This is a genomic window from Yoonia maritima (assembly GCF_043641945.1).
Taxonomy (GTDB): Bacteria; Pseudomonadota; Alphaproteobacteria; order Rhodobacterales; family Rhodobacteraceae; genus Yoonia; species Yoonia maritima_B.
In genome coordinates this window covers 1-115,343 of record NZ_JBHZRX010000006.1, presented here as the reverse complement: position 1 = coordinate 115,343, position 115,343 = coordinate 1, and the positions used below count along the sequence as shown (strand labels likewise).

102 protein-coding genes, 1 tRNA gene and 1 pseudogene (1 of these 104 running past the window's edge) are annotated in these 115,343 nt (G+C 54.2%); 32 read left to right on the top strand and 72 right to left on the bottom strand.

All coding sequences use genetic code 11. The annotated features are described in order from the left end of the window. The 7 genes in view from ACHUEV_RS13850 to ACHUEV_RS13820 are tightly spaced (at most 45 nt apart) and all read right to left on the bottom strand, a layout consistent with a single transcriptional unit that may run on beyond the window. Positions 1 to 723 carry the 5' portion of an ABC transporter permease gene (locus tag ACHUEV_RS13850; RefSeq protein ID WP_394180827.1) on the bottom strand. The gene continues 129 nt to the left of window position 1, outside the view, so 723 of the gene's 852 nt are visible here — the first part of the coding sequence; its start codon is at positions 721 to 723; its stop codon lies off the left edge, out of view. Continuing rightward, on the bottom strand, positions 720 to 1,640 hold the full coding sequence (locus tag ACHUEV_RS13845) for an ABC transporter permease (RefSeq protein ID WP_394180825.1): 921 nt from the start codon (positions 1,638 to 1,640) through the stop codon (positions 720 to 722). Before ACHUEV_RS13845 ends, ACHUEV_RS13850 begins: the two co-directional genes overlap by 4 nt. 45 nt (positions 1,641 to 1,685) lie before the next feature. Further along, on the bottom strand, positions 1,686 to 2,468 hold the full coding sequence (locus ACHUEV_RS13840; protein ID WP_394180823.1) for an ABC transporter ATP-binding protein: 783 nt from the start codon (positions 2,466 to 2,468) through the stop codon (positions 1,686 to 1,688). Between the two features lie 28 nt (positions 2,469 to 2,496). Further along, positions 2,497 to 2,967 (bottom strand): hypothetical protein, encoded by a 471-nt coding sequence (locus ACHUEV_RS13835; RefSeq protein ID WP_394180821.1) that lies wholly within the window; start codon positions 2,965 to 2,967, stop codon positions 2,497 to 2,499. Between the two features lie 3 nt (positions 2,968 to 2,970). Continuing rightward, positions 2,971 to 4,425, bottom strand: coding sequence for a dihydropyrimidinase (gene hydA / locus ACHUEV_RS13830; RefSeq protein WP_394180819.1), 1,455 nt, complete (start codon positions 4,423 to 4,425; stop codon positions 2,971 to 2,973). Positions 4,426 to 4,436: 11 nt separating this feature from the next. Then, entirely contained in the window at positions 4,437 to 4,781 is a 345-nt protein-coding gene (locus ACHUEV_RS13825; protein ID WP_394180817.1) for a barstar family protein, read from the bottom strand. After that, positions 4,778 to 6,028, bottom strand: a complete 1,251-nt coding sequence (locus ACHUEV_RS13820; protein ID WP_394180815.1) for a Zn-dependent hydrolase — start codon at positions 6,026 to 6,028, stop codon at positions 4,778 to 4,780. The genes ACHUEV_RS13825 and ACHUEV_RS13820 overlap by 4 nt, the downstream gene beginning before the upstream one ends. A gap of 170 nt (positions 6,029 to 6,198) precedes the next feature. Here ACHUEV_RS13820 and ACHUEV_RS13815 point away from each other — a divergent pair, with 170 nt between their 5' ends. Next, a complete protein-coding gene (locus ACHUEV_RS13815; RefSeq protein WP_394180814.1) occupies positions 6,199 to 6,810 on the top strand; it encodes a TetR family transcriptional regulator C-terminal domain-containing protein in 612 nt (203 codons plus the stop codon). Between the two features lie 56 nt (positions 6,811 to 6,866). On the opposite strand, the gene preA is transcribed toward ACHUEV_RS13815, so the two are convergent. Together preA and ACHUEV_RS13805 are read right to left on the bottom strand one after the other, a co-directional pair. Further along, the gene (preA, locus tag ACHUEV_RS13810; protein ID WP_394180813.1) at positions 6,867 to 8,171 is read right to left on the bottom strand and encodes an NAD-dependent dihydropyrimidine dehydrogenase subunit PreA; all 1,305 of its coding nucleotides are present in this window, start codon (positions 8,169 to 8,171) and stop codon (positions 6,867 to 6,869) included. Position 8,172: 1 nt separating this feature from the next. Then, positions 8,173 to 9,507: an NAD(P)-dependent oxidoreductase gene (locus tag ACHUEV_RS13805; RefSeq protein ID WP_394180811.1), complete on the bottom strand. Its 1,335-nt coding sequence runs from the start codon at positions 9,505 to 9,507 to the stop codon at positions 8,173 to 8,175. Between the two features lie 325 nt (positions 9,508 to 9,832). Between ACHUEV_RS13805 and ACHUEV_RS13800 the strand changes: the two genes are divergently transcribed. After that, positions 9,833 to 10,693, top strand: a complete 861-nt coding sequence (locus tag ACHUEV_RS13800) for an SDR family oxidoreductase (RefSeq protein WP_394180809.1) — start codon at positions 9,833 to 9,835, stop codon at positions 10,691 to 10,693. On the opposite strand, the gene ACHUEV_RS13795 is transcribed toward ACHUEV_RS13800, so the two are convergent. Continuing rightward, positions 10,659 to 11,312 carry an androgen-induced gene 1 family protein gene (locus ACHUEV_RS13795; RefSeq protein WP_394180807.1) on the bottom strand — a complete coding sequence of 218 codons (654 nt, stop codon included), beginning with the start codon at positions 11,310 to 11,312 and terminating at the stop codon, positions 10,659 to 10,661. The two genes, ACHUEV_RS13800 and ACHUEV_RS13795, sit on opposite strands and share 35 nt — an antisense overlap. Before the next feature lie 190 nt (positions 11,313 to 11,502). Here ACHUEV_RS13795 and ACHUEV_RS13790 point away from each other — a divergent pair, with 190 nt between their 5' ends. After that, on the top strand, positions 11,503 to 12,288 hold the full coding sequence (locus ACHUEV_RS13790) for an ion transporter (protein WP_394180805.1): 786 nt from the start codon (positions 11,503 to 11,505) through the stop codon (positions 12,286 to 12,288). On the opposite strand, the gene dxs is transcribed toward ACHUEV_RS13790, so the two are convergent. The 6 genes from dxs to ACHUEV_RS13760 form a co-directional block, all read right to left on the bottom strand. After that, positions 12,285 to 14,198, bottom strand: coding sequence for a 1-deoxy-D-xylulose-5-phosphate synthase (gene dxs / locus ACHUEV_RS13785; protein ID WP_394180803.1), 1,914 nt, complete (start codon positions 14,196 to 14,198; stop codon positions 12,285 to 12,287). The two genes, ACHUEV_RS13790 and dxs, sit on opposite strands and share 4 nt — an antisense overlap. An 11-nt stretch (positions 14,199 to 14,209) precedes the next feature. Continuing rightward, positions 14,210 to 15,073 (bottom strand): polyprenyl synthetase family protein, encoded by an 864-nt coding sequence (locus ACHUEV_RS13780; protein WP_394180802.1) that lies wholly within the window; start codon positions 15,071 to 15,073, stop codon positions 14,210 to 14,212. After that, on the bottom strand, positions 15,066 to 15,302 hold the full coding sequence (locus ACHUEV_RS13775; protein WP_045995436.1) for an exodeoxyribonuclease VII small subunit: 237 nt from the start codon (positions 15,300 to 15,302) through the stop codon (positions 15,066 to 15,068). Before ACHUEV_RS13775 ends, ACHUEV_RS13780 begins: the two co-directional genes overlap by 8 nt. Beyond that, positions 15,299 to 16,222, bottom strand: coding sequence for a histone deacetylase family protein (locus tag ACHUEV_RS13770; RefSeq protein WP_394180800.1), 924 nt, complete (start codon positions 16,220 to 16,222; stop codon positions 15,299 to 15,301). Before ACHUEV_RS13770 ends, ACHUEV_RS13775 begins: the two co-directional genes overlap by 4 nt. An 82-nt stretch (positions 16,223 to 16,304) precedes the next feature. Continuing rightward, positions 16,305 to 17,006: a response regulator gene (locus tag ACHUEV_RS13765; protein WP_394180798.1), complete on the bottom strand. Its 702-nt coding sequence runs from the start codon at positions 17,004 to 17,006 to the stop codon at positions 16,305 to 16,307. After that, the gene (locus ACHUEV_RS13760) at positions 17,003 to 17,509 is read right to left on the bottom strand and encodes a MarR family winged helix-turn-helix transcriptional regulator (RefSeq protein ID WP_394180796.1); all 507 of its coding nucleotides are present in this window, start codon (positions 17,507 to 17,509) and stop codon (positions 17,003 to 17,005) included. The genes ACHUEV_RS13765 and ACHUEV_RS13760 overlap by 4 nt, the downstream gene beginning before the upstream one ends. 147 nt (positions 17,510 to 17,656) lie before the next feature. On the opposite strand from ACHUEV_RS13760, the gene ACHUEV_RS13755 reads away from it, so the two are divergent. Continuing rightward, entirely contained in the window at positions 17,657 to 18,526 is an 870-nt protein-coding gene (locus ACHUEV_RS13755) for a branched-chain amino acid aminotransferase (protein WP_394181071.1), read from the top strand. Positions 18,527 to 18,565: 39 nt separating this feature from the next. On the opposite strand, the gene ACHUEV_RS13750 is transcribed toward ACHUEV_RS13755, so the two are convergent. Beyond that, positions 18,566 to 18,742: a hypothetical protein gene (locus ACHUEV_RS13750; RefSeq protein ID WP_394180794.1), complete on the bottom strand. Its 177-nt coding sequence runs from the start codon at positions 18,740 to 18,742 to the stop codon at positions 18,566 to 18,568. Between the two features lie 191 nt (positions 18,743 to 18,933). On the opposite strand from ACHUEV_RS13750, the gene ACHUEV_RS13745 reads away from it, so the two are divergent. After that, complete coding sequence (locus tag ACHUEV_RS13745; protein ID WP_394180792.1) at positions 18,934 to 19,533, top strand: hypothetical protein; 600 nt, start codon at positions 18,934 to 18,936, stop codon at positions 19,531 to 19,533. 3 nt (positions 19,534 to 19,536) lie between these two features. Here ACHUEV_RS13745 and ACHUEV_RS13740 read toward each other — a convergent pair whose 3' ends face one another. Next, complete coding sequence (locus tag ACHUEV_RS13740) at positions 19,537 to 20,457, bottom strand: DMT family transporter (RefSeq protein ID WP_394180790.1); 921 nt, start codon at positions 20,455 to 20,457, stop codon at positions 19,537 to 19,539. Positions 20,458 to 20,570: 113 nt separating this feature from the next. Here ACHUEV_RS13740 and ACHUEV_RS13735 point away from each other — a divergent pair, with 113 nt between their 5' ends. Next, positions 20,571 to 21,596 (top strand): fatty acid desaturase, encoded by a 1,026-nt coding sequence (locus tag ACHUEV_RS13735; protein WP_394180788.1) that lies wholly within the window; start codon positions 20,571 to 20,573, stop codon positions 21,594 to 21,596. Here ACHUEV_RS13735 and queG read toward each other — a convergent pair. The 8 genes from queG to ACHUEV_RS13695 all read right to left on the bottom strand — a co-directional run bounded on the left by queG (position 21,564) and on the right by ACHUEV_RS13695 (position 32,799). Beyond that, entirely contained in the window at positions 21,564 to 22,610 is a 1,047-nt protein-coding gene (gene queG, locus ACHUEV_RS13730) for a tRNA epoxyqueuosine(34) reductase QueG (RefSeq protein WP_394180786.1), read from the bottom strand. The genes ACHUEV_RS13735 and queG overlap by 33 nt on opposite strands. Positions 22,611 to 22,640: 30 nt before the next feature. Beyond that, complete coding sequence (gene fzlA, locus ACHUEV_RS13725; RefSeq protein ID WP_106357278.1) at positions 22,641 to 23,306, bottom strand: FtsZ-binding protein FzlA; 666 nt, start codon at positions 23,304 to 23,306, stop codon at positions 22,641 to 22,643. A 64-nt stretch (positions 23,307 to 23,370) separates the two neighbouring features. Beyond that, on the bottom strand, positions 23,371 to 24,120 hold the full coding sequence (gene mtgA, locus ACHUEV_RS13720; RefSeq protein ID WP_394181069.1) for a monofunctional biosynthetic peptidoglycan transglycosylase: 750 nt from the start codon (positions 24,118 to 24,120) through the stop codon (positions 23,371 to 23,373). 202 nt (positions 24,121 to 24,322) lie between these two features. Further along, positions 24,323 to 25,165 (bottom strand): DUF481 domain-containing protein, encoded by an 843-nt coding sequence (locus ACHUEV_RS13715; protein ID WP_394180784.1) that lies wholly within the window; start codon positions 25,163 to 25,165, stop codon positions 24,323 to 24,325. Positions 25,166 to 25,434: 269 nt separating this feature from the next. Next, on the bottom strand, positions 25,435 to 29,967 hold the full coding sequence (gltB, locus tag ACHUEV_RS13710; RefSeq protein WP_394180782.1) for a glutamate synthase large subunit: 4,533 nt from the start codon (positions 29,965 to 29,967) through the stop codon (positions 25,435 to 25,437). Continuing rightward, positions 29,954 to 30,664: a hypothetical protein gene (locus ACHUEV_RS13705; RefSeq protein ID WP_394180780.1), complete on the bottom strand. Its 711-nt coding sequence runs from the start codon at positions 30,662 to 30,664 to the stop codon at positions 29,954 to 29,956. The genes gltB and ACHUEV_RS13705 overlap by 14 nt, the downstream gene beginning before the upstream one ends. Next, on the bottom strand, positions 30,661 to 31,332 hold the full coding sequence (locus ACHUEV_RS13700; RefSeq protein WP_394180778.1) for a hypothetical protein: 672 nt from the start codon (positions 31,330 to 31,332) through the stop codon (positions 30,661 to 30,663). The genes ACHUEV_RS13705 and ACHUEV_RS13700 overlap by 4 nt, the downstream gene beginning before the upstream one ends. Positions 31,333 to 31,371: 39 nt before the next feature. Then, positions 31,372 to 32,799 (bottom strand): NAD(P)-dependent oxidoreductase, encoded by a 1,428-nt coding sequence (locus tag ACHUEV_RS13695; RefSeq protein WP_394180777.1) that lies wholly within the window; start codon positions 32,797 to 32,799, stop codon positions 31,372 to 31,374. Between the two features lie 217 nt (positions 32,800 to 33,016). On the opposite strand from ACHUEV_RS13695, the gene ACHUEV_RS13690 reads away from it, so the two are divergent. Continuing rightward, positions 33,017 to 33,820, top strand: a complete 804-nt coding sequence (locus tag ACHUEV_RS13690) for an undecaprenyl-diphosphate phosphatase (protein ID WP_394180775.1) — start codon at positions 33,017 to 33,019, stop codon at positions 33,818 to 33,820. Here ACHUEV_RS13690 and ACHUEV_RS13685 read toward each other — a convergent pair. Continuing rightward, entirely contained in the window at positions 33,817 to 34,797 is a 981-nt protein-coding gene (locus tag ACHUEV_RS13685; RefSeq protein ID WP_394180773.1) for a complex I NDUFA9 subunit family protein, read from the bottom strand. The genes ACHUEV_RS13690 and ACHUEV_RS13685 overlap by 4 nt on opposite strands. Before the next feature lie 164 nt (positions 34,798 to 34,961). Between ACHUEV_RS13685 and ACHUEV_RS13680 the strand changes: the two genes are divergently transcribed. Then, a tRNA-Leu gene (locus ACHUEV_RS13680) sits at positions 34,962 to 35,048 on the top strand. A gap of 123 nt (positions 35,049 to 35,171) precedes the next feature. On the opposite strand, the gene ACHUEV_RS13675 is transcribed toward ACHUEV_RS13680, so the two are convergent. The 7 genes from ACHUEV_RS13675 to chvE form a co-directional block, all read right to left on the bottom strand. Further along, on the bottom strand, positions 35,172 to 36,695 hold the full coding sequence (locus ACHUEV_RS13675) for an aldehyde dehydrogenase (NADP(+)) (RefSeq protein ID WP_394180771.1): 1,524 nt from the start codon (positions 36,693 to 36,695) through the stop codon (positions 35,172 to 35,174). A 15-nt stretch (positions 36,696 to 36,710) separates the two neighbouring features. Continuing rightward, on the bottom strand, positions 36,711 to 37,637 hold the full coding sequence (locus tag ACHUEV_RS13670) for a Gfo/Idh/MocA family protein (RefSeq protein ID WP_394180769.1): 927 nt from the start codon (positions 37,635 to 37,637) through the stop codon (positions 36,711 to 36,713). Then, on the bottom strand, positions 37,624 to 39,366 hold the full coding sequence (gene araD / locus ACHUEV_RS13665) for an L-arabinonate dehydratase (protein WP_394180767.1): 1,743 nt from the start codon (positions 39,364 to 39,366) through the stop codon (positions 37,624 to 37,626). The genes ACHUEV_RS13670 and araD overlap by 14 nt, the downstream gene beginning before the upstream one ends. 8 nt (positions 39,367 to 39,374) lie before the next feature. After that, entirely contained in the window at positions 39,375 to 40,358 is a 984-nt protein-coding gene (gene araD1 / locus ACHUEV_RS13660; protein ID WP_394180765.1) for an AraD1 family protein, read from the bottom strand. A gap of 4 nt (positions 40,359 to 40,362) precedes the next feature. After that, positions 40,363 to 41,571, bottom strand: a complete 1,209-nt coding sequence (gene mmsB, locus ACHUEV_RS13655) for a multiple monosaccharide ABC transporter permease (protein ID WP_207766548.1) — start codon at positions 41,569 to 41,571, stop codon at positions 40,363 to 40,365. Next, the gene (mmsA, locus tag ACHUEV_RS13650; protein WP_394180764.1) at positions 41,568 to 43,100 is read right to left on the bottom strand and encodes a multiple monosaccharide ABC transporter ATP-binding protein; all 1,533 of its coding nucleotides are present in this window, start codon (positions 43,098 to 43,100) and stop codon (positions 41,568 to 41,570) included. The genes mmsB and mmsA overlap by 4 nt, the downstream gene beginning before the upstream one ends. Before the next feature lie 114 nt (positions 43,101 to 43,214). Beyond that, positions 43,215 to 44,276, bottom strand: coding sequence for a multiple monosaccharide ABC transporter substrate-binding protein (gene chvE / locus ACHUEV_RS13645; RefSeq protein ID WP_394180762.1), 1,062 nt, complete (start codon positions 44,274 to 44,276; stop codon positions 43,215 to 43,217). Positions 44,277 to 44,479: 203 nt separating this feature from the next. On the opposite strand from chvE, the gene ACHUEV_RS13640 reads away from it, so the two are divergent. Continuing rightward, positions 44,480 to 45,436 carry a LysR family transcriptional regulator gene (locus ACHUEV_RS13640; protein ID WP_394180760.1) on the top strand — a complete coding sequence of 319 codons (957 nt, stop codon included), beginning with the start codon at positions 44,480 to 44,482 and terminating at the stop codon, positions 45,434 to 45,436. On the opposite strand, the gene ACHUEV_RS13635 is transcribed toward ACHUEV_RS13640, so the two are convergent. The 8 genes from ACHUEV_RS13635 to ACHUEV_RS13600 are packed head-to-tail and all read right to left on the bottom strand — an operon-like array spanning position 45,424 to position 55,034. Next, positions 45,424 to 46,806: a pectinesterase family protein gene (locus tag ACHUEV_RS13635; RefSeq protein WP_394180758.1), complete on the bottom strand. Its 1,383-nt coding sequence runs from the start codon at positions 46,804 to 46,806 to the stop codon at positions 45,424 to 45,426. The two genes, ACHUEV_RS13640 and ACHUEV_RS13635, sit on opposite strands and share 13 nt — an antisense overlap. After that, on the bottom strand, positions 46,799 to 47,884 hold the full coding sequence (locus ACHUEV_RS13630; RefSeq protein ID WP_394180756.1) for a glycoside hydrolase family 88/105 protein: 1,086 nt from the start codon (positions 47,882 to 47,884) through the stop codon (positions 46,799 to 46,801). Before ACHUEV_RS13630 ends, ACHUEV_RS13635 begins: the two co-directional genes overlap by 8 nt. Positions 47,885 to 47,886: 2 nt before the next feature. Continuing rightward, positions 47,887 to 49,386: a polygalacturonase PglA gene (gene pglA / locus ACHUEV_RS13625; RefSeq protein ID WP_394180754.1), complete on the bottom strand. Its 1,500-nt coding sequence runs from the start codon at positions 49,384 to 49,386 to the stop codon at positions 47,887 to 47,889. 60 nt (positions 49,387 to 49,446) lie between these two features. After that, complete coding sequence (locus tag ACHUEV_RS13620) at positions 49,447 to 50,712, bottom strand: ABC transporter substrate-binding protein (protein WP_394180753.1); 1,266 nt, start codon at positions 50,710 to 50,712, stop codon at positions 49,447 to 49,449. A 23-nt stretch (positions 50,713 to 50,735) separates the two neighbouring features. Continuing rightward, entirely contained in the window at positions 50,736 to 51,854 is a 1,119-nt protein-coding gene (locus ACHUEV_RS13615; protein ID WP_394180751.1) for an ABC transporter ATP-binding protein, read from the bottom strand. Then, positions 51,854 to 52,747 carry a carbohydrate ABC transporter permease gene (locus ACHUEV_RS13610; protein ID WP_207766550.1) on the bottom strand — a complete coding sequence of 298 codons (894 nt, stop codon included), beginning with the start codon at positions 52,745 to 52,747 and terminating at the stop codon, positions 51,854 to 51,856. The genes ACHUEV_RS13615 and ACHUEV_RS13610 overlap by 1 nt, the downstream gene beginning before the upstream one ends. 4 nt (positions 52,748 to 52,751) lie before the next feature. Continuing rightward, a complete protein-coding gene (locus ACHUEV_RS13605; protein WP_106357314.1) occupies positions 52,752 to 53,636 on the bottom strand; it encodes a carbohydrate ABC transporter permease in 885 nt (294 codons plus the stop codon). After that, positions 53,637 to 55,034, bottom strand: a complete 1,398-nt coding sequence (locus tag ACHUEV_RS13600; protein WP_394180748.1) for a family 4 glycosyl hydrolase — start codon at positions 55,032 to 55,034, stop codon at positions 53,637 to 53,639. A gap of 158 nt (positions 55,035 to 55,192) precedes the next feature. Here ACHUEV_RS13600 and ACHUEV_RS13595 point away from each other — a divergent pair, with 158 nt between their 5' ends. Beyond that, positions 55,193 to 56,062, top strand: a complete 870-nt coding sequence (locus ACHUEV_RS13595; protein WP_394180746.1) for an AraC family transcriptional regulator — start codon at positions 55,193 to 55,195, stop codon at positions 56,060 to 56,062. On the opposite strand, the gene uxuA is transcribed toward ACHUEV_RS13595, so the two are convergent. The 9 genes from uxuA to uxaC all read right to left on the bottom strand — a co-directional run bounded on the left by uxuA (position 56,059) and on the right by uxaC (position 64,825). Then, complete coding sequence (gene uxuA / locus ACHUEV_RS13590; protein WP_394180744.1) at positions 56,059 to 57,234, bottom strand: mannonate dehydratase; 1,176 nt, start codon at positions 57,232 to 57,234, stop codon at positions 56,059 to 56,061. The two genes, ACHUEV_RS13595 and uxuA, sit on opposite strands and share 4 nt — an antisense overlap. After that, complete coding sequence (locus ACHUEV_RS13585) at positions 57,234 to 58,685, bottom strand: mannitol dehydrogenase family protein (protein WP_394181067.1); 1,452 nt, start codon at positions 58,683 to 58,685, stop codon at positions 57,234 to 57,236. Before ACHUEV_RS13585 ends, uxuA begins: the two co-directional genes overlap by 1 nt. After that, positions 58,663 to 59,391 carry a 2-dehydro-3-deoxy-D-gluconate 5-dehydrogenase KduD gene (kduD, locus tag ACHUEV_RS13580; RefSeq protein ID WP_394180742.1) on the bottom strand — a complete coding sequence of 243 codons (729 nt, stop codon included), beginning with the start codon at positions 59,389 to 59,391 and terminating at the stop codon, positions 58,663 to 58,665. The genes ACHUEV_RS13585 and kduD overlap by 23 nt, the downstream gene beginning before the upstream one ends. Beyond that, positions 59,388 to 60,212, bottom strand: coding sequence for a 5-dehydro-4-deoxy-D-glucuronate isomerase (gene kduI / locus ACHUEV_RS13575; protein WP_394180740.1), 825 nt, complete (start codon positions 60,210 to 60,212; stop codon positions 59,388 to 59,390). The genes kduD and kduI overlap by 4 nt, the downstream gene beginning before the upstream one ends. Positions 60,213 to 60,226: 14 nt before the next feature. Then, a complete protein-coding gene (locus ACHUEV_RS13570; RefSeq protein ID WP_394180738.1) occupies positions 60,227 to 60,538 on the bottom strand; it encodes a cupin domain-containing protein in 312 nt (103 codons plus the stop codon). A 7-nt stretch (positions 60,539 to 60,545) separates the two neighbouring features. Next, on the bottom strand, positions 60,546 to 61,826 hold the full coding sequence (locus ACHUEV_RS13565) for a TRAP transporter large permease (RefSeq protein WP_106357329.1): 1,281 nt from the start codon (positions 61,824 to 61,826) through the stop codon (positions 60,546 to 60,548). Position 61,827: 1 nt separating this feature from the next. Continuing rightward, the gene (locus tag ACHUEV_RS13560; RefSeq protein WP_394180736.1) at positions 61,828 to 62,337 is read right to left on the bottom strand and encodes a TRAP transporter small permease; all 510 of its coding nucleotides are present in this window, start codon (positions 62,335 to 62,337) and stop codon (positions 61,828 to 61,830) included. Positions 62,338 to 62,408: 71 nt separating this feature from the next. Then, positions 62,409 to 63,389 (bottom strand): TRAP transporter substrate-binding protein, encoded by a 981-nt coding sequence (locus tag ACHUEV_RS13555; protein ID WP_394180734.1) that lies wholly within the window; start codon positions 63,387 to 63,389, stop codon positions 62,409 to 62,411. Positions 63,390 to 63,418: 29 nt separating this feature from the next. After that, positions 63,419 to 64,825 (bottom strand): glucuronate isomerase, encoded by a 1,407-nt coding sequence (gene uxaC, locus ACHUEV_RS13550; protein WP_394180732.1) that lies wholly within the window; start codon positions 64,823 to 64,825, stop codon positions 63,419 to 63,421. Between the two features lie 81 nt (positions 64,826 to 64,906). Here uxaC and ACHUEV_RS13545 point away from each other — a divergent pair, with 81 nt between their 5' ends. After that, the gene (locus ACHUEV_RS13545; protein ID WP_394180730.1) at positions 64,907 to 65,599 is read left to right on the top strand and encodes a GntR family transcriptional regulator; all 693 of its coding nucleotides are present in this window, start codon (positions 64,907 to 64,909) and stop codon (positions 65,597 to 65,599) included. Then, on the top strand, positions 65,596 to 66,492 hold the full coding sequence (locus tag ACHUEV_RS13540; RefSeq protein WP_394180728.1) for a sugar kinase: 897 nt from the start codon (positions 65,596 to 65,598) through the stop codon (positions 66,490 to 66,492). Before ACHUEV_RS13545 ends, ACHUEV_RS13540 begins: the two co-directional genes overlap by 4 nt. Here the strand turns inward: ACHUEV_RS13540 and rhaI are convergent. Together rhaI and ACHUEV_RS13530 are read right to left on the bottom strand one after the other, a co-directional pair. Further along, positions 66,489 to 67,763, bottom strand: a complete 1,275-nt coding sequence (gene rhaI / locus ACHUEV_RS13535; RefSeq protein WP_394180726.1) for an L-rhamnose catabolism isomerase — start codon at positions 67,761 to 67,763, stop codon at positions 66,489 to 66,491. The genes ACHUEV_RS13540 and rhaI overlap by 4 nt on opposite strands. Before the next feature lie 12 nt (positions 67,764 to 67,775). Continuing rightward, positions 67,776 to 69,878 (bottom strand): bifunctional rhamnulose-1-phosphate aldolase/short-chain dehydrogenase, encoded by a 2,103-nt coding sequence (locus ACHUEV_RS13530; protein ID WP_394180724.1) that lies wholly within the window; start codon positions 69,876 to 69,878, stop codon positions 67,776 to 67,778. 192 nt (positions 69,879 to 70,070) lie between these two features. Between ACHUEV_RS13530 and ACHUEV_RS13525 the strand changes: the two genes are divergently transcribed. From ACHUEV_RS13525 to ACHUEV_RS13490, 8 genes are all read left to right on the top strand, one after another. Then, positions 70,071 to 70,877, top strand: coding sequence for a DeoR/GlpR family DNA-binding transcription regulator (locus ACHUEV_RS13525; RefSeq protein ID WP_394180722.1), 807 nt, complete (start codon positions 70,071 to 70,073; stop codon positions 70,875 to 70,877). 29 nt (positions 70,878 to 70,906) lie between these two features. Beyond that, a complete protein-coding gene (rhaS, locus tag ACHUEV_RS13520; protein WP_394180720.1) occupies positions 70,907 to 71,899 on the top strand; it encodes a rhamnose ABC transporter substrate-binding protein in 993 nt (330 codons plus the stop codon). Positions 71,900 to 71,955: 56 nt separating this feature from the next. Further along, positions 71,956 to 73,506 (top strand): sugar ABC transporter ATP-binding protein, encoded by a 1,551-nt coding sequence (locus ACHUEV_RS13515; protein ID WP_394180717.1) that lies wholly within the window; start codon positions 71,956 to 71,958, stop codon positions 73,504 to 73,506. Then, positions 73,506 to 74,486 carry an ABC transporter permease gene (locus ACHUEV_RS13510; protein WP_394180715.1) on the top strand — a complete coding sequence of 327 codons (981 nt, stop codon included), beginning with the start codon at positions 73,506 to 73,508 and terminating at the stop codon, positions 74,484 to 74,486. The genes ACHUEV_RS13515 and ACHUEV_RS13510 overlap by 1 nt, the downstream gene beginning before the upstream one ends. Beyond that, the gene (locus ACHUEV_RS13505) at positions 74,483 to 75,487 is read left to right on the top strand and encodes an ABC transporter permease (RefSeq protein ID WP_394180713.1); all 1,005 of its coding nucleotides are present in this window, start codon (positions 74,483 to 74,485) and stop codon (positions 75,485 to 75,487) included. Before ACHUEV_RS13510 ends, ACHUEV_RS13505 begins: the two co-directional genes overlap by 4 nt. Continuing rightward, positions 75,487 to 75,801 carry an L-rhamnose mutarotase gene (gene rhaM, locus ACHUEV_RS13500; RefSeq protein WP_394180711.1) on the top strand — a complete coding sequence of 105 codons (315 nt, stop codon included), beginning with the start codon at positions 75,487 to 75,489 and terminating at the stop codon, positions 75,799 to 75,801. The genes ACHUEV_RS13505 and rhaM overlap by 1 nt, the downstream gene beginning before the upstream one ends. Continuing rightward, a complete protein-coding gene (locus ACHUEV_RS13495) occupies positions 75,798 to 77,168 on the top strand; it encodes an FGGY-family carbohydrate kinase (RefSeq protein WP_394180709.1) in 1,371 nt (456 codons plus the stop codon). The genes rhaM and ACHUEV_RS13495 overlap by 4 nt, the downstream gene beginning before the upstream one ends. Positions 77,169 to 77,253: 85 nt before the next feature. After that, positions 77,254 to 79,698, top strand: a complete 2,445-nt coding sequence (locus ACHUEV_RS13490) for a beta-glucosidase (protein WP_394180707.1) — start codon at positions 77,254 to 77,256, stop codon at positions 79,696 to 79,698. Between the two features lies 1 nt (position 79,699). Here ACHUEV_RS13490 and hglS read toward each other — a convergent pair whose 3' ends face one another. Next, positions 79,700 to 81,088: a 2-oxoadipate dioxygenase/decarboxylase HglS gene (gene hglS / locus ACHUEV_RS13485; protein WP_394180705.1), complete on the bottom strand. Its 1,389-nt coding sequence runs from the start codon at positions 81,086 to 81,088 to the stop codon at positions 79,700 to 79,702. Between the two features lie 235 nt (positions 81,089 to 81,323). After that, positions 81,324 to 82,508 carry a LysR family transcriptional regulator gene (locus tag ACHUEV_RS13480; protein ID WP_394180703.1) on the bottom strand — a complete coding sequence of 395 codons (1,185 nt, stop codon included), beginning with the start codon at positions 82,506 to 82,508 and terminating at the stop codon, positions 81,324 to 81,326. 254 nt (positions 82,509 to 82,762) lie between these two features. Here ACHUEV_RS13480 and ACHUEV_RS13475 point away from each other — a divergent pair, with 254 nt between their 5' ends. The 4 genes from ACHUEV_RS13475 to ACHUEV_RS13460 are packed head-to-tail and all read left to right on the top strand — an operon-like array spanning position 82,763 to position 86,194. Next, on the top strand, positions 82,763 to 83,497 hold the full coding sequence (locus ACHUEV_RS13475) for a PIG-L deacetylase family protein (protein WP_394180701.1): 735 nt from the start codon (positions 82,763 to 82,765) through the stop codon (positions 83,495 to 83,497). A gap of 11 nt (positions 83,498 to 83,508) precedes the next feature. Beyond that, on the top strand, positions 83,509 to 84,468 hold the full coding sequence (locus tag ACHUEV_RS13470; protein WP_394180699.1) for a VOC family protein: 960 nt from the start codon (positions 83,509 to 83,511) through the stop codon (positions 84,466 to 84,468). Positions 84,469 to 84,477: 9 nt separating this feature from the next. Further along, entirely contained in the window at positions 84,478 to 85,149 is a 672-nt protein-coding gene (locus tag ACHUEV_RS13465) for a 4-carboxy-4-hydroxy-2-oxoadipate aldolase/oxaloacetate decarboxylase (protein WP_394180697.1), read from the top strand. Continuing rightward, positions 85,142 to 86,194 carry a 4-oxalomesaconate tautomerase gene (locus ACHUEV_RS13460; RefSeq protein ID WP_394180695.1) on the top strand — a complete coding sequence of 351 codons (1,053 nt, stop codon included), beginning with the start codon at positions 85,142 to 85,144 and terminating at the stop codon, positions 86,192 to 86,194. The genes ACHUEV_RS13465 and ACHUEV_RS13460 overlap by 8 nt, the downstream gene beginning before the upstream one ends. Positions 86,195 to 86,224: 30 nt before the next feature. Here ACHUEV_RS13460 and ACHUEV_RS13455 read toward each other — a convergent pair whose 3' ends face one another. From ACHUEV_RS13455 to ACHUEV_RS13440, 4 genes are all read right to left on the bottom strand, one after another. Further along, positions 86,225 to 86,986: a siderophore-interacting protein gene (locus tag ACHUEV_RS13455; RefSeq protein ID WP_394180693.1), complete on the bottom strand. Its 762-nt coding sequence runs from the start codon at positions 86,984 to 86,986 to the stop codon at positions 86,225 to 86,227. Positions 86,987 to 87,231: 245 nt separating this feature from the next. Beyond that, positions 87,232 to 90,270: an efflux RND transporter permease subunit gene (locus ACHUEV_RS13450; protein ID WP_394180691.1), complete on the bottom strand. Its 3,039-nt coding sequence runs from the start codon at positions 90,268 to 90,270 to the stop codon at positions 87,232 to 87,234. Next, a complete protein-coding gene (locus ACHUEV_RS13445; RefSeq protein WP_394180689.1) occupies positions 90,267 to 91,343 on the bottom strand; it encodes an efflux RND transporter periplasmic adaptor subunit in 1,077 nt (358 codons plus the stop codon). Before ACHUEV_RS13445 ends, ACHUEV_RS13450 begins: the two co-directional genes overlap by 4 nt. Then, complete coding sequence (locus tag ACHUEV_RS13440) at positions 91,340 to 92,401, bottom strand: efflux RND transporter periplasmic adaptor subunit (protein WP_394180687.1); 1,062 nt, start codon at positions 92,399 to 92,401, stop codon at positions 91,340 to 91,342. The genes ACHUEV_RS13445 and ACHUEV_RS13440 overlap by 4 nt, the downstream gene beginning before the upstream one ends. 173 nt (positions 92,402 to 92,574) lie before the next feature. Between ACHUEV_RS13440 and ACHUEV_RS13435 the strand changes: the two genes are divergently transcribed. Beyond that, the gene (locus ACHUEV_RS13435; protein WP_394180685.1) at positions 92,575 to 93,222 is read left to right on the top strand and encodes a TetR/AcrR family transcriptional regulator; all 648 of its coding nucleotides are present in this window, start codon (positions 92,575 to 92,577) and stop codon (positions 93,220 to 93,222) included. Here the strand turns inward: ACHUEV_RS13435 and ACHUEV_RS13430 are convergent. From ACHUEV_RS13430 to ACHUEV_RS13375, 12 genes and pseudogenes are all read right to left on the bottom strand, one after another. After that, entirely contained in the window at positions 93,210 to 93,857 is a 648-nt protein-coding gene (locus tag ACHUEV_RS13430) for an ABC transporter ATP-binding protein (protein WP_394180683.1), read from the bottom strand. The two genes, ACHUEV_RS13435 and ACHUEV_RS13430, sit on opposite strands and share 13 nt — an antisense overlap. Before the next feature lie 2 nt (positions 93,858 to 93,859). Then, positions 93,860 to 94,633 (bottom strand): ABC transporter permease, encoded by a 774-nt coding sequence (locus ACHUEV_RS13425; protein WP_394180681.1) that lies wholly within the window; start codon positions 94,631 to 94,633, stop codon positions 93,860 to 93,862. Between the two features lie 5 nt (positions 94,634 to 94,638). Beyond that, entirely contained in the window at positions 94,639 to 96,045 is a 1,407-nt protein-coding gene (locus tag ACHUEV_RS13420) for a KpsE/RkpR family capsule polysaccharide export protein (RefSeq protein ID WP_394180679.1), read from the bottom strand. Then, positions 96,042 to 97,964, bottom strand: a complete 1,923-nt coding sequence (locus tag ACHUEV_RS13415) for a capsular polysaccharide biosynthesis protein (RefSeq protein ID WP_394180677.1) — start codon at positions 97,962 to 97,964, stop codon at positions 96,042 to 96,044. Before ACHUEV_RS13415 ends, ACHUEV_RS13420 begins: the two co-directional genes overlap by 4 nt. Positions 97,965 to 98,217: 253 nt before the next feature. Then, a complete protein-coding gene (locus tag ACHUEV_RS13410) occupies positions 98,218 to 99,216 on the bottom strand; it encodes a KpsF/GutQ family sugar-phosphate isomerase (protein ID WP_394180675.1) in 999 nt (332 codons plus the stop codon). After that, positions 99,217 to 99,837: an SLBB domain-containing protein gene (locus ACHUEV_RS13405; RefSeq protein ID WP_394181065.1), complete on the bottom strand. Its 621-nt coding sequence runs from the start codon at positions 99,835 to 99,837 to the stop codon at positions 99,217 to 99,219. It lies immediately after the preceding gene. A 3-nt stretch (positions 99,838 to 99,840) separates the two neighbouring features. Beyond that, positions 99,841 to 100,143 (bottom strand): annotated as a pseudogene (locus ACHUEV_RS13400) (polysaccharide biosynthesis/export family protein); the annotation flags it as partial. 194 nt (positions 100,144 to 100,337) lie between these two features. After that, entirely contained in the window at positions 100,338 to 101,453 is a 1,116-nt protein-coding gene (locus tag ACHUEV_RS13395; protein ID WP_394180673.1) for a capsular polysaccharide export protein, LipB/KpsS family, read from the bottom strand. 812 nt (positions 101,454 to 102,265) lie between these two features. Then, on the bottom strand, positions 102,266 to 103,309 hold the full coding sequence (locus ACHUEV_RS13390; protein WP_394180671.1) for a TRAP transporter substrate-binding protein: 1,044 nt from the start codon (positions 103,307 to 103,309) through the stop codon (positions 102,266 to 102,268). A gap of 79 nt (positions 103,310 to 103,388) precedes the next feature. Continuing rightward, complete coding sequence (locus ACHUEV_RS13385; protein ID WP_394180670.1) at positions 103,389 to 104,558, bottom strand: NAD(P)/FAD-dependent oxidoreductase; 1,170 nt, start codon at positions 104,556 to 104,558, stop codon at positions 103,389 to 103,391. Continuing rightward, positions 104,559 to 104,882, bottom strand: a complete 324-nt coding sequence (locus tag ACHUEV_RS13380; RefSeq protein WP_394180668.1) for a 2Fe-2S iron-sulfur cluster-binding protein — start codon at positions 104,880 to 104,882, stop codon at positions 104,559 to 104,561. Positions 104,883 to 104,909: 27 nt separating this feature from the next. Next, positions 104,910 to 106,082 carry a cytochrome P450 gene (locus tag ACHUEV_RS13375; protein ID WP_394181063.1) on the bottom strand — a complete coding sequence of 391 codons (1,173 nt, stop codon included), beginning with the start codon at positions 106,080 to 106,082 and terminating at the stop codon, positions 104,910 to 104,912. Positions 106,083 to 106,203: 121 nt separating this feature from the next. On the opposite strand from ACHUEV_RS13375, the gene ACHUEV_RS13370 reads away from it, so the two are divergent. After that, positions 106,204 to 107,106, top strand: a complete 903-nt coding sequence (locus ACHUEV_RS13370; RefSeq protein WP_394180666.1) for a LysR family transcriptional regulator — start codon at positions 106,204 to 106,206, stop codon at positions 107,104 to 107,106. A gap of 3 nt (positions 107,107 to 107,109) precedes the next feature. Here the strand turns inward: ACHUEV_RS13370 and ACHUEV_RS13365 are convergent, their stop codons facing one another. After that, the gene (locus tag ACHUEV_RS13365; protein WP_394181061.1) at positions 107,110 to 108,309 is read right to left on the bottom strand and encodes an ROK family transcriptional regulator; all 1,200 of its coding nucleotides are present in this window, start codon (positions 108,307 to 108,309) and stop codon (positions 107,110 to 107,112) included. Positions 108,310 to 108,490: 181 nt separating this feature from the next. Between ACHUEV_RS13365 and ACHUEV_RS13360 the strand changes: the two genes are divergently transcribed. From ACHUEV_RS13360 to cynS, 6 genes are all read left to right on the top strand, one after another. After that, entirely contained in the window at positions 108,491 to 109,510 is a 1,020-nt protein-coding gene (locus tag ACHUEV_RS13360) for a sugar ABC transporter substrate-binding protein (RefSeq protein WP_106357439.1), read from the top strand. A gap of 93 nt (positions 109,511 to 109,603) precedes the next feature. Then, a complete protein-coding gene (locus ACHUEV_RS13355) occupies positions 109,604 to 110,671 on the top strand; it encodes an ABC transporter permease (protein WP_394180663.1) in 1,068 nt (355 codons plus the stop codon). Further along, complete coding sequence (locus ACHUEV_RS13350) at positions 110,671 to 111,444, top strand: ATP-binding cassette domain-containing protein (protein ID WP_394180661.1); 774 nt, start codon at positions 110,671 to 110,673, stop codon at positions 111,442 to 111,444. The genes ACHUEV_RS13355 and ACHUEV_RS13350 overlap by 1 nt, the downstream gene beginning before the upstream one ends. 581 nt (positions 111,445 to 112,025) lie before the next feature. Beyond that, positions 112,026 to 112,877, top strand: a complete 852-nt coding sequence (locus tag ACHUEV_RS13345) for a formate/nitrite transporter family protein (protein ID WP_394180659.1) — start codon at positions 112,026 to 112,028, stop codon at positions 112,875 to 112,877. A gap of 63 nt (positions 112,878 to 112,940) precedes the next feature. After that, positions 112,941 to 114,659, top strand: coding sequence for a protein kinase domain-containing protein (locus ACHUEV_RS13340; protein ID WP_394180657.1), 1,719 nt, complete (start codon positions 112,941 to 112,943; stop codon positions 114,657 to 114,659). Between the two features lie 24 nt (positions 114,660 to 114,683). Next, complete coding sequence (cynS, locus tag ACHUEV_RS13335; RefSeq protein WP_394180655.1) at positions 114,684 to 115,151, top strand: cyanase; 468 nt, start codon at positions 114,684 to 114,686, stop codon at positions 115,149 to 115,151. Positions 115,152 to 115,343 lie beyond the last annotated feature (192 nt).

Genomic DNA, 115,343 nt, shown 5'->3' with positions numbered 1-115,343 from the left:
GACGCTGGTAGATATGCGAAAGCCCATCCCAACCGTCGGAGAGCCGAAAAATTCAGCAACAATAGCCCCGATAAGCGCAAGAGTTGTCGCAATCTTTAGCCCGTTGAAAATGAATGGCATCGCAGCCGGCAAACGCAATTTAAACAGCGATGGCCAGTATCCGGCACCATAAGTCCGCATCAAATCACGCTGCATCGTGGTCGTGTCTCGCAACCCAGCGACCGTGTTCACAAGGATCGGGAAAAACACCATGACCCCAACGACAGCCGCTTTGGATTCCCAGCCACTACCAAGCCATTTAACAAAGATTGGCGCGGTCCCAACGATAGGCAGCGCCGCCATAAATCCACCAACCGGCAAAATTCCACGCGTCAGAAAATCTGAACGATCAGCAAGGATGGCAACAGCAAACGCAGCAACAGCACCAAAGAGGTATCCGGTCATCGCGCCTTTGATAATGGTCTGCTCAAAATCAGCCCAAAGGCGCGGCAGCTCGCTTACAAACCGCACACCAATCGCCGATGGCGGCGGTAGGATCACCGCATTCACCTCCAACATGCGAACCAGCCATTCCCACATTAGCAACAGGGTCAGTCCGAAAATGATAGGCACAAGAAGCCCTACCAGACGGGTGTCACACTTTGGCCCATTTGCCAGCCGCGTGTTAATAAACCACCCAAGAGCCCAAATGGCCAAGGCCCCGATGATTGCGACCCAAGTCATGCGCGCACCATCCCCATCCGACGTAAGGTCAGACGCTCGAACAGGCTAAACAGTCCGACCAACGCTGCGGCCGTGATCGCCGCAGCAAACAAGGCCGCCCAAGTCACAAGCGGCTGCCCATATTGGTCGCCCACCAACATGCGTGCACCAAATCCAGCACGTGCACCCGTGGGCAATTCAGCAACAATTGCCCCGACAAGAGACGCCGATATCCCTATCTTTAGCGAAGCAAACAGATAAGGGACCGAAGCAGGCAACCGTAGTTTCCAAAACCCTTGGGCAGGGCTGGCATGATAGGTCCGCAGCAAATCAAGCTGCATACCATCTGGGCTGCGCAGCCCCTTTACCATGCCCACGACCACAGGAAAGAAGCTAAGATATGCACTAATAATCGCCTTCGGCAAAAGCCCCTGAATCCCAATCGCGCCCAACATGACGATGATCATCGGAGCCAATGCAAGGATTGGGATCGTCTGGCTCGCAATCGCCCAAGGCATCACGCTCATGTCCATCGCACGGTTATATACAATGCCAACAGCAAGCAAAATCCCCAACCCAGTGCCAATCGCAAAGCCAAGCAAAGTCGCGGATAGCGTCACCCAACCATGGTAGACAAGCGACCGCTTCGACGTAATTTTCTTCATCACAATCGTATCCCACATCTCAACCGCAATCTGATGGGGCGAAGGCAGCCGTGGGCGTTCTTGAACAAAGGTTAGGCCCAACAACGAAGGATTGCGAAGCGACAACCCCAAGCCGCTATAATCTTGGCGCTCTGCCGGTGTTTCCGGTGACACAATCAGCCCATCACGCTGCGCCTGATCCGCAGTCAGATGCATATTCATCGGAATAACGGCTAACACCCAGACGAATAAAATCGCGGCAACAATGGTCAAAACGGGAAGGACAGATTTCATACGGCCACTCCCTCATCTTGCCCAAAATACTCCCGCCGGAGGCTCCTACACATCGTCATGCCCCGCCCTCAATCCATCGCGCACGCGATGGGCAATCTCGATAAATTCCGCGCTGTCGCGAATATCCAAGGGGCGATCTTTAGGTAGTGGGCTTTCGATGACATCGGTAATCCGTCCGGGCCGCGGCGACATAACGACAATCTTGGTCGACAGATAAACCGCCTCGGGGATCGAATGGGTCACAAAGCCAATCGTTTTTTCTGTCCGCGCCCACAGCTTCAAAAGCTGCTCGTTCAAGTGATCACGGACGATTTCGTCAAGCGCGCCGAACGGTTCATCCATCAGCAAAATATCTGCATCAAACGCAAGCGCCCGCGCAATCGACGCCCTCTGCTGCATGCCGCCAGAAAGCTGCCAAGGGAATTTTTTTTCAAACCCGGCGAGATCAACCAGCTCTAAAACACGTCCAACGCGTTCAGCCTGTTCTGCTTTTGAGAAACCCATAATCTCGAGAGGCAGTTTGATGTTCCCGCCAATCGTCCGCCACGGGTACAACCCCGCCGCCTGAAATACATAGCCATATGCACGTGCGCGACGCGCCTCATCGGGGGTCATGCCGTTGACAGTAATTTCGCCGCCCGTAGGCGTTTCAAGTCCTGCCATACAACGCAGAAACGTGGTCTTGCCGCAGCCAGACGGACCGATGAAACTCACAAAGTCGCCTTTGTTAATCTCTAGGTTCACATCTTTCAGTGCATGCACAGGGCCGTCGTTGGTTTGAAACGTCAGGTTCAAACCCTGCGCATTGATGATCGTTTGCTGGCTCACTGCTGGCACCTTCTTATTCTCACGACAATTAATATCGTTTCGTACGATATAAAAAATGGCTCACCAGCATCGCCGAAGAGACGATGATGCCAGCCATAAAAACGAAAAGCGGCGTCATTTTCCAAAGATCGCCGACTGACCCTGTTATCGCGAAAAGCATTACAAATGGGACTAATGCGAGCATTGCGAGTGCCACTCCACCACCACCGAAGCAGACCCACCCGACGATGCCCCGTCGCGCCAACTTGGTTACAACGATGCGCCACATAGGATAACCGATGATCAACAAAGAGATCATCATCGGTATGAAAAGTAACTTAAAAATGAAACCTGTGTTACTGATCAAATCAGATCGTCCTTGTTCTTGGCTTATGTCGGGGAGTGTTGCCCCATAGAATAGCACTAGCCGGGCCCAAAACAGGAGCAGCCCCACGACACCTACCAATGCAACAAACAACGCAAACCTCCAAAACGATCTGACTTTGGCAACGTCAACCATTCATCACACACCCGTCACTGGAATACCCGTACGTTCGACCGGGCGTGGGCTTGTTAGTTCTTTCCATGAAGAAAGCGCCTTGTTTGTCGCTGTATTGCCTTCGCGTGCAACGAACTTACCATGACCTTCTTGGGCACGCACTTCTCCATCATACAAGGCAACCTGCCCGCGTGTTAGCGTAAAGCGCGGCAAGCCTTTGACTTCTTTACCTTCAAACACGTTGTAATCAATCGCAGACTGCTGGCTGTCGGCGCTAATCGTCTTGGATTTCTCGGGGTCCCAGACAACCAAATCGGCGTCAGCGCCTACCAGAACCGCGCCCTTCTTAGGATAGCAATTCAGGATCTTTGCAATGTTGGTCGATGTCACTGCCACGAATTCATTCATGGTCAGCCGCCCCGTATTGACCCCATGCGTCCAAAGCATGGGCATCCGATCTTCTAAGCCTCCAGTCCCGTTCGGAATCTTGGTAAAATCACCGACGCCGTAACGCTTTTGTTCGGTTGTGAATGCACAGTGGTCGGTCGCGACAACGGACAGCGACCCGCTTTGCAGACCCGCCCAAAGGCTGTCTTGGTGTTGTTTATTGCGGAATGGCGGAGACATCACGCGCCGCGCGGCGTGGTCCCAATCTTGGTTAAAGTATTCAGATTCATCGAGCGTCAGATGCTGGATCAGCGGCTCACCCCAAACGCGTTTGCCCTGCATACGTGCCCGGCGGATGGCCTCGTGCGAATCCTCGCAAGACGTGTGCACCACATAAAGCGGCACGCCGGCCATGTCGGCGATCATAATCGCGCGGTTTGTCGCCTCGCCCTCGACTTGCGGAGGGCGGGAATAGGCGTGTGCTTCTGGGCCAGTGTTGCCCTCGGCCAGCAATTTCGCGGATAGCTCTGCGACTACGTCACCATTTTCGGCGTGGACCATCGCGATGCCGCCCAATTCGCCCAGACGTTTGAACGACGCGTACATTTCATCGTCGTTCACCATCAGCGCGCCTTTGTACGCCATAAAGTGCTTAAACGTGTTGATGCCGCGCTCTTTGATGACGCTTTCCATCTCGTTAAACACCTGCTCGCCCCACCAAGTGACGGCCATGTGGAATGAATAGTCGCAAGCCGCACGGCCCGATTTATTGTCCCACATCTGCAACGCGTCATGCAGGCCTTGCCCTGGTGATGGCAGCGCGAAATCCACCACCATCGTCGTGCCGCCTGACAACGCAGCGCGTGTCCCGCTTTCGAAATCATCCGTGGAATAGGTACCCATAAACGGCATCTCAAGGTGGGTATGCGGATCAATGCCGCCCGGCATGACGTAACAACCCGTCGCATCAAGCTCTTCTGACCCCGCGAGATTCGGGCCAATCTCAACAATCATCCCGTTTTCGATCAGCACATCTGCCTTGTAGGTCAGATCAGCTGTGACAATTGTTCCGTTTTTGATGACTTTGGTCATGGTGTTCTCCCTCATTCAAAGAACGCAAGTGCGATCAATGGATTTTGCCCCGGCTCAGTGCACCGGAAATTCACGAAAGCGCTACACTCTAGCAAATCCAGCCATTCGTCCTTCCCGGCTTTCTTAAAGTATTTGTAGTTTCTAATTTTCAGCGTGAGGACTTTGCCTCGTCCGACATGGACCGATGTCATCCGACTTTCAGGGTCATCAAGACTCGACATGCAATCAATCCATGCGTCCATATTGCGTCCGTAGAAATCCGGGAATCCGAGCGCTTTGGCAAACGTGTCATGAAACCTCTCACGCCCAACCAATGTCTTGCCATCGATCTCCACAACAACGTTCTTGTCGATCACCCAACAATCTCCGCCGTTTCAACGACCGCGTGGAACAGCACGTCTGCCCCTGCCGCTGCCCATTCGGGGCTAATCTCCTCGGCCTCGTTATGCGACAGACCGTCAACGCATGGGCACATCACCATTGCTGTTGGGGCCAACCTGTTGATCCAGCAAGCATCGTGCCCCGCGCCCGAGATGATATCCATATGCGAATACCCTAGACGATCCGCGGCGCTGCGCACGGCTGTGACGCAACCTTCGTCAAATGTAACCGGGTCAAAGTGTCCGACAGGTTCGATTTCCATCGTTAGCCCAAGCTCTTCGATGATGGGCACTGCTTCGGCCTCAAGGCGGGCTTTCATGCCGTCGAGTTTATCCTGATCGGGGGAACGGAAATCGATGGTAAAGACCACCTTGCCGGGGATCACGTTGCGCGAATTGGGATAGACATCGCAGTGACCAATCGCGCCAACCGCACCGGGCTGATTATCCATCGCAATCGTGTGGACCAGCTCCGTGATCCGCGCCATGCCAAGCCCAGCGTTTACCCGCATATTCATCGGGGTTGACCCGGTGTGGGCATCTTTGCCCGTAAGGGTAACCTGTAACCACCACAAGCCTTGGCCGTGGGTGACAACGCCGATTTGTTTATTCTCGGCCTCAAGGATTGGACCCTGTTCGATGTGCAATTCAAAGAATGCATGCATCTTGCGGTCGCCAACCTTTTCTTCGCCCTTCCAGCCGATGCGCTCCAGTTCAGCACCGAACTTTTTGCCTTCGGCGTCGGTCCGATCATAGGCCCAGTCTTGGGTATGCATCCCAGCAAACACGCCAGAGGCCAGCATCGCGGGAGCAAAGCGAGTTCCTTCCTCATTCGTCCAGTTGGTGACCACGATTGGGTGTTTGGTTTTAATGTCCAGATCATTCATCGTGCGCAGCAGTTCTAGCCCGCCCAATACGCCAAGAACGCCGTCATATTTGCCGCCAGTTGGCTGCGTATCCAAATGCGACCCCACATAGACAGGAAGCGCGTCTGGGTCTGTCCCCTCGCGGCGCGCGAACATGTTGCCCATCTGGTCCAACCCCATGGTGCAACCTGCATCTTCGCACCACTTCTGGAACAGGTGGCGGCCTTCGCTGTCTTCGTCGGTAAGGGTCTGACGGTTGTTTCCGCCCGCAACACCGGGGCCAATTTTGGCCATTTCCATCAGACTATCCCACAATCGTGCGCCATTGATCTTTAAGTTTTCGCCTGGGGCTGCCATGAGGTATCTCCGCCGTAGGTAAGTCTAATTTGACCATATGGTCAAAGTGAGGCTAACAGAGACATAGGTTCAGTCAAGTTTTCTGCGCAGAGAACATGCAGGTGCCGCAAAAGAATGCAAATGCGCTAGGCAATGATCACCGACGCCCTAAAATTGAGCAAGTACACACTATGAGCAAACCCGAAACACGTATTCAACTGCGCAACCGCGCCGCCATTTTGTCCGCTGGGCTCGATATTTTTTCTCAATTTGGTCTTCGCGGATCAACGCTTGATCAAATCGCCGAAGCAGCCGGGCTATCAAAGCCGAATTTGCTTTATTACTTTAAGTCCAAAGACGCGATTTATACGGCGCTTTTGGAACGCTTGCTTGAAACCTGGCTTGATCCGCTCAAGAAAATGGACGCCAACGGTGACCCCATTCAGGAAATCCTTGGCTATGTGCATCGCAAGCTTGCCATGAGCAAAGACTACCCACGCGAAAGCCGCCTATTTGCGAATGAAATCCTACAAGGCGCCCCGCATATCGCCGAGCACCTAAGCCAAGACTTGCGTCAGCTTGTCGATGAAAAAGCAGTGGTTTTGAAGCAATGGGAAGCGGCCGGAAAGATCGCGCCGATTGACCCCTATCATCTGGTGTTTTCGATCTGGGCGATGACCCAACACTATGCTGATTTTGATGTGCAAGTTCGCGCTGTTCTAGGCGATACGGACCCATTCGATGGGGCAATGACCTATCTTGATACGCTGTTCCGCCGGATGCTGACGCCAGCTAATTCGTAGGCCACACCATAGAAAAGGCCTTGGCAACTCTGACCTGCCAAGGCCCAAAACAGTCTCTATTCTGCGGCAACTGCGCCCGGATTGTTCGGATGCGTTGTCCAATTGGCATATTCTTTTTCTACGACTTTGCCAGTACGTGGGTCGACCTCACCCGGGGTCATTGCCTCCATCGTGATGCAGTCCTCAACCGGGCAGACATCGACGCATAAATTGCAGGCAACGCATTCGTCGTCTTTGACCGTGAATACGCGGTCTGCGGACATTTCGATGGCTTGGTGACTGGTGTCTTCGCAAGCCGCGTAACAACGGCCGCATTTAATGCAGTCGTCTTGGCTGATCTTGGCTTTCGCCACATAGTTCAGGTTCAGATATTGCCAGTCAGTGACATTTGGCACTGCCATCCCAATGAAGTCAGCGGTGGAGGCATAGCCTTTTTCGTCCATCCATTGGGACAGGCCGCTGATCATTTCCTGCACGACCTTAAAGCCGTAGGTCATCGCAGCCGTACAGACCTGCACGTTACCACAACCCAGCGCCATAAACTCCGCGGCATCACGCCATGTCGTCACGCCGCCAATGCCGGAGATTGGCAGACCATGCGTGCCCGGATCGCGCGCGATTTCAGCAACCATATTCATCGCAATCGGCTTAACCGCTGGACCGCAATATCCGCCGTGCGTGCCCTTGCCATCGATCGTTGGCTGCGGCGCCATGATATCCAGATCGACGCTCGTGATTGAATTGATCGTATTGATCAAACTTACCGCGTCCGCACCGCCATCTTTGGCAGCTTGTGCTGGTTTACGCACATCCGTGATGTTCGGCGTTAACTTCACAATCACTGGCTTGTCGTAGTATTTCTTGCACCATTCAGTGACCATCTGGATGTATTCGGGGACCTGCCCAACAGCGGACCCCATGCCGCGTTCCGCCATTCCGTGTGGGCAACCAAAGTTCAGTTCAATCCCGTCAGCGCCAGTCGCAGCGACCTTTGGCAAAATTGCTTTCCATGCTTCTTCTTCGCAGGGAACCATGATCGACACGATGACTGCGCGGTCAGGGTAATCAGCTTTCACGCGGGTGATTTCATCAAGGTTGGTTTGCAAATCACGGTCAGTGATTAGCTCAATGTTGTTCAGCCCCAGTAGGCGACGATCTGCCCCGTAAATCGCGCCATAGCGGGGGCCGTTGACGTTGACGACAGGCGGTCCTTCGGAACCCAGCGTTTTCCAGACGACACCGCCCCAACCTGCCTCGAATGCGCGGCGGACGTTGTATTCCTTGTCGGTTGGCGGTGCTGAAGCGAGCCAAAACGGGTTCGGCGATTTGATCCCTAGAAATTCTGTTGTTAAGTCAGCCATCTTAGTTGCCCCCCATCAAGGTTGCATGAATATCCATTGCTGCGTCGCGGCCTTCGGCCACCGCAGTTACCGTCAGATCATCGCCACCGCTGGCGCAGTCGCCACCAGCCCAGACACCCGCCGCGCTCGTGCGGCCGGCACCCGTTACGGCGATCTTACGACCAGACAGTTCGAGGCCCGCATCAGTTTCAAGCGTTTGCCCGATAGCCTTGAACACCTGATCGGCTGGCAGGCGGATCATTTCTCCGGTTCCATATAGACCGGTGCCGTCGTCTGTGGTGTATTCAAGTTCTAGCTCGCGGACCGCACCGTTGCCATGCACGGCAACCGGCTGAACGTTGAACATCAACCGAACGCCTTTTGATGCCGCAAGATCCTGTTCGTATTTACTTGCGCTCATACCTTCGCGGCCACGGCGATAAGCGATTGTGACGTTCTGTGCACCCAGCAGCTTGGACTGAACCGCCGCATCAACAGCAGTCATCCCACCACCGATTACGACCACGTCACGCCCAACGGGCAATTTGGTCAGGTCCGTTGACTGCCGCAGTGCCTTGATAAAGTCGACAGCATCAGCAACGCCATCCTTGTCTTCACCCTCTGCTCGCAATGCGTTGACGCCGCCAAGCCCCACACCAAGGAACACGGCATCGAATTCCGATTGAAGCCCTTCAAGCGACAAATCCGTACCAAGACGTTTGCCATTTTCAACAGTGATGCCGCCAACGCCCAACAGCCAATCAACCTCTCTCGCTGCGAAATTGTCGGTCGATTTATAAGCAGCGATACCATATTCATTCAGGCCACCCGGCTTTGGCATCGCGTCATACATTGTGACGTCGTGGCCCAGCATCGCAAGCCGATGTGCGCATGCCAAACCTGCTGGGCCTGCACCCACAACGGCAACCTTTTTACCAGTATTCGCTGACCGCGCATAAGGATGGCTTTGCTTTTCCATCAGCTTATCCGTTGCGTGGCGCTGTAGGCGGCCAATCTCGACCGGTTTACCTTCGGCAGCTTCGCGCACACAGGCCTGTTCACACAATTCTTCGGTTGGACAGACGCGGGCACACATGCCGCCAAGAATGTTTTGGTCGAAAATGGTTTTGGCCGCTGCTTCGGGGGTGCCCGTGCTGATCTGTCGGATGAACAAAGGAATATCAATCGACGTCGGACAAGCCGTCATACAAGGCGCATCGTGGCAGAAGTAACAGCGATCCGCAGCGACTGACGCTTCGTGTGGCTCAAGGGGTTCATGAAGGTCGGCAAAGTTGGTTTCAACGGTCTCTGACGGCAAACGCGCCGCAGCAATACCGGGGGTCATTGGGCTGGACATGGTGTCTTCCTGTCGTGGCTTCTTGGGTTTAGCCTGCCACAGGTTTATTTTTTATCAAATGGTAAATTTTTGAATTCGGCAAAAAATGAATAAATGAACGGACGAACACTTCAGACAATAGATCCAGTATTTCACTATATTTTCAATGCGTTACCAACATCCTCTACTCAATTTTCACAGATTGCGACCACCTAGACATTCCAACCCGCCCGATGAGAAACTAGGCAGAAACGGCGCTATATTCAGCGCATTGCAGACACGCACAGCCTGAATTCAGCTGTTATCAGGGCTTGCGATCCTTGTATTGCTGCGGCACCACTGCCCCATGATGCAAACACTTCTTTCTTTCGGTCACGGCTTTAGCGCACAGGCGCTTGCCCGTGTTTTGCTGCCGCAGGGCTACACGATTATCGGAACAACGCGCTCCGCTGATGGCGTCGCCGAGGTCGCAGAAACAGGGGTTGAAGCTATGCTATGGCCCGGCACCGATATGGTACCTGCACTGGATAAGGCGACACATCTGCTGATCTCGACCGCGCCCGGCGATGATGGTGATCCTGTACTTGCTGCCCTGAAAGATGAGATCGCGGCACGTGCAAAACAATTCGAATGGGTCGGCTATTTGTCCACCACTGGCGTTTACGGCGATCACGCTGGTGATTGGGTTGATGAAACCACGCCATTAACCCCAGCAACAAAACGCGGCATCGCCCGGGTCAAGGCAGAGGCCGCTTGGGCAGACATCCCCGACCTCCCGCTACATATTTTCCGGCTTGCGGGCATTTATGGCCCCGGACGCGGACCATTTTCCAAGGTTCGCAGCGGTAGCGCACGGCGTATCATCAAGAAGGGTCAGATCTTTAGCCGCACCCACGTTGATGACATCGCACAGGCTCTTGCGGCCTCTATCGCCAACCCGAACCCCGGTGCGGTCTATAACGTCTGCGACAACGACCCGGCACCGCCCGAAGACGTCATCGGTTACGCGGCCGAATTGCTAGGGTTACCCCTGCCACCCGCCGAAGACTTTGAAACTGCCGAGATGACACCAATGGCCCGCAGCTTTTACGCAGAAAGCAAAAAGGTACGGAACGACAAGATCAAAGACGAACTTGGCGTTCGACTCATCTATCCTGATTACCGCAGCGGGCTTAAGGCGCTTTTGGCGCAGGAAGAAAACGCCTGACGGTCCACGCGATGGCAGCGAATAGTAGCAAAAGAACAATGGCGATCGCTAAGTTTGATCCATAAAAAATCATGCGTTGCGGTAGTTCTAGATTGTTCAAGAACCGATAAGGCAGTCCGCTTGTCACTGCGCCCATAGGGGTTGCGTTAGTTGGACTAATCACAAGTTCGGTCCACAACACGTAGCCACCAATCACCCCGACAAGCCACGCCAAAGGCGCACCCAACCGCCGATAACTGCGATGAATAAAGAGCGTGTCAATCAGCTGAAGCAACGGTCCGAACAGATGCAAGTACAGTTCTAAATGCCATGCCATCAGCTGCCCATTGTCGGTCACCGATGTTGGGTCTGCGAAATACAACCGCCAAAACAAGAATACGACCATCGTATTGATCACGGCGGCCATGCAGACAAAACCGTCCCAGCGCCTTTCGCTTCGGCCCTCTTGGATTGCCATCATACGGCTTGCCGCAAAGAAGGATGCGAAAAGCGCCCAGACGGTCAGATACCTCAGCGGTCCACCAAACCCATCATAGTTGCCAAAAATCAAAGTCCGTAGAACGTAACCGCCGGCCAACAAGAAAACGACCCACCGATAGATGTGAACAAAACGCGTCATATAGATCCTCCCGACGCTTATGCTGCGTTGGTTGTGGATATGCGGTCCATAAGAACGCTACGTCGGGCACGCGAAACGGCCTGTCAGCGCCACCTGATGCGTTGTGCACACATTTGCGCGAATAGCCCCGCCGATCACTTGCGCATTAAACCGGCCCGCGCCATATGAAACCAACAAATTTGGCGGACCGATGACTTACAAAGAAACGCTTGCGCACTACCTTAGCTTATCCTTCACACGCAATTTCATCATCGGTGTCATTCTATTTAATGCCCTGATACTTGGCCTCGAAACATCCGACGCCGTCATGAGCCGTTTCGGTGGTTTGATCGAAGCGCTCGACACGCTGTGCCTTACAATCTTCGTTATCGAAATCGCTGCTAAGCTTGTTGCGCACGGGCGCCAATTCTTTCGTAGCGGCTGGAACCTGTTTGACTTCGTCATCGTTGGCATCGCCTTGATCCCAGCAGCGCAGGGCCTTGCTGTGCTGCGTTCCTTGCGCATTCTGCGGGTGATGCGGATCATGTCAGCAGCACCCAGCCTGCGCCGTGTGATCGAGGGCTTTGTCACCGCGCTTCCTGGCATGGGCAGTGTGTTTTTGTTGATGGCGATCATCTTTTATATCGGCTCGGTCATGTCGACTAAACTGTTCGGCGATAGCTTTCCTCAGTGGTTCGGAACCCTAGGCCAGTCAGCCTATTCACTGTTCCAAATCATGACACTGGAAAGTTGGTCCATGGGAATTGTTAGACCAGTGATGGCGACATACCCCTATGCGTGGGCCTTTTTTATCCCATTCATCATGGTCACAACCTTTGCTGTCGTGAACCTACTGGTGGGTCTGATCGTGAATTCAATGCAAGACGCCCACGCCGAAGAAGCAAACGCAAGTACAGACGCCTATCGTGACGCTGTACTCCAGCGTTTGATCGCGATCGAAAAACACTTGGATATGAAAAACGCGCCTGAGGACTAGGCGCGTTTTCCAATTACTTCAACGCCCAAGACATCCAAAACCTTAGCTTCGATATCATCAGCGTTAAGTCCCGCCGTGTCATACATCGCGCGGGGGCTCGCCTGATCGATAAAGGTATCGGGCAGAACCATGGACCGGAATTTCAGGCCGTGATCAAACACGCCTTCGTCCGACAATAGCTGCGAGACATGTGACCCAAAGCCACCGACACTGCCTTCTTCGATGCAAATCAGTGCTTCGTGATCAGCGGCGAGCTTCAGGATCATGTCTTTATCAAGCGGCTTAGCAAAACGTGCATCGGCCACGGTTGGATTGATACCCTTTGCCGATAGCGCTTCGCAGGCGGCGGTCACTTCTTGTAGCCGCGTCCCGAAAGATAGGATCGCGACGCGCGAGCCTTCTTTGATCATCCGGCCCTTGCCGATTTCCACCAGTTCTGGATTTTGCGGCATCTCAACACCGACGCCTTCGCCCCGTGGGAAACGGAATGCAATCGGACCGTCGTCATAGGCGGCAGCCGTCGCAACCATGCGCACCAATTCTGCCTCGTCAGCGGCGGCCATCACGACCATCCCTGGCAAGTTCGCCAAGAACGCCACATCGAATGCACCTGCATGGGTCGCGCCGTCAGCACCAACAAGCCCAGCGCGGTCAATCGCGAAACGGACGGGTAAACGCTGGATCGCAACATCATGCACAACCTGATCATAGCCACGCTGCAGGAACGTCGAATAAAGCGCACAGAACGGACGCATCCCACCAGCGGCAAGACCTGCACTAAACGTCACCGCGTGTTGTTCGGCGATACCCACGTCAAAACAACGACTGGCGTAGCGTTTCATGAAACGGTCGAGGCCAGTGCCGTCTGGCATCGCAGCAGTGATCGCGCAAATCTTGGGATCATTGGCGGCCAGATCAATCAAAGTCTCAGCAAAGACCGAAGTATAAGACGGCGCGTTGCTTGGCGCTTTCTTTTGTTCGCCAGTAACAACGTCGAACTTTGCGCGGGCATGACCCTTATCGCTCGCGTCTTCGGCTGGGGCGTATCCCTTGCCCTTTTTGGTAATCGCGTGGATCAGGATCGGGCCATCTGCGCGTTCTTTGACAGTGCGTAGCACAGACAAGAGCTGATCCATGTCGTGGCCGTCGATGGGGCCGAGGTAGGAAAACCCAAGCTCTTCGAACATCGTGCCACCGACGGTCATATGCTTCAGCATATCCTTGGCGCGTTTGGCACCTTCGCGGAATGGTTCGGGCAGCAATGACACTGCACCTTTTGCAGCCGCTTTGAATTCCTGAAAAGGTTCCCCCGCGTATAGACGCGACAGGTATGACGACATCGCGCCAGTTGGCGGGGCAATCGACATTTCATTGTCGTTCAAGATCACGATCAAACGCTTGCCCAGATGACCTGCGTTGTTCAGCGCCTCATAGGCCATTCCAGCCGACATCGCGCCATCACCGATTACGGCAATCGCATCGCCACCTTCGCCGCCCAGATCACGTGCAACAGCAAAGCCAAGTGCCGCAGAAATCGACGTGCTCGAATGCGCCGCACCGAACGGGTCGTAGGGGCTTTCAGATCGTTTTGTAAAACCGCTTAGCCCACCTTCGGTCCGCAGCGTGCGAATACGATCACGGCGACCTGTCAAGATTTTATGTGGGTAACATTGGTGGGATACATCCCAGATGATCTTGTCCTTGGGCGCATCGAACACAGCGTGCAATGCGACGGTCATCTCAACCACACCCAGCCCAGCGCCCAAATGCCCGCCGGTCACGGACACCGCTGCGATCGTTTCGGCGCGCAGATCATCGGCCAGCTGCCGCAGCTCCGCGTCCGATAGCTGCTTCATGTCATCTGGCGTATTCACGCGATCCAAAACGGGGGTAAGTGGCTGGCTGGTCATCTTGCTACCCTTCAATGCGTCCGCGAAATCACAAAGCGGGCGGCTTCTTTTAACGTCTCAGCGTCGTTTCCATAGACAGATAGCGCATCACAGGCAGTTTTTACTAGGTCCGCAGCGCGACGTTTCGCCCCGTCCAGCCCTAAATGCGACACAAATGTCGCCTTGCCTGCTGCGGCATCCTTGCCGACGGCCTTACCTACTTGCTCAGCGTCGCCTTCAATATCCAAAACATCGTCCCAGATCTGGAACGCAAGGCCGAGGGAATCCCCGTATTGCTTAAGCGGAGCTATATCAGCTTGGGCCATACGCGCACCTGCCATCGCAGACCACGAAATCAAAGCGCCGGTCTTACCGGCCTGCAACGCCATCACCTGTCCAAGGCTAAGCGGTGCACGCGCAGTCTCGGCTGCGATATCAGCGGCCTGTCCACCCACCATCCCGCGAACGCCCGCGGCCCGCGCCAAGGTCTGGGCTAATACAATGCGTGCGTCAGCTGCGATATCGGGGCGCAGAACACACTCGAACGCAAGCGACTGTAGTGCATCACCGACAAGTACAGCGGTCGCCTCGTCCCATTTCACGTGCACGGTCGGTTGGCCGCGGCGCAGCGCATCGTCATCCATGCAAGGCAAATCATCATGCACCAGTGAATAGGCATGCATGCATTCAATCGCGGCAGCAACTGGCAGCGCTGAGGTCATCCCGTGCAACTTGGCCGTTTCCAACACAAGAAACGCGCGCAAAGCTTTGCCGCCTTGCGTCGCATATACCATACCCTTGCCGATTTCACCGGGCAGGTTGTCCAGTTCACCAGCAATATATCGTTCAGTTTGCGCGGCGGCGGTCCGTAGCGCGACTTCAAATCCCTTAACCATCCAGCGGTGCGGTCCCTTTAGGTTCACCGTTTTCGCCAAACGTAATACGGGCGACTTTTTCTTCAGCTTCTTTCAGCTTTGCCTCGCAGCGCGCCTTTAGCGCGGCACCGCGTTCATACAGGGCAATCGATTGATCCAAGGCCACATCACCACGCTCAAGCTGGCCCACAACGGCCTCTAGCTCTTTCATTGCGTCTTCAAAGCTCATCTCTTCAACAGGCGTGGTCATCGGCCTCTTTCCTCCAATACGCTGACATGGGCGCGGGCGGCATCGCCCAGTGCGTTCAGGTCATACCCACCTTCGAGCATGGACACAACGCGGCCTTCGCAATGTTCGTCTGCCAGATCGCACAGACGCTGTGTTACCCAGCCAAAGTCTTCGGTTTGTAGTCTCATGCCCGCCAATGGATCATCTTCATGTGCATCAAATCCAGCCGAAATCAGCAGAAGTTGAGGAGAAAACGCAGCAACGCGCGGAAGCACCAAACGATCCATCACATCGCGAAATGCCGCTGAGCCCGTTCCTTCGGGCAAGGGAACATTCAGAACGTTGCCTACACCCGTTTCATGTGCGGCCCCGGTACCAGGATATAGCGGCGATTGGTGCGTTGAACAAAAGAGGATGCGCGGATCATCCTCGACCAAATCCTGCGTGCCATTCCCGTGATGCACGTCAAAATCAACGATGGCGACACGATCCAAACCATGGTGGTCCAGCGCATATTTCGCGGCAATCGCGATATTTCCAAAGAAACAAAACCCCATGGCGGTTTCACGTTCCGCATGATGCCCGGGGGGGCGTGTCGCACCAAACGCATTGCTAACATCACCCGACATGACCATATCAACACCACGAACAGCGGCACCCGCCGCACGATAGGCCGCCTGCAAAGTACCAACAGACATGTGGGTATCAGCATCCAGTGATCGCCAACCACTTTCAGGGGCAGCGTCCCTGATCGCGGCAAGGTGCGATTTGGGATGTGCGCGCAGCAGATCATCTTCGGCAACAATCGGGGCTTTCACCCTGTGCAAATCTAAATCGGATAGCGCATTAAGAACTGCATCCAACCGCGCGACTTGTTCTGGGTGACCCGGCGGGGTCACATGATCATAACAGTCGTCATGGGTAATTAGTGCGGTGACCATAGCGCAGCCTTTCGTCCGAAGTACAAAATCTCGATAAGACTAACCTAATAAATGTTGCGCGCCCACCGGGCGCACAACGAGGTCACTCCGGAGCAAGCATATACCCAGCACCCCGAACAGTTTGCAGATAACGAGGCTGCTTTGGATCAACTTCGATCTTTCGACGTAGACGGGTAATTTGCACATCGACGGCACGTTCTTGGGTCTGACCGCCAGACCGGCTTAGTTCTTCGACCAATTGCGCCCGCGTGATTGCTTCACCCGGACTGCCAGAGAAAATCCGCATAAGCTGGCTTTCAGTTGCAGTCAGGCGCACGAGCTCTTCGCCCTGCCACATCTCACCACGTTCAATGTCATAGCGAACTGGCCCCATGTGCATCACCTTGGGCAACACAACGGCGGGCTCTGCCTCTGGCATACGTCGCAAGATCGCATTGATCCGCAGCAGCAGTTCTTTGGGTTCAAAGGGCTTAGACAAATAATCGTCGGCGCCCGCCTCGAGCCCCGAGATACGATCATCCGTTTCGGCCTTTGCGGTCAACAACATGATCGGAGTCGTCAACTTTTGACGCAGGTCACGGCACAGCGTGACACCATCTTCGCCCGGCATCATGACATCCAGCACGATCAGGTCGAACTCTAATCCAGACAAAATGCGACGCGCATGGGCTGCATCACGTGCGGTCGTCACAAGGAAACCGCTTCGCACTAAGAACTTTCTTAACAGGCTGCGAATTCTTTCGTCATCGTCCACAATCAATAAATGGGCGTCGTCAGCCTTCATTCCGTAACATCCTTCATCGCCTCATAATGGTGACGCGCCTGGTCATCCATCATGGCCTCCAACACTTGCCGAAACCCCGCAACGGCGGCAGGGCCCGCAGCACGATATGCCGCCCGCATTCTATCACGTTGCGCATCCGACAATGCTCTTTCTAACGCTTCCCCCTCAGCGGTTAGATGCAAATGTCGCTCACGCTTGTCCTTTTTGCCGACAGTGCTCGCTACCAAACCGTCTTCGATCAGTGTGCGCAACACACGATTAAGCGATTGTTTTGTAACACCAAGAATAGACAGCAAATTATTCACAGTCGTTCCGGGACTTCGATGAATAAAGTGAATAGCACGGTGATGTGCACGGCCATAGGACTTATCTTCAAGAATACGGTCAGGATCTGCGGTGAACCCGCGATAGGCAAAGAACATCGCTTCGATCCCTTTACGCAACTGTTCGTCGGTAAGAAAAAGTAGACTTTGTCCAGTCTGCGGCTGCGGCCCGTCACCCATGCGCGTACTCCTTATAGCTAAGGGAACAATACGTCAGCTTTGTTGACATTCCAAGAATCAACTGCTAGCGAAACCCACAAAACACGCAATATTATGTCCAAAACGGACCTAATGTCGTAACAAATGCAAATTCCCGTGGAGGCAATGATGGCTGGTGCATATGATGACCGTGATGGCAAAATCTGGATGGACGGCCAATTGGTCGAATGGCGCGATGCCAACGTTCACATTCTGACCCACGCTATGCACTATGCGTCATCTGTTTTTGAAGGCGAGCGCTGCTACAATGGCAAGATCTTTAAATCCGTCGAACACTCTGAGCGCCTGATCAAATCCGGCAAGCTTCTTGATATGGATATCCCATACTCGGTCGAAGAGATCGAAAAAGCCAAATACGACGTTCTTAAAGCCAACGGTTGGGATGATGCCTATGTGCGTGTGATCGCATATCGTGGCGCAGGCGAGGACATGGGTGTCGCATCCAACAAAAACCCAGTGCGCATGGCTGTCGCAGCGTGGGAATGGGGTGCCTACTATGGTGACGCTAAGATGAAAGGCGCAAAGCTGGACATCGCGAAATGGAAACGCCCGTCACCGGAAACGATCCCAACAGCGGCTAAGGCCGCCGGTCTTTACATGATTTGCACAATGTCCAAACACGCCGCCGAAGCCAAAGGCTGTTCCGACGCGCTGTTCATGGATTATCGCGGCTATGTGGCCGAAGCGACTGGCGCAAACATCTTTTTCGTCAAAGACGGCGAAGTGCACACACCTGATCCAGATGCGATCCTGAACGGCATCACTCGCCAGACAGTGATCGGCATGCTCGAGGCCAAAGGGATCAAGGTCAATGTGCGCCGCATTCTGCCAGAAGAGCTCGAAGGGTTTGAGCAATGCTGGCTAACCGGCACTGCAGCGGAAGTAACCCCAGTAGGCCAGATCGGTGACTACACATTCGAAGTCGGCGCGCTGACCCGAGAGATCGCCGAAGACTACGAAAAGCTCGTTCGCTCTTAATAGCTTGGCCTTCGCAATAACCTTGCGAAGGCCAATTCATTAGTGAAGCCGGTGAGCGCGATACGCACTCACAAGCCCATTACCCATGCGCGCGCGTTTGCGCCGCTGCAGGATAATGCTTTGCTTGCTTGGTTTGGTGCTACGGGCAACTGACATCATCCGGCCAACAGCTACTTTGGGTGGGCCTTCGGGTCTATCAAGTACGTGCTTTCTCATATCATCCTCCCAACTGGGCGATCAGTATAGCACAAAGAATCAGAATTCCGCACGCGTTAAACGTGTGCCAAGCATGCACATTTCCTGCATAAAATAATTAATCTCGCGGTCTATGAACAAATTTCGGCCAGTTTTCACAGTATAACCGGCCAAGTAATCAGTTCAGCGACTCGACGAGAAACCCCTTCACGATGTTTTCCAAACAACCAGAGAATGGCAACAAAACGGCCGTAGACGAAATCCGGCAAGTTCTAAAGGGCGCGCCCCAAGATCTGTGGCTCGACACGATCCGCCGCGCCAGATACGCGTCACATAACACGCTTATTTCTTGGATGCTGAACCAACCTGAATGCGATTTCGCAATTGCGGTGCATGCTTTCTATCGCAGCAATCCTGCGCAACACCTCGACGACCCAAAACCCTTACCCCTGCACCCAAGCGACGATCAGATTTTCGCACGAGTCTTGGTGAACTGGGACACAGGTTCATTCCGAACGCATCGCCTACGGGTCGAAGAACGCGACGCACCACTTCGACAGATTTCGCGGCTAAATCAAAAAGTTATCGCCAGACCGCGCGGATCACTACCCTTTCAAGTTCCACAGCGTTTTCTGGAACCACGCGGCGGTGAATTGATGCATCTGCCTGCGCATAAGTCGCCCGACAACTCTCATCATCTTTGGGATAAATACGCCAAGGCAGGGTTAGATGTACCGCCGATTGCGCCGGGTCTGGCACGTAAAATCGCTACGGTGCGCGGCACTCTGAAACGCACCTTCGGTCGCGAGTAACGTTCAGCCGCCGACGTTACCTGTCGCTTTGCGTTGCCGCGTGCGCTTTAGCCCAAGCTGGCGTTCGCGCAAGATAATCAGCACACCTGCCGAAATGACCACGGCTGCGCCAAACAGCATCGTCCCGGTCGGCACCTCGTCGAAAACAAAGTAACCGATCACCAACGCAAGAATCATAGAGCTATAATCAAACGGTGCGACCAATGACGCGTCGGCAAATCGGTAGCTTGAGGTCAAGAATATCTGCCCGATGCCCCCAAACAGGCCTGCCAGTATCAACATCAAAGCCATTGAAACTGGCGGAACCGTCCAGCCCCATGGGATTGTAAACAATGCCATAACAGACGATGTGACAGTGAACCAAAACACAATGGCAGCGGTGCCTTCGGTGCTGACCAGCTTACGTACAAAAACCTGTGCCAAGGCGGCCATAACTGCCCCCATCAGAACGACAACCGCGCCCAATGTTTCAGATGCGCCCAACGACGCCCCAACTGAAAGTCGGGGTGAAAGCACGATAAGAACCCCAACCATACCAAGCGCCACCGCCGAAAGACGAAACACGCCAACCTGTTCGTTCAAAAACATCGCTGCAAAGATGACCACCAATAGAGGTGCGGCATAACCGATGGCCGTAACCTCTGGTAATGGCAGCAACCCTAAGCCCGTAAAACCAAGGCCCATCGCAGACGTTCCTACCAATCCGCGCCAAAAGTGACCCATCGGATTCTTGGTTTTCCAGCCATGCCGCAGCTCTCCTCGAATCGCGAGCCAGCCCAATATTATTGGAAGCGCAAAGAAGGACCGAAAAAACACAGCCTCGCCTGGCGGCACATCGTCCGAGGCAGCTTTGATCAAGCTCGACATCGCCATGAACATGCAGACCGACATCACCTTGAGAAGAATTCCGCGCAGCGGCTGCATGATTGTCTCCTTTTGGGCACCCTAGGCCGCATAGCAACCACATTGAAGCCTTTATTCCTTGATACCGATCTGCGTTAAGGTATCCGTTACGCACTCACAATAAGAAGCACTGCATGCCCAAAGATAATACCACTCCGACATCCACTAGCCCACGTGATTGGGTAAGAATTCTCGCAAGTTACCGTGAACCGAACAGCCTTCGAAGCAGTTTTGAACTGGCGATTAGCTTTGTTCCGTTTGTTGGCCTATGGATTCTTGCCTGCTGGGTCGCACAATACAGCTATTTGGGGGCGTTCTTAATTTCCGCTCTCAACGGCGGTTTCCTTCTTCGACTGTTTTGCATTCAGCATGATTGCGGACACGGTTCATTCTACGGCAACCGGACAGTCAGCGACTGGGTCGGCCGCGTATTAGGCGTGGTCACACTGACCCCCTATGACGTTTGGCGTCGCACACACTCAATCCACCACAGCCATGCGGGTGACCTTGACCACCGCGGCATTGGTGACGTGATGACCCTGACTGTTGAAGAATACCATCAGCGCACGCCGTTTGGTCGTTTCATGTACCGCGCTTACCGGCATCCGCTCGTGATGTTTGGCCTTGGCCCAACATACCTGTTCATCCTTCAAAACCGCCTTCCGCTGGGTTTGATGGACCAAGGCAAAAAATATTGGATCAGCGCCATGGGGACAAACGCAGCAATCGCGGCGATCCTTGGTACGATCGTATATTTCGGCGGTTTGCAGGCATTGTTCCTCGTATTCCTTCCAACGACTCTTATCGCCGCGTCGGTTGGTGTGTGGCTGTTCTACGTCCAGCACCAGTTTGAAACCACGCACTGGGAACAGGCACCAGATTGGCAACTACACGAGGCCGCGCTGCACGGCAGCTCTCACTATGATTTGCCACCTATCTTGCGTTGGTTCACAGCGAACATCGGGATCCACCACGTACACCACCTGTACAGCCGTATCCCGTTTTATCGCCTGACAGAGGTTCTACGCGACCATCAAGAATTGATCGAAGTTAGCCGCCTAACAATGCTGCAAAGCGTCAAGTGCGCGAGCCTTGATCTTTGGGACGAGAAAAAGCGCCGGTTAGTTTCATTCGCTGCCGCCCGCCGCGCCGCCGCCTAACTGGTCCAACGCCCACGTTGCAGCCTCTGCGACGGTAGGGTCAGAATCATCAATCAATCGGGCGACCGCACCAGCAAGGGTCCGGTCGCCCGAATTGCCTATGGCATACGCAACGTTGCGCACAAAACGGTCACGCCCAATGCGTTTGATAGGCGACCCCGAAAACCGCGCCCGAAAAGCAGCATCGTCAAGCGTAGCAAGCTCGGATAACGGCGGTGCGATCAGATCTTCGCGCGCGGCATATTTCGCGTCACGGCCCGTGTTTGCGAATTTGTTCCACGGGCAAACGCCCAAACAGTCATCACAACCGTAAATCCGGTTCCCCATCAAGGCACGTAATTCGAGGTCAACCGGACCTTTGTGTTCGATCGTCAGATAGGAAATACAGCGCCGCGCATCTAACTGATACGGGGCTGGAAAGGCCGACGTTGGACAGACATCAAGGCACGCCGTGCAGCTACCGCAGTGGCTGAACTCTGGCGTATCCGGCTCAAATTCAACCGTCGTAAAAATCGCGCCGATAAAGAACCAAGATCCGAGATCGCGCCCCAAAACATTGGTGTGCTTTCCCTGCCAGCCCAGCCCAGCAGCCTGCGCCAGTGGTTTTTCCATAACCGGGGCCGTATCCACGAAAACCTTGATCTGGGCCTCTGGCACTTGTTCGATCAGCCAACGCCCCACGCGCTTTAGCCGTTTTTTCACAACATCATGGTAATCGCGCCCTTGGGCATAGACGCTAATCGCGGCACGGTCAGGATGATCTAATACCTCGAGCGGGTCATGTTCCGGCGTGTAAGGTTCAGCCAGCATTATAACTGACTTTGCCTCTGGCCAAAGCGCGGCGGGGTTGCCCCGCCAATGCATCCGTTCCGCCATCCATTCCATTTGTCCATGCATCCCTGCATCAACAAATGTCGCTAATCGGTCGGCAATCTCAGGAACTGAATCCGGGCGGCAGATGCCTACCTTAGCGAACCCCGCCTCTTGGGCGTATGTGACCAACCGGTCCTTCACTGGCTTACAGCAGAACGTGTTCCGCTACCTTTAGAAATCCAGATCAGCATAGTGCGCAGCCGGTTGGAAACCAGGCACCTCATCCGCCAAAAGCGACCGGAACGCCGGACGCGATTTAATCTTGGCGTACCAGTCCTTCACGACCTCGTGGCGGTTCCAGTCAACGTCGCTGGTGTAATCTAGGCAGGACAAATGCGCCGCTGCCGCGAAATCTGCGATCGTCATTTCGTTGCCAGCAAGCCAACGGCGGTCTTCCAGCAAATAGGCCATGTAATCAAGATGGTACTTGATCGCACGCGCCCCTGCTTTGACGTTCGTGCTGTCCGGGTAACCCGTTCCCATCACCTTGCGATATACACGTTCGCCAATCAGCTTTGTTGTGACCTCGTGATAGAATTTATCGTCGAACCACCCAACAAGGCGTCGCGCCTCGTAACGGGCATCCAACTCGCGCGGCAAAAGAGCGGGCGTTGGGTGCAATTCTTCGAGGTACTCAAAGATCGCATTGCTGTCCGCCATCATGCGACCGTTCATCTTAAGAACAGGAATTTTTCCGGCTGGATTACGGCGAAGAAATTCAGCGTCTTGTTCCCAATAGCGTTCTTCGACAAGACCGACTTCGATCTTCTTTTCGGCAAGGCACAACCGCACTTTGCGCGAATACGGGGACAACGGGTAATGATACAGGGTGTTCATGACGGACTCACAAATCGGTTTTACTCTTCAATGCAGCAAGGGCGCGTCCGGATCAATGGTTGGATCAGCTTTCGAAACAATCCGCGCGGCCATCCGCCTTGATTGTTTGGGCTCCGCTGATGATGGCAGAGGTCCGATCGCGGGTGTATGGGCTGGGGTTTGATGCCGAACGGGTTTTCGGTGCGGGTAGAATCGCGGCAAGCCTTGCGGCCTGTGTCGCAGACAGATTCGCAGCATCCACGCCAAAGTAATGGCGCGCAGCAGCCTTTACACCAAACACACCCTCATCGAATTCAGCGACGTTTAGGTACAGTTCAAGAATACGGCGTTTGGTCCAAACGGCCTCTGACAATGGGGTCCATAATGCCTCCATCGCTTTGCGCAGCCAGCTGCGCCCGTGCCAAAGATAGACGTTTTTGATGACCTGTTGCGAAATCGTCGATGCCCCACCACGCCCACGATCAATCGCGGAACGGATGGCGTTGACGTCCAACCCCCAATGCAAACAGAAATTGGCATCCTCTGCTGCCACGGCAGAGCGTGCCATCACTGGTGCGATATCCTCGATCGGGGTCCAGTCATATTTGATTGAACCCAAACGGCTGCGTTCCGAGAACATATATGGGGTCGTTGGCGGCGGGACGACCGCGTAAATCAAGGTCGCTAACAAAACGAATCCAAGCACTGCAAAACCAAAACCCCAAATCACCCGGCGCACCATTTGCCAGCCCCGCTCGACCAAGCCGGGCTGTTTTTTCCGCGTGTTTCGCTTTTTGGGCGCGGGTTTCTTTTTGGGTGTTTTACGCTCTGCCATCGGCACCATAAGCCACGCAGGCAACGATGTGGTCAACCCTTACGCGTAGGGGTGATGTCAGTTCTATGAAATGCTGCGGATTGAAAACAACGGTAACACTACTGCCTTGTCGGGTAATATTTCTAAGTCTTACAAGAATAAAGGGACGGCTTTCACCGTCCCTTTATAAGCATCTACTAAGACTGTGTAGACTCTGTTGTGATTAGCGGAAATTATAAACGACTGACGCACCCAAGGTGTTACGCGCATCGCCAAAATCGGCATCCGTTGCGTCGTTGAACTGCGTTGTCAGGCTTGTGCGCAAAGCTAGCGATTGCGTCATAGATACGCTCAGCGCCAATTCGTTGTTGACCAGCGTACCGGTTTCAGACGAGATGACATCAGTATCGTTTGTAAGGTAGCTAAAGTCGTTCAGGCTCTGAAAGTAGTTGGAAGACACGCTAGCAGCAACTTCGCGAACATCTTCGCCACCGACAACTTTGGCGACTCGGTAGCCAGGACCAGCTTGGACTGACCACTGACGCTCTGCGTCATTGAAGATCCGATAACCGATCCCCGTGCCAAGGAATGTGTCCAGCTCATAGTCACCGTCTTCGTCAGCAAGACGATCAGACGCGACATCAAGTTTACCGAACGCGAAAAGGTTGGCGTTAAGGTCACGACGATAGTCGAGCCCACCAAGCAAGTTGTTCTGGGTCACTTCGCCGTCAGATTTGCCGTAGTTATAGCTCAGTGTGACGTCAAAGCCGTTAACGCCGTCGTAGTTACCAAAACGTAGACCTACGCCCAAATCGCTTTCGTCGTCGCCATCATTGCTTGTCGCGGTCGCGCGTGCGGACAGCGAACCATATGAACCCAAACGACGGCCAGAATTGCCAAAACGGTCTAGATCGCGATCACGATCCTCACGGATCTGCTCTTCAAGGTTTTCAACTGCGTTGGCAGCTGCATCCTGATTATCGAATGTTGTTTCTTGTGCTTGGGCCGATGCCCCGGCGATACCTGCGATGGCTGCGGATGCGATAATTGTTGCCGCTATTTTCATTGGTCTATCCTTGTTAGTTCCTGCAGCCGAAGCCGCAACTAGGGACAGACCTGACGCGTGCCGCGCCTAGAGTGGAGAGGTAAACGATTTCAAAATTTCCCCAAAGCGGTAAACCGCGCCCTGTAAAAATTTGGGCTTGAAAACAGGATCCTATGAACAGTTGAAACCCAAACTTAATGCCGACAGATACAGCTGCCCACCTAAGACAAGCACCACCAAGAGCCTTCATTTCAAAAGAAAAGCCCCGCTATTTGCGGGGCTTTATGTCTCTACTCAGCTGGGATGGCTGCGTCTTCGATGCTTAGCGGATGCTTCAGATGCACCAGCATTTCTTTCGGGCAGATTTGGACAAAGTTGCCTTTCTCCAGTTCCCAGTGTTGCAAGATGTCAGCAGCTTTGCGGCTACCTGTTTCTTTCGCGTGGCGTTCGATCAGGCCTTTTAGTTGATCGAGCCAGTGATCCACGGTCACAGGGTTCGTCACCAATGTTTCCATGTTGATCAGGTCTGCGGCCTCGCCCTTTGGATCGTATAGATAGGCCATACCGCCCGTCATACCTGCACCAAAATTCGCACCAATTGACCCGAGGATTACTGCAACACCGCCAGTCATGTATTCACAACCGTTGGTTCCGCAGCCTTCGATCACGACTGTCGCGCCAGAGTTCCGCACCGCGAAACGTTCGCCAGCGCGACCAGCCGCAAACAGATAACCGTCAGTCGCACCGTACAGAACAGTGTTCCCGATGATCGTGTTATCGGCAGCAACCAGCGGGCTGACCATTGGCGGACGCACAACGATTGTACCACCCGACAGACCCTTGCCGACATAGTCGTTCGCGTCGCCAGAAACCTCGAGCTTGAGGCCCGGCGCTGCAAATGCACCCAGCGACTGCCCAGCAGAGCCACGCAGTTTGACCGTTAGGTGATCGGGTTGCAGTTCATTGCGCATGCCAAAGTTCTGAACGATGTGGCTAGACGTGCGTGTGCCGATGGTCCGCAATGTGTTTTGCACTGCATAATCCAACTGCATTTTTTCGCCCTCGTTCAAGAAGCGCGCAGCGTCCTGAACGATTTGCGCATCCAACGTGTCATCGACAGCGTTACGTGGCTTGTTGCGGTCATAAGTGATCTTTTCCGCGCCATCGACTGTGATCAGCAATGGGTTCAGGTCAAGGTCATCAAGATGCGCAGAACCACGACTAACCTGCGTCAACAGATCGGCACGGCCGATAACATCATCCAACGAACGCGCACCGATGCTAGCGAGGATTTCGCGTACTTCGGTTGCGTAGAAGGTGATCAGGTTCACGACCTTGTCCGCGTTACCCGTGAACTTGTCGCGCAGTGCTTGGTCTTGTGTACATACGCCGACAGGGCAAGTGTTTGACTGGCACTGGCGCACCATGATGCAGCCCATCGCGATCAGCGCAGCAGTACCGATGCCGTATTCCTCGGCACCAAGCATCGCAGCCATGACGATGTCACGCCCAGTGCGTAGGCCACCATCTGTCCGCAATGTGATACGTTCACGCAGGTTGTTCATGGCAAGCACTTGGTGTGCTTCGGTCAGACCCATTTCCCACGGTAGACCAGCGTATTTGATCGATGTACCCGGTGATGCGCCTGTACCGCCGTTGTGACCTGAAATCAGGATCACGTCGGCCTTCGCCTTAGCAACACCAGCAGCGATCGTACCAACACCAGACGCAGCAACCAGTTTCACTGTGACCTTACAGATCGGGTTGATCTGCTTGAGGTCATAGATCAGCTGGGCCAGATCCTCGATTGAATAGATATCGTGGTGCGGCGGCGGTGAAATCAGCGTCACGCCTTTTGTCGAATGGCGCAGCTTGGCGATCAGGTCAGTGACCTTCATGCCGGGCAGCTGACCGCCTTCGCCGGGTTTCGCACCCTGCGCAACTTTGATCTCAAGTTCTTCACAAGCCAGCAGGTATTCGGCTGTGACGCCGAAACGACCAGACGCGACCTGTTTGATCTTTGCAGAAGCGTTGTCACCGTTTGGTTCTGGTGTGAAATCCTCTGGGCTCTCGCCGCCTTCACCAGAATCCGACTTTGCGCCGATACGGTTCATCGCAATCGACAGCGTACGGTGGGCCTCTGGGCTTAGCGCCCCCAAAGACATGCCTGGCGTGACAAAGCGTTTACGGATCGCAGTGATGCTTTCAACTTCTTCGATCGGAACCGGCTTGCCCATAGGCTTAATCGCTAGCAGGTCACGCAGGTGGATCGGCGGGTTAGCCTGCATTGATTTGCTGTATTGCTGCCACATCGGATAGGATGCGTTGTTACAGGCAGCCTGCAGCATGTGCATTGTCTGCGCTTCCCACGCGTGCTTTTCACCTGAACGGCGGGCTTTGTAGAAGCCACCGATTGGCAGGATATCAGTTGGGTTTTTCCACCCGCGCGCGTGGACTTCTTCCAGCTTGGTTTGGATACCGCTTGTCCCGATACCAGAGATACGGCTTTGCATACCCGGGAAGAATTCCGCAACCATCGCACGTGACAGACCGACAGCTTCGAAGTTCAGACCACCGCGATAAGACGAAAGAACCGAAATCCCCATCTTAGCCATGATCTTCAAAAGCCCGGCATCAACCGCCTTGCGGTAACGGCTGACTGCTTCGGTTAGATTGCTTTCGAGCAATCCGCGTTCAACACGGTTCGCAATCGAGTCCTGCGCCAGATAGGCGTTCACTGTCGTCGCGCCACAGCCGATCAACACCGCGAAATAGTGCGGATCGATACATTCCGCAGAACGTACGTTGATTGAACAGAATGTACGCAGACCTTTTGATGTCAGACCAGAGTGTACAGCAGATGTCGCAAGGATCATCGGCATTGGAACGCGGTCCACCGACTGATGTTGGTCAGTCAGGACAAGGTGGCCAGCACCTGAACGCACAGCATCCTCGGCCTCTTCGCGAATACGCTGAAGACCTGCAGAAAGCGCACCGCGCCCAGTTTCAAACGTACAATCGATAAAGGCGACATTATCGCCGAAATGGCGCACCATTTCACCAAATTCACCGTTAGAAACAAATGGGCTTTCCAGCACAAGAATTTCGGCTTGGGACGAGTTTTCGTCCAGCACGTTTTTCAGGTTACCGAAACGTGTTTTCAACGACATGACGCGTGTTTCACGCAGGCTGTCGATTGGCGGGTTGGTCACCTGGCTAAAGTTCTGACGGAAGAAGTGCGACAGTGGGCGGTAGACGCTTGAAAGAACCGCAGACGGGGTATCGTCGCCCATCGACGCGATCATTTCTTTGCCGTCTTCGGCCATTGGTGCCAGAACTTGCTCTAGGTCTTCAATGGAATAACCGGCGGCAACCTGACGCTGACGCAGATCTGCACCCTCGAACATGGATTCCTCGGCTACATCGCCCATCAGATCAGTCAGATCGACAACTTTTTCGATCCACTCACCAAACGGCTGCGCACCGGCAAGCACGTTTTTCATTTCGGTGTCGTGGAACAGTTTGCCTTCTTGCATGTCGACGGCAATCATTTGGCCGGGACCAAGCGCGCCTTTTTCGACAACAGTGGCTTCGTCGATTGGCACCATGCCAACCTCGGAACCTGCGATCAACAGACCGTCACCAGTTACGACGTAACGCAGTGGACGCAGACCGTTCCGGTCAAGGCCACCACAGACCCAACGACCGTCGGTCATCGCTAGCGCGGCTGGGCCATCCCATGGCTCCATCACGGCGTTGCAATAGCTATACATGTCCTGCCACGCCTGTGGCATGTCAGATGCTTGCTGCGCCCATGCTTCGGGAACCAGCATCGTTTTGGCCATCGGCGCGTTGCGTCCCGCACGTACCAATACCTCGAAAACAGAGTCTAACGCAGACGAATCTGACGCACCCGACGGAATGATCGGCTTAATGTCTTCAGCTTTGTCACCAAAGGCGCTCGATGCCATCCGGATTTCGTGGGACTTCATCCAGTTGACGTTACCCTTCAGCGTGTTGATTTCGCCGTTGTGTGCCAACATGCGGAATGGCTGAGCCAGTGACCACTGCGGGAAAGTGTTTGTGGAGTAACGCTGGTGGTAGATCGCGAATGCCGATTCAAAACGTTCATCCAGCAGGTCCGGGTAGAACTCTGCTACCTGCTCAGCCAGCATCATGCCTTTATAGATGATCGACCGACAAGACAGCGAACAGATGTAGACACCGTTGATCTGCGCCGCAGCCGCGGCTTTTTCGATACGGCGACGGATGATGTACAGTTCACGTTCGAACTGTTCTTCGTCGATGTCTTTTTCACAGCGGATCAGAATCTGTTCGATCTCTGGGCGTGTGGCGTTCGCCTTGTCGCCCAGACATTCGGTGTTCACCGGAACGTGGCGCCAGCCGTAGATATAGTGACCAAGGCGTAGAACCTCGGATTCAACGATTGTACGGCAGCGCTCTTGGGCGCCGAAATCGGTACGTGGCAGAAACACCTGACCAACAGCAATCATTTCACCGTCTTCTGGCTCGTGACCAGTACGGCGGATTTGATCTTGGAAGAATGGGACAGGGATTTGCACGTGGATACCCGCGCCGTCACCTGTTTTGCCGTCAGCATCAACAGCACCACGGTGCCAAATCGCCTTTAGCGCGTCGATCCCGTTTTCGACAACACCACGCGAAGGTGTACCGTCGATGGAGACCACAAGGCCAACACCACAAGACGAATGCTCGTCTTCGTCAGCGTACAGACCGTTTTCGGTCATCCATTTGCGCTTAGCTTCCTCAGCCGCGACCCAAGCTTGATCATAAGTGGTCATAGGTGTTCTCCTCAGAAAGTGGTGCGGATGAGATCGCAACCCCACAGCCGTGTTTTGGCCGTGTGCTTAGAAAACCCGGTTCCCCGGGAAAGATGAATTCGACAGGGCGGTCGTCGTGTTCGAATTGCCCTTCGGGTGTTGTGGTTACGCCTGTGCCGGACAGGAACATGCGCCATTCAGGGCTGATGAATTCCTTGCCCTTGCCGGACCAAATCACCGTGCCTTCAGCATCGCTGGCGGTCAGGTCATAGGTTGTTTCAAGCAGCGTGACGCCATCAATTGTTATTTCGCGACCGGTCAAGGTGTCCTGACCGACGAAATGCGTTTCGCCGAACTGGTCAGACATTGTGCTGAAATCATAGTCATCCACACCTGTAGCAATCAAATCGGACAACGACGCTGGCTCTGCGGGGTTCGGCATCAAACGTTCGCTATGGCCAGTCAGCGCGTGAAAACTAGCGATCCATTGCGTTTCACCGTCGATTTCGCCAGCATATGTCATGCCTTGTTCATCTAGCGACACGCGGCGCTGGTGCCCGGGTGTGTCACCTTCGCAGGTGAAGTGATGATCGACCTGACAGCTTGCACTTTGCACCGTCAGATACGCGGTACAGCCGGCAGGTAGACTGAATGTCGGCCGGCTATCCTGCGCAGCGACAGGGCTGGCAGCAATCAAAAGAGCAATTGCAATCCTCATGGCTGATAGCTCGTCTCAATCTGGTTGCATTCGAAGACAGGCTCGGCCGCAAAAAACCCCGGCTCGCCCGGATAGATGAATTCGACTGGCGACATGTCGGTGATCTGATCAGGTGCTTCGTCGGACCAAGACTGGCCGAAGAAAAACAGGCGGTGATCTTTGCTCACGTATTGGCGGCCACTGCTTGTGTCCAAAACGTTGCCGTCTTCATCCAATGTCTGGCCCTGAAATTCGGTCTCGTACAGGGTTTCGCCGTCGATCTCGATGGTTTGGCCAGTCAACATGTCAAAACCGACGTTACGCTCTGGGCCTTCTTCGGTTTCAATAGTGAAATCCCATGTGTCGACTTGATTGGCAAAAAGTTCGGTCAAAGAAGATGGATCCTCGACTGGCTCCATCAACGCTTCGTTGCCCATGACAGAATATGTTTCCATCCACTGGAACTCGTCATCAACACGCTGAATGCTGAACACGCCAGTCTGGCCGATCAGGGCGATCCACTGGTCGCCTTTTTCGTCCGCTTCGCATGTCCAAACATTGACCATCACGCAGCCCTTTTGCTGAACGGTCAGCTTAGCTTCGCATCCTTCTGGCGCGGCAAAGCTATGCTGTGCTGCGACAGGTGAAGCCAACAAAAGAGCGGCGACAGTCAATAGAGGCTTCATCATGTCTTAACCTTTCAGGTCAGTATGGTGATGTGGCGAAATTTATTCGGCTGCGACGGCGGCAGCCTCGTTGAGATAATCCAAGATCGCGGTGGCTGTGTCACGTCCATCACGGATCGCCCACACAACAAGCGAAGCACCGCGCACGATGTCACCTGCGGCATAAACGCCTTCAAGGCTGGTCGCGCCTGTGCCGAACTCGGCTTTGACGGTGCCCCAACGGGTAACCTCAAGACCATCAACACCCCAAAGCTTGGGCAGATCTTCGGGCGAGAAACCAAGCGCCTTGATTACAAGGTCAGCAGGTTCAACATAGTCGGCACCTTCGATAACTTCGGGTGCTTGACGGCCAGTTGCATCGGGTGCGCCAAGACGCATCTTTTGCACTTTTACGCCGGAAACAGGTTCACCTTCGAACCCATCTGGGGAAGCCAGCCAAACAAACTCTACGCCTTCTTCTTCGGCGTTCTGTACCTCGCGCTGGGAACCGGGCATGTTGGCACGGTCACGACGATACAGACATTTTACGCTTTCAGCGCCCTGACGAATAGATGTGCGGACACAGTCCATAGCCGTGTCACCGCCGCCAATCACAACGACGCGCTTACCGGCTGCGTTTAGCTCTCCGCTGTCGAATTCAGGCACAACGTCGCCAAAGCTTTGGCGGTTGCTCACTGTCAAAAAGTCGATCGCGTTCACGATACCTTCGGCATCGGAATCCGGCAGATCACGTGTTTTATATACACCTGTCGCAATTAGAACCGCATCGTGCTTGCCACGGATCGCGTCAAAGGAAAGGTCTTCGCCGACATTGCAGTTCAAAACAAACTGCACGCCGCCGTCTTCCAGCTGGGCCATGCGCTTCATGACCACGTCTTTTTCTAGCTTAAAGCCGGGAATACCGTAGGTAAGAAGACCACCACCACGATCATAGCGATCATAAACAGTGACCTGAACACCCTGACGACGCAGCATGTCTGCCGCAGCCAAGCCACCCGGGCCAGCACCGATAATACCAACGCTTTCTGAACGCTCAGCGGTTGGACGGATTGGTTTCACCCAACCCTCTTCGAACGCTGTGTCGGTGATATATTTTTCGACTGAACCAATCGTCACTGTACCGTGGCCGGACTGTTCGATCACACAGTTACCTTCGCACAGACGGTCCTGCGGGCAAATGCGGCCACAGATTTCTGGGAATGTGTTTGTAGCCTGAGAAATCTCATAGGCTTCTTCCAGACGACCTTCGGCAGTTAGGCGTAGCCAGTCCGGGATATTGTTGTGCAGCGGGCAGTGCGACTGACAATATGGCACACCACATTGCGAACAACGGCTGGCTTGCTCGGCTGCTTTTGCAGTCGCAAACTCGGCATAGATTTCACCAAAATCCTGTTTGCGCAGATTCGGCGGACGCTTTTCCGGCATCTCGCGTTCTACCGCAGTAAATTTTAGCATCTTCTGGCCAGCCATACGCCGTCCTCCCGTATTACAGAGCGAACTGCCTTTTAAATCGGAACTTCAGAAATGAAAAGTCAGTATTGCTGACCTATATTGAAAAATTTCACCCCATCAAGCTCTGCATTACGCTCAAAGTGCGATTATTAGGTCCGATTCGGACATACATATTCACTTCCCCCCAATTCACATCAGGTTAGGTTGAAGAAAAGCGAATCGCAGGCAGCCTCTGATGACCACATTTAACCTCCTTCTTGTTGCTCTTATTCAGGGCATCACAGAATTTTTGCCCATTTCTTCGTCCGGGCATTTGATCCTGCTGCCGTCGCTTTCGGGGTTGGACGACCAAGGTCAAATCATCGACGTCGCAGCACATGTCGGCACGTTAGCAGCTGTCATTCTATACTTCTGGTCCGATGTTCGCTTGGCGCTTGGCGGCACACGCCGCCTAATCCAAGGCAAAGCGGACACCCCCGGCGCCCGATTGGCGCTTGGCCTTATCATCGCAACGATTCCTGTGATCCTGTTCGGTCTGTTCCTGAAGGTAACGGGACTATCCGACCACATGCGCGGAATCGCCGTGATCGGCTGGACCATGACAATCTTTGGGCTCGTTCTTTATTGGGCGGACCAAAAGGGCCCAACTGTCAAAACCGCCGAAGTTTGGACGCTGAAAGACGCCATCAAGATGGGGCTATGGCAAGCTGTGGCGCTCATCCCCGGCACCTCGCGGTCAGGCATCACGATCACGGCCGGCCGCATGCTGGGTTATACACGCACCGATGCCGCACGACTGTCCATGCTCATGTCAATTCCGACGATCATCGCCTCGGCCAGCTTACTAAGTCTTGATTTGATAGGCACAACAGACGCCAGCGCCTTACGTGACATTGGCATCGTTGCCGTGATGTCATTCATCGCGGCTTTGATTGCCCTAACGCTTATGATGCGACTACTACGCGCGGTTAGTTACACGCCCTACGTAATCTATCGACTCGTTCTGGGCGTGATACTTTTGTGGATCGCCTACACTTAGGCTTTCAGGTTTTTCGCAGATTCTTTGATGGCATCGTACTGACCAGATGGGCGGAAGCGCCACAGGTAGTCAGGAAGAACAGCATCAAGAGATGTGGGCTGAATGCCGAATGCTTCCAGACCTTTAGCCCCATCAGCAACAACATTATCCACTGTCAGGCTAGCAACCTGATCCTTTGTGATCGGCCCTTTGACCAAACCAAACGACAAGGCACGACCAACGCCAAAGCCCCACGCCATGATCCGTGCAATCCAAAACGGAATGTTCAAGATCAAACGACGGCGACGCACAACGCCCAACATCTTTTGCATCAAGCCACGGAAGCTGTGAATGTCTGGTCCACCCAATTCGTAGACACCTGCTTCAGCCTCGCCCAATACCGCCTTAGTCGCAGCAGCGGCTACGTCGTCGACATAAACCGGCTGGAACCGCGCATTCGCGCCCACGATTGGCAGCACAGGACCAAAACGGGACATGCTTGCGAAACGGTTAAAGAATGTATCTTCCGGACCGAACACGATTGAAGGGCGCAGAATTACCGCGCTAGGGAAGCGCCTAAGAACACATTCCTCGCCTTCGGCTTTGGTGCGGCCGTATTCGCTTGGCGAATTCTCGTCTGCTCCAATAGCCGAGATATGAACCATACGCGCAACGTTCAGCTCAGATGCGATGCGCGCAATACGCTCAGCGCCTTCGGCATGAACAGCGTCAAACGTGTTCTTACCTGCCTCGTCCAAAAGACCGACACAGTTAACAACGGCATCCGCACCTTCGGTGACTGCAGCAACGCTGGCATCATCACGAATGTTACAGAAAATTGGTTCAACCTGCCCGACAACGCCGTAGGGACGTACGAACATTGCTTCGTTTACAGAACGGACAGCGACGCGAACGCGCCAACCTTCAAGGGCCATGCGACGGGCGATATAGCGCCCCACAAAACCGGATCCGCCGAAAATGGTGACTAGCTTAGACATGGCAAGGCCTCTTTGCTCGTTTGCCACGGTTTACCCGGCCACCTATTGCCAGACAAGCCGCATTTGAAAGGTTTCTTAGACAGTTCCTTTAACTATCGCATTTTTCCTGTCGAATCGCGTTGACAGTAATGCGTGGCCACCTTAAATCGCCCCCTACGACACCTGCCCAGGTGGCGGAATTGGTAGACGCGCCAGCTTCAGGTGCTGGTGTCTGTATGGACGTGGAGGTTCGAGTCCTCTCCTGGGCACCAAGTCGTTTTCCCCGGCACATTGATGATCATTGTCGCGTACAAAAAAGCGCCACGATAGTTCTGTATCTATCGTAGCGCTGAAAATTGCATGATTCTGGCTATTACCGCCAGAATCAGACTGTTTTAGCCCTGTAAATCAGCGGGTAGCAGTGCTTCTGGTATTCCCTGGAAACAGACTGGTCGTACGAACCGCCGGATCGCCATGGTTCCAACACTGGTTGCCCCGAAATTCGTGGACGCGGGGAACGGACCGCCGTGAACCATAGCATCGGCCACCTCGACCCCGGTTGGGAAACCGTTCACCAGAATACGCCCTGCTTTGCGTTCAAAGATCGGCATGAGTGAGCGTGCCGCATCGGTGTCGGCGTCGTCCATTTGCAGCGTGACAGTAAGCTGACCAGCGAGCTGAGTTGCTATTTTTTGCCGTTCGGCGGCGTCTTTCGCGAAAATTAGAATGCCTGCCGGTCCAAATACTTCATGCGCAAGCTCAGGATGCGCAAGCCAATCAGCACCGGACACGCGGAACGCGGCAGGGACAGCGCAGCGGGCGGGGGCGTCAGCAGGGGTGTTCAGCGCGGTCGCGACACCAGCATCTGCCAACGCCTGAACCCCACGGCCATAGGCGGTAGCGGTTCCGTCTGTCAGCATGACTTGAGGTGCGACATCACCCAAGGCGGCGGCGGCCGTCGATGCGAATTCTTCTGCGGCATCGCCGGAGGTCAAAATCACAACGCCGGGGTTCGTGCAAAATTGTCCGACCCCCATTGTCAGCGATGCAGCCCAGCCCTTGGCAATTTCATCGCCACGTGTGGCCAAGGCGTTATCCATCACGAATACTGGGTTGATCGCACCAAGCTCTCCAAAGAACGGGATCGGTTCGGGGCGTGACATTGCGATATCGAACAGCGCTTTGCCGCCGCCATATGATCCAGTAAAGCCAACCGCGCGGATTAGCGGGTGGCGAACTAATGCCTCGCCCGCTTCGTTCGTGTTGGATTGCACAAAACCAAATGTGCCAGCGGGCATGCCAGTCCGTTTTATTGCCGCGTCAATCGCGCGAGCAACCAATTCGCCAGTACCGGGGTGCCCGGGGTGGCCCTTGAACACAACCGGGCAGCCTGCAGCCAGCGCAGATGCTGTGTCGCCACCTGCTGTTGAAAACGCGAGTGGGAAGTTTGACGCACCAAACACGCCGACGGGGCCGATTGGTCGTTGGATCATGCGCAAATCAGGACGCGGAAGTGGTGCACGATCCGGCAGAGCAACATCATGACGTCGATCAAGATACTCACCCTTACGGATATGCTCCGCAAATAGACGAAGCTGCCCACACGTCCGACCCCGTTCGCCCTGCAAACGCGCCTCTGGTAGACCGGTTTCCGCGTGACCAATGGCCGTCAGCTGATCGCCACGCGCGTCGATTTCTTCGGCGATTGCTTCAAGAAATGCAGCGCGTGTTTCGCGGCTGGTCCAACCATATGTCAGATACGCTTCTTCGGCCGCTTGCACGGCGGAATCTACTTCGCTTTGCCCGCCACAAAGAACGGTCATTGCTTCGCCGCTCGCGGGATCAGACTGGAACGGCACACCGCCATCGGTCCAAACGCCAGCGATCAGATGTTGTCCGGTAAGAGTTGTATCGGTCATGGTTGGTCCTTGGGTTCATTCATGAAAAGGCGCGACTGTTTTTCGGTCACCCAGCATGAAGGCGTCAGCCACGTGCAAAAGCGGGCTAATGTCCACGTCTGAAAGACCTGCTTCGATCAATTCTGCAAAGCGGTGATAAAGGCCGGGGTACTCGCCTGCCTCTGGCAGGGTCTGGGCCACACCGTTTATCGCCAGCGTCGCACCGCCATCGGTCAGCTTTAGCGTGCCTTCGGTGGTTTCGACGGTGATGTTCCACGTTTGCGGACCTTCTTGACGCCAATCGAAATCCGCTTTGACAGTCATCCCTGCGGGTCCAGCAAAGGTCAGATCAGCCGCAATTGGCGTTGCACGGTTTTCCGGAAACGACAGCGTCGATGCGGTCAGGTGCACGGGGTTAGGCAGGATTTCTGTCATGATCGACACGGCATTGATGCCGGGATCAAACACACCCAGACCGCCTGCTTCCCAGATCCAGTCTTGGCCGGGATGCCAGCGGCGCACGTCTTCTTTCCAGTCGATTTGAACCGAGGTGATTTGACGGTCGGACAGCCAACCACGTGCGGCAGCGACGCCAGCAGCGTAACGCGAATGCCACGTCGCAAATAGGGTCACACCCTTTGCCTTGGCCAGTTTTTTAAGCTTCAGAACCTCGGACACCGTCGCGCCGGGTGGTTTTTCAAGCATCGTGTGCTTGCCAGCCATCAGCGACTTTACTGCAATGTCATAGCGTGGCTGCGGCGGCATACACAGCGATAGCGCGGCGATATCCGAACGCCCTGCAATCAACGCGTCGATATCGGCAAAGTTTTCTACGCCATCAACACCGCCAGAGCGGCTGACGGTCGCGGCAAGCTCCATCGTTTCGTTACCAGCAATCGCTGGAATATGTTGATCGCGGGCAATTTTACCCACGCCTAGAATAGCAATCTTAGTGGCTGTCACGGGGTACCTCGTTTCCACGTTGTCCTTTTAGAACGTCAAAGTCCGCACCAGTGTCCGCACCTTCGACATGGTCGAGATACATCCGTGTGTAGCCGCCGACCACACTATTCTTGGGAGCTTGCCACGCAGCCAGTCGTGTTGCCAATTCTTCGTCGCTGATATCAAGGTGAACCCGCCGCGCTGCGACGTCCAGTTCAATCATGTCTCCGTTCTGAACGACGGCCAGCGGACCACCCGCTGCAGCCTCGGGCGTTGTGTGCAAAACAACGGTACCATAGGCGGTGCCAGACATGCGCGCGTCAGAAATACGAACCATATCGGTAATCCCTTTCTTCAGCACCTTGGGCGGTAGTCCCATGTTGCCGACCTCGGACATACCGGGATAACCCTTTGGCCCGCAGTTTTTTAGGACCATCACGCAGTTTTCGTCGATATCCAGCGCATCATCGTTGATCTTGGCCTTATAGTCGTCAATGTCCTCAAACACGACAGCGCGACCACGGTGTTTCATCAAATGCGGGCTAGCGGCGGACGGCTTTAGCACTGCACCATTGGGGGCAAGATTACCTTTCAGCACGGCAATACCGCCAGACGCAGCAAGCGCCTTTTCGACGGGCAGAATAACGTCTTCATTCCAGTTGGTCGCTTCTTTGACTTCGTCCCAGATAGCATCACCGGATACAGTCAGCGCGTCTTTGTGCAACAACCCTGCCTCGCCCAGACGTTTTAGAACAACAGGCAGACCACCTGCATAAAAGAATTCCTCCATCAGATATTTGCCCGATGGCATCAGGTTCACAATCGTCGGCACGTCACGTCCGCAACGATCCCAATCATCTAGCGTCAGATCAACTTCGACCCGACCAGCAAGCGCGAGAAGGTGGATCACTGCGTTGGTCGAACCGCCGATTGCGCCATTGGTACGGATAGCGTTTTCAAAGGCTTCTTTGGTCAAAATATCCGATGGTTTCAGGTCATCTTTTACCATCTGCACAATCCGGCGACCCGTCATCTGTGCCATCACCTTGCGACGACTATCAACGCCGGGAATTGCCGCGTTCCCTGACAGGGCCATGCCCAGCGCCTCGGCCATTGATGCCATCGTGGAGGCGGTACCCATCGTGTTACATGAACCCGATGAACGGCTCATGGCTTGTTCTGCCTCAAGGAAATCTTCTTGGGACATTTTTCCGGCTTTGATGTCTTCGGACATTTGCCAAAGCGCTGTGCCCGATCCGACGCGTTCACCCCGGAACCAACCGTTTAACATCGGGCCGCCCGTCACAGCGATAGACGGAATGTCAGTGCTGGCGGCACCCATCATCAGACTAGGCGTTGTCTTGTCACATCCAACCAGCAGCACGGCACCGTCAATCGGCTGTGCGCGCATGACTTCTTCAACCGCCATCGCAGCAAGGTTACGGTACATCATTGCGGTGGGGCGGAACGTGTTTTCTGATGCTGAAAATACGGGAACTTCGACAGGGAAACCGCCTGCCTCCCAAATCCCAGCTTTTACCTTTTCGGCCAGTTCACGCAGGTGACCGTTGCAAGGGGTCAATTCAGACCACGTGTTCAAGATGCCAATAACCGGCCGCCCGTCGAAAAGGTCATTCGGGTAACCTTGGTTTTTCAGCCAACCACGGTGGTAAATATTATCGCGCGAATTGCCCCCATACCATTCTTGAGAACGCAGCTTGCGGGGCCATTCAGCGGGAATAAAGGTCATGACGGCTCCTATAGTTTGCGGACGGCGACAGCGCCGTTAACCGCAGGGGTGGTGGAAAGTGCATTTCTTAACGGTAGTCCAAAGGCCGGCGCGCTTATCTCGAATACATCGCCATCTTGGGGAACGATGCCATCGGCAAACGACAGCGTCGCTGTGCCAAACATATGCACATGCACATCACCGGGCTGCCGAAACACGTCGTACTTGAAATGGTGGTGTTCGAGGTTCGCAATGGTATGCGACATGTTTGCTTCGCCAGACAGGAATGGCTTTTCGAATACTACGTCGTCACTGCGGGTAATTTTGCTGGTACCTTCCACGCTGTTAGGCAAATCGCCGACCAACATCTCTGGGCCAACGGAACAGGGCCGCAATTTCGAATGCGCAAGGTATAGATAGTTTTGGCGTTCGGTCACGTGGTCCGAAAATTCATTGGCAAGCGCAAAGCCCAAGCGGAACGGCGTCCCATCCGCGCCGATAATATAAAGCCCAGCCAGTTCCGGCTCTTCCCCGCCATCCAACGCGAATGACGGTGATACTAATGGCGCACCCGGTGAGACCAATGCTGCACCCGTGCCTTTGTAAAACCATTCAGGCTGCACACCGACCTGCCCGGCATCAGGCTTGCCGCTTTCGACACCCATGCGAAACATCTTCATGGAATCTGTTTCTTCATCGGCTTTGGCATGCATTGAAGCGCGGGTTGACGCAGACCCAAGATGGGTCAAGCCCGTGCCTGTAAGATGCAGATGTGCCGCGTCCGGGTGGGTCAAAGGCGGGAGCAAACGACCTTCGGCATATAACGCCTCAAGATCAACAGCAGCACCCAAACCGACGTCGGAAATATGTGTATGCAATGTGATACCGTTCGCCGCGCAATCAATCGCCATTTCATACAGCGATTGATCCGATTTTACTTCGAACGCCTCTGTCCCGTCGCGGGCGACAACCTGAATACGACCATCAGCTTTACGGTATTGTGAAATCAGCATCTGATTAGCCTTTCTTCTTGTTGAGAACGTCAAAGACAACCGCAGCCAAAAGCACGAGGCCCTTGATGACTTGTTGCCAGTCAATACCGATCCCTAGGATCGACATGCCGTTATTCATCACCCCCATGATAAAGGCACCGATCACAGCACCTACGACAGTACCAACGCCACCCGCCATCGACGCACCGCCAATAAATACAGCCGCGATCACATCTAGTTCGAAACCAAGACCCGCCTTGGGCGTCGCCGTGTTAAGACGCGCTGCAAAAACCAGACCAGCCAGCGCCGCCAGCACCCCCATGTTTGCGAAGGTAAAGAAGGTCAGCTTTTTACTGTTAATGCCGGACAGCATCGCCGCCTTTTCATTGCCGCCAATCGCATAAATCCGGCGCCCCATCGTCGTCCGAGACGTGATGAAGGAATACACCGCAATCAACAGCGCCATAACGATGAACACATTGGGCAAACCGCGAAAGTCAGCCATCAGCCAGCTCATGTAGATAAGCGCGATAAAGATCAGACCATTCTTGGCGGCAAAGAATACAAATGGTTCTTCGACACTGCCTGTCTTTGTGGCCTCCATGCGGCTGCGCACGGCCAAGCCCACGATGATAAGCGCAACAAGTACCCCCAAGAAAAGAGAGAACAGGTTCAGATCTTCACCATTGAACAGGTCAGGGATAAAGCCAGACGCGATTAGCTGAAACTGCTTGGGAAACGGGCCGACGGATTGACCGGCGAGCAGCCAAAGTGTCAGCCCCTTAAACACCAGCATCCCCGCCAAAGTCACTATGAACGATGGAATACGTAGATAGGCGATCCAGAAACCTTGGGCCATACCGATGATCCCACCTGCAATCAGGCAAAGCACGGCAGCAATCGGATAAGGGATATCCCAGTTCACGATCATCACAGCGGCAAGCGCACCGACAAACCCCATAACGGACCCGACGGACAGGTCGATATGGCCCGCCACAATGACCAACAACATGCCCACGGCCATGATGATGATGTATGAATTTTGGAGGATCAGGTTAGTCAGGTTGACCGGCTTTAGCAAAATACCGTCAGTCGTGATCTGAAAGAAGATCATGATCGCGACAAGCGCAAATAGAATCCCATATTCGCGCATGTGACTGCGTAGGAATGACCAACTTGATTTGACCTCCATCTTGGGCTGATCGTCGGTGGTATTGGTGGTTGCCTGGGTCATGCCTGGTCCCCTGATTTAATGATGGTGGCCATAATTTTTTCTTGAGACGCGTCTTCGGTCGGCATTTCGCCAACAAAGCGGCCTTCGTTCATGACATAAAGTCGGTCGGTGATGCCCAGCAGTTCGGGCAATTCAGAAGAGATAACGATGATCGCTTTGCCTGACGCGGCCAGTTCGCGGATCACCGTGTAAATTTCGAATTTCGCGCCAACATCGATGCCCCGTGTAGGTTCATCAAGGATCAGCACATCAGGGTCGGAAAACAGCCATTTAGACAAAACGACCTTTTGTTGATTGCCCCCCGAAAGGTTCACCGTTTCCTGCTCAATCGAGCTGGACTTGATATTCAGTCGGTCACGATATTGGTTTCCGACAGCCACCTCTTTGGCGTTGTTCACTACGATCCCGTTCGCAACCCCTTCAAGGTCGGCCAAGGGGACATTGCGCCGGATCGTATCATCAAGCACCAAACCATAGGTTTTTCGATCTTCGGTCGCGTATGCCAGCCCCGCGTTAATCGCGCTGCGCACATTGGGCAGATGGACGGGTGCACCGTTGATCGACACCTCGCCACGGATGTGGGCACCATAGCTGCGCCCAAACAGCGACATCGCCAATTCGGTACGGCCAGCGCCCATCAAACCAGCGATACCAAGAACCTCACCCTTCTTTACATAAAACGACACGTCTTTGACGACTTCGCGTTCGGCATGAAGCGGATGCGTGACGCACCAATTCTTGACCTCCATCGCGATCTCATCGCGGGCATGTGGGATGCGCGGCGGATAGCGGTCATCAAGCGACCGACCAACCATATCGCGGATAATATCATCTTCGCTGATGCCCGCACTGCAATCCAATCGCGACACAGCGGCACCGTCGCGGATCACTGTAATCGTATCGGCGACGCGGGAAATCTCGTTCAGTTTATGCGAGATCAAGATCGAGGTAATGCCCCGAGATTTGAACTCGAGCAACAGGTCCAACAGCTTTTCGCTGTCAGTCTCATTCAGGGACGATGTTGGTTCGTCCAATATCAAAAGGCGGACGTTTTTCGATAGTGCCTTTGCGATCTCAACCAGTTGCTGTTTGCCTAGGCCAAGGTTGTCAACAATCGTATCTGGATGTTCGTCCAAGCCGACGCGGGCTAAAACTTCGGCGGCACCTTTGCGGGTGCCACGCCAGTCAATCACGCCACGGTTGGCACGCTCGTTACCCAGAAAGATGTTTTCTGCCACCGACAAAAGCGGCACCAGCGCCAGCTCTTGGTGGATAATGATGATACCCTCGTCTTCGCTATCGCGGATACTGCCAAAGCTTTTGACTTGACCGTCATAAACAATGTCACCCGTGTAGGTGCCATGTGGGTAAACACCTGAAAGCACCTTCATTAGGGTCGATTTTCCGGCACCGTTTTCGCCGACCAAGGCATGAATTTCACCTTCGGCCACCGAAAGGCTCACCTGATCAAGCGCCTTTACACCGGGGAATTCCTTGGTGATCGCGCGCATTTCTAGAATTGTAGACATTCGATTGGCTCTCGTCTGAGCTAGTATAGGTGGTTCCCGCCGAGAAATAGGGGACGGGGCGGGAACCAAACTGACGGCAGGTATAGACATCACCCGCCGTCACGGGACCGGAGTTTATTCGATCTGGCCAGCAGTGTAGTAACCGCCGTCAATCAATACAGATTCCCAGTTTTCAACTGTCACGGCGACCGGCTCTAGCAGATAAGACGGAACAACCTTCACGCCGTTATCATAAGTCGTCGTGTCGTTGATCTCTGGCTCACCATCGTTCAACAGCGCTTCGACCATGCCAACGGTGACACGGGCCAGTTCGCGGGTATCCTTAAAGATCGTCGAGTATTGCTCGCCTGCGATCATGGATTTTACCGAAGGAATTTCGGCATCCTGACCCGAAACGATTGGCATCGGCATATCGCCTGATCCATAGCCCACGCCTTTTAGCGAAGAAAGGATACCGATGGACAGACCATCATAGGGTGACAAGACACCGTGAACCTTTGCATCGGTGTAGTTTGCAGACAGCAGGTTATCCATACGCGCCTGCGCAACGGAGCCATCCCAACGCAATGTGCCGACAGTATCCATGCCCATCTGGCCGGACTGGATTACGATATCACCAGAGTCGATCAAAGGCTGAAGAACTGACATCCCGCCATCATAGAAGAAGTAAGCGTTGTTATCGTCGGGGCTACCGCCAAACAGTTCAACGTTCCACGGTTTGTCATCTGGAAAGCGTTCATTCAGTCCATCGACGATCGTCGTCGCCTGCTGCACACCAACCTTAAAGTTATCGAATGTCGCGTAATAGCTGACGTCGCCGCTGTCGCGGATCAGACGGTCATATGCCACGACCTCGATATCGGACGCTGCGGCGTTGGCCAGTGCGTTCGACAGTGTCGTTCCGTCAATCGCAGCGATAACCAGAACATCAACACCTTTGGTGATCATGTTTTCGATCTGAGCGAGCTGGTTGGGAATGTCGTCCTCCGCGTATTGCAGATCAACTTCGTACCCGGCTGCTTCAAACTGCTGCACCATGTTTTCGCCATCTGCGATCCAACGTGCAGATGATTTCGTTGGCATCGCGATACCAACATAACCTGCGTCCTGCGCAATCGCGCTTGAACCCAATGCCACCAACGCAGTGGTAGCGAGAATTGTCTTAAAACCAGTCATATTTTCCTCCCTGGCGCATCATGCCGTGGTCAAAAACGACCATTCCTCGTGATGCAGTATCGTATCGCCCTACCGCACGGTCCCAATACACCGTCCCACCATACGTAGTGCGAGGCGAACAATCGCAAGCATCGTCATTGCAATCAAATCAGTAATTCGCCATTAGATATAACCATCTTGATATATCCAATGGAGCAGCCAAAGTGAGCGATACAAGCCAATCAGCGCGCCTTATTCAACGTGGCTTACGGTTTTCTCAGCTTCGCTTGATTGTTGCGGTCGAAAACACCGGCCAAATCTCTACTGCGGCAACACAGCTTGGCATGACGCAACCCGCCGCCTCGCGCCTACTATCCGAGCTTGAAAAGACATCGGATTGCAAGCTGTACGAACGACACCCGCGCGGCGTTGTTTTGACCGAAGCAGGCAAATTGCTCGCAGCGCGGGCGCGGACCACGCTGCAAGAATTGGATAATGCTTTTGACGAGATCAATCTGATCAACACCGGCGCTCGTGGTATCGTGCGTATTGGAACGGTGACCGGACCTGGCCTTGAATTGATTTTGCCCATCGTGCGCGAACTGCGTGTCACCTATCCAGACATCGAATTTGATGTGCTTGTTGATACGTCCGACAAACTATCCGAGGCGCTACTTGCGCATGATCTGGATTTCTATCTCGGCCGTATTCTTGGAAATACTGATCCAAGCGCTGTCACCATGCGCAAGATCGGACCAGAGCCCATCGCGCTTGTTGTGCGCGAAGGTCATCCCCTTCTTCGAAAAACCGACCTAACGCTAAAGGACTGTTTGGCCTACGACTGGATCATGCAGGCCCAAAACGGTCTTATGCGAATGGCGACTGAGACATACCTTCTGGAACATGAACTTGAGCCCCCAGCAAAGGTGCTAAGCACATCATCGCTGCTGCTGACCCTTGGGCTGATTAGCGATACCAATGCGATCACCCCTATCGCGCGATCAGTGGCAGAGCTGTTCACTAATCCATCTAAACTGGGCAGCAATGTTCGTGTTCTGGACGTAGCACACGATATGACCGTTGGTGCCTATTCCTTAATCCAACGGCGCAATTCAGACCCTAGCCCTGCGGTGCGGCGTGTTTTAGCACAGCTTGAGGCGCGGCTAGATCAAAGGTCATGATTGTCGAATTCAGCCAGCAACACAGTGTCAGGCGAAATATCTGACAGATCGACACCCTGTTGTTCCAGCCAATCGCCAATCTCTGATTGCAGATCACCAACGCTAAACTGAACTAGGCGGAACCGAGGATTCCATTCGCCGGGCGTATAGACACCCGTTCGGTCAAATGTACCGCCATTCCAATCATCCCACGGTGCGGCAGAATTGATGTGGGCACCGATCTTTGATCGCAGGATAACGCATTTTCCAACCGCCTCGAGCGTTGCGCGACTTATGGTTCCGTGCGGTTCGTCATAATCAGACACAGTTCCTAGATCACATGTGTAACCCGCCAAGGGTGATGTGCCATAGGGCGTGGCGCGCACGCCTTCGAACCATTGCCGTCCAAGACTAAACCGGCCTTTCAGCGCATTTGTACTGCCGTCATGCGTAAAAATGCAGGTGCTAAACACCAGCCCAAATGGCGTACGTATGTTCGTGCTAGGTGCAGCGACCCAAGCATGCGGCGCACGTGATCCGCGAGACACGATTGTGCAGTCCGTAAAATACGCCGTCGTTTGCCCAAAGATAAAATCAACATCGCCAGATATTTTGCAGCCCCTAAAATACGACCGCGACGTCGTGAAAGCGGCGGGGGATTTAAGATAAAGCGTGTCTTGATAGCTATCTAAATGCAGGTTTTCACAGTGTACGCGGTCTACGCCTGCGACCAATAAAGCAACTGCTTGGTGTTGCCCGGTGCTTTGCTGGAACGCCGCACGGGTTACGCCGCTGTCATCTGGACCTTGCGGCAAACGGTCAGCGTTATAGGTGTTTTTCAACGTCAGATGACGCAGCTGACACCCATCATTTTCGACCCGTAACACCGAAGTGTTCGCCGTAGTGATCTTATCGCGATCTGCAATCCTTTCAAAGATCGACAGAATTTCAGGCGCATGACCAACGAACATCCTAGCAAAGCGATCTCGATACTCTGTCCCCGGCATTTCAGCATCGACATTGGCTGTGATCACCGTACGCGCCGGATCGGGATGCATCCCAAACAAAGTGATCGGCACATCATGGCCCTGCCACTTGCACAGGGGAATATAAACCGGGCCGACATATTCGCCGGGTTCCATCCCGATATAAATGCGATCACGGCCAGCGCAGTTTGTGATGGCAAGGTTAATCACATCTGCAAGGCCCGTTTCTGGCGTCGCGATGTAGTCTGGCTCGACCTCCTGTTGCCCTGCCATAAACGCGTCCTGCCACGGAAACCACGGGTCCGATATTTCGCTCCCCGCCGTACCGGTATAACGCAGCACGTTCTCAGCAGAATATGCGTCGGCCTGTGCTTTGGTCAGTTGCGGTCGAAGCTCTCTAGCCAAATGCGCGCGCCTTTTTGACGTCGAGCGACAAAGCGAAGGCAGTCATCAATGGCGACACGCCTTTTGGATCGTCCGTACAGATACGTTCACTGATGTAATATTCGGCGCTCCCGTCGCGGTAACGTCCCTCGAACGGGCCAAGCCCGGCAACCCAACACATGTCATACATTTCAAGTTTCCCATCGCTACGTTTTCGCACGGTTTGTTCAAGCAAGGTTTCGATGAGACCGTCGTATTTTGCGGGCATGATACCCAGCCGAGACGCCTTAACTAACGCATAGACAAACATCGCCGAAGCAGACGATTCTTGATAGTTCCCTTCTAGATCCGGGCGATCAATAACCTGTAGCCACAGCCCACTAGGTTGCCGCAGATCATAGATCGTTTCTAGCAGGTCGATCGTATCTTGGCGAAGTGGAGCGAACTCTTGTTCGGTCACCATTTCAGCGACATCGACTAAGGCCATCGCGACCCAACCAATCGCACGTGCCCAGAATGCAGGTGAATGCCCGGTTTCTTTGTTCGCCCATGGCTGCATCCGTGCTTCGTCATAGGCGTGGGCATATAGGCCCGTCTTTGCGTCTCGCGTCGCGGTAAGGGCTGTCGCAATTTGCGTAAGTGAATCCTGAACCATAGCCTGATCGCCAATGGCCTTTGCATATTTAACTTGAAAGGTTGGCCCCATATACAAACCGTCCAACCAAATCTGCCAAGGATACCGGAGCTTGTGCCAGTAAACGCCAGACATCGTGCGCGGATGGTGCTTTAGCTGTAGCGCAAGATAGTCAGCAGCCGTCATATATTTTGGATCACCTGTTTGCTCGTGCAAATAAACCAAGGCACGACCAGACAGGATGTGATCGATGTTGTATTCGGACGGATCATAGCCAACAGGCAGCGACGCGTCTGTCAGTTGACCGTCCACCAATCGTTTCAAATGATCAAGCCAGCGGTCTTCACCCGTCGCCTGATGCATCGCCTCTAGGCCACGATAGACAAGCCCGTCTTCATAGCACCATGATCCACCTTTATAGTACTGGTGATCTCTGGCGTATGCGTCGAAATATTCGGTTAGCATGGCTACATATCCTCTGGCGAAAGAAGCGTCAGGTCGCCGTCCAACCTGGCAAATTCGGTGATAATTCCGGCGTGGCGTTCGGGGCTGACATTGCTAGCCATTAACGGAACACCCGGCGTGGCATCTGGGTCGTAGGACACCCAGAACCCTTCAATAGAAATTCCGGTGATCGGAGCCTCTGGCAACCCAAGCAAAGCGGCGGCGGCATGCTGCACACCCTTTGCGATGACGTTCTTTAGCGTGATGTCCGTGATCAACGGCGTCGTGTCATCAACCGGTGCTGGTTCGCGCGATTGCACAGCATCGCTTCGCCCGTCGGGATCACAGAAATAGAAAGCATTCACCGCCAAAGGCGTCGCAACGTTTTGCATATGAACCATATCAAGCGCGACGCGCGCGATCTTACCACCGCGTCCACGACGGGTCTTGATCCGAACGCCCCTATCCGTCCCGTCAAAGGTACAACGGGTGATCGTGACATCGGTGATATCGCCACTCATTTCAGAGCCCAACACGACGGCCCCATGCCCGCGTTCCATCAGGCAGTTCCTGATGTCTAGCCGCGCGGTTGGTGCGAGGTGGCGGTTATCGCCTTTTTGGCGTTTGCCAGCTTTTACCGCGATGCAGTCGTCACCAACGGTAATCCGCAATCCGACGATCTGGGTATCAACACAGCTTTCTGGGTTGAACCCATCGGTGTTTGGGCTGTCGGGTGGGTTCTGGATAGACATCGCCGCTGCCATCAGGTTCTGGCAATGAAACGGATGCACCGTCCACGATGGCGAATTCGCGACCGTTATCCCGCTTAGGGTGACATTCTGACAATGCGACAAAAACAGCGTGCGCGGGCGTCGGGCACCGTCGCGTGTTTCTTTTGGCCAGCTCCACCAGTCACCGCGATCACCGCCACCATCAATACGACCTAACCCGGTGATGGTCAGGTTATCACATCCGATGGCCGTAATCGGGGACGCAAAACTGTCCTCAGGTAGCCCCTCCCAAGTACCGACATTAACGCCGTTTTCATCCCAAGCAGGAAGAATTGGCCAATCGGCCCGGTCGCCGGGGGCTGCGATCTCGGCGCCATGCGCCAAATACAGGGTCATATCACTGCGCAAAAATATTGGCTTTGCAACGAAACGACCGGGCGGCACATATAGCGTTCCGCCTTGAGGCAGCGCATCAATCGCTGCGGCAAAGGCGGGCGCGTTATCAGCACTGTCGCTCGCCGCGCCAAAATCAGCCACGTCAATAAGGCCTGCACATGGGGGCGTTTGAAACGTCGCCACACCCATAACAGTCCGAAATTCATAATTCGTGTCCGGTTCTAACCCATCGAGAAAAGCCGCAACCGAGGTCGCCGCGCCCGTTTGTACGGGCTCGTTTCCAGCCTTTGCCAATGACCACGCCACGGGTTTTGCCAGATGGTATAGCACCTCTTGCGGCGATAGCAGTACCGTGGCCGTGCGCGGTGTCACGGCAATGATTTCAATTGCAGACATGGGATAGCCAATTTGGTTTTAGGGGTGATGGCGCCGCATAATCACGGCGCCACCAACGATTTACTTGATGTCAGCGAGCGCTTCTTCGATGCCGTACAGCATGTCGTCAGCCGCTGTTTCCGCGTCGATTTCACCGTAGGCAAATAGCTCTAGGTTATCGGTCATCGCAGAGCGCACATCTGGGTGCTCCATGAAGGGGTGGATCGCAGGGCCTTCGGCATCCAGCACCAATTGCTGTGCGGCTGTTTGCTCTGGTTTGATTGCGCCAGCGTCCGTCAACAGGGCCTTAGCCGCGCTTGAACTTGGGACGCCACGTGCGGTTCCCATTGCTGCCACGCCTTCGGGTTCGTTCAGCAGGCAGTTCAGGACTTCAGCGGCGGCTTGCTGATGCTCCGAGTTAGCCGAGATCGAGAACACCATCGACGACTTGCGATAGATGCCCTCGGTCTGCTGGCCATCCTGGGAAAGGATACCGGTGTAAACAATCTCTTGGCCTTCATCTAAAGGATCTGAGATTTTGAAATAGGTTGAATCCCACTGGTAAGTGCCCGCGATTTCACCGCGTGACCAGCGTGGGTTTTCGTGCAAGGCAACGTTGCCTGCAGCCGCACGATCACGCCAAGCTTCGATCACATGCGCGTCGACCATCGCTTGGTACATCTCGATCGCGTCAACCAGTTCTTCTTTGGTCCACATGACCTCGTTCGTTGTGGGGTCGATCAACGGCTTGCCCGTTTTCTGGGTGCCATACAGTGTGACGATCAAAGCAGCGTCTAGGCCAGCGGCCTCGAACGGATAAAAATCTTCGCCCAGTTGATCGCGAAACACCGGACCCGCAGCCATCAGTTCATCCCAAGTTGTTGGGACCTCTAAACCCGCTTTTGCGTAGGTGCCGGGGTTGAAGACGAACAAGCGGCCTGTCGTCGAAACGGACAAACCATTCAACGCGCCATTCATTGTGCCAGCATCGATTTGCGCAGCGTCCCAGCTAGACAGATCAATTGTGTCCGACAGTTGGTTCATGTCAGCAAAACCAGTGCCGTCTGCAGACAAGATTGGTAGCCATGGCCAGTTAATCTGCATAATGTCGGCTTCGGTGCCACCAGCAACTTGGGTAACGACCTTTTCAAAGTGGCCAGACCAGCCTGTGAATTCTGGGCTGATTGTATGGCCGTGCTTTGCGCCACAAACCTCAAGCGCAGCTTGGGTTGCAGCGTGACGACTATCACCGCCCCACCAGCTCATGCGGAGTTCATCTGCGGTGGCCGATCCGGCCAAAATAGTCGAGGTCAGCGCGACCCCTAGAAGTGTCTTCATATGCGTCATTTGGTTTCCTCCCTTTGACGTTTTTATTCAGCCAGCGACACGTTCTCCCCACTGGCCCTGTCGAAAATATGCATCTGCACACCTGTAGGGCGCAGACCTACGCGATCACCGCGCTGTAATTTGAGATCAAATTTTTCGGTTGGAACGACCGCGATAAATGCCGCGTCACCAATCGTGACGTGAACGTTCACCTCGTGTCCCATGAATTCAATGTTGTGAATAACGCCGGAAAATGCGTCGGCAGCGCCATCGGTTTCGATGGTCATGTGCTGTGGGCGAATACCAAGCGTTACCGGACCCGGCGCAGCATTCAAACGCGCCGACAAATCAGCGGGCGCAGAAATCGTCTGCCCTGCAAGCGTTAGCTTTGGCGTACCATCCATTGTTAGTTCTGCATCGGCAAGGTTCATTTCGGGCATACCTATGAAACCGGCGACAAATGCGTTCGCAGGCTTTTCATATAGCGTCACAGGATCTGCGACCTGCATGATGTGTCCGTCTTTCATCACACAAATCCGGTCGCCCATTGTCATGGCCTCGACCTGATCGTGGGTCACGTAGATCACCGTCGCTGGCCGACCTTCGTCGCGCAGACGTTTATGCAAATCAGTGATCCGCACGCGCATCGACGCACGTAGTTTCGCATCAAGGTTCGACAGCGGTTCATCGAACAAAAACACCTCTGGGCTTTTGATCAGCGCGCGACCAACGGCGACACGTTGCGCCTGACCGCCAGACAGCTGTTTGGGTAGCCGGTCCAACAGTTCGTCGATCTCCAGAATGCCCGAAACTTCGCCAGTCGATGCTTCAATCTTGTCCTTTGGCTTGCGCTTAAGCTTGAGCCCAAAGGACAGATTTTTACGGACCTTCATATGCGGATAAAGCGCGTAGTTTTGGAACACCATCGCGATGCCGCGTTTGCCGGGTGTCAGGTCATTGATGATCTTGTCGCCGATGCGAATTTCACCGCCAGAAATGGTTTCCAATCCTGCAATCATCCGCAGTGTCGTGGATTTGGCGCAGCCTGACGGACCAACCAGCACCATGAATTCACCGTCTTTGACATCAAGGTCGATGCCATGCACCGCCTTGAAACCATTGCCGTACATTTTTTCGACGGATTTTAGTTGCAGCTCAGCCATTAGCCTTTGACCCCCCCGGTCGAGATACCTTCGATGAAGTATTTTTGTGCCATGAAGAACACGATCAGTGACGGCGCGAGCGCCAGACAGGACATCGCCAAAATCTGGTTCCACGCGAACGCCTCGGTCGTGTCGATGGACAGTTTCAGCGCAAGGCTGATCGGATAGTTTTCAACCGATGACAGGTAAATCAGCGGCCCTAGAAAGTCGTTCATCGTCCACATGAACTGGAACAAACAGACCGAGATCAGCGCAGGCGTCAGCATCGGCACAACGATGTAGATCAGGGTCTGCAACGTGTTTGCACCGTCAACGCGGGCAGCTTCTTCCATGTCGCGCGGGATCGCCCGCAAGAACTGGATCAGCATAAAGACAAAGAACGCATCGCCAGCTAGCGCCGAAGGCACCCACAGCGGCAAAAAGCTGTCCAACCAACCGATGTCACGAAACAACAGGTACTGTGGAATCCGCGTTACAACGTTGGGCAGTAGCAGCGTTGCTATCACCGTCGAAAAGATGATCTTTTTGAACGGAAAGTCGAACCGAGCGAACCCGTAGGCGACCAATGTACATGAAATCGCTGTCCCGATCATTTTCGGAATGATGATCATCATCGAGTTCATAAAGAACTTTGCAAAGGTGTACGGCGTCGATGTTTTCCAACCGTCGATGTAGCCCTGAACAGTGGGTTCTTTTGGCCAGAACGATGGGCTCGAGAAAATCTCGGCGTTGGTTTTGAATGATGCACCGAACATCCAGACCAATGGGTAAACCATGATCAATCCAACAATGATCAACAGGCTATAACGAAAGGTCGATGATATACGTGCCCGACGCCGTTGTTTTTCCATATTCGCAAGGGTATCTGCGCTGATTTGTGGCATAGCTGTCATGCGCTTAGCTCCTCTTGTCGCCGGCGTAGTAGACCCATTTCTTTGATGACCAGAAGGCGATCAAAGTCAGGACCATAATGATTACGAAAAGCACCCAAGCAATCGCGCTCGCATAGCCCATATCAAAGCTTTTGAAGGCCTTGTCGTAGATATAGAGCGGCAGCAAATAGGTCGATTTCAGGGGGCCGCCCTCTGTGATGATGTAGGGACCGTTGAATTCTTGGAACGCCTGCACCGTCTGCATGATCAGGTTAAAAAAGATGACCGGTGTGATCAGCGGCAGGGTAATATAGCGGAACAATTGCCACTTGTTTGCGCCGTCAATCGACGCTGCCTCGTACAAGGATTTATCGACTGACTGAAGCGCGGCTAGAAAGATCACCATCGCAGAACCGAACTGCCAACAACGCAACAGACTGATTGTGAACAAAGCGTTTTCGGGATCACCGAACCAGTTCACACCTTCCAGCCCGACACCTTCAAGCATCATGTTCACAAGGCCAGTATCAGCAAAGATATAGCGCCATAAAACCGCAATCGCGATTGAACCACCCAAGATCGAAGGCACATAAAACGCTGTCCGGAATAAACCAATCGCGCGCAGCCGGTAATTCAAGATCACCGCGATGAACAAAGCAAAGGCCAGCTTTAGCGGCACCGTCATAAACACATAGGCCAAGGTAACCTTGAGCGACTTGTCGAACGTCCGGTCACGCGTGAACAGCTTTTGATAGTTATCGAGGCCGGTCCACTCTGGCTTTGACAGCAGATCGTAGTCGGTAAAGCTAAGATAGAAGGACGCAACAAACGGAAACGCCGTGAACAACAACAACCCGATGACATAGGGCGCGACATACCAAAGCCCTAGATATTTACTGTCACCACCCATTTACGCGGCCTCCTTTACCAGTTCCTTCGGAAGGTGGGCCGCAGTCGCGGTCACCATATCCCGATAAAGCGCCCGCGCACGGCTTTCGTCCAGTGGTGCAACCAAAGGATCACTTCGAAATAGATCGAATAATGCTGCGTAATCGCCCGAAGTGACAGCAGCCAAAAGCCCCGACTGTCGCGCAGCGTGGTCTGCAACGACATCATGTAATTCCTGCGGTAATTGTCCGGCGACCATTGGCGTAATCCCAAGGCCCGAGAAGACAGCGTTTGTCTCGACAATTGCGCCGGTGGGAAGCCCTGCCATCTGACCACGGTTTGGCAAGTTCACGTTCGAAATATAGGTCCCTTGCCCCATGACAGCAGCGATTTGATCAACCAACGCCTCATCTGACCGTGACGGTTTTGGTGTTGCCTGACCGTTTGCAAGCGCCATTGCAGCGGCGCGTTTCTGTTCTTGATAGCGAATACGATAATCTACAGGCGTTAGGCCAAAATCCCACCCTTTGGGGTCAGCCAGATACATGCTTTGCGGCATGAATTCCGCCAAATGACGGTCGCCGGCTGCAGCAGGAATACCGTATCGTCGCATGAGGTCGAACTTTACCCGACTGCGATCACCAAAATAGCTTTCGTGTTCGTCATCGGGATGCGGTTCGGCCTCGACCCACCCTGAATTAATGTGCCGTCGCGCGAAGTCTTGGTAGGCAGGCAACATATCCTGACCATTCAACGCGATCTGATCAACAAAGGTGAAATGGTTAATACCAAGGACATTCACCTGCACATCACGGTGCGTCCAACGATCACGGCCCTCGGACTGATTGGCGATCCATGCAACCTGTTTACGTAGCTTGGTGACTTCGTGGCATTCGCCCCAGCATTTGATGTCAGGAAAGGCGTGGTAAAGCGCGCCAGTTAACACGCTCATTGGGTTCGTAAGGTTGCAGACAAAGGCATTCGGCGCATAGGCCGCGATAGCTTGGCCGATTTCAACCAGCATCGGAATTGCCCTTAAGGCGCGTACAAATCCGCCCGGGCCGACAGTATCGCCGACCGCCTGCGCGATGCCGTAGCTTGCAGGAATTTCGATATCCTGCGCCATGTCTGAAAACTGGCCTGGCAGAATAGAAACAACAACGACATCTGCACCGGTCAAGGCATCCTGTAAAGAATCAGCGACGGAGTATTTGGCTGATGCGCCTTCAGAAACGCCAGCAAACATCGCGCCCATTTTTGCGTTCTGAACAGCTGCGTCGCGGTTAATGTCGTAAAGACGAACCTCAGCGCGAAGGCGTGTATCCTGCGCAAGGTCAGCCATCAACTTGGGCGCCCAATTAAGCGAACCGCCACCAATATAGGCAATAGACACGGGGATCCCGTGTTCGGAATTATTCATGCGCCAAATCCCAAACCCGTGCATCGCGCATACGCGCAACAGCGGGTAAGGCTCCTCCCTTGCTGCAAATTCAGCCGAATCTTGCAGACGATTTGCTTCCTCGCTGCTATGTTAGTCTGGTAGTAGAGGTCCCTGAATGAACAGTATGCAATAAAAAGATGGACAAAACCGAACATTCCTTGCTTTCTGCGATGCCAGTACAGGCATTTTCATTGAAATTAGCTCGTACAACGATCCGAATGCACCACACACCCAGCTGGAAAATCGACAAAATTAACCCAGATCATGACCTGGTTATCTGCCTAACCGGATCCGCAGTTTACGATTTGGATGACGAAGAAGTCGCGATTGAACCGGGCATGGCGATGCTGATCCCGGCGTATCAACGTTTTCGCGGGCGCTACACCGGATCAGGTGAGGTGCTGACCGGAGTAGCACAGCACTTTTCGCTTGAACTGTTCGGGCGCGGGGATGTTGTGGGGCAGATGGATCTGCACCGTTGCGTCAAGCTTAGCAATTGGGACGTTCTTGAACCATTGGTCCGGCATTTTCGCAATACGCCGCAGGGTACGGCGACGACCATCGCCGCGCATCATCAATTTATGGTTCTGCTGCTGGCGTTTTTGGACGACGCTTTGATTGGATGGCGCACCGCGAACAGCCCGCAACACGATCAGGACCAGTTGTCCCTGCAAATCATGCTAACTGCGTCCCGTTTAGCCGCCGACCCAGTAGGCGCCGGGGCACTGAACGAAGCCTTGTCAGCTGTCCCCTACAACCCCGACTACTTTCGCCGTGCGTTCCGCGATCGGATTGGCATGACTCCGCAAAAATACCGCGAACTCAAACGGATGGAATTCGCGGTAAACCGTTTGGGCGTTGGATTGTCAGTGAAAGAAGTTGCCGCAGAGTTGGGTTATTCCGACCCCTATTTCTTTAGCCGGATGTTCAAACAGTATATCGGCGCGAGCCCGTCGCGGTATCGTTGGGCGGGCTCGTCACCGATTGATACAGACGAAATCGCCTAACCTACGTGCGATAACCCCGCGATCACGCCGCGCAATTCTGCAAGCCCTCGCAACCGCCCGATAAGCGGATAGCCCGGATGCGTTTTGCGTTCAGCGTCAGACAGCAGATCATGTCCGTGATCAGGGCGAAATGGGATTGAAGCATCAGCGCGACCTTCGGACTTGCGTCGCTTTTCTTCATCCAACAGCACTTTGATCAGCGCGACCATGTCAGTGTCACCCTCCAGATGTGCTGCTTCTTCAAACGCGCCATCTGGGTCTTTGCGAACGTTCCGCAGGTGGGCGAAATGGATACGGTCAGCGTGGGCTGCCGCAATCGCAGGAACGTCATTTACGGGATTAGCGCCAAGCGACCCCGCGCAAAGCGTTAGCCCGTTCGCGTTGCTGTCATGTGCGGACATGATCCAGTCAATATCAGCCGCATTCGACACGATCCGGGGCAACCCCAAAATGTCGCGCGGCGGGTCATCTGGATGAACGCAAAACCGCATCCCAAGGTCTTCAGCGGTTGGAATGATCTCGTTAAGAAACCTACGATAGTTCGCACGCAACGCAGCGCGGTCCAGGCCGTCGTATAACGTCAGCGCATCACGCAACCCATCTACATCGTAGCGGTCGTAAGCACCCGGAAGTCCTGACATAATCGCGTGAAGCAACGCGTCACGGTCAGACTGCGTTGACTGCTGAAACCAAATCGCAGCGCGGTGTTGGACGTCTTCGGAATAATCGTCTTCGGCGGCGGCCCGGCCCAGCATATGGATTTCAAACGCGGCCATGCGGTACGCCTCGAACCGCAGGCATGTCCCACCGCGTGCAACTGGTGCGGCAAGATCGGTACGTGTCCAATCAAGCAAGGGCATGAAGTTGTAGCAAATAACCTGCACACCAGCCGCAGCCAAATTCGCCATCGACTGCCGGTAGTTCGCGAACAGTTGTGTCAGATCGCCTTCGCCACGTTTGATCCGTTCGTGGATCGGCAGGCTTTCGACGACCGCCCAATCAAACCCAGCGGCACGAATTTCATCTGCGCGGGCGTTGATGGCCTCGGGCTTCCAAACTTCGCCATAGGGAATTTCGTGCAGGGCGTTCACGATGCCGGTCGCGCCTGTTTGCGCGACCTCTGGCAGTGTGATTTTGTCAAAAGGCCCGTACCAACGCCAAGTTTCTTGCATTAGCTAAACCCTTGAACCGTTGCCCGCGCACCGTCGTGGCTCAGGCGCAAGAATGCGTCGGTGACGGCGTTACGGAAAACTGGGTTGCCCGCCAGTTCCGGCGCAAAAACTTCCTTGATCGCCAACAAGGCCAACACCTTTTCTTCTGGATCGTCGTTGCTGTCATAAGCGGCACGCAACTGATCAGCGAGCGGGTCTTTCACTTCAATCGCCGCACCTTTTTCGTCGACACCGCCGACGTATCGCATCCATCCGGCGACACCCAATGCGAGCCCGGGAATACCCCTACCAGCGGCCAGATTATCAACAACAGTACCAAGCAACCGTTGCGGTAATTTTTGCGAACCATCCATCGCAATTTGCCATGTGCGATGTCTGATCGCAGGGTTTTGGTAGCGTTCTAGCAAAGCCGCACAATAGGCCAACAAATCCTCACCTTCGGGCTGCGGAACAGTAGGTGTGATTTCGTTTTTCCACAGTGAGTTGATAAGGTTGGCGAACGCCGGATCTGCAACTGTATCGGCAATCGTTTCATACCCTGCCAAATAACCAAGATAGGCCAGCGTCGAATGGGTGCCGTTCAGGCAGCGCAGTTTCATCAGCTCGAACGCCTCAACATCGTTGACCAGTTGTGCACCAACGCCACCCCAGTCTGGGCGTTCACCGTTCACAAAATCGTCTTCGATGACCCACTGCCGAAACGGTTCATGCATCACGCAAGCATTGTCGATGTATCCTTGGGCCGTCGCAAGCGACGCAATATCAACGGGGGTCGTCGCGGGTGTAATCCGATCAACCATTGTCGCGGGGAAACGCCCGTTTTCGGTGATCCATTCCGCTAACTCTGGGTCTAAGGCACGGGCAAAGTCCAAAACTACGCTGCGTGTCAGCGGACCGTTATTCGGTAGATTGTCACATGGCATCAACGTAAAGGGGGAGTTCCCCGCCAAACGCCGACGGTTCAATGCGTGAACGATATAGCCAATTGCGGAACGCGGTGCGTCCGGATGCGTCAAATCATGCACGATATCAGGATGGTCTAACAGCAACGCACCAGTCGCCGGGTTGAGGCAATATCCCTTTTCAGTGATCGTCGTTGATACGATCTTTACCTGCGGGTCCGCCATCGCCGTCAGCACAGCTTCGGGGTTTTCAGGGGCAACCAACACGTCATCGATAACTTCGACCACGGTGTATTCGGCGCCATCTGGTGCCAGCTTTACCGCCGTATAGGCGCAGCCTTGCGGCTTTAACTTGTCGCGGATGTCACTGCTGCGCAGGCTGACAGTCAGAATGCCCCAGTCGCCGCCAGATTTCTCCATTGCCTCTGCTGTGAACGGCGCGTTGAAAGCCCGGAAAAATGCGCCCGGCCCAAGGTGAACAATACCCACCTTTGGACGCGGCGTATCAGAGCGCTGCAAATGTGGTTCAGCGGGCAAGCCAGCCTCCATCAACGTTTAAAACAGCACCATGCACATAGTTCGCAGCCGAAGACGCAAGGAAAACAGCAGCGCCGCCCATGTCAGATGCGTCACCCCAACGGCCCGCAGGAATACGGTCAAGGATTGCTTTGTTGCGTTCTTCGTCCGCACGCAATGCAGTGGTGTTGTTAGTCGAAATGTAACCAGGCGCCAATGCGTTCACGTTGATGCCTTTGGCAGCCCATTCGTTGGCCATCAGCTTGGTCAGGCCTGCGACGCCATGCTTGGACGCCGTGTAAGACGGCACGCGAATGCCACCTTGGAACGAAAGCAGTGACGCAATGTTGACGATCTTGCCGCCAGTCCCGCGTGCCAATGCCGCCTTCGCAAATGCTTGGCAGGTAAAGAACACGGCCTTCAGGTTCACGTCCATGACGTCGTCCCAGTCAGCCTCGGAAAAATCGACGCTGTCATCCCGCCGGATGATGCCTGCGTTATTCACCAGAATATCGATCTGCTGATCCGCAAAGATGCCCGTCGCGGCCATCGGATCAGCAAAGTCTAGCTTCAGCGCGGTCCCATTAGGGACCATCGCGAGCGTTTCATCCATACCGGAACGCCCGGCACAAACCACCTCTGCCCCAGCATTGCCCAAGGCGACAGCAATCGCCTGACCAATGCCGGTGTTCGCGCCCGTCACAAGGGCGCGTTTTCCAGTGAGGTCAAACGGGTTCACCGCAAGTCTCCCATCGCGACCATATCCATGTCAGTGAAATCAACGTTGTCGCCAGCCATCGCCCAACAGAAGGTGTAAGACCCAGTGCCCGCGCCACAGTGGATCGACCATGGTGGAGAAATGATCGCTTCTTCGTTGGCAATCACCATGTGACGTGTCTCTGATGGTTCACCCATAAAGTGGAAGACCCGCTGATCAGGATCTACGTCAAAATACAGGTATGCTTCCATCCGGCGGTCGTGACGGTGTGCAGGCATCGTGTTCCACAATGAACCCGGCTTGAACTGGGTATACCCCATCAACAACTGACAGCTTTTGCAAACATCGGGGTGCAGCACTTGAATGATGACGCGCTCATTTGCTTGTTCACGTGAACCCATTTCAACGCGGCGTGCATCAGATTCTTTGATGTGCGTGGTTGGGTAGGTTTGGTGCGCAGGGGCCGACAGAATGTAGAAACGACCAGCGCCAGAAAACTCAACAGCGCCGCCGCCCATACCCACATACAGAACTTCGCCTTTGGCCAATTCGTACGCAGCGCCATCGACTTTGACCGTCCCGGTTTCGCCGATGTTCAGCACAGCCATTTCACGACGTTCAAGGAACGTCTTCGTGCCGGTTTCGGGCATGTCAGTCAGCGTCAGCGTACCTTTGCCCGGAACAGCCGAACCAAGGATCAAGCGGTCATAGTGGCTATAGACCAGACGAATTTCTCCGTCGGCGAACAGATCACCAACGTGAAAATGGCTGCGTAGCCCTTCGGTATCGAGGGTTTTAGTGGTTGCGGGATCAATGGCGTAGCGGGATTCAGATTTCAGCATGGGGAGGTTCCTTTTCAAAGAAAGTCTTCACGGCGCGGCGTGAAAGTGTCGATCAAGCGGCCGTCTTCTAGGCAGCGGCAGCCGTGAACGGCGCGGGATGGAATTACAAAGCTATCGCCAGGGCCGACTTCGGTTTCGACACCGTCGACGGTGAAAGCAAAGCGACCGGATTCCACATAGGTGGACTGGACGTGCGGATGGCTGTGCAGTTTGCCTTCGCCATCTTTGTCAAAGGTGAAGGCCACCACCATCAACTCGGGGCTTTCGGACAGGACTTGACGTGTTACGCCGGGATCAGCCTGCACGATGGGGAATTTCTGGGTCATAGTTTCCTCAGTGAAAGAGTGACGGCAGCCAAAGCGACAGCGCCGGGATATAGGTGACAAGCATCAGTGTACCAAAGGCAGCACCGTAGAACGGCCAGATGGATTTGACCGCATCAAAGATCGGGATGCGCCCAACCGCACACCCCACGAACAGCACAGCGCCAACGGGCGGCGTACAAAGCCCGATGCCAAGGTTCAGGATCAAGATCACACCAAAGTGTACCGGATCCACCCCAAACGCTGTGGCGACTGGTAGGAAAATAGGTGTCGTGATGACGATCAGGGGCGACATATCCATGAATGTTCCAAGAATCAGCAGGACCACGTTCAGCAACAGCAAGATGACGATAGGGTTGTCAGACACACCTTGCAGCATTTCAACCATCGCGGCGGGCACTTTGAGATAAGCCAACAGCCATCCAAATGATGCTGCGCACCCGATCACCAACAGTACCATCGCGGTTGTGCGAACAGCAGCGAATGTTGCTTCGACAAAATCATGCCAGCTAAGACTTCGATACACAAAGAACGTAATCAGCAACGCATAGACAACGGCGATGTTGGACGATTCAGACGCCGTAAAAATACCGGACCGGACCCCGCCAAAGATGATCGCAACCAGGATCAAACCCGGGGCGGCGGACACAAACAAAGTGCCCATCATAGCAAGACCAGGAAATTTTTCAGTTGGGTAACCACGCTTTTTGGCAACAAACCATGCAGCAGTCATCAGCGACATAGCCAGCAAGAAACCCGGAATGATGCCTGCAGTGAACAGATCAGCAATCGAAATACGGCCACCAGCCGAGATCGAATAGATGATCATGTTGTGCGAAGGCGGCAACATCAGTGCAATGATCGAGCTGACGACGGTTATGTTTACCGCATAGTCCACGCCATAGCCGCGTTCTTTCATTTGGGGAACCATCAAGCCACCCACGGCAGACGCATCAGCCGCAGCCGACCCAGACACGCCACCAAACATGACGGAGGCGAGAATATTCACCTGACCAAGGCCGCCGCGCAAGTGCCCAACAAAGGCACCCGCAAGCGCCACTAGCCGCCGCGCGATATCGCCGCGCACCATCAGGTCGCCTGCGTAAATAAAGAACGGGATCGCCATCAGCGCAAAAACGGACACGCCAGAATTCAGACGTTGGAACACCACCACCGGCGGCAGGCCAAGATAGGCAACCGTGGCAAAGCTAGAAACGCCAAGACAGAACGCAACAGGCGTACCAATCAGAAGCAGGAACACGAATGTTCCAAAAAGGACGTAAAGCTCCATCTTAGGTCGCCTCGCTGTTATCGTCGCCAAAGCGGGCGGTGGGCAGGCCTGCGGCACGGCGCGCGATACGCTCGACCGAGAAAAGCGCGACAAGAACGCCACCAGCAACGATAGGAATAAAATCAAAGGCACCCGAAATGCCCAAAGACGGCAGCGTGTTTCCTGCGGTCTTTTCCGCAAGCTGCCACCCAAACCAGATCATGCCAATGCCAAAGCAAGTCACGACTAGATCGGAAAGAGAATAAAGGAACATCTTGCCCTTATGCGGGATCACATAAAGCAGCACGTCGAACGACAGGTGATACCCTTCGCGAATGCCGACAGCCGCCCCCAAAAAGATGAACCACCCCATGATCATCACAGAGGCAGGTTCAGTCCACGAAATACTGTCATTCAGCACGTAACGCCAAAACACTTGCGCAGCGATCAACACCGTCATCAACACCAGTCCCGTACCAGCTGTCCAAAGCGCGGCGCGCCCGATCATGCCCGTCAGAACTGCAATTTTCATCATAAAGCCCTGCAAAGGCGTTCCCCCCGAAAGTTTCGGCCCGCAACAGCTGCTGCGGGCCAAATTTGGTATTATTCAGTTGCCTGAATGTCAGCGACCATCTGCTGAAGCACAGGTGAAGTTACGTATTTTTCGTAAACTGGAACCATAGCTTCGATGAATGGTGTCTTATCGATGTCTGTGACGATTTCGACACCAGCAGCACGAACGCGCGCTTCGGATTCAGCTTCACGCGCAGCCCAAAGTTCACGCATCACAGGAACGGAATCGCGCGCTGCTTGGCGTACGATTTCCTGATCTTCGGCTGACAGCTTATCAAAGCTGGATTTCGCCATCACCAGAACCTCTGGCACGATCAAGTGCTGATCAAGCGTGTAGTATTGTGCAACTTCGAAGTGACCAGAGCTGTCGTAAGAAGGCCAGTTGTTTTCAGCACCGTCGATCACGCCAGTTTGGATCGAAGAATACACTTCGCCATAAGGCATCGGTGTCGCGTTTGCGCCCAGCGCAGAAACCATATCAACGAACATGTCAGACTGCATGACGCGGAACTTAAGACCGGCAAGATCTTCGATGGAATTGATCGGCTTTTGCGAGTTATAGAAGCTACGTGAACCGCCGTCATAGAACGCCAGACCCACCAGATCATGGTCGCTGAATGCTTCCAGAATCTGATCGCCAACAGGGCCATCCATCACTTTGTGCATGTGCTCAACTGAACGGAAGATGTATGGCAGCGAAGGGATTTGTGTTTCTTCGATGATGTTGTTGAACGGCCCAAGCGAAACACGGTTCATGTCGATCACACCGAACTGTGTCTGCTCGATCGTGTCCTTTTCCTGACCCAGCTGTGCTGAGTGGAATACTTCGATGCAAAGACGGCCGTCAGTGCGCTCTTCCAACAGATCGCCCATGTGGTTCACGGCAGCGACGGTTGGGTATCCATCAGGGTGTGTATCTGATGAACGAAGCGTTACTTCGCACGCTGTTGCAGCCGAAGCCATCGCGACGCTTGCTAGCAGTGCTGCGCCTATTGTTTTAGTAAATGTCATTTTTTCTCCTCCCAGAAAAATGGCCCACTTCAGAGCCGGTAAGCTTGCTTAGCAAGCCGGTAAGTGAGGTCATGTGCGACCTCATGTGCATCCGCCAAACCAAGCCGCCCCGTCGCGACAAGATTAGCCAGATACGCACAATCCGACCGCCGGGCGACGTCGTGCCGGGCGGGAATTGAACAAAATGCGCGGGTGTCGTCGTTAAAGCCGACGGTATTGTAAAACCCGCATGTTTCAGTTGTTGCTTCGCGGAACCGCTTGATCCCTTCGTTGCTGTCAAAGAACCACCAAGGTGGCCCCAAACGCAGCGCGGGGTATGCACCAGCAAGCGGTGCCAATTCGCGGCTGTAGCTGGTTTCGTCCAACGTAAATACGATGATGGTCAGCGACGGCTCCATTCCAACCGCATCCAAAAGCGGCTTTAGCGCGTGCACGTAGTCAGTCTGGCTTGGGATATCGAAGCCCTTGTCACGACCAAAGCCCGCAAAAACACTGGCCGAGTGGTTGCGGAACGATCCGGGATGGATTTGCAGAACCAACCCATCATCAAGGCTCATCCGCGCCATTTCAGTTAGCATCTGCCCGCGAAATGCGTCCGCCTCGTCCGGGGTACATGTCCCCGCCAATGCCTTAGCGAACAACGCCGCCGCATCAGCCTGCGGCATATCTTCGGTACGGGCAGTCGCATGGCCGTGGTCGCTGGCGGTTGCGCCATAGGTTTTAAAGAACGCGCGACGGACCCGGTGCGCCTGAAGATACCCTTCCCAGGTAGAGGTATCTTCGCCAGTCAGCGCGCCAAACTGCGCGACATTATCAGCGAAACCTTCAAATTCAGGATCAACAACGTTGTCCGGGCGGTAGGTCGTTACGACCCGACCATTCCAATCGCTGTCGCCGATCATTTTATGCCACGTCAGATCATCCAATGCGCTTTCAGTCGTCGCAAGCAGCTCAATCCCAAAGCGGTCAAACAACGCCCGTGGGCGGAACGCATCCTCGGCCAGTTTGGCGTCGATGTGATCGTAATATGCATCAGCGGTATCAGCCGACAGGCGCTCATCCAGATCGAACACGTGCTCAAAAGAATGATCCAACCACATCGACGATGGGGTACCGCGTAGCAAATGGTAGTTTTCTGCAAAACGACGCCAGATTTTGCGCGGATCATCCTCGACAGCGCGACCATCCACGCTTGGAACACCCAGATCAGCCATCGGCACGCCTTGGGACACGAGCATCCGGAATACGTAATGGTCCGGGACGACAAACAATTGCGCAGGATCGGGGAAGCGCTCGTTCTTTGCAAACCAGCTTGGATCGCAATGACCGTGGGGACTAATGATCGGCAACTCCGCGACGCTTTCGTACAATTCACGCGCCAGCGTTCGCACCGCTGATTCGACCGGAAAAAGACGGTCCGGATCAGTTAATTTCATTAGATTTCCCCCCAAAGCACTTGCGATACCTCTAGTCATCTAATATGTTAGTCTGGTAGATACGTCAAACTGGAAATTGCCATGCCCGCGCTAGCCTCACTTGCCCAACTACAGACGACGACAGCCACTGATCAGGTATTTCAGGCACTTTATTCTGCGATCATCACGCTGGAACTTGCACCGGGCACAAAGGTTTCCGAGGCTGAAATTGCGCGCAATCTTGGGGTTTCTCGGCAGCCCGTTCGCGATGCGTTTTATCGCCTTTCCGAACTTGGCTTCATGCTGATCCGACCGCAACGCGCGACAACGATTACTTACATTTCCGAACAAGCCCTGCTTGACGCGCGATTTATTCGCACCGCCCTTGAGGTCGAATGCCTGCGCACCGCCATCGCCAAAATGACGGACGACGACATACTGCGGCTTGATGACCTCATCAGCCAACAAGAAGCAGCGATCAAGACCGATGACCGGTTAGGCTTTCATGCCCTCGACGACCAATTCCACGAAGTGATTTGTGAAATTGCTGGGCACCCTAAAGCCTGGAACATGATCCACGAACAGAAGGTCCACCTTGATCGCGTACGCTACCTGTCCCTTGCATTTGGTGCGCAAAGTGCGTTGGATGATCACCGCGCCATCATGCAGTGCATCCGCGACCGTGATCCGGACGGCGCTGAAAAACAGCTGCGCACGCATCTATCGCGCATTCTGAACATCCTTGAACAAGTTAGCGCATCCCACCCAGAGCTGATGGAAAGCCAACAGAAATGACCAATAAGATATTGGCAATTGGCGAGTGCATGGTCGAAATGGCCCCGCAAGCGCAGGGTGGCTATGCGATGGGGTTTGCAGGCGATACGTTTAATACCGCTTGGTATCTGCGCAAAAACCTACCCGCCGATTGGGAGGTCGCATATCTGACCGGCGTCGGAACCGACGCAATGTCAGAGCAGATGACTAACTTCATCAGTGGCGCAGGCATTACGCCAGAGCTGCTGACGGTGCCGGATCGCACGGTCGGGCTTTATATGATTTCTCTCAAGGACGGCGAACGTAGCTTTAGCTATTGGCGTAGCGTTGCCGCAGCACGCAAGCTGGCACAGCATCGCGCACCAATTGATGCGCTGGGAAAAGGTGATGTCGCTTACTTTTCCGGGATCACTGTCGCGATCATCGAACCCGAAGACCGCCAAGCATTGCTTGATGCGCTGTCCGCTGCCCGCGCACGTGGAGTTACCGTCGCGTTTGATCCAAACCTTCGTCCTCGGCTTTGGGCCAGCACTGATGAAATGCGCGACTGGATCATGAAAGCCGCGGCCGTTTCCGACATCGCGCTGCCATCGTTTGAGGATGAAGCAACCGTTTTCGGCGACGCTGACAAGGCCGCGACGCTTGTCCGCTATCAAAATGTCGGGGTGACCTGTGTTGTGGTCAAAGACGGCCCCGACGATGTACTGGCGCAAAACGGATCGGCTGCTGCAGTGACGGTCAGCCCCGAGCTGAACCCCGCGCCGGTGGACACCACTGCTGCAGGGGATTCATTTAACGCCGCCTTCCTTGCTGGTCACTTGCGCGGCGAAGATCTGTCATTAGCGATTACCGCAGGCTGCGCCCTGTCGCACAAAGTTGTGTCGCACAAGGGCGCACTGGTCGACGTAACCTAAACGATCCCACCACCAGCGCCCGAAGACACGGGCCGTGTTTCAGCGACCTGCGCCCGATACCCGGACGCACGGTAAGTCGCGACAGGGTTAATCGCACTGCCCTTTTCAAGACGCGCCATCGCAAGGATCGGCTCGACGTCAGTGCGATAGGCCTGCTTGAGCGTCTCACTCGCCATCAATGCATCGTTACCATCCTGAAAGCCGGATAACGCATCGCGATCTACGATCAGCGCTTGTGCATAGGCACGCTGCACTTCGATCGCTGATGACATCAGGCTTTCGATTGGGTCGGTTACGTTGTGGCTTTGGTCAAGCATATGGGCGGGGTTAAATCCTGGGGCACCGGTCGCATCAACCAACTCGTTAAACACAAGAAACAACTGATAAGGGTTGATCGACCCCGTATCGAGATCATCATCACCGTATTTGCTATCGTTAAAATGGAAACCTCCCAATTTACCGAACCGGATTAACCGGGCAACGATCATCTCGATGTTCACATTTGGCGCATGGTGCCCCAAATCAACAAGACATTGCGCGCGATCACCCAATTCAGTCGCAATCAGATAGTTGGTGCCCCAGTCCTGAACCACGGTTGAATAAAACGCAGGTTCAAAGATTTTATGCTCGGTCAATAATCGCCAATCATCTGGGATCGCTGCATAGACCTCTTTCGCGCTATCAAGGTAGCGGTCAAACTGGCGAATGAAATGCGCCTGCCCCGGAAAGTTAGAACCATCACCGACCCAAACCGTCAGAGCCTCTGACCCGATCTTTTGACCCAGTTCGATGCAGTACAGATTATGTTCAATCGCTTGTTGTCGAACAGCTCTGTCCGTGTGTGAAAGCGAACCAAATTTATAGCTATGCGCCTGATCCGGTTGATCCTGAAAGGTGTTCGAATTCATCGCATCGAACGCCAGATTGGTTTCTTCTGCCTTTGCCAGCAGATCAGCAGCAGGGGCGTCATCCCACGGGATGTGCAGGGACACCTTTGGCGTCGCGCCCGTTAGCTGGTGAATAACACCGCAGTCATCCATCTTATCAAAGATATTCGCAGGCTCGCCCGCGCCCGGGAACCGGGCAAAGCGGGTGCCGCCGGTGCCGGTGCCCCAAGATGGAATGGCAACGCCGTAATCCGAAACCTGTGCCTTGATCGCGGCAATATCGACGCCGCGACGATCAAGCTGTTCGCCCAAGGCATCGTAATCCGCACGCAGCGCTGTTTCAGCCTGCGCATTGGCGGCAGTAATGTGGTCAGTCTTAATCATAGTATCCCCCGATCAACGTGTGAACGCTTGGACGTTGCCGGCATCCACGTTGATGATGTTCCCTGTCGACTTTGCACTGACATCGGCGGCAAAGAAATAACACGCCTCTGCAATATCTTCGGGCAGCACCGACCGCTTTAACAACGACCGCTGACGATACATTTCCTCTAGCCCGTCTTTGTCAGTGTCATAGGTCGATGCCCTTTGCGTCAACCATTCGCCTGACCAGATTTTGGACCCTTTCAACACCGCATCAGGGTTCACAACATTCACGCGGATACCATCAGGCGCGCCTTCCAACGCTAAACAGCGAGCAAGGTGAATTTCGCTGGCCTTAGCCGTGCAATAGGCGGATGCGCCCGGCGATGCGGCCAACCCGTTCTTAGACGCGACAAAAATCATGGACCCGCCGATGCCTTGGGTCTTTAGCAGTTTGAATGCCTCACGAGCGACAAGGAAATAGCCGGTCGAAAGGATCGACATATTCTTGTTCCATAGCTCTAGCGTGGTGTCTTCGACCTTGGCGGATGATGCGATCCCTGCGTTGGACACGACGATATCGACGCCACCGAATTCGACCGCCATATCCGCGTAAGCTTGGGCAACGGCATCTTCCGAGGTGACGTTCATTTCGACGGTGCGCACGACATCGGCACCGTATTTCGCGGCTAAGCCTTCGCGAGTTGACGCCAAAGCATCAGCGTCAATATCGGCAAGCACGACACATGCACCATCCATCAGGTACCGTTCGGCCGTTGCGGCCCCGATGCCCCCAGCACCACCAGTCACAATGGCAACGCGGCCAGCCAGCGCTTTGGGTTTTGGCATGCGCTGCAGCTTTGCTTCTTCTAGCAACCAATATTCGATATCGAACGCTTCTTGCTCGGGCAGACCTTGGTATTCGCTGATTGCGTGTGCGCCACGCATCACATTGATCGCGTTAACATAGAATTCACCAGATACGCGCGCCGTCGCCTTGTCCTTTGCAAAGGTGATCATGCCAACGCCAGGCACGAGGTATACTATCGCATTGGGGTCACGCATGGCCGGGCTGTTATCGTGTTTGCAACGTTCGTAATAGGCGGTGTAATCCGCGCGGTAATCAGCGACCATGCCAGCCAAACCCGCCAACGTCCCATCAATATCAGGGCTCGCGGGATCGAAATCGACAACAAGCGGACGGATCTTCGTGCGCAAGAAATGGTCGGGGCATGACGTGCCCAGCGCGGCCAAGGGCTCCATGTCATTTGAACCAACAAATTGCAGGACAGCATCCTGATCATCAAAATGACCAACCTTATGGCTATCCTCGGAAATCATACCGCGGATCGCGGGCATCAGTGCTGCTGCGACACGGCGACGTTCATCCCTAGACAAAGCTGTATGCTTTTGTCCGCCGAATGCGGGCAAATCCGCCGTCTTATTTTCAAGCCACGCTGTCGCGGTGTTAATCACCTCTAGCGTGGTTTCATAACAAACCTTGGCATCATCATCCCAAGTGAACAAACCGTGCGACCCCAGAATGACGCCTTTCGCATTCGGGTTCTTTTCGCAGAAATCCGAAAGCCACAAACCCAATTCATAACCGGGGCGCTTCCAAGGTAGCCAACCAACCGTGTCGCCAAAAATCTCTTGGGTGAGCGCGATACCGTCTTTGGAAGCAGCAATCGCAATGATTGCGTCTGAATGTACGTGATCAACATGCTTGCGCGGAACATATGCGTGCAGCGGCGTATCAATCGACGCCGCCCGTGTGTTCAGGTTAAACGTACAATGAGGAAGATAGCCGACCATTTCGTCCTCAAATTCGACACCACGATACAACCCCTTAAGGGCGTTCAGCTTGTCCATATAAAGCGTTGAAAATCCGTCCATCTTGATCGAACCGATATCACCACCCGACCCTTTGACCCAAAGAACCTCAACCTGATCACCTGTTAGCGGGTCCGTCTCCATGACCTTAGCTGAAGTATTGCCCCCACCATAATTGGTGACGCGCTTATCGGACCCTAAAAGGTTGGACCGATACAGTAGCTTTTCAGGCTCGGTCATGTTTGAAGCGGTTGCATCGTCCCATAGGTTTTCAAGTCGCGCCTTTGGCGAAGATGTCGGCATGGTTTTCCTCCCATTCGGGACCAGTAATTGGTCACGTTTGCCAGATTACTGCGCGAGATTGAGCGTCGCGTCAATCATTTTCAATCATTATCAATCACGCTGCGCCGCAGAAACGATCAATAATGAAAGAAATTGATTGACAATGACTGATTGAATGATTGAAGCTGCGACCAAAGAACGGGACCAAAAACCATGATCGAAAGCGAACGCCACCGCGTCATTCTCTCTGCTGTAGAAGCCCGGCCCGTTGTCACGGTTGCCGAAATGGTCGAACTGACAGACGCGTCAGAAGCCACCGTGCGCCGCGATATCGCCACGCTTCATATGCAGAAAAAGCTACGCCGCGTGCGGGGTGGGGCAGAGTCAATCGCTCCACCACAGTTCGTTGGCCTTAAGGGGCGTCCGTTCTCGATGAACGAAAGCCACAAGATCGCCGAAAAACGCGCGATTGCGAGTGCAGCCGTCGAACTATGCGATGATGGGGATCCGATCATTATCAACGGTGGCACGACAACGTTTCAGATGGTGCATCCACTGGCAAACAAGCGGTGTCTTGTTTTCACAAACTCTTTCCCCATCGCGGAACATCTGCTGCATCAATCCAAGAACACAGTGATGCTGTCGGGCGGCACAATCTATCGCGAACAGAACATCATTTTGTCGCCGTTCGACAATGACGTCACCCGAAACTTTAGCGCCAAGCGCCTATTTCTTGGGTGCCAAGGCGTGTCCAAACTGGGTGTCATGGAGCAAGACCCACTGATTATTCAGGCCGAAAACAAGCTGATGGGCCAAGCGGACGAAGTTGTATTGCTTGCTGACAGCACAAAATTCAAATCACGGTCTAGCCTCATTTTGTGCGGCCTTGATCAGATTGCCACCATTATTACCGACGACAGGATTGAGGACGCCCATGCCAGCATGATCGACGCGGCTGGCGTCAGATTAATTACCGTTACCCCGACCCGTGCCGAGGAGGAAAAGCGCGAAGTGGGATAACGCACGGCTGCTCATTAGGGAGGAACAACATGAGCTTATCAAAAAAAATCGCACTTGCCGCAGGGCTTGCGACATCATTCATTGCGACAACAGCTATGGCCGACGACGTGCGTATTGCGCTTGTCGTTAAATCACTGGGCAACGGTTTCTTCGAGGCCGCAGCACGCGGCGCAGAAGAAGCCGCCGGTGAATTGGGTGGGGTAGAAATTATCTATACCGGCCCAACCGACACCACCGCAGAAGGGCAGATCGAAGTCATCAATTCGCTGATTGCACAGCGCGTTGACGCGATCGCCGTTTCTGCGAACGACCCTGACGCGTTGGTACCCGCGCTGCAAAAAGCGATGGATCGTGGAATCACAGTTATTTCGTGGGATTCAGGCGTTGCACCTGAAGGCCGCGAAATGCACCTATCACCTTCATCCAACGCGCTGATCGGTCAAACCATCATCAAACTGGCTGCCGACGAAATGCCAGACGGCGGTCAGGTCGCCATTTTGTCAGCAACATCGACATCGACAAACCAGAACATCTGGATTGAAGAAATGAACGCCGTCATGGGCGATTATCCAAACATCGAAGTCGTCGCGACAGTTTACGGCGATGATCTGGCTGACAAATCCTACCGCGAGACTCAGGGTCTTATCCAGACTTACCCTGACTTGGATGCCATCATTGCGCCGACCTCTGTCGGTATCGTCGCAGCCGCCCAAGCCGTGGCTGACGCTGGCAAGATTGGCGAAGTTAACGTGACCGGTCTTGGTCTTCCGTCGGAAATGGCCGGTGCCATCGAAAGCGGTGCGTCAAAGTCCTTCGCGATCTGGAACCCAGTTGATCTAGGCTATGCGACCACGATGCTAGCCTACAATCTGGCGACAGACGCAGCGACAGCCGCGCCGGGTGCAGAAATCGGCATGGGTCGGATGGGCACTGCCACATTGGACGACAATAACGAGGCAGCAATGTCGACGCCGTTCAAATACGACGCCAGCAACATCGACGAATTCAAAAGCGTCTTTTGATCTAACTTGCAGGTCCGGCTTGACTGGGCCTGCATCCTTATTCTCAAGTGAACATCATGACTTTGGACAACACCAAGCAGCCAATAGCGGCGCGCGGGGACACGGCTGATCTTGCGCCGGGTCTTGTGCTGCGTGGCATCACCAAGACTTTTCCCGGCGTCCGCGCGCTGGGTGGCGTTGATCTGGCGCTTTATCCCGGCCAAGTCACCGCTCTCGTTGGTGAAAACGGCGCCGGGAAATCGACACTCGTAAAGGTGCTAACCGGTATTTACCGCCCAGACGCTGGTGACATTGTCATTGATGATACACCCACCCAATTTCAAACGGCCACCGACGCGTCAGACGCGGGTGTGACAGCCATCCACCAAGAAACGGTGCTTTTTGATGATCTGACGGTCGCTGAAAACATCTTTCTGGGTCACGCGCCACGTACCCGCTGGGGGCTAATTGATTGGGGCACCATGCGCACCCAAGCGACCGAAATCCTGACACGTATCGGTGCAAATCTGGACCCAGATGCCACCCTGCGGGAATTGGGCATCGCGAACAAACACCTTGTCGCCATCGCACGTGCTTTGTCCGTGCAGGCCCGCGTCGTTGTGATGGACGAACCAACCGCTGCCTTGTCTAGGGCAGAGATCGAAGAGCTTTACGAACTGGTTGATCGCCTGAAATCCGAAGGCAAAGCGATCCTGTTTATCAGCCACAAATTTGATGAAATCTTCCGCATCGCCGACCGCTATACCGTTTTTCGCGATGGCGAAATGGTGGGTGCGGGCATGATCGCCGACATAACCGAAAACAAGCTGGTCGAAATGATGGTCGGCCGCCCCGTTGGGCAAGTCTTTCCAATCCGCAGCACAAATATAGGTGACGAAATCCTGCGGGTAGCGGGATATTCCCACCCGACCGAATTCGCCGACATCAATTTCGGCCTGCGCCGAGGCGAGATTTTAGGATTTTACGGGCTGGTAGGTGCCGGTCGATCCGAATTCATGCAAGCACTGTTTGGCGTCACAAAGCCATCAAAGGGCGCGATTAAGATCGACGGTAAAATCGCCATCATCCGAAGCCCGAACGAGGCAATCGAACAAGGCATCGTTTACGTCCCCGAGGACCGCGGCAAGCAAGGCGCAATCATTGACTTGCCTATCTTCCAAAACGTGACGCTTCCATCGTTGGGTCGGATTTCTGGCAATGGTTTTCTAAAAATGGCCGAAGAATTCAGCCTTGCGCGCAAATACACAGAACGGCTTGATCTTCGTGCGGCTGCGCTTGACCAGAACGTCGGCAATCTATCTGGCGGGAACCAGCAAAAGGTGGTCATCGCCAAATGGCTCGCCACATTGCCTAAGGTGATCATCCTAGACGAACCCACCAAAGGCATCGACGTAGGCTCCAAAGCAGCCGTGCATGAATTCATGGCCGAGCTTGCGAGCGAAGGGCTGTCGGTGATCATGGTTAGCTCTGAGATCCCGGAAATCTTAGGCATGTCCGACCGCGTGATTGTGATGCGCGAAGGCCGGATCGTGGATGAATACGACCGCGAAGGTCTTACCCCAGAAAAGCTAGTGCGCGCCGCCGCAGGTTACGAGGAGAGCGCCTAATGCTGAAACGTCTAAAATCACGGGAAACGATCCTGCTAGGTGCAATCATCGCCCTGATCGCCTTGGTTGAAACGCGGTTTTCTGGGTTTGCTGCGCCGGGCAATTTGGCAAGCATCTTTAACGACACCTCGATCTTGATGATCCTTGCCTTGGGCCAAATGACGGTCATCTTGACCAAATGCATTGATCTCTCCGTCGCGTCAAACCTTGCACTAACAGGGATGGTTGTTGCGACAATCAACGCCGCGATGCCGGGAATGCCTGTAACGGTTTTGATCCTGATCGCTATCGCACTAGGGATGCTTATGGGGGCATTCAACGGCGTGTTGGTCTGGCTTTTGGACCTGCCTTCAATCGTGGTCACACTAGGTACAATGACGATCTATCGCGGTGTGATCTTCCTGATCTCGGATGGCGCATGGATCAACGCGCATGAAATGAGCGATAGCTTTAAGGCGCTGCCGCGTCATGTGATCCTTGGCCTGCCCGTGCTGGGATGGATCGCGATTTTGGTTATCGCGCTGTTCGTTCCGTTGATCATGCGCACCCCGATGGGCCGCGCGTTCTATGCCGTTGGTGGAAACCCACATGCCGCTGTCTACACTGGCATTAACGTTGGTCGGACGAGGTTCAATAGCTTTGTCTTATCCGGTGGGCTTGCCGGGCTTTGCGGGTATCTTTGGGTGTCGCGTTATGCCGTGGCCTATACGGACGTCGCTGGCGGGTTTGAGTTGGACGTTGTTGCCGCCTGCGTCATTGGCGGTATTTCCATCGCTGGTGGGATCGGATCCGTTGGTGGCGCAGTTTTGGGCGCGTTATTCCTTGGTGTGATCAAGAACGCACTTCCTGTCGCTGGCATTTCGCCATTCTGGCAGCTTGCCATTTCAGGTGCGGCGATCATCATCGCTGTCGCATTTAACGCCCAGTCTGAACGGACCAAGGGCCGTGTTATCCTAAAATCTGCCGAGACCACATCATGAGCATTTCCGACACAGCCCCGCGTACGATCCCGAACCGACTGCACAGCCGTGGTTATCGGCTAATCCGATCATGGGAAGTCCTATTGCTAGGCGTCGCGATCCTGATCTTTTTCGCCAACACCCAAGCCAGCCCATATTTTCTGGACCCTTGGAACCTAAGCGACGCGAGCTTTAACTTTACCGAAAAAGCCATGATCGCTTTTGCAATGGCGCTGCTGATCATCACAGGTGAAATCGACCTAAGCGTTGCCGGGATTATTGCGCTGTCATCCACCGCGATGGGCTATGCGCTGCAGCTTGGGGCAGGCACGCCAACGCTAGTTCTGATTGGTCTAAGCGTCGGTGTGTTATGTGGCGCGTTCAACGGGGTACTGATTACGAAGATGGGTTTGCCATCTATCGTTGTCACCATCGGAACCATGAGCCTGTTTCGCGGTATCGCGTATATTGTCTTGGGCGACCAAGCATTCAACGGCTACCCCAGCGACTTTAGCGTATTCGGGCGGGGCTATGCCTTTGGCGTCATCACATGGGAGATCGTGATTTTCATCGTGCTTGCAATCGCCTTTGGGGTCTTGCTGCATCTGACCAACTTTGGGCGAAAGCTTTATGTAATTGGAAACAACCCCACAGCCGCGTTGTTTTCTGGGGTTAAGGTTCAGAGGACCAAGATGATCTTGTTCCTGCTCACAGGCTTAATGTCGGGTCTTGCTGCTGTTTGCCTGACATCCCGGCTGGGGTCGACACGCCCATCCATCGCATTGGGCTGGGAATTAGAGGTCGTCACGATGGTCGTTCTAGGTGGCATTTCGATCTTAGGCGGGTCAGGCACAATTGTCGGCGTCGTGATCGCAGCACTTGTCATGGGAATGGTTACATTTGGCCTTGGCCTGCTGAACGTTCCCGGCATCGTCATGTCGATCTTTATCGGTGGACTGCTAATCGGGGTTATCGCGCTACCACGTTTGATCGGGCTGATCGCCACACAAAGGAAGCGCTGATGGAACGCTACGCCTTTCGCATGACCTTACTTCCCGGCAAAACCGCAGAATACAAACAACGGCACGATGACATCTGGCCAGAGCTATCCGCGCTGCTGACTGAAGCAGGTGTCAGCGATTATTCGATCTGGTTAGACGAAGACACAAACGCCTTGTTTGGAATCCTGATGCGGACAGACGATCATGGTATGGACAACCTGCCTGACCACCCTGTGATGCAAAAATGGTGGGCGCATATGGCGGACATCATGGAAACGCACCCATCAAACGAACCCATCGCGGTGCCGCTAAAGCCGATGTTTTACATGCCATGACCGACCATCAATTTATTGCTGTCATTGATGTCGGCAAAACAAACGCAAAACTGGCGTTAGTGGATGCCGATACGCTCGACGAAGTCGCGGTTCGAACCCGTCCCAATACCGTCTTGCCAGGCCCGCCTTGGCCGCATTTCGACCTTGAAGGACATTGTGCATTCTTTCTGGAAGCCCTTACTGAATTTGGCCAGACACACGTGATTACTGGTATTTCTATCACCACACATGGGGCCGCTGTCGTTCTCTTGGACAAAGACGGTGCACTTGCCGCGCCGATGTTGGACTATGAACATACCGGGCCTGATGACAGGGCAGCTGAATACGGCGCAATTCGCCCCGAATTTTCGCAAACGGGTTCGCCGCGCCTTCCTATGGGGCTTAACGTTGGGGCGCAGTTGGATTGGCAATTTACGGTGGACCCAACGCTCCGCGACCGCACCGCGCATATCCTGACCTATCCTCAATACTGGGCGTGGCGATTGACTGGTGTCATGGCAACCGAAGTCACATCGCTTGGCTGCCATACTGATCTGTGGAACCCATATGCAGGCGATTTTTCGTCGCTCGTCGATACGCTTGGGATCTCGGGAAAACTGCCAGCAGCACAAAAATCAGGGGCTATTGCAGGGCAATTGGCCGATGATATTGCGACGCAGACTGGGCTTTCATCGGATATCCCCGTCGCCTTTGGCATCCACGACAGCAATGCATCACTTTATCCGCATGTGATCGGTCAGGACAGAGCGTTTAGCGTTGTTTCAACTGGAACATGGGTGATTGCCATGGCCGTGGGTGGCGCTCAGGTCACGCTAGACCCTGCGCGCGACACTCTGATCAACGTCAATGCATTAGGGGCAGCAGTTCCATCGGCGCGGTTCATGGGGGGACGGTCATTCGAAGATATCCGAGGCACCTCAACCGCCGACCCCAACGCCCAAGACCGTATGCGCTTAATCGCTGACGGCGTGATGCTTCTACCATCGGTCGTCCAAGGGTCAGGCCCCTATCCAGACCGCATGCACAGCTGGACAGTAGAACCAGAAACCGACGGCGCACGGATGCTTGGTCTATCGTATTATCTGGCGCTAATGACTGACACCTGCCTGAACCTGATTGGCGCGACTGGCCCAACGATCATCGAAGGCCCCTTTGCGCGTAATGCTGATTACCTAGACATGCTGGCAGCGATCCGACCGGACGGCGTATGCGCATCAGCTGCATCAACGGGAACCAGCGCGGGCAGCGCATTGCTGTTGTTAGACGATGCGCCCTACCAATCGCCGCCAAAGCTTACATGCCCCAGCAATGTGGCCGACTTGCAGGCTTACGCCAGCGCATGGCGCGATCACGTCAATCAAGGCTAATGAAATCCAGCCAAGCCTTTGTAGCAATTGTCTTTCCTTTAATTCTTCCGCTATCAATTTCCAAACGCTTGGAGGAGCCCGCACTATGACCGTGAATATCGAAACCCTAGTGGATCAAATGACGCTGGAAGAGCAGGTTTCGCTGCTGTCAGGCGAAGACCTTTGGTCGATCCCAGCGATAGAACGGCTTGGCCTTAGCAAACTCCGCGTGACTGACGGCCCAAATGGCGCACGTGGTGGCGGTGATTGGTTCGGCGGCGTCACAGCGGCGGCGTTCCCAGTAGGTATCGCACTTGGTGCTACATGGAACCCCGAACTGGCGTATGAGGTTGGCGCAGCGCTAGCCAAAGAAACCAAATCAAAATGTGCGCATGTGTTGCTTGCCCCAACAATCAACATCCATCGGTCCGTCACCAATGGTCGCAACTTTGAATGCTTTGCCGAAGATCCTGAACTCACGGCTTCGCTCACTGTGTCATATATTCATGGGCTTCAGGACAATGGGATTGCGGCAACGCCTAAACACTTTGCGGGGAATGAATCCGAAATTCAGCGTACGACGATGAATTCAGAAGTCGACGAACGCACCCTGCGCGAAGTCTATCTTCGCCCGTTCGAGGCGGCGGTAAAAGACGGCAACGCCTGGGCGATGATGTCTTCATACAACCGATTGAACGCCGACTATACATCCGAGAACACTTGGCTGCTGACCGACGTTCTACGTGGCGACTGGGGTTATGACGGCATTGTCATGTCCGATTGGTTTGGGTCCCACACAACCGCCGAAACCGTCAACGCTGGGCTTGATCTAGAAATGCCCGGACCACCCCGTGACCGAGGCGAAAAGCTGGTTACAGCCGTAAAGGAGGGCGACGTTACACCCGAAATGATCCGCACCCGCGCGCTGAATATGTTGCGCCTGATGGAACGCACCGGGGCGCTGACCGATAAGACACCTTACGACGAAAAGTCAGAGGACCTACCAGAAACCCGCGCACTTATCCGGCGCGCAGGGGCTGAAGGTACGGTGTTGTTAAAGAACGAAAGCATCCTGCCGCTGACTGCAAAGCCCGGCAAGATTGCGGTCATCGGACCAAACGCAGCCGAAGCGCAGATCATGGGTGGCGGATCGTCGTTCATCAACGCGCATTATCGTGTTTCACCGCTTGAGGCGCTGACCGAACGATTTGGCGCCGATAACATCATCCACGCTCCGGGATGTCACAACCACCGGTGGGAACCACTATTCATTGGCGATGTTACCGTTGATTTCTTTGACAATGGCGATCTGTCCGGTGACCCGGTCGCGACGCAAACGCTGGGTCAGACACAGACCTTCTGGATGCCGCCCATTGGTGAAGGCAAGGTTGACCCCACAGGTTTCTCGGCCCGGATTAGCTGGACTTACACGCCCGATGCATCAGGTCCGCACCGGTTCGGGCTTCACGCGACTGGTCGTAGTAAGCTGTTCGTTGATGGCAAGCTTGTTGTAAACGCTGCCGATGGTTGGACACGCGGTCGTACCTTCTTTGAGGAAGGCTGCGACGAAATCGTGGAAGAGGCTGAGCTGAATGCAGGACAATCCTATGCGGTCACCGTCGAATTCGTCGCGCGCAAAGGCGAGATGCTTGATCTGTCGGCCTTCCGCGCTGGCGTAGGGCGCCCGCTGCCAGACGACGCGGTCGCACTAGCGGCCAATGCCGCCAAAGAGGCCGACTCAGCGATTGTATTCGTCGGGCGGTCTGGGGAATGGGACACCGAAGGTTCCGACCTAGAACACATCACTTTGCCCGGTGCCCAAGACGAACTGGTCGCTGCCGTTCTGGCCGCAAACCCGAATGCGGTCATTGTGTTGCAAACGGGTGGCCCGATTGAAATGCCTTGGGTGGATCAAGCCAAGGCCATTTTGCAGGCGTGGTACCCCGGTCAAGAAACAGGCAATGCGATCACTGACGTATTGTTCGGCGATGTTGAACCGGGCGGTCGCCTACCGCAAACTTTCCCTGTGCGCTGGCAAGACAACCCGACATGGTCACAAGACCCCGAGATTTATCCCGGCCTAGACGGCAAAGTCCGTTACGAGGAAGGCGTGTTCATCGGCTATCGTCACTATGACAAACATGGGATCGCACCACTGTTCCCGTTTGGCCACGGGTTAGGGTATACCGAATTCGCCCTGTCCGATTGCACTGTAAAAGCTGTGGGTGACGGCGCGCGCGTGACTGTCACACTGACCAACACCGGCGACCGAAGCGGCGCTACTGTCGTGCAGGTTTACGTTGGTGATAAGGCGTCGAGCATCGCGCGGCCCGTCAAAGAGCTAAAGACCTTTGCGAAGGTTTCATTGGCGCCGGGCGAAAGCCAACAGGTCGATCTTGAGCTGCATGGTCGCGATTTTGCGTATTTCGATGTCGATGCCGCGCTTTGGCGGGTTGAGGCAGGCGAATTTGATATCGCGGTCGGCTTTTCGGCCACGGACATCGCCTGCACCGCGCAAATTACGATGCAGGCAGCGACCTACGAAAAATAACCTAAGCCGATTGGCCTGCCTTGCGAATTTGGTCGAGGCAGGCCAACAACGAAGCATCCTCGATCTGTTGATAAAGCGCGAATTCATCGGCAACGGTTGTGCCCAACGCCTTTTCAAATTCGGCTTTGCTAGATGCGCTGTGACTATCCTGCCCTGCATCATCGCCGAGGTTTGATTGGAAAATCCCTGCGGCGCTGACTGGCAGGAAATCTTCGTAGATGATCGGGCTTAGGGTTAGCACACCTTCATCTAGCAGCGCGGCTGTATCCAGATCGCGCGTGGTGTCTGGAGTGTGGTCGATTGAGAATTTGAAATGGGCCAAGCCCTGATCATACATGCCACGCCAATCGTCAGGGAACACTTTGAACGCTTCTTCCAAGGCCTTCATGTACGCGTCAGCGTTGGATCCATCGCCTGCAGGCAGTATTTCGGCACGAACCGCTGCAAGCGTCCGATCATAAAGATCGCGACCCTTAGGTGTCAGGGCGACGCCGCGTTGTTCGATCTCTCCGAAACGGGCGGTGTGGCTACCAACGGTCGCTTTACCATCCGCTGATGGAAATCTCACAGGCTCTTCTAGCGCTTTGAACGATGTCTGTCGCAGTAAGATGGGGCAGTCACGGCGTGGCGGGCCTTCAACGACGGCTTTGGCAGGCAGGCCGCGTTCGACCATGCCAACCTGCGCGGCATCAATATCCAGCGTGCGCGGTGTGAGGTGATTGATATGCGGACCCTTAAACGAAACCACATCTGCAATGAGGCGGTGCGCGGCGTTCAGTTGATTGAACGTGTCGATATCGACGCAAGCGTCAGCGTGCCAACGAAATGTTTCCAACACCTCGCCCACGAATTTTGTCGCGTCTTCGGGTGACAGCCCGCCTTGGGCCTCTGCTTTTTCGGTCAGGGCGACGGCGCCAGCGGTGAAAATTTGCCGCTTTGCCAAAATGGCCGCGGCTTGCGCGCGCAACGTTTCATCAGCGATCAGTTCTAGGCGCAACAGCGAAGTAAACACCCGGAACGGATTGGCAGCCAGTGCAGCGCGGGTCGTTGGGCGAAAGGCCGTCGAATGCACAGGCACCGCAGCCGCCGACAGGTCGTAATAGCCCACGGGGTACATCCCCATGACCGCGAAAACGCGTGCCATCATTGCCAGCTCATCCGCTGTACCCAGACGGATCGCTCCGTGTCGTTCTTCGGAAATGCGTGAGGTGTCTTCGTCAGGTGTGAGGTTCAACCCTGCCGCCGATGGCCCATTCAGGGTCGCGGCATTTGTGTCCTGAACAATCTCTAGCAGGTCGCCATAGGCCGGGACCTCTGTCCGGTACATCGCAGACATCGCCGCTGAAAAATCAGCGCGGATCGTGTCAGGTTGTGCAAAATTCGGGGTCATCACGGTTCATCCTTGCGTTCAACGACCGGGCCAAACGAATGGCCACAGTCATTTGTAAATCATGCTTTGATGACGCTGAATAGTCCTGTGACGTGAGACCTATTAACCCAGCTACTCAAACATAGAGTTCGAGATCGCGAGCGCGATTTGCTGGAATAGGATGATCAGGAGCAGCGTCACTTATGTCAGTGGCCAAACGCCTATTCAAAACCCAGAGCATCAGAATAATTAGCCGCTATACTGCGTCGGGGCTCGCGACCGCGCTGCGCACCAGATCTAATAGCTGCGCCTGCGCCTTTGTCGGGACCCATCCGGTCCGATAAGTCAGGCCAATTGGCCGGCCTTTCCAATTGGTGTCGACCTGCAAAGCAACTAGCAACCCGCGTAAGGTTTCTGCTTCGGCCTGCTTTTCTGAAATACAGCCCAACATATCGCTGCGCTGCAAGATTTCCCGCATCAGCAGGATTGATCCGCACTCCAAAATGCTGTCCGGGCCATCGACACCGGCATCTGAAAACAATGCATCAAACTGAACGCGACCGGGCGCGCCCCGCCGCGAGACAGCCCAAGCCTGCTTGGAAAGGACCTGTGGACCAATGTCAGCTTTTCCCGCCAACGGGTGTCCGGGACGAGCCAAAATGGCCATCCCATCAAGAAATAGCTCTTCTTGCTTAACATCGCGGATCGGCAAAGGGTCACGCAACGCACCGATCATGAAATCAATTTCCCCAGAACGGACGCCACCCAACAAATCATCATAGGTCCCATCAAATACGGTCACTGGCTGTGTGGGTCGCTGTGCACGAAATTGGGCCAACGCCTGCGGCAGCACGACAGACCGCGACAACGGCAATGAGCCAACAACGATCTTCCCAACCTCTCGACCATCAAATTCGTCCAAATCCGCCTCGGCCTGATCGAATTCAGAAAACGCAAGCTGCGCCACCTTTGCTAGTTCACGGCAGGGGCGTGTGGCAACCAAGCCGAATGTTGTCCGCTCGAACAACGGGCGGGCGGCCTCCTGTTCGATTTGGGTAATCGCACGATGCACTGTCGGCTGCGCCAAGCCCAAATTGCGAGCGGCCAGTGTAAAGTTCTGCGCGGCGACCAACGCGATCAACGCCTGTAGCTGCGCCACCGTAGCCGTCACGGTTAAACGCGGTGATACCTCGGCTAATGCCGCATCCAATCGCTGCATCGCGCGGCGCAAGCGCACTTCGAATAATGCGCCGCGCTCGGTCAAAAAGAATCCGTGACGTGTACGTTCAAAAAGTTCGCCACCCGCCTCTCGTTCGAGCTTAGCCAACGATTGGGTCACGGCGGGTTGCGACACGTTACACCGCGCCGCGGCTATAGTTGGAGAACGCGAAGTGGCAACGGCAAGAAACACCCGAAAGTGCCGGAGATTTCGCGAAATCATTGCTTGTGACCCAAACCGTAATCTGGCGCAGGATGCGTTACAGAACCTAATTCAAGTATCGTGCTACTTTTCACTAAATTATCCCTCTGCGATACCGAAACACTATGCGTATCCACCCAAACAAGCCTGCCATCCGAGGACCAACATGACCATACACTATAGCAAATTCTTATCCTAATAGACGGCCTTCAAAATTGTTTTGCCGGGGATTGCCATGAGACAGTCGGACAACCACGATTTTTCGGAGCCATCCCATGACCACTCAAAAGAAAACCGCCCTCGTTATCTCGGCCCATGCCGCTGACTTTGTCTGGCGTTGCGGCGGGGCAATCGCGCTGCACGCTGAACTTGGCTACGACGTTACTGTTGCCTGCCTTTCATTCGGTGAACGCGGTGAAAGCGCGCGTCTGTGGAAAGAAGGCAAATCACTGCAAGAAGTCAAAGACAACCGTCGCGGCGAAGCAGAAGCCGCGGCTGACGCGCTTGGTGTGCACCATCTGGAATGCTTTGACTTGGGGGATTATCCGCTCGAGCTTGATAAGGACGACAAGTTCAAACTGGTCGATCTTATCCGAAAGGTGCAGCCGTCATTCATGATGAGCCACAGCCAATACGACCCTTACAACACTGACCACATGTATATGACTCAGGTCGCGCTTGAATGCCGAATGATCGCGCAAGCATGGGGCCACAACCCCGGTGAAAAGGTTCTTGGTGCGCCGCAGCTATACCTGTTTGAGCCACATCAAACCGAACAAATGGGTTGGAAGCCAGATACGTTCCTCGACATCACACCGGTCTGGGACAAGAAACGCAAAGCGATGGAATGTAATCAGGGTCAGGTCCACCTGTGGGACTATTACACCCGCGTTGCCCAGCAGCGCGCGAACCATTTTAAGCGTAACTCTGGCGGCCAAGCTGGCGGTCGCGATTGCCAATACGCCGAAGGATTCCAGTCGATTTTCCCACGTACCGTTGACGAGCTGTAAGGTCGCTGAGCATGACAAACGCAACAAACCCATCATTCGATTTGGCCCACTTGGGTCACGTCGAAATGCTAACCGACAAATTCGAAGAAAGCCTTGATTTCTTTACTCGTGTTTATGGCCTCAAGCTCTCTGGGCAGGACGAAACATCGGCATATCTTCGGGCATGGGATGACTACGAATTTGCAACTCTCAAACTGACCAAGGCAGACACCACTGGGGTCGGCCACATTGGTTACCGGGCTGCATCACCCGAAGCGCTAGAGCGCCGCGTTAAGGTGATTGAGGAAAGCGGATATAAGGTCCACGGCTGGAACGATGGCGATCTTAGCCACGGACGGGCGTTCCGTTTCGAAGACCCCTTTGGCCATGTATTCGAAATTTACTACGACACTGTTTGGTTCGAAGCGCAAGGTGATGACGTTGCCGCACTGAAAAACACAGCCTCTGCGTTCGAAGGCGCCGCGCCGCGCCGGATCGACCACCTGAACCTGCTTTCCAGTGATGTGACTGAATTCAAGCGGTTCATGGAGACCTGCCTTGGATCACGTGTCACGGAATACATTGAGCTAGACAACGGGCGCATTGGCGGCTGCTGGTTCACGGTGAATAACAAGACCTACGATCTGGCCTGCACCGAAGAACAAGGCGGAGGCAACGCGCGGCTGCACCACGTGACCTATGCCACGGACCAACGCGAAGACATCCTGCGTGCCGCTGACATCTTTTTGCAAAACGGTGTCCATATCGAAACAGGCCCGCATAAACACGCCATTCAAGGGACGTTCTTTCTGTACGTCTGGGAACCTGCGGGGAACCGCGTGGAATTAGCGAATGCGGGCGCACGCCTGATCATGGCACCCGATTGGAAGCCAATCAAATGGACACAAGCCGACCGCATGAAAGGTCAGGCTTGGGGGCTGAAGACCATCGAAAGCTTCCACACCCACGGCACGCCGCCGATTAAGAAATAAGGAAACCCCATGTCTGTAGTTGTTCAAAACGTGAAACGCGCTGACCCTGAAATCATCAAGAAACTGGGTGAAGCAGGCGTCGCAACCGTTCACGAGGCACAGGGACGCAAAGGGTGCCTAGCCTCCTATATGAACCCGATATATCGCGGTGCACAGATCGCTGGGTCTGCCGTTACGATCAGCGCAGCGCCCGGTGATAACTGGATGCTTCATGTCGCGATTGAGCAGTTGCAAGAAGGCGATATCCTTGTGCTGTCACCAACTTCGCCCTGCGATAACGGGTACTTTGGTGACTTGCTCGCCACATCGGCCATCGCGCACGGTTGTCGTGGGCTGATCATTGATGCGGGCGTGCGTGACATTCGCGACCTTACCCAAATGAATTTCCCGGTCTGGTCCAAAGCGATCAGCGCGCAGGGCACTGTTAAAGAAACGCTTGGTTCAATTAACGTACCAATCGTTTGCGCAGGGCAAGCGATTGACGCAGGTGATGTCATCGTCGCGGATGATGATGGCGTTGTCGTCGTTAAACAGGCCGAAGCCGAGACAGTCTTGGTCAACGCACAAAAACGGCTTGATGCGGAAGAGGCCAAACGCGTGCGCCTAGCTTCGGGTGAGCTGGGATTAGATATCTACGACATGCGGCCACGGCTGGCAGAGAAGGGTCTGAAGTATGTCTGAAGGCATTCCATGTCTTTGGATGCGCGGGGGGGCGTCAAAGGGCGCATATTTTCTCGCGTCCGATTTGCCCACCGACACGGCCGAACGTGACGCATTGCTGCTGCGGATCATGGGGTCACCTGATCCGCAACAGATCGACGGGATCGGTGGGGCAGATCCACTAACGTCCAAGGTAGCGATCCTATCGCCAGCGTCACGCCCTGACGCCGATGTCGATTACCTGTTTCTACAAGTATTCGTTGATCAGGCCGTTGTTACAGACGCCCAAGCCTGCGGAAATATCCTTGCCGGGGTTGGGCCTGCCGCGATTGAACGGGGCTTGGTTCCAGCCCATATGGATGAAACCTCTGTCCGTATTCATATGCTAAACACCGGCGAAATCGCGACTGCTCGAGTGCAAACGCCAGACGGTATCGTGACCTATGCAGGTGACGCGCATATTGATGGCGTCCCCGGCACCCATGCGCCAATTCCGCTGATGTTCGACAATGTGGCAGGGTCGATGTGTGGGGCCCTTCTGCCGTCTGGAAATGCAGTTGATGTTATAGATGGGGTCGAATGTACGCTAATCGATAACGGCATGCCTTGCGTGATTATGCGTGCCACCGATTTTGGGCTAACGGGCTATGAACCCCGCGAAATGCTTGATGCTGATACCGGGCTGAAAGCGCGGTTGGAGGCAATTCGCCTAGAGTGCGGGCCACTGATGAACCTTGGTGATGTCGCGCAAAAATCAGTTCCGAAAATGACCTTGGTCGCGCCGCCAAAAAACGGAACGATCACGACCCGCAGCTTTATTCCGCATCGGTGCCACGCAACGATTGGGGTTTTCGCGGCGGTCAGTGTAGCGACAGCCTGCACTTTGCCCGGATCACCGGCGGCAAGTGTCGCGGTTTTGCCAAGCGACGATACCTTCGCGATCGAACACCCAACTGGGGCGGCCGACGTATTAATTGAGCGTAACAAAGATGGTCAGGTTCTACGCGCGGGCGCCTTGCGGACCGCACGCAAACTATTTGACGGGCAAGTGTTCCCTACGACCTAGTGCAGCTCATCACACGCGACGCCAGTCGGGCTAGGGCTTAGCCTGACGCCAATAGCCGGAAAGATAGCTGTGGTCTGGGCCTATTCCCAATGCGTCACGGAAATGCGCGCGGGCTTTTTGTACTTGCGACTTTTCTGCGCCACACCAAACAAACGGCGGAGCATCTGGCGACAGGTCAGAGTGGTTTTCAATCAACGCGTGTACTGGCCCTAGGTCACGGCCACGGATCAACCACTTTAGCGTAACCCCAACGGGTTTTTCTAACTGCTGAATGTCTCTCTCCGCCCCTACTTCGATATAGGCGTGACCGGTCACTTCAGGTGCTGCCTCGGCTAAAATGCGTCGTATCGCCGGAAGTGCCGTTTCGTCACCCGCTATGATAATCTGATCAGCAACAGGAACGGCGCCACCACCCGGGCCATTGATACCTATTGTGTCACCAGACTTGGCCGCACGCATCCATTCAGTGATGCGCCCACCTTCGTGAATATAGACATCGAAGGTGAAGTGGCCGGTCGGGACATCAATCGAAACAAACGTATAAACAGGATTATGCAGTTGGTCATCGCCGCTTGGGAACCGCGCGCGGCCCGTTTCATCAATGTAAGGCCAGACCGGCGTACGACCTTTGGGGGGTAGCAACAGCCGAAAGTGCATTCCTCCTTCGGTATAACGTTGCATATCTGGCGCCCGCATTGTGACACGATAAAAGCTTGGAAACGGTTGTTCTATAGATACCACTTCCGCCAAACGGAAAGCATCGGACAGTTGCGGAGCGATGGAACTGCTCATGCTTGGGCTGCTGCAGTTGTCGCGACCAGCGCAGCTATCGCCACGCCATAGATTGAACGTTCAAACATCATTAGCCTTTCTGTTTGAAGATCACAGGCTCTGGCGACGGCTATTAGCGCAGTGGTTATAATACCCTTGCGATGTAAGTGAAAAAATAACTGATAAAAAGAGTAAACTTTAAATCATGATTGCTGGCAACGTTGCGACCCCGCCATGTGATTGGCGAGGTCATTGCATATCTCGGCTTAGGTTTCGCGCTTTACCCGGAAAACAGCCAAGTACAGCGCAGGCACAAACACCAGTGTAATCACGGTGCCTGCGATGATCCCGCCCATCATTGCATAGGCCATCGGCCCCCAGAAAATCTGGCGCGAAATCGGGATAAGCGCGAGGCTCGCCGCAGCAGCGGTCAGCAGGATCGGACGTGCACGCGCATCGCTAGCCTCAAAAACCGCGTCCCAAGCGCTGCGACCTTTGTCGCGCAGGACTTCGATTTCGGACACCAGAATAATAGAGTTCCGGATCAAAATCCCCATCAAAGCCAGAACACCCAAGATCGCAACAAAGCCCAACGGCGCGCCGGATGGCACCAGTGCGGCAACCACACCGATCAGCCCCAATGGCGCGACGCAGAACACGATGAAAGCGAGCCTAAAGCCCTGCATCTGGACCATGATCAGTGTCAGCATGATTAACAGCATCACGGGAACAACCGCTGCAATTGGCGCTTGGCTGTCGGCGCTGGATTCAACGGCGCCGCCAATCACCGCCTGATAGCCAAGCGGTAGGTCTGCGTTAAATGCGGCGATCTTATCTGTCAGTTGGGTCACAATGGTCGCCGGCTGATCATCCGTCACAATTGCGGCCTTTACAGTGATCGTCGGCGTACGATCTCGCTGATGGATCACAGGTTGTTCGGTTTCATAGCTAAACGTCGCAACTGACCGCAGCGGGATCGCAGATCCGCTTGGCGTGGATAATTGCAGGTTCGACAGCGCCTCGACGGACTGACGGTCAACTTCATTCCCGCGCACACGAATATCGACAAGGTAGTCATCGTCGCGCAGCGCCGTGACGGTTTTACCATCATAGATCGTATTCAACGCTGTCGCGATATCGCTTGATGACAGGCCAAGCTGGCGTGCTTTGTCTTGTAGGATGTTGATACGCACAACCCGCGCTGGTTCATTCCAATCCAACACGATCCCAGTCAGGCGATCATCGGTGGCCAAAACGGCGGCCAAATCGCGTGCATGATCACGTAACGTGTCGGGGTCAGTGCCGCTTAGGCGATACTGAACAGGGCGACCAACGGGTGGCCCAATTTCCAGCAGTTTCACAAAGATATCAGCACCCGGAAACTGCGTTTCAGCAACCGTGTTGAGTTTTGCGCGCAATTCATCCCGTGCCTCAACTGATGGTGTCTGGATTACAATTTGGCCCGTATGCGGACCCGGTGTCGGCACATCAAACGCGAGCAAGAAGCGCGGTGCGCCACGACCAACATAAGATGTCCAGAACAACGCATTTTCATCACCCTCAAGGTAGGTTTCCAAGCGATCCAATTGTGCCTGAGTTTCCGTAATCGCTGTGTTCTGCGGCAAAGCCAAATCGATAATCAGCTCTGGCCGGTCTGAGCTTGGAAAGAACTGCTGTTCGACGAACCGCATACCAAAGATCGAGAATCCGAAAACCCCGATGGTCAACACAATCGTCGCCCAGCGAAACCGCATTGCGGCACGAAGCACGACATGGAACGCGCGACGAAAACGGCCCGGCTCTGCGTGATGGTGGCCCATGTTTTCCTTTAGCAGGGTCACACCAAGAAGCGGCGCAAACAAAACGGCAACGATCCAAGAGATCAGCAAAGACACCGCAATAACCACAAACAGCGAGAACGTGAATTCACCCGCAGCTGATGAATTCAAACCAATCGGAATAAACCCGGCCACCGTGATCAATGTCCCCGTCAACATTGGGAAAGCGATAGATGTCCACGCGTAGGACGCAGATGCGGTCAGGCTTTCACCCTTTTCAAGGCGCGAGATCATCGTCTCAATCGCGATCATTGCGTCGTCGACCAGTAGGCCCAGCGCAATAATCAACGCGCCCAGCGAAATCCGCTGCAATGTGAACCCGGTGTACTCCATGATGACAAATGTAATCGCTAAAACCAGCGGGATGGTTAGCGCAACGACCAAACCGGCACGCATCCCAAGGCTAACAAAGCTGACGGCAAGAACGATCAACACCGCCTCTAGCAACGCCTGCAAGAAGTGACCGACGGCATCGTCGACAACATGTGGCTGGTTGGCGACCTGATGAATGTCGATGCCAATCGGCAGTTCGGTAATCGCGTGGGCCATCACGGCGTCCAGTTCTACACCGAAATCTACGATATTCGCGCCTTGGCGCATACCAACCGCAAGACCGATTGCCTCTTGGCCCTTATAGCGGAACATCTCAGACGGCGGATCTTCGTAACCGCGCTGAATGTCGGCAATGTCAGTCAACGGAAAGAATTGATCGCCAACGCGCAGGTTAATATCAGCAAGGCTCTCAGCGTCAGCGAATTGTCCACCAATACGGACCAGCACTTGTTCAGCACCCGCTTTAATCACACCGGACGGCAGAATGGCGTTTTGCGCGGCAAGGGTTGCTTGCACGGCCTCTTGGTTCACGCTCAGCGCGGCCATGCGTTCAGTCGAGAATTCAAGATAGATAACCTCATCCCGGACGCCGTAAATCTCGACCTTGCCAGCGTCATCCAGCGATTGGATTTCGCGACGGACACGTTCGACGTAGTCGCGGACCTCGCGCGGGGTGAACCCGTCATAGGTAAAGGCGTACAGATTGCCGAATACGTCGCCGAAACTGTCGTTGAACTGAAAGCCGGAAAATTCTTGTGGGAACTCACCGCGAATATCGCTCATCATGCTGCGGACGCGCTGCCAAATACGCGGTAGTTCATCGGCGTCAGTCGAAGCCAACAATTCAATATAAACAATCGAAGTACCCGCCGCGGTGACTGAACGCGTGAAATCCAGCTCGGGCAGTTCCTCTAGCTTCTTCTCAATGCGGTCAGTGACCTGTGAAAGCGTCTGTTCAACGTCTGCACCGGGTAAGGCCGCCGATACGATCATGGTCTTAATCGCAAAGTTAGGGTCTTCTTCGCGACCGATGTTCACATAAGACATCGCCCCAGCAACGACCGAAACAATCATCAAGAACCAGACAAAAGACCGGTGCGAAAGCGCCCAGTCGGACAGGTTAAAACGGTTCATTGCGATACACTCCGCCCGATGGTTTGGCCTTCATGCAGGGAATGGATACCCCGCAGGACAACTTCGTCGCCCAACTCAATTCCTGTAGTTACGCGGACATGATCACCAAAGGTCGCACCAAGGGTAATCTTCTGTAGCGTCACGACGTTGTGCTCACGGTCGACCAGCCAAACAGCGGCATCGCCGTCGGGGTTCAGGACAGCACTGATGGGTAAGCTAACGACAGCCGTGTCATCGCCAACAGCGCGCACCTGAACCAACGCCCCGAAACGAAAACCCGGGGGCGGATCAGACAACACCAAATGCGCCCGGCGGTTTCGTGTCAGGCTTTCTGCGACGGGATCAATCCGGGCAAGGCGTGCACTTGTCGTCAGCCGCGGGTTTGAGACCAAAGCGACCTCGAACGTGGTGCCTATTTCAAGCTCAGACAAGCCCTGTTCGCTGATGTCCACCACAACTTCGCGGCGATCCGTACTCGCGAGCCGCAGCACCTCTAGCCCCGGCGACACGAGCGCGCCCGCGTCTTCGTATGCGCCAGTGATTACTCCATCTTGCGGAGCACGCAATTCGGCCAAATCCAGTTTGTCTTGGGCGCTCGCCAGATTGGCTTGTGCCTGTTCAAGGCCCGCCTGTGCGGCAACAAGCGAACGCTGCGCATCTTCTTGACGGGTCGCGGAATCAACGCCGCGTTCGGCCAATTCTGCGGCACGGTTCCAAGCCTCTTGCGCCGCACCTAGGTTCGTTTCAGCGACCAAAACGCCCGCCTCTGCGCTACGCATTTCGGCTTGTAAATCTTTGGGGTCTAGCAGGGCTAATACATCGCCTTTGGTGACCAACACCCCCAAATCAACGCGACGCTCTGCCATTGTTCCGCTGATCGGAAACCCTAATGACACCTCATTACCCGCTGCGACGGTGCCAATATAAGTGCTTTCCTGCACCGCATCAGGACCAACGCGCCGCGACACGACGGGTCTGGGAACCTCTGAGATGATCTCTGATGTAACTGGCCCTGACTCGGCAAATGCAGAATGCCCGCTGATCAAAGCTACCAATAGAATTAGACGCTTCATTGGCTGGCCCCCTGTGCAGTACGAACAAGGCGACCGGGATAAAGCAGTTGGGCGCCTGCTGAAACAACAAGCGCACCTTCCTCAATGCCGTCCTCGACCAAGATATTTCCAGTTTCGAACCGATCAACCACAATCTGTTTTAGCGCGACGCGCATAGTTGCAGGGTCCACGACCCAAACGGCTGGCCCCTGCGCTGTCGCGCTCATCGCGCTGTAAGGAAGAACAATCGCTTCGCCTACTGATTCAGTGGTAGAGCCACGAACCGCGTCACCATATTCAACGCCGGCTGGCCTGTCGGCGACGCTGACCGTTACTGCGACGGTACCAGTTGAAGGGTCAACCAGAGGAGACACCTCTCTCACGGTACCTTCAAACCACTGGCTCGGGCGATCCAACGGAGCCAAGCGAACTTGCTCAATATGATTGGCGCTCGTCAGAAGGTTTTCGGGAACATCAAACACCGCATCAACGGCACCACCCAGCGCAAGTTCCACAACTGGCTGTACAGCACCGACCACTTGTCCGGGCTCCACAAAACGAGCGGTCACTGTCGCGGCTTCTGGTGCTGTTACAACTGTGTCTTGCAGCGCCTTTTCCGCAAGATCAAGATCTGCACGCGCTTGGGCAAGCACCCCTTCTTTGACACGCGTCTGATCTGCAGCGGCGTCGCGGGCAACTCGTGTCGTGGCCCCGCGCTCAAGTAGCGCATCTTGCCGCCGCAGATCTTCCAACGCCTGATCGCGGTCAGCGGTTGCGGTCGACACGCCAGCCCGCGCGGCACGTAGCGCCTGTTCTTGCTGGATCGCAGTAATTCTGGCCAAGACGGTGCCAGCGTCCACGATATCGCCCTCACGGACCTCAACGCTGTCGATACGGCCACCACTCGGGAAGGAAACGCTAAGCGAATTTCGTGCAACGATCTCACCGGTAAGGGATATTCCTCGCTCCAGCTCTGTTGACTGGGCTGTGACGATCATCACCGTCAGCGGCTCTTCTGCGCTAGCTGGCCCAGCCAAGACCACCACCGCAATGATTGCCAACTCTTTTAGACGCAACATTGGTTTCCCCATATTCAGTGGCACCCTCTGCTGCAGTCTTTGAGGAGCTACCGCCCCACACCAACACTGCGCTTGGCGCATAACGACGTCACAATAATGATTTCAGATATCACTCGCTATTTGAGCCTACATAGAAGTGGATAATCCAGATTACAACTGTTATCTGTGATCCCATGACACAACAGCTTGAACGATCTACCAGCCGCGCAAAATCTCAGCAGCAAACACGTGACGCGCTTCTTCAGGCAGGGGCCGCATTGATTGCGCAAAACGGTTTCGCAGGCGCATCTGTCCGCGATATCGCCGCGCGTGCAGGTTTCACCCAAGGCGCGTTCTATTCCAATTTTCAAAGCAAAGATGAACTGGTCTTTGCGATCATGCGCAGGCTTTTCCAACATGCCTACGATTCAATTTCAGTGTTCAGCAAAGACGCTTCTAAATCCACGGGCGAAATGGTCGCAGAGGCATCAGCATGGCTCCAAGATATTTGCGGTTCAGACGAAAAAGCCCAGCTTGAGGCCGAGATCAGCCTTCACGCGATGCGCGACGCGAAGTTTGCCGAAAGCTATTTTGCGTTGCTGGAAGAGCACTCAGAAAAGATGACGAAAATCGTTGAGGAAATCGCTAAGGCCAGAAACATGGAACTATGCGCACCAGTCGATCAAATCGCTAAAGGAATGATCGCAATGGCGCGCGGGCTAAAACTTATGATGCCGCACAATGATCCAAAGACGGTAATCGAAACACTTGCAATCTTTTTGGACGCAACGATGCGATCATGCTCTAGCGACAAAAGTGGAGCAGGCGATCAAAGCGCCTGATAAGCCTTTAACAGGTCGCCTACGTCGTCATAAAAGGTGACACCTCCATCGTTTAGGAGAAGCCCGCAATCACAATACTCTTTTATGGTCGCAGCGGAATGTGAGACCATAATGATCTGGCTACTTTGCAGCTTTTCATGAAACACAGCATTACTTTTCTTGCGGAACGTTTGGTCCCCAACAGCGGTGATTTCGTCGATCAGATAGACTTGAAAGTTGATAGCCATACTCAGGCCAAATGCAAGGCGTGCCCGCATACCACTAGAGTAGGTCTTGATAGGTAGCCTTAACGATTGTCCCAACTCCGCAAAGTCTTTAACATAATCGATAACCCGTTCCGTATCTTGGCCATAGATGCGCGAAACAAAACGTATATTTTCGATCCCTGTCATGCTGCCATTGAATCCGCCCGCGAAACCTAATGGCCAAGACACGTTCAAACTGCGATATACGTGACCCGTTGTCGGCGGCTCAGAGCCGGCAAGTAGACGCATCATCGTCGACTTACCGGCGCCGTTCTTGCCCATGATTGCAACATTACGGCTTTCTGGAAAGGCAAAGGACAAGTCATCAAGGATGACCTTTTCTACGCCTTTTAGGTTATAGATTTTTGAAACATGATCAAATGCGAGCACTATTAGAACCTCAACCGCCGAAACAAACGCTCGCCTGCCAACCCAATTAGAAGCAAAATCGCGCCAACCAATACTGGATAAGTCATATCCAAGATGCTGGTGTTATAATTCGAGTAGAATCCGTAGCGGAACCACTCAACGAGGTGCAGTACCGGATTCCATTGCAGAACTTCCTGTGCACGCACGGGCAATTGGCTTGGTACATAGAAAATGCCCGAAATAAAGAAGAGCGGTCGGGTAAGTACCTTTTCGATCTGAATCCAAGTATCCCAAAGTGATGCGATGACCGCGTTTACGGTACCGTATCCTAAACCTAGGAACGCGGTAGAGCAGAAAACCAACACCAATTGTTCTGGCCGAGAAGGTAACTGGGCCATGCCAACGACAATAAGCGCAGAGTAAAATATCACCATAATGACGAGATAGGTTGCAGATATCAGAAGCGTGCGCGCCAAAATTGTATCCACATCTTTTATAACCGGATAAGTTAGCAACGCCTTATTCGCGTCGAACACAGTCATCAGCTTGCCCGACACCTCGGTAAAAAATTGTAGCGTTAAAATGCCTGTCGCAAAGAACAATGCGAGGCTAGACCCAAAAGGGGCATGACGCCCAATTAATGAGAAGAGAACGACCAACACTGCTACGCTGGCCGTCGGCGTAATTACGGCCCATGCATATCCGAACGATGACGTACCGAAGGTGGCACGCGTTTCTCGCAAGACAAGGCTAAGAATTACGCGAAGCTGCAGTGTCAGCAGTTCGCTTGTAGTCATCTGCCTCACGTCAAATGGTCCCTCACAGAATAGGTTAGCAGGGTGCCGATGCCCCACACAGCAAAGAACATGAAACTAGCTAACAAGATGTTTCGTACACGTCTTGGGTATTCCGATTTTTCGGGTGTCTGTGGGCGAACATGGACCGCTAGATAGCGCTGTTGCCGGTCCGCGTCCCGGCGCGCTTGCTCTAGTGAATTCAACGCAGACGCATATGACTGTTCAGCAAGTCGACGCTCGACGTCCAAAGTCTCGAAAGCCGCGAGTTGTTCAGTGACTGCGGAGGTGCCTGCTTCATTCAACAATGAGCCGCCGATCTCCAGTCTGCGGGTGTCGATTTGCTCTGAAAGCGCCTCGGCCTGCCGGCGCAATGCCACCAAGCTGGGCGCGTTTTCGTCAAGAGATTCTCGCTGTGCTGCGATACGCGCATTTATGTCGATTAACCGTGATTCAAGTCCTGACAAAAGCTGGATTTCGAGGGCAGCACTCGCAGTAGGGTCGACAGATTGCTCTGAATTCCGAAAATCACGAATACGGTCAAGTGACTCGCGTAGGCGGGTCTCCTGAAGAGCGACTTCTTCTCTCGCAAAGCTAAGCGCATCTTGGCGTGCACTCGCCGACAATTCATTGACCAAGTTCTGTGTTAGTTCCAACACAGCTGTGCCAATCTGTTGTGCATGTTCGGGCGATACGGATTGCACCTCAAATTCGATGATCCCAGAGGTTGGGTCCGATTGGGTCCGAATACGACGGTTCCAATAGGTCACGAAATCTTCGATGGGGGCATCGGCATCAAGCCGAGTTAAGAAGTCAATGCTCAGATCTGAAAACACCTCTCTCAAAGATAGGCGCGCATCGACGTCCTCTAACAAGCGGCGGCTCTCTAGATAGTCGAGAACGATGTATGTGTCGGCCGTTGTTGATCCCGCACTAGCAAGGCCAGTCAATGCGCCTAGGCCGTCGAGCCCAACACCGGCTTCAATTCCACGTATAGAAAAGCCAGCACGCGCTGCATACCGATCCGTAGCAATGGCCGAATAATAATACGTCACCAGTCCAATAGGTATCAACACCAGTAGAACAAATGATAGCCACAACTTGTTGCGCCGCTTTCGCTGAAGTCCGGCTGTTCTGGCCCTCTGTTCGTCAGTTTTGCCTAATGTAACGACCTTCTGAGCAGTTTCTGTCGGTTTCACGGGTGCCTTTCTCTTCGGAGGCACATCGCTCGGCTGCGCTGCTGCCGGGCCAGCGGTGCCCATATTCTTTTGTGCTGCCGGAACGGGCGTTTTTCGCTGGGCAGGGGCGGCATTCTGACCCTGTTGAAGGTCTTCAGCACCTTTTGCAGCTTGCACTCCAGCATCGGGATTAGGCGCAATAGTCTTTGCCGCACCTGCTGGCTTTACGTCGGTCATTTCTTAATGCCTCTCAATTTGAGCGCGAATACTATCAGCCTTCTACGCAACTTGCGATACCAGTTGCCATGTGACGAAGAGCTACGCAATTTTGCGAGAGTTTCTAGGGTTTTTTCAGGCCCGACGAAGCAATTTGCCTCAAAGTCATAATAGCGCGGGTAGGCAATAAGCACACCAAACACCAAAGCGTCCAACGTCAGCTTCCTTACGCGGCGCGGGCACGGCAACATGTCAGTTGTGAGCCCCCAACCTGCATAGAACGGTATTCCGTGGCAGGTAACTTGGATACCGCGCAGCAATGCCTCAAATCCTATCAGCGACGTCATCGTGTGAACAACATCAACCTGAGAAAGCAAATGATCTGGTGCGATATCAACGGTTAGCACTTCGTCACAATGCGCTACGTATGGATCTTTCGCACCCTGAATATCGCGTAGTCCGGCCATCACATCTGGATGCGGCTTAAAGACAACGTAGTCATTGGGATGCAATGCGCGTGCGCGTTGCAACAGCTCAAGATTTGTTTTGACGTCTGGCGATCCGAACTCCAGCGATGCATCAGTCTCGACCTGTCCGGCTACGAGAACGATCTTTTCAGCGTGCTTTGGCCGTGTCCAAGCGCGAACTCCGACATTGTATTTGCTTACCCCTTCAAAGACGATGCTCTCGCGAAGACGTTGCGCACGGCTGATCTGATCATCCGTCAAATCAATGTTGTTTAGGATAGTCTCAAGATCCGAAGGACCTGTTGCATCGTAATATATTCCCGTCTGATCGATCACCAATGACGATGGGCGGATTAAGTCAGCACCCAACCCTGCCGACCGCAAAAACCCGTCCTCGATGCGCAAGACGGCTTTCGCTACTTCTGGAGCTTGATTACGGCCCCATATAGCGACAGGCATGTCTGGCGAAGCCAGCTTTGCAAAACGAACCTCTGTGTCAGCGAAAAACTGACCTACAAACCGGCGTTTCCAAGGCGAAAACCCTAAAGCCGTAACTTGTGCTGGAAGTTTGAAGCGGTGCTGCCGTTGCAGCGTTACGTGCCTTACAGCATCCTCCGCTTCCCAAGCTTTGTCAGTAAACGGGTCGATGTAACGCACATACCGGATCAATGCCGCGTGTACCAACTGAGCCAAAGAAGAATGCCCTCGACGATCAGGCGCCGGTAACGCGTCTTCCGTTAACCCCCAGCCAGCATAAAAGGGCATGCCAAAAACATGCACTGGCTTACCCCAAATCAACGCCTCAAAACCAACCTGAGATGTCACCGTATACACAGCCTGAGCGTGCTCGATAAGTGAAACAGGATGACAGTTTTCCGCAACGACCTGAACGCGATCCATCTTGCGCAAGCGTTCAGGATCGAAATGGCTTTTTGCAGCGTCGGTGAACACATCCGGGTGCAGTTTTACAATGACTTGAGACGTCGGGTTATCCGCCAGTGCTGTTTGCAACATGTTGTCAAAGCTTTGGGCATCTGCAGCGCCATAACGGATGGACATGTCACCGCGCACCTGATCAATGACCAACACGTATTGATCAGGCAGTTCCTTATCCAGTTCCGGCGCGGCATTGTATTTTGATACCCTGCCATCCCGCCACAGCTGCATCAGCGCCAGCGCGCGTGCCTCTTCTTCGGTCGAAAGAGGCACTTTGATCAACTCTTCAAGCCGGGAAGGCGACGAGGCATCGTAGTGAACACCTATGTCGTCCATCGCGACCGAAAGTGAGCGATCCCGCCGACCGACCGACCGTAGAAACCCATCCTCTAACAGGACGAATTCTGCGCCCTTATCCTTCGCAATATCAACGGCGCGACGACCTGACCATTTCCGACCCCAACCGACAAAACGACACGCGTTGGTGGGAACAAGCCGGCTGTGAAATGCGGGTACGGTCCCTAGTACATGCGCCACTAAAGGATCATCACACAGGTCCATAGAAGTTACCAAGTTGTCACATCTTGCAGAAAGCACGCGGCTAGCCATCAAGCGCGACCACTGCCCGAGTTTCAGCGCACGGCGCCAAGTCAAAGTGGCGGAACGTCTAACACCCATCATATTACCGCAAGCCCAATCTGATGCAGGCTAATATGGCGTGTGTTCAAATGTCTCATAGAATTTTTTCCGAACTGCTACACAGGTCGTCGAAACGGTTCCTTGTGATGCGTTATTCTTCAACACCAGCCCGCAGACAATCGTGAATGTGTAAGAGGCCGCACATCTTTCCACGATCGTCGAGCACGATCGCGGCGGTAATTGACTGGCTACTCATGAACTTTAGCGCGGCGGCAGCCGTTTCATCTGGAGTTACAGACTTCGGCGAACCCACAACCAAGTCTTCGGCGCAAGATTGCCAAAGCTTCGAAACATTGCGGCGCATATCGCCGTCGGTGATCAGGCCCAATACTGCACCGCCTTCGTCACAGACAATTGCAGCACCAAATCCTTTGGCAGACATGGTGATCACCACTTCCTGCATTGGTAGCTCTGGAGTCACAATAGGTAGCGCGCTGCCCGTATGCATAAGATCACGCACAGTCAGCAAACGCGCGCCTAGCTTACCACCCGGATGATATCGCCGGAAATCTTGCGGCTCAGCTTTGGAAAGGTGGCTCACGCCGACAGCTAGTGCGTCTCCGATCGCAAGCGCGACTGTTGTTGACGTCGTCGGGGCAAGACCGTTCACGCATGCTTCTTGTACGCGACCATGCGCGATCACGATTTCGCTCGCTTTGCCTAACGTGCTGTCTTGCGACGCCGTCACGCCGATAACCGGGATCTTGTAGTCGCGACAATACGTCAACAAATCACCGAGTTCCGTGGTTTCGCCAGAGTTCGACAAAACCAGCACCACACTATCATCATGGATAATCCCTAAGTCACCATGACTTGCTTCGGCCGCATGCAAAAACACGGCTTGCCGCCCCAGAGAACGAAAGGTCGACGCAATCTTGCGTCCAATATGTCCGCTTTTGCCGACACCGGCGACCACCAGAGGCCCGTCAGAGGCAAAGATCAACTCTGCGGCGGCACACATCTTGTCCGGTGGGCATTCGCTCAGCTGTAGGAGCGCATTCGCCTCGACGCGGAGTGTTGTCTGAACAACATCCCGCAAACTAGAGGTCGACCGTTGAGAAACGCGATCCTCATGTACGAAATCTGCCATTCAGATTCCCAAGCTTTGAACACTATTCGCGCTACTAACGACAGGTGCCAAAAGAGTTGCGATGAATTTGCGGAATTCGCTAGCGTCAGCAGTCGCGACATAAACGATATCCGTTTCGTTTAACATGAACTGATCAGCAAGAAGAAATGCGTCAGCTCTCGCGAAGTCGACGCGATATGCAACCGGGTCTTCGCCGGCTTTACGCGCCCGGCGGAACACAAACACCGAATTTGGTGCTGCTTGCATATCGTTCAGGCCACCCACTTCAGCCAGAAGGTCAGAAAGCGAAGGATGTGCGATATTCAAGTTAGCATTACCAGTACGGGCCACAGCGCCGTAAACAGCGTAGCGACGTGGTATATGCGTTACCTGTACAGTATCGCCAGGCAGGATGACGATGTTCTCCGAAGAATGCCCGCTCAGCCGGTCCATACGAATCTTACCCGTATGCGAACCGCGTGAAACGGCGATTTCAACTTCCCAAAGTGGATGTGGAACGCCACCCATTTGCGCCAACAAGGCCAACAGCCGGATACCGTTTGCCGGAATATCCGCCCGGCCTGATGTCCGCAAATCTCCAAGCACCGTCGCAGTACGTGCAGAAGTTTCAATTATGCGCACGTTGATCTCTGGGTCGATCGCTTTGCCCTGGTATTTCTCAAGCAAGACCCGGCGAACGCCTGCCGTGGTCAAGCCAGCAGCATTGATACGGCCAGCATATGGAACTTCGATTGTACCAGCGTTGGAAACTTGGAATGACAACACAGTCTCGCGCTGTCCCGACGCTGCAAACAGACCATCATTAGCTGTTTCCCAGATACGAAGCTCTAGCACGTCCGAAACTGAAATGCGTTCATGTTCAACTATGAAACGCTGGGACCGGAAACTATTTGGAAAGCCTCCACCCGCACGACTAGCCGATGGCATTGTCGCCGCCGAAACGTTGATGAGCTGGAATGATGTCATGGCCGCGCCAGCATCAACCTCATAGGCAGAGGCTTCACCGATCTCGTCTGCTGATGGACCGAACGCAGGCAAAGTAGCACAGCCAGAAACAGCAACTGCCGCCACACATAGCGTCAAACGACGGAAGCCCAAAAACGCAAACTGGCACAACGACATCAGGCGGCACCCATCTCTAACTGTTGAAGTGGCAGTTCTTTTGCCAGCTTTTTGGAAATTGCATCCACTGCAACCTTCCGACCATCAGCAACATAAAAGTCACCGGGCAACAAGGCCTGAACTTTCACGGCGCGAATAAAGGCATCAATGCTGTCTTTGCACTTGGCTGACCGTTTCGTCATGAAGTCATGAATTGCCGTAGGATCTTCACCAACTGTGACCAAGTTTTGATGGCGATAAATCGCATCACCCAGCACCAGAATTGGTACTTCATGGTGCAATGCTGAAAATGCCGAAGTCGAATTGATCACAATCATTCCTGATGCGTGGCTCACGACTTCGCCGATTGCACCTGCGTTCAGTACCATCACGCGGTCAGACAACCCCAATCTTTTCGCTGTCTTTTGAATAAATCTGCGCGTTTTAGAAACATTTCGATCTAACGGATGCAGTTTAAAAACAACCGCTTCTTCAGTTCCGTTGTTTTTCTGCGCAAGCATAGTCTCTTCAATGAGTTTTTCATTCGACCACCCGCGCGCTGCGAATTTCAACTGACTGTCTTCTGGCATCTGCAGGGTTACCAAGATGTACTTGCCGCTTAGCTCGCCCTGCAATTTCTTGAGTTTAGTGAATACCTCACGCCATGCATAGCCTCGCGCCACCATATGACTAGCCCAAGACCATGCCAATCGACCAACGCCTTCACGTTTACGGTGGAATATTTCTTCCTCTGAAGGCACAGAATTCAGATCCCGCACAAGATAATAAATCGCTGACCAGACGCGGAGCGCGCCATGGGAAGACGCTAATTGCATAGGCACTGGGATTTGCGCTGAACACTCCACATCCGGCGCCCAATTACACAATGGAGACCGGTCATTGTTGCCACCCAATTCGCAGGTAACATAACCGGATCGAAGATATCCCTCTTCAAGGCAAATCACTTGAATACCGTGAATGGCTGCGATCTGTTTGGCAGCGCAGTGTAGTGGACGTCTCGCGCCAAACAAAACAATGAATTCTGGCCTGTTGCGGTTAAGCTCCTTGCGAAGCCAAGTTCCCCAATCGTCAAGCGAACCAGAGAATTCCACACAGTCTTTTTCATCCGCGAACATTCTATCGCCCGCGTTAAACAGCACGCGCCGTACAACAAACCCATCTCTCTGCAGCCCGCGCTGCAGATCACGAAAAAATGGTCCGACCGGCCCTTGCAGTAAGAGCACCTTGGGCGCGCCAGACGCGTCCGGCTTATCAACATAATGAAACATCTTTACCCCCGCAGCCAAGCACGACACGGATCGCATGACATCAGCTCCGTTGCTTTCGCAAGCACGGTTTGATGAACACTCACTAGGCGCCGATAGTGCTGGGTTGATGTTACTGGTGTTATCACGCTTCTTAACTATTGCTTGTTTTCATTTTCGACGGATGAAGTGCACTAAGCGCTTAGCAATGATAAAACACGCGTATCGCACAATTGCTCAGTTTCGCATTTCCAGACTGATTGCAAGGCGTCACCAACTTTCCCGTTCAAGTGTACTGGCTCTTTACACTTTATGATAAGTGATGGTCTACCCGTTCGGACCGCGTCCACGGTAGGGAGAAAGTTAGAAGAATCTTCCCACAAGCACACAAAACACCACAATCGTTCATATTTTCATCATTTATTTCAACAATGTGAATAGAATATGGCAAAGCAACGCGATCAGGAAACAATAGAGTCGCCAAAAGGTTAAATATGTCAACCGAACTGGTGAAAAGCTTAAAAATACTAGAATCGTGTATCCAGCAACCGCGCCAGAGATTGATTCGTTGCAAAAATACTCGACTATAAGTTGGAAAGCGCTGCTACTGCGATAGTCACAAATCGCATCTTGCAGAAAAGCGACGGCCGCGAGCCATTGCGTTCGCGACCGTCAAATTCATTCTAGCCCGCGTCAAGCAGCTCGTTCGCCCGGGCAAGGACCGCGGCACCGTCGTGGCCAAAGCCGTTCAGCTTTTCGACCCATTCCGTATGTACGGGTTCTGCAATTTCACGCCATTTTGCGATCTCTTCGGCTGCAATTTCGCCGATCGTGTTGCCTTGCGCTTCGACAGCTGCTTTGCCTTTGGTTTCGAACTCATCAAACTGACGCCCGATACGCTGCGACAATGCCGCACCCGAGTGCGCGTCGATAACTCCACGCAGATCGTCTGACATGCCTTCGTAGGCAGCTTGGTTCATCAGCATCGCAAATGTGTTCGCGTACAGCCCACGTGACGCAGGCGCTGGTGCAGAGGTGAAGCCTGTCAGCTCTTGCAGTTTGAACGCTGGAACGATCTCGTATGGTAGACAGCATCCGTCGATGACACCGCTTGATAGGCCAACGACCATCTCAGTCACCGGGAAGAACACCGTTTCGGCCCCGAGTAGTTCGAGCATCTTACCAGTCGCTTGGTTCGGTGCGCGCAGTTTGAGGCCGCGCAGGTCGTCTGCGGTATTGATCAACCCGTTGCGGGTGTGCAGCTTGCCGCCGTCATGAGTATGGAATGCGAGCGTCTTGATTCCAGCGTAGTCATCTTGGCCGAATTCTTCCATCAGCGTGTGCATTACAACCGAAGTCTTTTCAGCGTTCGTTACCATGAACGGCAGCGCAAGCGTTTCGGCAATGGGGAACCGGTCAGGCGTGTAGACGGGCAAAGTCCATGTGATATCGCAAATACCCTGACGTACTTGATCCGGTAATTGCGGCGGCTTGCCGCCAAGCTGCATAGACGGGAATAGCTGCACGTCGATTGCGCCGTCAGACGCTTCGCGCAATTCATCCGCCCATGGCACAAAGAACTGCGAATTCATCGGCGCCGGTGCGGGCAGCATTGAATGCAAGCGAAGCGTGACTTCGGCGGCATTTACACGGCTCAAAAGCGCGGGCGTCGCAAGCGCGGCCCCCGCGCCAGCCAGCACGGCTCTTCTATTTAGTTTTTGTTTCATCGTTTCCTCCCTAGGTGTTGTCCGGCACTCCTCCTGCCGGGTATATGCGCCCGTTATTTGGCCGCTTATGCGGGTTACATCATACCAGCACCTCTGCTGGAGTGACGTCAAATTTTTGTCGGGTCAGCGGCACGCCGCTCGCCATGCCTTTGCGCGCAGTCATATGGACCTTGGCGTTGTTGATCGTTTCAACTGCAGTGATCCGCGAGCCACAAAACCTTAACACGGTTCCATCGGCCAATTCCTCTGCAGTGTCAGCTGGCCCCGCTAGGCCAGCGATCTGCAGCTTCCAATCAGCTTGAGCAGACCAGAACCACGGGACGGCGCGGTAAGGCGCATCAGCCCCCTTGGCGATACGCCTTCCAATCAACCGGGCGTGGTCGGTCGCGGCCTGAACGCTTTCCAGCCGAATACTTCGGCCCGTAACCGGATCGGGGAATGCAGCGCAATCGCCCAGCGCCGAGATTGCAGGATCAGAAGTGACAAGCATTTCATCAACGACAATACCATTGTCGACATGAAGACCAGCTAGTTCGGCCAACTCGACATTCGGAACAACGCCCACGGCAAGCAGTGTCAGATCAGTGTCCACATGCCGCCCTGACGCCAAAGTGAAACCTGCTGAATCAATCTCAGCGACAGCATCACCCAAGATAATTTCGGTGCCCTTTTCCCGGTGTTTATCGGCGAACCTTGCTGACATGGGCTCCGATACCGCACGCGCCATCAAACGGGGGGCAGCTTCGGCCACTGTCACGCTATGGCCTAGCTCGCGTGCGACTGCCGCGAATTCTAACCCAATAAAACCTCCCCCGATCACGCCAACACGCACCCCGTTGACCAAGGATGCCTTGATGGCGCTGGCGTCATGCAGCGTCCGTAATCCTACGCTATGCTCAAGCCCAGCGATCTGCGGGCGAAGGTTACGTGCACCTGTTGCGATAATCAGATGATCATAGGCAATCTGTTCGCCGTCTATCTCGACCCGGGCATTCGCCCGATCAATGGCGCGGACCCAACAGCCCATGCGCAATTCGATCTTATGCGTCTCAAAAAAGCTATCTGGCCGCAGAGATAACGCCTGAACTGTTCCACCTTTGAGATAAGCCTTGGAAAGCGGCGGGCGTTGATACGGAAGTCCCTGTTCATCGCCGATCAGTAGGATTTCACCGTCAAACCCTTCTTGCCGAAGGCTTGCCGCGGCCTGAAAACCGCCCTGCCCAGCGCCGATGATGACAACACGTTCCATCTAGGCCAGCTCAGACGGAAGACGCACGACCATGCCATCAAGGGCATCGGTGACTTTGATCTGACAAGTCAGCCGAGAAGCATCAGTTACTTCGGTTTCGGCGCAATCGAGCATATCGTCCTCGCCATCACTTTTATCGCCAGTTTTCTCCGCCCATTCATCGTCGATATAACAGTGACAGGTTGCGCACATCATCGCCCCGCCACATTCAGCAAAGATGCCTTCGACATTATTGTTGAGCGCAGTCTGCATCACGCTGTCGCCCACAGTTGCCTGCACGGTCTGCGCGGCGCCATCGGGTTGAATGAATGTGATCGACACCATGATGTGCCCTTTCGTAAATACCTGCGGTTAGTCCAAATAGATCGGTAGGTTGAGCGGTCCGCGAAAACCGAACCCGCTCCAAACGACATCTTCGGGGTTTCGAAGTTGCATGTTGGGAAACCGATCAAACAACAGCGGAAGCATGATATGCCCCAGCGTACGGCGGGCGATTTGCGCACCTGCGCAGTGATGCGGCCCACTGCCGAATGATTGGTGGGGATGCTTTTCACGGAAAACGTTAAAGCTTTCTCCGTCGTCAAATATCGCCTCGTCGCGGTTCGCGGATGCCTGAATGGTCATGACGGTTTCGGCTTTGGGTACGACAACATCGCCGATCTGAATTTCTTGGGTCGTGCGGCGGCCAGAGACCTGAATTGGCGCAACCCACCGGATCCCTTCCTCAAAAGCGTCCATCCACGCCTCTTGGCGTTTCACCTCTTCCAACTGGTCCGGATTGGTCAACAATCCGTAGACAATCGTTGCTAAAGCATCACGCGGTTCGTTGATGCCGCCGCCAATTGCGATTTTGATATTGGCGTACATCTGGCTAAGCGGAATTGGTTTTTTCGCGCGAAGCATGACCGAAAACGCAGAGTTGTTCGGCTCTGATTGATGGCGCGGGATGATCTTTTCGAACAGCGCGTTCATCTCGGCGTTGGCTGCGTCGGATGCCTCAAACAGCTTGGGGTCACGTCCAAAGTTTCCTGCACCGTCGATCAGCCGCTGCGACCAGCGTTGCATTTCTTCGTCTGTTGCGTCCTCTAGGCCCAGCATATGCGCTAGAATGCGTGCGGCAACGGGGCCACATAGTTCAGAGAACAGATCAACCGTTTCACCACGCGGAAGGCGCGACACATATTCTTCGGCGATCTTTTCGTAGAGTTCTGCCCAATCAGAGCGAATGACCTTGGGCGAAAACGAAGGCTGCATCGCCATACGTTCCGCGCGATGTTCTGCGCCATCCTTGCGCATCAAGGTATGTGCCTGAAACGCTGGTTTCATCGGCGTCATCGGATCATCCGAGCTAAATATCTCGGGGTTTTCTTTGATCCACTTTGTATGCTCTGCCGTGGTAACAAAAATTCTGTTAGTCTGTGCCACACGGACCACCGGCGTTTCAGCGCGCATCTGTCTATAGATCGGATATGGATCCTTTGTGAGATCGGCCAAAGTTACCGTCTCGTTTATTGGAATATCCATCACGCTAAAGCCCCCCGGTGATCCGCAGCCCGTCCCGAGGCGCAGTTTTGACATGCAACCCTTTACGGACCTATCAATCAATACGATGGACTAGATAGTTAAGATCGAAAGTTTAGATACGATGCCAAAATCTATCGACCCAATGACAATCGACTTTCGTTCGCTTGAGATATTGATCAGCGTTTATCGTCACAATTCATTCACGCGCGCGGCCGATGACCTTGAGATCAATCAATCCGTCGTCAGCTACACGATCGAGAAGCTACGCGGGGTTTTCAACGATCCCCTTTTCGCCCGCGAGGCACGTAGCCTGATCGCGACCCCCCGTTGCGAAGAAGCGGTGACAGAAGCCATCGATCTTGTGCAACGGTTTACCCAGCTGACCGCTGCACGGGATTTCGACCCAAAAGAAAGTGCTGGCACGATTACCATTGCCTGTAATTACTACGAACGGGTTTTGATCATTCCCCAAGTCGTGCACGCGATCCAAAAACAGGCCCCCAACCTGAAGATCGAGATCGTGGATTCATCATATCTGGGCCATGACCGTCTGTTGCGGATGGAAGCCGACCTTTTGATTGGTCCCTTCCAACAATTGGGCGCGGCTTTCTATGGTCGTAAACTATATGATGATCGTTATGTTTGCTTGATGGATCCGGCCCACCCGCTGGCACACACCACCCTAACGCTCGAACAATATCTACCGCTTGATCACATCTACATCACCTACGGCGGCAAGTGGAAATCCCGCTATATGCAGGTTCTTGAGCAGGAAGGGCGTGAAATCTCAATCGCGATCAAAGTGCCTAGTCCTGCTGGTATTCAAAGTCTGATTGCGGGAACAAATTTCGTCGCCACAGTACCTGAACGCCTATCGCGTGAAATTGGTGATGGGCTTCATATCGCGCCATGTCCGGTACCTACCCCAATTGATATTCAGCTGGTATGGACAACGCGGACATTGAATTCGCCCATGCACAAATGGGTACGTGATCTCATCGTAGACCAATGCCGCAGGCTTTGACGCTTAGCCAACAGAGAGACCAGCGTTTGTGTTCAGCAAGAACTGTGAAAAAATTGGGCCGCTGGCAGCACCAATCGCCCGAGCATTGCCACCAATGGTGCCACTTTCGATCACCGGCGGGATCAGGCCACGGGTATCTTGGGTCGCGATATAGCGGCGAACGCGTTCAACCAACTCGGTTCGGATTTCATCCGGAAAAGACCCGTCGATCAGGATGGCTTCGAAATCTATCACCGCGCAAGTCGAAAGGCTCGCCTTTGCGAGTTCCTGCGCTGTCTGTCCTAACCAAGGTTCGACATAGCGCATGATTTTTGACCAGTCCTGCGGGTTCTGCCAGATCATCGCGGGGTCTAGTTCGACCTCTTCTAGCCGGGTTTCCAATAGGTGGATCGACGCCATGTCGACCAGCTGCTTACTTTCGCCATGCGGGCCAATACTGCGCAACGAGCCCAGCGCACCAGCGTTGCCTTGTCGGCCAGCGACGACCGAGTGGTTCAGCACAATGCCCCCACCGATGAAGGCACCGACAAAGAAGTACGCATAGTCGGTAAAGTTCTTACCCCGGCCATAGACATGTTCTGCCTGACAGGCGGCGGTTGCATCGTTGACCAATGAAACTGGCAGGTCACTAAAGGCCGCGACCTGCGCCGGAATGTTAATATCTTTCCACGACAGGAATGCCGGTGATGGCTCGCCTACCAGATCATCCCAGTTCCACATTTCAAAAGGTGCGGCGATACCCAGCCCGCAAATACGCTTGGCAATGTCTGGGGGTAATGCCGCCGTAATTTGCGCCATTCCGCTTGATAGAAACGCGAACACTTCTTCAGGGGTCGGAAAGGTATAGCTAATGTGGCGCTGTTCACGTACTTGGCCCGTGAAATCCATGAGCAACAAATCAGCTGAACGCCGCCCGATCTTAAGCCCAAATGAAAGAACACCGTCCGGCGACAACCGCATTGGGACCGAAGGTTTACCCACTTTGCCGCGGATAGGCTCACCGCGGACAAGCAAGCCATCAGTTTCAAGGCGCTTTAGAATTGCAGAAACAGTAGGAGGAGACAGCGACGACAGTCTAGCAAGATCACTACCCGGCATTTCGCCGTGACGTTGCAGCAAAGATAGCAAAAGCCGTTCATTGTGGTTTCGCACGCCCTTTTGGCTAAGGCCCGCACCGAACGATTTTATGACTGTGTGCTCCATCCCGGCCTTCATAGTATGCTCACCCTTTGGAAGGAATACATGAATTCCATTAATAAATAAAGTTAACTAATTAATTGACAGGCGGGTCAGAATCGCGTTTTTTGTCCGCATTCACTTCGATACATTCGGAGCGAGGAGGGCGGGGGTTACCCCATTTATATTGAGTTTCTGGGAGGAAATCATGAAAAAGCTTCTTATTGGTACTGCGCTGGCAGCAATTACATCAGCTAGCGGCGCGATGGCGGCTGGTCACGGCACGTCTGCTTGTCTGATCACGAAAACCGACACGAACCCGTTCTTTGTGAAAATGCGCGAAGGCGCCGAAGCCGCAGCAGAAGCTGCAGGCATCACATTGCGGTCATACGCCGGTAAAGTTGACGGCGACCACGAAACGCAAGTTGCTGCGATCGAAACATGCATCGCTGATGGCGCTTCTGGTATTCTGATCACAGCGTCTGACACATCTTCTATTGTTGGCGCAGTGACCCAAGCACGCGACGCGGGCCTGCTGGTTATCGCTTTGGATACACCACTAGACCCAATCGACGCTGCGGACGCAACATTTGCAACCGACAACTTCCTTGCTGGTGAACTGATCGGTCAATGGGCCGCGGCGACGCTTGGCGACGAAGCCCCAAATGCACGTATCGCGATGCTTGACCTGGCCGTTAGTCAGCCAACCGTTGGCGTTCTGCGTGACCAAGGTTTCTTGCAAGGCTTTGGCATTGACTTGGGCGACCCGAACAAGTGGGGCGACGAAACTGACCCACGGATTGTTGGTAACGATGTCACTGCAGGCAACGAAGAAGGCGGTCGCAAAGCTATGGAAAACCTGCTCGCGGTCGATCCATCAATCAACGTGGTCTACACTATTAACGAACCAGCCGCAGCTGGCGCATATGAGGCGCTGAAATCATTTGGCCGTGAAGATGACGTACTTATCGTTTCCGTCGATGGCGGTTGCCCTGGCGTGCAAAACGTTGCTGACGGCGTGATCGGTGCGACTTCACAACAGTACCCACTGTTGATGGCATCCAAAGGCATCGAAGCGATTGTTGCTTACGCAGCCGATGGTACGCTGCCAGAAAACACGCCCGGCAAGAACTTCTTTGATACGGGTGTTGCGCTTGTCACTGATCAGCCCGCTGACGGTGTCGAAAGCATCTCTGTCGCGGAAGGCACGGATTTGTGCTGGGGCTAAATCTAGTCTGAGCTAAATACACGAGGGCGAGCAAACTGCTTGCCCTCGTTTGTCTATGCCACGCCACTAAAAATCTAAAAAGGGGAAATCAATATGTCGGGGGATGCTGACAATTTTGAAGCTGCGGTAAAGGCAAAGGGTGCCGAAGCCGTCGCGGAGTTTAAAGATACGCGCAAGGGCGTTCTCGCAACGGTCCAACACGCGTTACATGTGAACCCAGCGCTTGTGCCGCTGTTTGTTTTGGTCGCTTCAATCATCGGTTTTGGCCTGCTGCTTGGGTCCAAGTTCTTTTCGCCATTTGCATTGACGCTCATCCTTCAACAGGTCCAGATCGTCGGTATCGTGGCGGCAGCCCAAAGCCTTGTGATCCTGACCGCCGGGATTGATTTGTCAGTTGGCGCGATCTTGGTGCTGTCGTCTGTCGTCATGGGACAATTCACGTTCCGCTATGGGATACCTGTCGAAATCGCGGTTGCCTTTGGCCTGATGACAGGGATGATTTGCGGTTACATCAATGGCTGGCTTGTTGCAGTGATGAAGTTACCGCCGTTCATTGTGACCCTTGGCATGTGGCAAATCGTTCTTGCCGCGACATTCCTATATTCCGCGAACGAAACCATCCGCGCCCAAGAAATCGAGGCAAACGCCCCTCTCTTGCAGCTATTCGCGACCAAATTTCAGATTGGCGGCGCGGTGTTTACCGTTGGCGTCGTGTTCATGGTGCTACTAATGCTCCTGCTTGCCTACGTCCTAAAGCAAACTGCGTGGGGCAGGCATGTTTACGCGGTCGGTGACGACCCAGAGGCCGCGCAACTGTCAGGCGTCAATGTGCGCCGCACGCTGATCTCGGTCTATGTGCTTTCGGGGTTGATCTGCGGGTTTGCAGGCTGGGCTATGATCGGACGTATCGGTTCAGTTTCCCCGACCTCCGGCCAACTGGCCAATATTGAATCAATCACAGCCGTTGTGATCGGTGGGATTTCATTGTTCGGCGGACGTGGCTCTATCCTTGGTGCACTGTTTGGTGCGCTTATCGTTGGCGTGTTCACGCTTGGCCTGCGGCTTGCTGGAGCTGACGCACAGTGGACCTATCTGTTGATTGGTGTGCTTATCATTGCGGCCGTTGCCGTGGACCAATGGATCAGAAAGGTATCTGCGTAATGGAACCCATTCTCAAAGCTCGTGGACTGGTCAAACGCTACGGAAAAGTGACCGCCCTAGATCACTGCGATTTTGATCTCTATCCCGGCGAAATCCTCGCCGTGATCGGGGACAACGGCGCCGGGAAATCCTCCCTGATTAAAGCGATTTCCGGTGCTGTTGTGCCTGACGAAGGCGAAGTCGAATTGGAGGGACGCAAAGTACGCTTTACGTCGCCGACCGACGCGCGAAAGGAAGGCATCGAAACAGTTTATCAGACGCTCGCCATGTCCCCTGCACTGTCGATCGCTGACAACATGTTCATGGGGCGTGAACTGCGCAAGCCCGGGTTCCGTGGGAAATGGCTACGCCAGTTAGATCGCCCCCGCATGGAAAAGATGGCCCGCGACAAGCTGACTGAACTTGGCCTGATGACGATCCAGAACATCAACCAAGCAGTTGAAACGCTTTCTGGTGGTCAACGCCAAGGCGTTGCCGTGGCCCGTGCAGCTGCGTTTGGGTCCAAGGTCATCATCTTGGACGAACCAACGGCAGCACTTGGGGTCAAGGAATCGCGGCGCGTGCTTGAACTCATACTCGATGTGCGTGCGCGTGGCATTCCGATCATCCTGATTAGCCACAACATGCCGCATGTGTTCGAGGTCGCAGACCGTATCCACGTGCACCGTTTGGGTAAACGCCTTTGTGTGATCGATCCCAAGGATTACACCATGTCAGACGCGGTTGCCTTTATGACCGGCGCGATGGACGCACCAGCACAAGCGAACGCATAACGCATTGTCCACTTGTGGCCTTTGCGTTTGCCAACCCAAGCGTTAACGATCAACTTAGTACGATTTTCTTGGGTGAAACGGCAGCCCGACTTGTCCAGTCGGGCCTGCCACCACAACTTACCAACATTTTAGACGTACTAAGGTTGCCCAATTTTCGACCGGTCCCGCCGGATTCGCGCTGAATATTACTGCACAGACATTAGCGAAGGCGTTTTTGCCTACTTCCCAGCATCATTTGGACACCCAAGGTTGCAATGCGGCCGTCACGAACCATAGAGTTTTAATAAGGCAAGCGGGCAGAACCGTCCGCCATTCGTCGCAACGGCGCGACATAATCTGAGATACCACAATTGGTTTTGCGGCTTCGCCGCACGTTAGTTTCATTTCTGTCCACCCCCGGTCGGACACAAGATGTATCTCGGTCTTCGTTCATTTGAATAACTGGCGCGCCCGGCCCTGTTTTCTGTTGTTTCTCGCGTCAGCCTAACCACCACCAGTTTTCTCGCTCCAAGAAATAAACGCCAACAGACAACCCACGCCTGATTTCAGGCACCTGTAAGCCCCCTCGAAAGGTTACGAACATGTCGTATATCCAACCCAAGGAATTCGCGTCCAAGATGGTCGACGCGGGTGAATCCAAGATTTTCATGGCGACCAAAGACACACTAATCCGCTCTTATATGGCGGGTGCGATCCTTGCTCTCGCGGCTGCGTTCGCTGTGACCATCGCTGTAAACACCGGGAACTTCCTTGTCGCTTCGCTGCTGTTCCCCGTTGGTTTTTGCATGCTGTACCTTTTGGGGTTCGACTTGCTGACAGGTGTGTTCACGCTGGCACCGCTGGCTGTCATCGCAAAACGCCCCGGCTGCACATGGAAAGGTGTGCTTCGGAACTGGGGACTCGTGTTTTGCGGCAACTTTGCTGGCGCGATGACCACCGCTGTATTTATGGCGATCATCTTTACGATGGGCTTTAGCCAAGAACCAAACGCTGTTGGGCAAAGGATCGGCCAAATTGGTGAGGCACGTACATTGGGCTACGCTGCCGCCGGCGGTGCTGGTCTGCTGACGGTCTTTGTCCGCGCTGTTATGTGTAACTGGATGGTTTCGACTGGTGTTGTCGCCGCGATGATGTCCGATTCTGTGTCGGGTAAGATCATGGCGATGTGGATGCCGATCCTTGTCTTCTTCTACCTCGGCTTTGAGCACTCAATCGTGAACATGTTCCTGTTCCCATCGGGCATCATGCTAGGCGGCGAATTCACTTGGTTCGATTACTTTGCATATAACGAAATTCCCGTTGTGCTTGGTAACCTTGTGGGCGGCCTGACCTTTGTGGGCGGCGTGATTTACATGACCCACTTCCGAGAATCTCCAAAACGGAACGCGACTGTCGCACGCAATGACGATGTGTCGTCGATGCCCGCTGAATAATTGCACTTACCAATGGGGCGCGGTCCTGATCCGCGCCCCTTTAGTCATTTGCCGGAGCCCAATATGCCAAAGGATATGAAAGCCACAGACCTGCTTAGCGTTTCTATTGGCCAATATTCCACTGCGGGCCGCAAACCAGAAAACCAAGATTTCCACGGTGCGCTTATTCCAACCGGGGCACCCCTTGCGTTCAAAGGCATTACCCTAGCCATCGCAGACGGCATATCGTCCAGCAGTGTCAGCGCCGAAGCCTCTGCGATAGCAGTCAAATCATTGCTCACAGATTATTACGCGACGTCTGACGCGTGGACCGTCAAAACTGCCGCCCTACAGGTTATCGCCGCAACCAATGCATGGCTCCATGGCCAAAACAGTGCTTTATCCGACATGAACAATGGCCGCGTTTGCACGCTGTCGGCTTTGATCCTGAAAGGGCGCGAAGGGCATGTTTTTCACGTTGGCGACAGCCGAGTGCAACGGCTGGTTGGTTCAAGTCTGGAACCGCTGACCAAAGACCACCGTATGACGGTTTCCAACAACCAAAGCTTTCTTGCGCGTGCCATTGGCGCAGAGTCCAATGTCAAAGTTGATTATCAGAGCACCAAGCTGACCAAAGGCGATGTGTTCGTGCTAACCACAGACGGCGTGCATGAACTCATTAGTGGACCGGATGTCAAAACCGTACTGCAAGAAACCCTCGACCTTGATCAAGCTGCCAAAAAGCTAGCGGCACTCGCTTTTGACCGAGGAAGCGATGATAACCTTACGGTTCAAATTGCGCGGATTGATCAGCTGCCCACCCCCGGTGCTGAACTCCAATTGGAAGGCAGCCAACTACCCATCCCGCCCTTGCCAAATGCCGGAGACATCATCGATGGTTTTCGGATCGTGCGTTCGCTTCATGCAACTGCCCGCAGCCACGTTTACCTTGCTATTGCACCGTCAGGTATGCGGGTCGCGTTAAAGATACCGGCAACCGAAACCGGACAAGACAACGCCTACCTAAATCGTTTCATGCTAGAGGAATGGATCGCGCGGCGCTTGTCATCTGGTCATGTTGTGAACGCTGCCGATGCGCCTGAGCAACGCAGCGCGCTTTACGTCGTCACCGAATATGTCGAAGGCACCACTCTCAGCCAGTGGATGACGGACAACCCCCAGCCAAGCCTTGATCAGGTGCGCGATATCAGCGGTCAAATTGCCACCGGGCTACGCGCCTTCCATCGCCGTGAAATGATCCATCAGGATCTTCGTCCCGAGAACATCATGATCGATAGCGATGGCACAGTAAAAATCATCGACCTAGGATCAGCATCGGTCGCTGGGGTAGAAGAAGCTGCACCAGGCACTTTGGGCGAAATGCCGGGTACATTTCAATACACAGCACCCGAATACTTGTCGGGTGACGCTATCAGCTGGCGATCTGATCAATATGCGCTGGGTGTGATTGGGTATGAGATGCTAACAGGTCGCCTTCCCTATGGAACCCAAGTTGCACGTATCCGATCCCGGCGTGATCAGATGGCGCTTCGCTACCAACCCGCGCGCGACGAATACACAGGTGTGCCCGATTGGATGGATGCCACCTTGCAGCGCATGCTGCACCCCGACCCGATCAAACGATATGACGCGCTGACGGAATGCGTCGCAGATCTCAAACGCCCAAGCCGGTCGTGGAAGTCTGCCCACCAGCGTCCTCTCATGGAACGCAACCCCCTGCGTTTCTGGCAAGGGCTATGCGCGCTCTTGGCAATTTTGTGCGTCGTCCTTGCCACCAGATAACTGCAACAACAGGAGTCCACAGCTATGAAAGACCAACTATCACCCCCTACGCTCGACAAAGAAGATGTCACCGCGCTGATCATCGCGGCCATAAAAGAACTAAATCAGACTTGGGAAGGCATCGCCGCAGCGATCGGAATGTCACCAGTATGGACCCACTCTGCCTGCATGGGGATGAATGCGATGCCGACGGAAAAAGCCCAAGCGCTCGTATCCGTGCTTCAACTACCGACACAGGCCGTTTCGGTTCTGGAGGAAAGCCCAACAAAGGTCTGGTCTCAAACAGTCCCGACGGACCCATGCATCTATCGGCTATATGAAATCGTCGGCGTCTACGGGCCAACGATCAAAGCATTGATCCACGAAGAGTTCGGCGACGGGATCATGTCAGCAATCGATTTCGATATGCAAATTACACGAGTACCACACGAAAAAGGCGATCGAGTTAAGATCGAAATGTCGGGTAAATATCTGGGATACAACGCGTGGTGAGCAAGGAGGAACAAATTCCTTAACTTAGAAGACCTTTGGTCTCTGCAGCAGCGCTTACGTTATCGCAACCGCGGATATCGCCTTTTGTGGCGTTAACGTATCGCAATGTCTGGTATATTGTTGGTTGCGGGAGTAGGATTTGAACCTACGACCTTCAGGTTATGAGCCTGACGAGCTACCGGGCTGCTCCAT

Coding starts and splice junctions, on each gene's coding strand:
- ACHUEV_RS13700 (WP_394180778.1), bottom strand. CDS start 31,332: ATGATGAAGCCTCTATTGACTGTCGCCGCTCTTTTGTTGGCTTCACCT.
- ACHUEV_RS13525 (WP_394180722.1), top strand. CDS start 70,071: ATGATCGAAAGCGAACGCCACCGCGTCATTCTCTCTGCTGTAGAAGCC.
- ACHUEV_RS13545 (WP_394180730.1), top strand. CDS start 64,907: ATGCCCGCGCTAGCCTCACTTGCCCAACTACAGACGACGACAGCCACT.
- ACHUEV_RS13595 (WP_394180746.1), top strand. CDS start 55,193: ATGGACAAAACCGAACATTCCTTGCTTTCTGCGATGCCAGTACAGGCA.
- ACHUEV_RS13765 (WP_394180798.1), bottom strand. CDS start 17,006: ATGAAGGCTGACGACGCCCATTTATTGATTGTGGACGATGACGAAAGA.
- ACHUEV_RS13465 (WP_394180697.1), top strand. CDS start 84,478: ATGTCTGTAGTTGTTCAAAACGTGAAACGCGCTGACCCTGAAATCATC.
- hydA (WP_394180819.1), bottom strand. CDS start 4,425: ATGACCAAAGTCATCAAAAACGGAACAATTGTCACAGCTGATCTGACC.
- rhaS (WP_394180720.1), top strand. CDS start 70,907: ATGAGCTTATCAAAAAAAATCGCACTTGCCGCAGGGCTTGCGACATCA.
- ACHUEV_RS13565 (WP_106357329.1), bottom strand. CDS start 61,826: ATGGAGCTTTACGTCCTTTTTGGAACATTCGTGTTCCTGCTTCTGATT.
- ACHUEV_RS13455 (WP_394180693.1), bottom strand. CDS start 86,986: ATGAGCAGTTCCATCGCTCCGCAACTGTCCGATGCTTTCCGTTTGGCG.
- ACHUEV_RS13425 (WP_394180681.1), bottom strand. CDS start 94,633: ATGACTACAAGCGAACTGCTGACACTGCAGCTTCGCGTAATTCTTAGC.
- ACHUEV_RS13345 (WP_394180659.1), top strand. CDS start 112,026: ATGTCGTATATCCAACCCAAGGAATTCGCGTCCAAGATGGTCGACGCG.
- araD1 (WP_394180765.1), bottom strand. CDS start 40,358: ATGCTGATTTCACAATACCGTAAAGCTGATGGTCGTATTCAGGTTGTC.
- ACHUEV_RS13705 (WP_394180780.1), bottom strand. CDS start 30,664: ATGAGGATTGCAATTGCTCTTTTGATTGCTGCCAGCCCTGTCGCTGCG.
- ACHUEV_RS13475 (WP_394180701.1), top strand. CDS start 82,763: ATGACCACTCAAAAGAAAACCGCCCTCGTTATCTCGGCCCATGCCGCT.
- ACHUEV_RS13820 (WP_394180815.1), bottom strand. CDS start 6,028: ATGGCAGCCCCAGGCGAAAACTTAAAGATCAATGGCGCACGATTGTGG.
- ACHUEV_RS13775 (WP_045995436.1), bottom strand. CDS start 15,302: ATGACCACGCCTGTTGAAGAGATGAGCTTTGAAGACGCAATGAAAGAG.
- ACHUEV_RS13690 (WP_394180775.1), top strand. CDS start 33,017: ATGACCACATTTAACCTCCTTCTTGTTGCTCTTATTCAGGGCATCACA.
- ACHUEV_RS13530 (WP_394180724.1), bottom strand. CDS start 69,878: ATGCCGACATCTTCGCCAAAGGCGCGACTTGAAAACCTATGGGACGAT.
- araD (WP_394180767.1), bottom strand. CDS start 39,366: ATGACCTTTATTCCCGCTGAATGGCCCCGCAAGCTGCGTTCTCAAGAA.
- mmsA (WP_394180764.1), bottom strand. CDS start 43,100: ATGTCTACAATTCTAGAAATGCGCGCGATCACCAAGGAATTCCCCGGT.
- ACHUEV_RS13685 (WP_394180773.1), bottom strand. CDS start 34,797: ATGTCTAAGCTAGTCACCATTTTCGGCGGATCCGGTTTTGTGGGGCGC.
- uxaC (WP_394180732.1), bottom strand. CDS start 64,825: ATGAAATTAACTGATCCGGACCGTCTTTTTCCGGTCGAATCAGCGGTG.
- ACHUEV_RS13805 (WP_394180811.1), bottom strand. CDS start 9,507: ATGTCCAGCCCAATGACCCCCGGTATTGCTGCGGCGCGTTTGCCGTCA.
- gltB (WP_394180782.1), bottom strand. CDS start 29,967: ATGACCACTTATGATCAAGCTTGGGTCGCGGCTGAGGAAGCTAAGCGC.
- ACHUEV_RS13490 (WP_394180707.1), top strand. CDS start 77,254: ATGACCGTGAATATCGAAACCCTAGTGGATCAAATGACGCTGGAAGAG.
- rhaM (WP_394180711.1), top strand. CDS start 75,487: ATGGAACGCTACGCCTTTCGCATGACCTTACTTCCCGGCAAAACCGCA.
- ACHUEV_RS13675 (WP_394180771.1), bottom strand. CDS start 36,695: ATGACCGATACAACTCTTACCGGACAACATCTGATCGCTGGCGTTTGG.
- ACHUEV_RS13600 (WP_394180748.1), bottom strand. CDS start 55,034: ATGAATAATTCCGAACACGGGATCCCCGTGTCTATTGCCTATATTGGT.
- pglA (WP_394180754.1), bottom strand. CDS start 49,386: ATGTCTGCAATTGAAATCATTGCCGTGACACCGCGCACGGCCACGGTA.
- rhaI (WP_394180726.1), bottom strand. CDS start 67,763: ATGATTAAGACTGACCACATTACTGCCGCCAATGCGCAGGCTGAAACA.
- ACHUEV_RS13555 (WP_394180734.1), bottom strand. CDS start 63,389: ATGACATTTACTAAAACAATAGGCGCAGCACTGCTAGCAAGCGTCGCG.
- mtgA (WP_394181069.1), bottom strand. CDS start 24,120: ATGGCAGAGCGTAAAACACCCAAAAAGAAACCCGCGCCCAAAAAGCGA.
- ACHUEV_RS13815 (WP_394180814.1), top strand. CDS start 6,199: ATGAGCAAACCCGAAACACGTATTCAACTGCGCAACCGCGCCGCCATT.
- ACHUEV_RS13760 (WP_394180796.1), bottom strand. CDS start 17,509: ATGGGTGACGGGCCGCAGCCGCAGACTGGACAAAGTCTACTTTTTCTT.
- ACHUEV_RS13795 (WP_394180807.1), bottom strand. CDS start 11,312: ATGACGCGTTTTGTTCACATCTATCGGTGGGTCGTTTTCTTGTTGGCC.
- ACHUEV_RS13495 (WP_394180709.1), top strand. CDS start 75,798: ATGACCGACCATCAATTTATTGCTGTCATTGATGTCGGCAAAACAAAC.
- ACHUEV_RS13770 (WP_394180800.1), bottom strand. CDS start 16,222: ATGGTCACCGCACTAATTACCCATGACGACTGTTATGATCATGTGACC.
- ACHUEV_RS13510 (WP_394180715.1), top strand. CDS start 73,506: ATGCTGAAACGTCTAAAATCACGGGAAACGATCCTGCTAGGTGCAATC.
- ACHUEV_RS13740 (WP_394180790.1), bottom strand. CDS start 20,457: ATGCAGCCGCTGCGCGGAATTCTTCTCAAGGTGATGTCGGTCTGCATG.
- ACHUEV_RS13440 (WP_394180687.1), bottom strand. CDS start 92,401: ATGTTGCGTCTAAAAGAGTTGGCAATCATTGCGGTGGTGGTCTTGGCT.
- ACHUEV_RS13350 (WP_394180661.1), top strand. CDS start 110,671: ATGGAACCCATTCTCAAAGCTCGTGGACTGGTCAAACGCTACGGAAAA.
- ACHUEV_RS13835 (WP_394180821.1), bottom strand. CDS start 2,967: ATGGTTGACGTTGCCAAAGTCAGATCGTTTTGGAGGTTTGCGTTGTTT.
- ACHUEV_RS13470 (WP_394180699.1), top strand. CDS start 83,509: ATGACAAACGCAACAAACCCATCATTCGATTTGGCCCACTTGGGTCAC.
- ACHUEV_RS13355 (WP_394180663.1), top strand. CDS start 109,604: ATGTCGGGGGATGCTGACAATTTTGAAGCTGCGGTAAAGGCAAAGGGT.
- ACHUEV_RS13375 (WP_394181063.1), bottom strand. CDS start 106,082: ATGGATATTCCAATAAACGAGACGGTAACTTTGGCCGATCTCACAAAG.
- ACHUEV_RS13435 (WP_394180685.1), top strand. CDS start 92,575: ATGACACAACAGCTTGAACGATCTACCAGCCGCGCAAAATCTCAGCAG.
- ACHUEV_RS13605 (WP_106357314.1), bottom strand. CDS start 53,636: ATGGGTGGTGACAGTAAATATCTAGGGCTTTGGTATGTCGCGCCCTAT.
- ACHUEV_RS13570 (WP_394180738.1), bottom strand. CDS start 60,538: ATGACCCAGAAATTCCCCATCGTGCAGGCTGATCCCGGCGTAACACGT.
- hglS (WP_394180705.1), bottom strand. CDS start 81,088: ATGACCCCGAATTTTGCACAACCTGACACGATCCGCGCTGATTTTTCA.
- ACHUEV_RS13630 (WP_394180756.1), bottom strand. CDS start 47,884: ATGCTAACCGAATATTTCGACGCATACGCCAGAGATCACCAGTACTAT.
- ACHUEV_RS13695 (WP_394180777.1), bottom strand. CDS start 32,799: ATGGCTGGCCAGAAGATGCTAAAATTTACTGCGGTAGAACGCGAGATG.
- fzlA (WP_106357278.1), bottom strand. CDS start 23,306: ATGAACACCCTGTATCATTACCCGTTGTCCCCGTATTCGCGCAAAGTG.
- ACHUEV_RS13365 (WP_394181061.1), bottom strand. CDS start 108,309: ATGGAGCACACAGTCATAAAATCGTTCGGTGCGGGCCTTAGCCAAAAG.
- mmsB (WP_207766548.1), bottom strand. CDS start 41,571: ATGACCCAGGCAACCACCAATACCACCGACGATCAGCCCAAGATGGAG.
- ACHUEV_RS13445 (WP_394180689.1), bottom strand. CDS start 91,343: ATGAAGCGTCTAATTCTATTGGTAGCTTTGATCAGCGGGCATTCTGCA.
- ACHUEV_RS13735 (WP_394180788.1), top strand. CDS start 20,571: ATGCCCAAAGATAATACCACTCCGACATCCACTAGCCCACGTGATTGG.
- ACHUEV_RS13845 (WP_394180825.1), bottom strand. CDS start 1,640: ATGAAATCTGTCCTTCCCGTTTTGACCATTGTTGCCGCGATTTTATTC.
- ACHUEV_RS13460 (WP_394180695.1), top strand. CDS start 85,142: ATGTCTGAAGGCATTCCATGTCTTTGGATGCGCGGGGGGGCGTCAAAG.
- ACHUEV_RS13620 (WP_394180753.1), bottom strand. CDS start 50,712: ATGACGCATATGAAGACACTTCTAGGGGTCGCGCTGACCTCGACTATT.
- ACHUEV_RS13395 (WP_394180673.1), bottom strand. CDS start 101,453: ATGTTCGCGGATGAAAAAGACTGTGTGGAATTCTCTGGTTCGCTTGAC.
- ACHUEV_RS13615 (WP_394180751.1), bottom strand. CDS start 51,854: ATGGCTGAGCTGCAACTAAAATCCGTCGAAAAAATGTACGGCAATGGT.
- ACHUEV_RS13410 (WP_394180675.1), bottom strand. CDS start 99,216: ATGGCAGATTTCGTACATGAGGATCGCGTTTCTCAACGGTCGACCTCT.
- cynS (WP_394180655.1), top strand. CDS start 114,684: ATGAAAGACCAACTATCACCCCCTACGCTCGACAAAGAAGATGTCACC.
- preA (WP_394180813.1), bottom strand. CDS start 8,171: ATGGCTGACTTAACAACAGAATTTCTAGGGATCAAATCGCCGAACCCG.
- dxs (WP_394180803.1), bottom strand. CDS start 14,198: ATGACCAGCCAGCCACTTACCCCCGTTTTGGATCGCGTGAATACGCCA.
- ACHUEV_RS13505 (WP_394180713.1), top strand. CDS start 74,483: ATGAGCATTTCCGACACAGCCCCGCGTACGATCCCGAACCGACTGCAC.
- ACHUEV_RS13715 (WP_394180784.1), bottom strand. CDS start 25,165: ATGAAAATAGCGGCAACAATTATCGCATCCGCAGCCATCGCAGGTATC.
- ACHUEV_RS13360 (WP_106357439.1), top strand. CDS start 108,491: ATGAAAAAGCTTCTTATTGGTACTGCGCTGGCAGCAATTACATCAGCT.
- ACHUEV_RS13480 (WP_394180703.1), bottom strand. CDS start 82,508: ATGATTTCGCGAAATCTCCGGCACTTTCGGGTGTTTCTTGCCGTTGCC.
- ACHUEV_RS13745 (WP_394180792.1), top strand. CDS start 18,934: ATGTTTTCCAAACAACCAGAGAATGGCAACAAAACGGCCGTAGACGAA.
- ACHUEV_RS13540 (WP_394180728.1), top strand. CDS start 65,596: ATGACCAATAAGATATTGGCAATTGGCGAGTGCATGGTCGAAATGGCC.
- ACHUEV_RS13380 (WP_394180668.1), bottom strand. CDS start 104,882: ATGGTGTCGATCACATTCATTCAACCCGATGGCGCCGCGCAGACCGTG.
- ACHUEV_RS13390 (WP_394180671.1), bottom strand. CDS start 103,309: ATGAAACAAAAACTAAATAGAAGAGCCGTGCTGGCTGGCGCGGGGGCC.
- ACHUEV_RS13585 (WP_394181067.1), bottom strand. CDS start 58,685: ATGGAGGCTGGCTTGCCCGCTGAACCACATTTGCAGCGCTCTGATACG.
- ACHUEV_RS13515 (WP_394180717.1), top strand. CDS start 71,956: ATGACTTTGGACAACACCAAGCAGCCAATAGCGGCGCGCGGGGACACG.
- chvE (WP_394180762.1), bottom strand. CDS start 44,276: ATGACTGGTTTTAAGACAATTCTCGCTACCACTGCGTTGGTGGCATTG.
- ACHUEV_RS13790 (WP_394180805.1), top strand. CDS start 11,503: ATGACTTACAAAGAAACGCTTGCGCACTACCTTAGCTTATCCTTCACA.
- ACHUEV_RS13610 (WP_207766550.1), bottom strand. CDS start 52,747: ATGACAGCTATGCCACAAATCAGCGCAGATACCCTTGCGAATATGGAA.
- ACHUEV_RS13800 (WP_394180809.1), top strand. CDS start 9,833: ATGATGCAAACACTTCTTTCTTTCGGTCACGGCTTTAGCGCACAGGCG.
- ACHUEV_RS13385 (WP_394180670.1), bottom strand. CDS start 104,558: ATGGAACGTGTTGTCATCATCGGCGCTGGGCAGGGCGGTTTTCAGGCC.
- kduI (WP_394180740.1), bottom strand. CDS start 60,212: ATGCTGAAATCTGAATCCCGCTACGCCATTGATCCCGCAACCACTAAA.
- ACHUEV_RS13560 (WP_394180736.1), bottom strand. CDS start 62,337: ATGAAAATTGCAGTTCTGACGGGCATGATCGGGCGCGCCGCGCTTTGG.
- ACHUEV_RS13340 (WP_394180657.1), top strand. CDS start 112,941: ATGCCAAAGGATATGAAAGCCACAGACCTGCTTAGCGTTTCTATTGGC.
- ACHUEV_RS13450 (WP_394180691.1), bottom strand. CDS start 90,270: ATGAACCGTTTTAACCTGTCCGACTGGGCGCTTTCGCACCGGTCTTTT.
- uxuA (WP_394180744.1), bottom strand. CDS start 57,234: ATGCAAGAAACTTGGCGTTGGTACGGGCCTTTTGACAAAATCACACTG.
- ACHUEV_RS13370 (WP_394180666.1), top strand. CDS start 106,204: ATGCCAAAATCTATCGACCCAATGACAATCGACTTTCGTTCGCTTGAG.
- ACHUEV_RS13755 (WP_394181071.1), top strand. CDS start 17,657: ATGGCTGGTGCATATGATGACCGTGATGGCAAAATCTGGATGGACGGC.
- ACHUEV_RS13780 (WP_394180802.1), bottom strand. CDS start 15,073: ATGGTTAAGGGATTTGAAGTCGCGCTACGGACCGCCGCCGCGCAAACT.
- ACHUEV_RS13420 (WP_394180679.1), bottom strand. CDS start 96,045: ATGACCGACGTAAAGCCAGCAGGTGCGGCAAAGACTATTGCGCCTAAT.
- ACHUEV_RS13750 (WP_394180794.1), bottom strand. CDS start 18,742: ATGAGAAAGCACGTACTTGATAGACCCGAAGGCCCACCCAAAGTAGCT.